The organism is Paenibacillus sp. FSL R5-0810, assembly GCF_038002285.1.
GTDB classification, from domain to species: domain Bacteria; phylum Bacillota; class Bacilli; order Paenibacillales; family Paenibacillaceae; genus Paenibacillus_AQ; species Paenibacillus_AQ lactis.
In genome coordinates this window covers 519,044-634,386 of record NZ_JBBOCF010000001.1, presented here as the reverse complement: position 1 = coordinate 634,386, position 115,343 = coordinate 519,044, and the positions used below count along the sequence as shown (strand labels likewise).

Below are 115,343 nucleotides of genomic sequence, written 5' to 3'. Positions count from 1 at the left end.
CCTCGATCACCTTTTCCTCGAGACCCGGATACGGTACCGAGCTGTTCTTCAGCTCGATATTGACAATCGTGCCGCGGCTTTGGGTCAGCTCGAGCAGCTCCTCCAGCAGCGGAATGCGCTCCCCTTGGAATGCCTCACCGAACCATCCGCCTGCGTCCAGCTTCGACAGCTCCTCGTAGGTGTAATCCTTAACGAATCCTTCCGCTCCGGCAGTACGTTTCAGCGTCTCGTCATGGATGAGGACGAGTCTTCCATCCTTCGTCATCTGTACATCGGTCTCAATGCCGGTGGCACCAAGCTCCAGGCTTTTTTCAAAAGCCGCCATCGTATTTTCCGGGCAGACTGCTGAAGCCCCGCGATGGGCAAAATTGATTAATTGCGGCATGTTTTCCTTCGCCTCCTGAATGGTATAAAAGTTTGTCATTTTAACTATAGCTCGCAATTGTTAGAACTATGTTATCCCTCTTCTCATATTCCACAAGAAATGGGAAATCCCTGTCATGAAAGCGATTTATTTTATTTGGGATTGACGTCAAACGAATGTCATACATATAATTGTTAAGACAACTATTTTTGAAAGCGTGAAATGAAAGGTGTGACTTGTTTCTTGAAAACCCCTGCCTCCAATCCCTCCATCGGCTTTTACCTCGGCTACACCTATCGGCGGGCCTCCCAATGGTTCGGTCATGCTTTGAAGCCGTATGACATAACGCCCGAGCAGTGGCTCGTCCTGTATCGCATTTGGGAGCATGAAGGGCTGAATCAGAAAGAGGTCGCGGCGAAGGCCGATAAGGATCAGCCTACGACGACCCGGATTTTGGATTTGCTCGAGAAGAAGGGCTATACGCGAAAGACAGTCTCACCGCATGACCGCAGAGCTTTCCAGCTGTATCTGACCGAAACCGGCAAGCAATTGATTGACGCTACGGCGGAGATCGAACGCGATTGCGGCCGGCAGATCATCGAAGGAATCGACAGCCGGCAGCTGGAGCTATTCTGGGATACGCTCTCACGCATCAATGATAATCTTCAACATCTACAGAACAACAGGAGAGATAGCCTACATGAACCCGAATAACAACCCGAAACAACCATTATGGACCAAAGAATTCATTACCCTGATGGTCAGCAACCTGTTCCTGTTCCTGACCCTGCAGATGATGCTGACCACGCTGCCCGCATATGCGCAGGATGCCTTTACGGCCAGCCCGCTTCAGGTCAGCCTCATTACAAGTCTATTTGCATTCAGTGCGATTCTATCAAGATTCGTCTCAAGCAAAGCATTGGAGAAAGGCAAGCTCCGGCTTCTGCTGTATGTCGGCCTTGTCATCTCCTTGGCGGCAACCCTTGGTTATTATTGGGCCACCGGTATCGTCTTTTTGCTCATGATGCGCATCTTGTTCGGGATCGGCTTCGGCATGACGAGCACCTCGTTCCCGACGATGGCATCCAACGTGATCCCGCCCAAACGGATGGGCGAAGGCATGGGGTATTTCGGTCTATCGACGACGCTGGCCATGTCCATCGGTCCGATGATCGGACTTACGATGCTTCAGGACGGAGGCTTTACGCCGCTCGTGATGCTTACCGTGCTGATTAATATTCTGATCTTCCCGCTGGCCTTCATCCTGTTATCCAAGAAACCGAAGGCGGAGGCCGCGCCGGTGTCTAAGGCGCAGGCGGATGATGTGCCGACCGGATTTAACCGCAAACTGATCCTCCCGAGCGTACTGAACTTTTTAATGTCGATTACGTACGGCGGACTGCTCAGCTTTATGGCGTTATATGGCCATGAGGCCCATCTCAGCAATCCCCAATACTTCTTTCTGTTCAATGCGCTGGCCATCATTCTCGTTCGCCCGTTCTCCGGCAAAATTTATGATCGCTACGGGCATAAAGCGCTGATGGTTCCGGCTGCCATTCTTATGATTGCAGGCCTGCTGCTGCTGACCTTTGCCACTTCAACGGGTTCGCTGCTGCTGTCGGCACTATGCTACGGCCTGGGCTACGGAGCAATGCAGCCATCGATTCAGACCTGGATGATCCAGGAGGTTCATCCGAAGCAGCGCGGCATGGCTAACGGCATGTTCTTCAACTCGCTCGACTTCGGCGTAGCGGTCGGCTCGATTGTGCTGGGGTCGATTGCCAAGGCAACATCCTACGGCATGATGTACCGGTTCTCTGCCATTTCGTTGGTGCTGCTTATCGTGATATATGGCATCATGAAGCTGGTGCGGGGGACTGCGGCAGCTCCTCCTGCCTTAAACGAGTCGAATCAGAGCGCTGCCGGATAACTCGCCCTGCAGCTCTTTCATGTGCATAAACGAAAAAAAGGTCTTGTCCACTCACTTGTGGACAAGACCTTTTTTCTTAATTCCCTTCGGCTTCTTGAATTCCACCCGATAGGATCCGCCCCCCGGATCATCCTTCTTGGCTTCGGGTTTCACGGCAAACAGCGTAAGCAATCCGCCTACCGCAGCGATGGCTGCAAGCGTGCCGAACATGACCCCGTGATGCGTTCCCAGCAGCAAGGAGACGACGGGCGGTCCCAGCGATACGCCGATAAACCGCATGCTGCTGTATAGCGACGTGATCGTTCCCCGCTGCTCCTTGTCAACCCCCTCGGTCAGCAGGGTATCCATACATGGGAGAACCATTCCGATCCCGATTCCGCCGATGGTCATCATGCCGATCACGAAATAGATCTGATCGCTGAATCCGATCACGAGCAGCGAAGCCGTTAAGAGACACATTCCGGCAAACCCCGTCCACTTCATCCCTCGTTTGTTTTTTCCGGTGAATTTCCCTGCCAAGTAGGAAGCCAAACACAACATGGCAAGAGGGATGGCAAGCACCAAGCCTTTAACGACTCCCTGCAGGCGGTATGTGCTTTCCAGCGTCTCGGATAAATAGAACAGCATGCCAAACACGCCAAACATGGCAATGCCTCCGATCGCAAATATGGCATACATCCACCGTCCCTTCTCGCGAAGCACCTCACGGGTTGTCTTTAGAAACTCGCCGAGGGATCGCTCATCATGATCATCTCCCTTGGGCGCCTTCACCAGAAAGATGACGAGCACCAACGAGATCAAACACAGGACCGGAATGGCGATAAACGGCAGAAACCAAAGAAAGCTACCTAGCAGCGCCCCTAGGATTGGACTTATAACCTTGCCGAACGTATTGGATGTTTCGATAATACCCAAGCTTTTACTAACCTTCTCTTCGTCATTGAACATATCGCTGACCAGCGGAATCACGATCGGAAATGCGCCCGCCGCACCGATTCCCTGAAGAAACCGGCCAGCCAGAATAACATAATAAGATGTCGTTCCCGCGAGCAGCCATGCTGCCACGGCAGAGACCGCTCCGCCCGCCGCCGCAATGATTAAACTCGGTATGATGATCTTCTTGCGCCCGAACCGGTCCGATAAATAGCCTGCGATCGGTATCAGCAAAATGGCTACCACGGCATAAACCGTAATCAGCATGCTAACTTGAAAGGAGCTTATTCCCAGGACTTTAGATATTTGCGGCAAAATGGGAATCAGCATGGAGTTGCCGAGCGTCATAATGAGCGGTATGGAAGCAAGCGCAACCAGGTCCCATTTTTTACTTTCCATGAGAAGACCACCTTTATGTTATCAGTATCCATATTGTAGGTTCTTTCGCCTAGAATATGCATCTGATCAAGGTGGTCGATTTTACCCGAATAAATTATGGTACTGCCTACACTTTAAACCCGGACATCAGCTCCGTCAGCTGCTTCGACATGCTGTTCAGATCCTCTACGGAGCCCGCAATCTCCTCCATCGAAGCCAGCTGCTCTTCGGTCGCCGCGCTTACGCTTTGAGTTCCCGCTGCCGTTGTTTCCGTTACGTCCTGTATTCTGCGGATGGTGTGCACCAGCTCTTCGGCTCCGGCATTCATCTCTTCCGTTGCCACGGTCACGCCATACATCTGACCGTTTAATTCCTCGATGGCCCGCTCGATGTCTTTGAACGCCCGTTCCGCCCCTTGCGCGACATCCATGCCCTCGGAGACCTCGCGGGTGCTTCGTTCCATCACATTCGCAAGCTCATAGATGTCCTGCTGGAGCTGTTGAACAAATTGGCGGATTTCGATCGAAGAATTCGAAGCCTGGTCGGCCAGCTTTCGGACCTCGGCCGCAACGACCGCGAAGCCTCTGCCGTGTTCGCCCGCCCTGGCGGCTTCGATGGAAGCGTTCATCGCAAGCAGCGAGGTCTGCTCGGCAATTTCGATGATCACCTGACCCATGACTCCGATGCTGGAGGCTCGCTCGCCAAGGTGGCGTACGGATTGCGCCGACTGGTCCACGCTTGTACGGATGCCCTTCATTTGATTCAACGTCTGTACGATCGCCTGCTCTCCATCGGCGGCCAGCCTGTTGGCTGTCGATGCAAGTCCGGACACCTCTTGCGCCGTCATTGCGATATGCTTCATTCCTTCAGCCATATCGGTTACGGTTGTTGTCGTTTCCTCCGTATCCTGAAGCTGACTCTCTACCCCTGCAGCCACTTGCTCCATAATGCTTGAGGTTTGATGCGTGGCTTGGCGAATCTCCTCGGTCGTCGTATGCAGAAGAGACGCGGATGCGCCGACTTGGCCTGCCGTATCTTGAATTTTCACCACCATGTCTCTAAAGCCCTGTACCAGCTTATTATATGCGTCGGCGACATCCCGGATTTCATCCTTCGTCGTAATATGCAGCCGTGTTACGAGATCGCCGCCTCCCTCCGCAATTTTCAACAGTTGATCCTTCATCCGGTTCAAAGGCTGAATCGAACGGGTCAGCAGATATCCCTGTACGGCAAAATACGCGATTGCGGCAAGTCCTATCAATAGAATGACGTTATTCTGGAATCGGCTGGCTTCGGCAATTCGGTTCGCCTGCTTGGCCAGCGCTGCATTTTTGCTGGCTGTAAAATCGGTAACGAGCGTTTCAAACGATTTGCGTAGCTCCCGCTCACGATTGAAGGCCTCCTCATAGATTCGGAAAGGCACCGCTTTATAGAATCCGGAATCATAGCCGAGCTTATTCAATACCTCGGTGACCGCACCGGTATAATCGGCGAATCCCGCTTCGATGCCCTCAATCACCTTCTTGTCCTCGGCGGAGGTCATCAATCCCTTCGTCTCCTCCATCAACGCTGCGATGGACTGCTGCTTCGATTTCAACGAGTTGACATACTCATCGTCGCCGGTTAACAAATAACCCCGTTCATCATTCGATATGCCGGTTAATAAATATTCCAGCTGGGTCAGGTTATAGATGATCTTCTGATCCACATCGATGATTTGACTGAACTTTCTCTCTGTCGAATTTGTGGAAATAAATGCAATGACTATGATTACCGCCGTGACCGCGGCAAGAATCGTAGATGAAAGTATGAGTTTCGTTTTTATTTTCATCCGTGAGCACCCGACCTTTTGTATGAATTTATATTCCCAAGGTATTTTTCGGCAAAAAAGCCCATGAAATGAATAGATCATCAGACGGATGAAACGCAAAACTTTACGGAAAACACCTACTTTATTGTCCACTGGCCAAATGTTTTATCAAAAAAAGAGGCTGACGGCCTAAACTGGCACATCAACCTCATTGCATTCCTAGCAGAGGATACCGCCTCTTCTAATTTGTTGAATCCGGAATAAAACGGCTTTTCTCGCCGACATGGTAAATGTGAAGCCGGTGCATGGCTCGCGTGCATGCCGTGTAGAACAGCTTCCGGTCACTTTCCCGGCGGTATACTTCCTCAGAACCGTTGTAGATGATCACCGCGTCAAATTCTACGCCTTTGGCCAGATACGCCGGAACCACAAGCGTTCCCTTCTCAAAGGCAGGCGTGTTCTTGGTGATAAGCCGAACCTGGACGCTCTCCGACAGCTGCCGGTGCACGCGCCGGCTCTCCTCATCCGTTCGGCAGATCACAGCGACATATTCATATCCTTGGGCATGAAGCTCGGCGATGTCTTGAATCACCGCCTGCTCAAGCGCTGCTTCATCCTTGACCGGGGTGACCTGCGGTGCCTCGCCGCTTCGATTGAATGGAACGATCCGGTCTCCGCCGGGGATCATCTGCCGCGTAAATTCCACGATTTCATGCGTTGAACGATAGCTCTGAGTGAGGTTAATGACCTCGGTCTCTTCTTCACCGTACAGGCTAACCAGATTTTCCAAACTTCCTAGCGCCTCGCCATGCGCATAGATCGCCTGGTTCAAGTCCCCCAGCACCGTCATCTTCGCCCGCGGGAACAGCCGTTTCAGGAATTCCAGCTGAAATGCGGAATAATCCTGAACCTCGTCGACAATGACATGCCGGATCGACGTGTTGGTCCGGAAGCCCTGAAGCAGCTCCTTCAGATAGAGGAACGGCGTAGCATCTTCATACATCAGCCGTTTCTCATGCAATGCCTGAACGGTGAGATTGCAGATCTGCTCCCAATACTTCGGCAAAGAACCCGTGTTTCCTGCAGCCCGGCGGAATAATGCTTCGTCCTGGAACAGCTTGCGGTACATACCCGATACATCGACGTATCGATACCGCTTGATCCAGCGCCGGATCGGCTTCAGGCTGTCGCTGACGACCATTTTGGCCAGAATATCCCGCTCTTTCTCGAAATCGTCAAAAGTCGTTTCCTTACGATTCTGCTTTCTCCGCATCGTCTGGTAAGCGCGTTGATAATCCTCCGAGTCGAGCAAATCGATTTTCTCCTCCACCCAAGGCGCACTTTTCTCTTGCTGGGCGAATTCGGACAATCGCTTCAGCAGCCATTCCTTCATGAGATCAATGCGGCCGGCCAGCTTAACGGCAGAGTCGTAGCTGTAAAACTGCGCGGCCATCTCATCGGAACTCACGATTACTTTGCCTTGGAACACCGCCGGCTTGAAGAGCATTCCTTCCTTCTCGAGCAATTCCTTATAACGCCGAATCGTATCCAGATATGCACCCGAGGACTTAAAGGCGATGCCTTCAAGCCGGGCTTTATACTCCGGCGAGTCTTCTTCATTTAGAAGGGTTTCCGTCTGGGTAAACACATCCTCCAAATCAAACTCTTTGCCCAGCCGAAACTCAAGATAAGACTGAAACGTCGTCTGCTGCATATTGTCCTCGCCCAGCTCAGGCAGAACGGTGGACACATAGCTGTTGAAGAGCGGGTTGGGCGAGAACAGGATCATCTGATCCGCCCGCAGCGTCTCACGATATTTATACAATAGGTATGCGACCCGCTGCAGGGCAGCCGAGGTCTTTCCGCTGCCTGCAGCCCCTTGGACAATAAGCATGCGCGTTTTATCGTTGCGGATGACCGCATTTTGCTCTTTTTGAATCGTAGCGACAATGGATTTCATCCGATCATCCGCGCTATGGCTGAGCACCTGCTGGAGAAGCTCGTCGCCGATCGTCATGCCTGTATCGAACAGCACCTGGATCTTGGCGTCATGGATGACAAACTGACGTTTAAGCAGCATCTCTCCGGTCACCATGCCCGAAGGCGTCTCGTACTGGGCCGGTCCCGGCGCTCCGTCATAATAAAGACTGGAAATCGGTGCCCGCCAGTCATACACCAGGAAGGTCTCCATATCCTCGTCCATGAAGGAGCCTGTTCCCAAATAGATCGACTCCGTCTCCGGCCATCCGTCTTCCTGAAAATCAATCCGTCCGAAATAAGGGGAATCGACAAGCTTCCGGTATTTCTTGAGCAGCTTGCTTGATTGCAGATGGGCGCGTTCCCGTTCCGACAACACCTGGGATTGCTGTCTCAGGTTCGTTGACGTCTCGCCCAAATCATCGGGGTTGCTGAAGTTCACGGTTACCTCGTCCCAGAAATCCTTCCGCATTTCGATGACTTCTTCGCGTATCCCTCCGACATCTGCTTCCAACTCCGAAATCTTCCGTCCGATCTTGCCCGTAACTTCTGTAACTCGCCCTTGTTCATCTTGCCAATCCTGTTCGCTGATAGCCATTGCTCATCCCCCTAATCTACTGGTTGACAGCGTAAGAAATCTGTGATACAATATAATTGTCATATTATGACCATTTATGTCTTATTAATGACAGAACATTGCTTATTATAGCAGTGTGATGAAGTGGAATCAATATTATAATGAACATTAGGAGCCGGCTGCGAAGCCGGCTTTTTTGCTGCCTTCCATGACCTCTTCGTAACGTATAGGGTTCGGAGCGGGTTCAACGGAACCCGTTCGTCACCTTATTTTTTCAGCCACGAAAATAAAGGCTCCTCCTGCCCGTCATCCTCTACCACGCGTTCCACATGCTCCGCTACCCGGTTCAGACGATCAAGCTGGTACCCGTAATCGTACATTGCCGCGGCAACAACGGAAAGACGAAGCCCGCCGGGCTCTCCTCCAGGGCCGCACATGACGTGCGCCATAAATTCCTCATTGTTCTCAACCATCGTCTCGGCTTCATCCTCGTTCGGCTTCAGTTTGCCCTCGAATTTCCATAAGATGTGCTCATGGTACTTCATCAAGCGCTCCAAATTGGCATCGAACTGCTGGTCGATCTCCTCCGTACGCTCGGCTTGGAAATAATGGTTCTCAACCGCATCCAGCACTTCGAAGCCCTTGCGAAGCGATTGAAGCAGCTGCTTATATACCACAAGCTGTCTCGCCTGGCTGTATTTCGCCCGCTTCAGCTTCTTCTGCTCCTCTTCAAACAAGTTGTATTTGTCGGATAACGATTTAATCGCAGACTCGAGTTCCTTCTTCTCCGCACGATACACCGAATCCTTCATTTCATGGGAAATCGCGGTGCGCAGCAGGAGCGACATTTTCCCGAATACCGTATGAATTCGCGTAATGTACTGCTCCTTCGGTTTGGGCGGAAAGACGAGAATGTTAATGAGGAAGGCAGATATAATTCCAATAAGCGTTAAAATGAACCGGTTCAAAGCAAAATCCCATTGACCGGATGCCTCCATGACCGAGATGACCGTAACCAATGTCAGTCCAATCGTCTCTCCCATCTTCAGCTTCATACAGATCATAATGACGACAATGCAGATCAGGCCGACCGAGATCGGCTGATTGGACAGGAAATAGCCGCCAAGCATGGCCAGAATCGCTCCAAGCGTGCTTGTCTGCAACTGATCCAGGAAGTATCTCCACGATCGGTAAATCGAAGGCTGCATGGCGAATATGGCGGCGATTGCGGCAACGACCGGCGATTTGAAATCCAGCAGCATCGCCATATACAACGCCAAGGTTACGGCGAGACCGGTTTTGAACATTCTTGCTCCGAATGCCATAGGCAGCCCTCCTTATCTGTTACATCATTAAACCTCACGCTACACCTATTAAACTCAGCAATGAACACAATGATACATACTCCTTCACAAGAACCGCTATGACTTGAATTACCTTTTTAGCATCCGATACGATGCGCGCGAGCGCTACTAGCCTGACCCGCGAATCATTCCGGCATCCTTTCGACGGAAGCCCTCCATGAACCTCTCATACTGCCCGACCGACAAGGCTAACCAGAAGCACGCAGCCAAATACCCCCCAACGATATCGCTGGGATAGTGAACGCCAAGATAAACCCTGCTCAAGCCGATACTCCCGATCATAAGGATGGCAATAACGATCAGCACTATCCGGCCTTTTCCGGACTCAATATGCCTCCACAGCAAATAGGCCAAAACACCGTAGAACGAGAAGGCAACCATCGAATGGCCGCTGGGAAAGCTGTATCCGGTTACCTCAATCAATCGGTGGATATCCGGTCTCATCCGCTGGAACGCAAGCTTCAATAGAAGATTTAGAATCGAGGAGCCGGCAATGACTCCGATGAGCAGCAAAATCTCAGTTCGATGCTTGAGCAGTACATACTGTAAAGCGATCGCAATCAGGCACAAAACAATAATCGGATCTCTCGAGCCAATAAAAGAAAGCCAGACTGCGATATCCGTGATCCACGACTGTTCGAAGCTTTGAACATATCGACTAATCGCATGGTCCCAATCATCTATTCTCTTGTGCTTCACTAGAGCAGCCAATAGGACGAAAGCTAATAAAGTACTTAGCGAAATGAAACCAATCCACCGCCTTCGCACCCTCAGCCGATTTAACTGTTCCTGCACAATGACGTTCTCCTTTTAATCGAATGGAATCGTATCCGAGACAAATGGGCGAATCAAGATCATACCATTTTCCTGCCATGAAGAAAAGGAGCTGTGGATCTGTTCTTCCCGATATTTTCATAGTCTTTGTCAAATCACGGCGGAATACACCCTTTAAAATAAACAATCGCCCTCCCTGAGTTGGATTACTTAAGCATCCGCTCCAGGCTAGGGCGATTGAAGTTGTGTTCTGTCATGAGAACAAAACACCAGGATCGCAAGTAAAAATTGGTCAACGTGGCGATCTTTTCCTATTCATCCAATGATTTGGATGATCGATTCGCCGCTGCTAACCGTTCCATTATCTGTCTAAGTGAGGGGGCGACCATGCGGAGCTCTAAGCACCGGTTTTTAGCTGTCCGCGCTTTGTCAGGATCTCCTTCACGGCATCGGCCGCTTCGTTTACGCTCCTTACCGAGACAGTAACCGGCTCACTGTCTTGATACTGGCTTGCAGTGTAGTTGTACTTCGGATCATAATAATGCTCCAGCAGCATCCGGATCCCTTCGGCGAAACGCCCTTCCTCCAGATGCTTTCCGATTTCGGCAGCGATCGGCGTATGGATCCGTCCCTTGATCAGACGATACGCTTCCAAATATTGCTGCTGATATTCCTCGGGGCGATAGTCCTCCATAATTTGGCGAATGCGCTCCTCCATCGGAAGCTCCAGTACTATCGCGACCCCTTTCTCCTTCATCTGCATAAGAAAATCGGGAACGACAATCTTGCCGATCCGCTTGCTCTCCGCTTCAAACACAATATACGGGGCATGCTCCAGCTGTTTCAACCGCTCGAACAGCTTGGCGTCAAACGACTTCTGATTGCTCGCATTAAGTCCGATGTGGCCGAAGATCGAGCCGCGGTGCCCGGCCAGTCCCTCCAGATCGAGCACCGGGTAGCCTTCCTCCTGCAGCTGTTTGAGCACCGCTGTCTTGCCGGTTCCCGTCAGGCCATGCAGCACGAAGGATTCTGCAGGAAGCTTCAGGCGCTCCATCGTATCCAGCACATACTTACGGTATGCCTTGATTCCGCCCGAAATCCGGCTGACATGGATATCCATCAGGGAAAGCACGGTCGCTGCGGTTCGGCTGCGCATGCCTCCGCGCCAGCAATATACCGCTTTATCCCCCTCGATTTCTTTAAACTGCTTCACGAATGCGGGCAGCTTGGCGGACATGATCGCCAGCCCGCGCTCCTTCGCCGCATCAACCCCGACCTGCTTGTACAGCGTTCCGATTTCAGCCCGCTCCTCGTCATTGAATACCGGGATATTCAGGCTCCCTGGAATGGTCGCATCCGCATATTCCGAAGGGGAACGGACATCGATCAATGTCAGCTTCTTGTTCCGCTGAAGTTCCATAAGTTCTTCTACCGTGATGTCTTGAAACATGTCTGTTCGCTCCTTATATCGATTCGCCTGCAAGCGGTCCTTGCTTGCTTACCATTCAACCGAGATCCGTCCGCCATGCTCGGAAACGACCTCTCCGATCCGGCCGGCCTCTAATCCCGCAGCCTGCAGCTCTTGAAGAAGCGCGTCCGCCTGGGAGCCCTCCACCGCAATCAAAAGGCCTCCAGATGTGACGGCATCACTCAGAATCCACTTATCGTATTGGTCCATTCCGTCCGGAAAATCAACGGAGTCCTTCACATGGTCGAAGTTGTTCTTCGTTCCTCCCGGAATGACGCCGAGTTCGGCAAGCTCCCTTACCCGTTCCAATACCGGCACAGCGGATTTGATAATCCGGATTCCCGCTCCGCTTCCCTTCGCCATTTCAAGCGTATGACCGAGGAGACCGAAGCCGGTAACGTCCGTGCACGCATGCACTTGATAAGGCTCCATGATTTCAGCGGCGGTTTTATTTAAAGCAGCCATAACTGCCGTGACACGGCGGATCTCATCATCGCTTAACAAATCCTTCTTCATGGAGCTGGACATAATGCCGACGCCGATCGGCTTGGTCAAGATCAGGGCATCGCCCGGCTTAGCGCCGGCGTTTGTTCTGATCTTATCCGGATGAACAGTCCCTGTAACGGCCAAGCCGAATTTCGGCTCCTTGTCGTCGATCGAATGACCGCCGACCAGCGTAACGCCCGCTTCTTTCAGCTTATCGCCCGCACCGCGGAGGATGTCGGCCAGTACCTGCTTGTCCAGCGTCGAAATCGGAAATGCCACAATATTCAGCGCCGTCAGCGGCTTGCCGCCCATCGCGTAAATGTCGCTGATTGCATTGGCTGCGGCCACTTGCCCGAAATCGTAAGGATCATCAACGATCGGCGTAAAGAAATCGACCGTCTGCACCATGGCGAGGTCATCCGTAAGACGATAGACGCCGGCATCATCGCTCGTATCCAGCCCGACGAGCAAATTCGGATTCGGCTCCGTTTGGGGCAGCTTGCGTATGACCTGCGCCAAGTCGGCCGGGCCGATCTTGCAGCCGCAGCCGCCTTTGGAGGAATAAGAGGTTAGCTTTATTTTGTCGGATTGACTCATTTCTAGGACTTCCCTTCATTATATATATTACGGCTGTTACCCCCGTTAGGGATTCAACATGCAACAACCCCGGATATGAGGTGCCGGTGAAACACAGCTCAAGGACTCCGGGGAAAAACAATTTCGTTTATTACGCTACGCATTTACCTCAGGATTTGTAAAACCCTCCTTTCTATTATAAAAAATCAACCGCAGGAAGTCTAATCCTGGTTCGCGTATCTGATTCCCTGGTAAAATAGTTGCTTATGCTTGATTTATGGTATAATAATGGATTGGAATATGTTTATCATCCCAGATATATCGGAGGAATCTCGACTATGACTCACACCAATGATGGCCGAATGCCGCTTCATCATACAGACCGCAGAAAAACCTTATGGTTTATCGTCCTGTTTATCATGATCGCGGCGGCAGGATTGACATATGTAAAATGGTGGCCGTATTACAATAAAGCCCTTAAAGCGATCGTAGATCACAGTATCGGCTCATCCATCCTGAACTTTCAACCGGATAACACCTTACCGTCTTGGCAAGCGGCCTGGGACTATGCCGTCACCTACTTTAAAGCCGTATGGAAAGCCGCCGTGCTCGGCATTTTGCTGGGAAGCCTCGTGCAATCTCTGCTCCCGCAAGGCTGGCTTCTGCGCGTGCTGGGCAAATCCAGCTTCGGCAGCACAGCAATCGGAGGCCTGGCATCCATACCGGGCATGATGTGCTCCTGCTGCGCGGCTCCAATCGCGGTCGGCTTGCGTAAGAAAAAGGTATCCGTTGGCTCGGCCCTCGCCTTCTGGATCGGCAATCCGACCATAAACCCGGCTACACTCGTATTCATGACCTTTGTGCTGTCCTGGAAATTCACGCTGCTGCGGCTCGTGTTCGGGATCCTTCTGACCTTTGGTGTCAGCTACCTGGCCAACCGGATCTCGAAGGAAGCAGCTCCTGTAGAGATCGACGCCGCGGAGCAGCCTGACGAGACCGACCCTCGTCCGCTGTGGAAACGCTGGATGTCGAGCATCGCCGACATGGTCATCCGGGTCGTTCCCTCGTACTTCATTGCCGTGCTGCTGCTCGGAGCGCTGCAGGTGTGGATGTTCCCTCAGCTCGGTGAAGCTGCCGGCGGCGGCATATTGGCGATCATGTTCTTCGCCGTGATGGGCATGCTCTTCGTCATCCCGACGGCAGCGGAGATCCCGATCATCCAAGCCTTCATGGCGGCTGGACTTGGAGCGGGGCCTGCGGCGGCTCTTCTCTTGACGCTGCCGGCGATCAGTCTGCCGTCCTTGTTTATGGTAAGACGATCCTTCCCCCGCAAGGTGCTCTGGTTCGTGGCGGGCTCCGTCGTGATCCTGGGCATAGTCTGCGGATTGGCGGGCACGCTGTTCCTATAGTTTAGGGGGCATTCCATCCCTGATTTCATATTTTTTATTTTTTCTTAAGGTAAAGCCCGGACATATCTGGTACAGTGGTTACAGAATGATCCAACATATTATTTGGAATCGAAGGGAGTCAATTACTGAATGAAAGATAATGATTTGCAGCCAAATCTTCCGGGAGAGCCCGATGAGAAAAGCGGACAAGCCGAGGAGAATATTCAGCAAGAGAGCCATTCCGGGGAGGATTTCCGCGACTCGGGCAGCTTGGATTTGTCCAAAGAGGAAGACAAGGTTGGACTGATGCTCCCGGATGATCAGCCTTCGCAAGAGGAAGCAGCCCCTTCCGGCGGCGGCGGAAACGGCAGCAAAGGATGGATGATCGCCTCCCTCGTACTCGCGGCGGCACTGATTGTCGTCCTCATCGTGCCTCCGTTTGCCAAAGGATCCGGCAACGAAGCGGTAGCGAATGTCAATGGCGTCAGCATCACGAAGGACCGGTTGTATGATGCGCTGGTGCAAGCCGGAGGACCACAAACGCTTGACGGCATTATCCGAGATGAGCTGATTGATCAGGAGATGAACAAGAAGTCCCTCACCGTAACCGACGAAGAGGTAACGGCCGAGGTTGCCGCCCTCAAGGCAAGCTACCCATCGGAGGACCAGTTCAACATGGCGCTCATGCAGGCCGGCATGACGGAAGAGGATCTAAGCAAGCAAATGCGTGAGCAAGTGAAGCTTAAGAAGCTGCTTGGCGACAAAGTCAAAGTTACCGATGATGAAGTGAAGGAAATTTTTGAGCAGAACAAGGAAAGCTTCGCTACGCCTGAACAGGTGCGGGCTTCCCACATTCTGGTCGAAACGAAGGAAGAAGCCGACAAGATTTACAAGGAGCTGCAGGAAGGCGCAGACTTCGCTGCGATCGCCAAGGAGAAGAACCAGGATGCAACGAAGGATAAAGGCGGCGACCTGGACTTCTTCGGTCGAGGCGAGATGGACCCTGCCTTCGAGGAAGCTGCATTCAAGCTGAAGAAGGGCGAGATCAGCCAGCCGGTTAAGAGCTCCTTCGGTTACCATATCATTAAGCTGACCGACCGCAAGGAAGCGACCAACCCGACCTTTGAGGAGAAGAAGGAAGAAATCCGCGGCCAAATGGTCAACCAAAAGGTGTATCAGGAGTCCCCGGCTTACATCCAGGAGCTTAAGGACAAAGCGAAAATCACCAACACGCTCGATAAAAGCTCCGCAGATGCCGAAGGCAAAGATACAGCAGGCGAAGATACAGCAGCAACGCCGGCTAAATAAAACCAATAAAAGCCTTATCAGGAGGATTGCCGAAGCTTGGCCAACCCCTGCAAATAAAGCCCTGTACCGGTCGGTACAGGGCTTTTTTAGCGGCATTTCGAAAAAGTTCTTTTATCCCCGAGTAAAACATGATAAAATGTAAGCGTTATCAATAGTTGATCAAGGAAAAAGGGGGAAGCAGAATGACGAAGCGCGTATCGGAATCCCGCAACATGTATGAGGACTTCGTGGTGGAGACAGACATTCTGTTCTTTAAAACCGGATCGCACGGTTTGGTCAGCTTTCACGGCAGGAACTATAATATAAAAAAGAGAATGACTGCCGACAACATCAATTCCCTGGTCTCGGGCAAACAATTCTACTATGTCGGAGGCAACTGTTACGTCAATATCGACAAGGTGACGGACGTCGAGCAAGGCATCGTATACTTCGGGGAGAAGGCTCCCTCCGCCAAGCATCTTCGAATCCCGAGATGGAAGCAGGAGCCGCTCAAGCGGCTGGTCGCCGAAGCGAGACAGCCGGTCCTGTAAGACGACGAGCTTACGCTCCTGTCATACGCGCAAAGCACCCGCCTTCCTGTTATAGGAAAGCGGGTGCTTTTGTGCTATTAGGACCGCCGATTCATGTTACAGCTTCAGCTTTTTCAGATTGACGATGTAGAGGTTCTTCAAGGGCATCGCCCCGTTCCGATACTTCCTCGCCCCGGACTCGAACAGGACATACAGATCGTTGCCGCGGAGTGCGATATTCTCTGACATCGGCGGCATCGCCAGCGGTGTCGCCGCCGGCTTGCCCGAGGTCCCGCGGGTATAAATCAGGAGCGTGCTGGCGTTGTTGCGGCCGCATGACTGGCTGTACAGCACCCGCGATTTGGTCACCACCGCTCCCTGCACCCTGTCCGGTGTCGTCCAGGTGTAAGATGGCTTGCGGCCAGGCGGCAACAGATCGCTGCCAGTCAGCTTATACCCCCGCAGCTTGCCCTTTGGTCCAGGGGCGCACTGCTTCTTCCCGATATCTTCTCCGTCCATATATTCGCCTACCCACAGAACCCCATCAGCATAGGTTGCATAGGAGGCTTTATGTCCGAGCGAATATTTGCTCATGACGATATTGCTGTAATCCTTCTTGCTGCTGAGCGTGCTTAGCGGAATGCGGTAGACATTTTTACCCGATGCGATCCACAGATGCTTCTTGCTTACCGCAAGTCCGCCAACATGTCCGGTATGCTTCTTGCCTCCGCTCTCATATAAATAAAGCGTCTTGATCCGTTTATTCGTTTTGCTGTTTGTGATCGAGATGGAGCTGGCTTGATTTTTGTTTTTGTTGCCCCAGTAATGGGATATGATAATCCAGTTTTTGCTTGGCACGAGCGCCAGCCCCTGAGGCACCCACTCCTTGTTTCCGCTCAGCCCCGGGATCGGCGCTCCCTTTCTGCTGACATCGAAAAACTTCTTGTATTTGGAGGCCGCATCAGCTTTCCCGGATGCCGTCAGCCCGCTCATCCCGAGCAGCAGCACCGCGCATAACATCGTGAGTGTAAACCGCTTTATCGCTCGAAGCATGGTCATCCAACACCAGCCTTTCTTTCAAAATGTAAGGATGATAATATTTAGATACTACGTTTTCGGAAAGGATGTTATGTCATCGAAACGATCTTTGATCCGGACGATTCACAATCCTTTGCCGCCTTCTCCCCCTGGCACTTCGTCGCTATCGGGATGCTGGCCGGCCTCGGACTGCTGCTGTTTCTGTTCCGGTACAGGATTCGAAGCCGTCCTTGGCTTCGGCAAGGGGTACGGATCGGCCTGTTGGCTGCATTGGTATTGCCTGAAGCAGCCCTTCATGTTTGGTACGGCGTCACCGGGATATGGGATCCGGCAACGTCCCTGCCGCTTGAGCTCTGCAGTCTTACATTATTTCTATCAGCTGCAGTGCTGCTAACGGATTCGGCAAAGCTGTATCCGCTCGTCTATTTTGCAGGCATCGGCGGGGCGCTTCAGGCCATTCTGACGCCCAATCTCGATTATCCATTCCCGCATTTCCGCTTCTTTCATTTCTTTATCGTCCATATAGCCATTATCTTAACGGCACTGTATATGACTTGGATTCGCGGATACCGTCCGACCTGGAAATCGATCGGCCACACCATGCTGTTCCTGAACGCCGCTGCACTTGTGGTCGGACTGGCAAATGCAGCGCTGGGGTCCAACTACATGTTTTTGATGCATAAGCCGAATACCCCTTCCCTGCTTGATCTCCTCGGGCCGCATCCCTATTACATTCTCGCAGAGGAGCTCATTGCGCTGTGCCTGTTTGTCGTCATGCATATTGCGTTTTTTGTCATTCCGGACCGTGTGCGGAAAAGACGGAGCCAGGCTAACCCATCCTCTTTCAGCTTGAAAGGGTAGCCTCAAGCGGCGGCGCAGCTGCTGCAAGATGATTATGGTTGGGACTCGGACAACGCGCCATATAGGCCACCTGTAAAAAAAGCGTACGGACATGTCAACCCGTAAACCGGGTGGTTCCGATACGCTTTTTTTTCACTCGATTGAAAGTCTTGTCGATCAGTTCTTCATGTATAAGCGCGAGGTGGATTCCCAGATCTCGCCCGGCGCCAGCCCGAACAGGCCGATTTCGTCGGCCGGCAGATCCACATTCGGCGCGTTGACGAGGTTGACCTGCGGCTCCGGACAGAAAAACTTCCCGCATGCCTTGTTGTTCCAAACCATCCACTGCTTATAGGAAGTGCCTACATCGTATACGAATGTTTTGCCGATGCGCGTATCGGTCAGCTCCATGCGGTTTCTCCCGTTTTGCTGAGCAGCCGTATAATGATTGTCCATCTCGGCAAAATACGGGCTGACTCCATCGCCGCGGAGCTTCTCCTCGTCCGGAGTCAGCGGCTGGAAGCGACCGGTCGGCAGCATGCGTTCATTGAGCTCCCAACGCTCGCCGATGGTCATGCGGACAACCACATCGTCTGCCGTGCTCCCTGGCGCAAACGGCGCCATGATCGCTGTATGGAAGGCGAGCAGGCAAGGCATGTCGCTGTCGCCTTCGTTGCGAATCAAGACATGCTGGGACAGACCGTCTTGATTAAGCGTGTAGCGCAGACGGAAGGTGAAGCGGTGAGGCAGCATCGCATATACCGGATGGTCTTCATCGACCTTGACCGATACGACGACATAGCTGCCCGCTTCCGTGCTGCCATACTCCTCGACCCACCACGGAGTCGTATGTAAAAAGCCATGCAGATGATTGCCCGTTGCCTCCTCATTCACCGGAAACTGATAGGTCTTGCCTTTCCATGGGAACCGTCCGTCCTCATAGCGGTTTGGCGGAAACAGGACAGGGATTCCGTGTACGCCGGGATTCTCCTTGAACGACTCCATTTCGTCCGCTTCCGGCTCCCGCAGAAACCGGTAACCGCTTTCGATATCCCGGTAGGCTATAAGATTACCGCCGACTGCGGGCAAAATTGCCGCTTCATAAGGGCCGTGCTGCAGCCATACCGCAGGCTCGCCGTGGAACGTGCCTTCATACGCTTTGTGGTTCATCGGTTGATCTCTCCTCTCATATTTGACGACGTATATAGAATATCACACCGATGCCCATGCTTCTATAACTTGACCGATCAAAACAAGACCAACTCCCGCTTCACGCGCCCGGGAGCTGGTCGAACATTAGGGATGGATTCAGGATGACAGCTTGCTTGCAGAAGCCGCCGCGGCTTCCAGCCCGCTCTCCTCGGAAGGTGCGGCATGCTCCGCCCTGGCAAGCTCCTCTTGCAGCTCTAAAGTGTACATCTCCTTCTCATCATTGCTCCAGCCGAGTAACGAAGCCATATAATCGATGACCGGCTCCTTCCATCTCTTGGTCCATTCGATATTGAACAGCAATGAACCTGTCCGGCGGATAAAGAAGTCGACCGGCTTCACGGCCATTTCGTGCTCGATCGCATACCGCAGCGGAACGAGCACCGACAGCGGCAGCGCCTCCGCTTCCTCCTGTGCTCCCGTGCCCGCGGCTTCCTCCCCTGCCAAGCGGAATAATTCTGCCACATTGGAGCCGTACATTTTCGCCCACTGCTCTGCAAGCTTCCGGTCAATCCCGAGCGCCGCGCCCTGATCGGCTTGAGTGCGCACATAATCCGGGAATTGAGCGGAACCGCCAACCTTGCCGCCGGATATCGGAAGCTCACGGGTTATGCCGGCGCCGTAAGACTTGCCGCCTCTCTCTTGAAGACGCTTTGCAACAAGGTCGACGACGGTTTCCGCCATCTTCCGGTAGCCGGTCAGCTTGCCGCCCGCAATCGTAATAAGCCCCGACGGAGATTCCCAGATCTCATCCTTGCGGGATATTTCCGAAGGGCTTTTACCTTCTTCCAGAATGAGCGGCCGAACGCCGGCCCAGCCTGACTCTACGTCGGACGGGGACAGCTTGATGTCCGGGAACATATATGATATCGCCTTAAGGATGTAATCCCGGTCCTGGATTGTAATGAACGGCCGTGCGGGATCAGCTTTATATACCGTATCCGTAGTCCCGACGTATGTCTTTCCATCCCTTGGAATCGCAAACACCATCCGTCCGTCCGGCGTATCGAAGTATACGGCTTGACGAAGCGGGAACTTCGATTGATCGATCACCAGATGCACGCCTTTGGTCAGCTGCAGCATTTTTCCTTTCTTGGATTTATCCATTTCCCGCACGCGGTCGACCCACGGCCCCGATGCATTCACAATCTGACTGCCGGTCACCTGCCGAACCTCACCATCGAGCATGTCTCTGGCCGTAACGCCGGTAATGCGTCCATTCGCATCGTAATTCAGCGATTCGGCCTTTACATAATTGAACACGTTCGCGCCTCTGGCCGCCGCTTCCTTCATGACTTCCAGCGTCAGTCTGGCGTCATCCGTCCGGTATTCCACGTAATATCCGCCGCCCTTCAAGCCGTCCCGCTTGAGGAGAGGCTCCCTCTTCAGCGTCTCCTCCGAGGAGAGCATCGAGCGCCGCTCTCCCCGCTTGACGCCGGCGAGGAAATCATACACCATCAGCCCGATCGACGTGCTGAATTTGCCGAACGTGCCGCCTTGGTGAATCGGAAGCAGCATCCATTCCGGCGTCGTGACATGGGGACCGTTCTCATAAACCACCGCTCGTTCCTTGCCGACCTCGGCCACCATTCCGACCTCGAACTGCTTCAGATAACGAAGCCCGCCGTGCACCAGCTTGGTCGAACGGCTGCTCGTGCCGGATGCAAAATCCTGCATTTCCAGCAGCAGCACTGACATGCCGCGGGTTGCTGCATCGAGCGCGATGCCTGCTCCCGTAATTCCTCCGCCAATGACGATTAATTCGTAATGCGTGGTATCCATCTCCCGGAATCGCTTCTTGCGGTCCAGGCTTGAAAATGTCCGTAAATGCTTCACAACTGATCCCTCCCTGTATGTTTTACCCGAGCTCTATATACCCTAAATTCCTGAATTCCTAATATCTAGAGGCGACTAAAAAGACAACAAAAAAGAGACCACAAACACACAACGATATCCCCGTCTGCCGGGTTTTTGTGTGTCCAGTGGTCTCTCCAAGTCTCCAGACATGTATTCACTTAATATTTATTATAGCATAATTCCCGTCAATGAAAAGCCATTGTCGCATAAACGGCTTTTTTCCACCCGTTGTACAGCTTCTCCCTGGTCTCCTCCGGCATCTTCGGCTCGAACCGCTGTCCGGCGGACCACAGACTGCGGATTTCGTCCTGGTCCTTCCAGAACCCGACTGCAAGGCCGGCGAGATAGGCCGCTCCGAGCGCCGTCGTCTCCAGGATGTCCGGCCGTTCGACCGGCACGTTCAGAATATCGCTCTGAAACTCCATGATGAATGTGTTGGCAGCCGCGCCGCCATCCACCCGCAAAGCCGGAATCCGGTACCCGGAGTCCTCAATCATGACAGACAGCACGTCCCGCGTCTGGTAGGCGAGCGATTCCAGTGTTGCACGGATAAAATGCTCCTTCGACGTGCCTCTCGTCAGGCCGAAAACAGCACCGCGCGCTTCGCTGTTCCAATAAGGGCTCCCGAGTCCGACGAAAGCGGGAACGACGTACACGCCATCCGTTGAATCTACCCGGCGTGCATACGGCTCGCTATCCTTCGCCTCCCGGAACATCCGGAGTCCGTCGCGCAGCCACTGAATCGCGGAGCCGGCAACGAATACGCTGCCCTCCAGAGCGTACTGCACCTTGCCTTCCAAGCCCCAGGCGATCGTCGTAATCAGGCCATGCTCGGAATTAACGGGCTTATCCCCCGTATTCATCAGCATGAAGCTGCCCGTGCCGTAAGTCGTCTTGACCATCCCTTCCGAGAAGCAGGCCTGACCGAACAGCGCCGCCTGCTGGTCCCCGGCCGCTCCCGCAATCGGAACCTCGCGCCCGAAGAAATGATACGACACCGTGTTCGCGTATACCTGTGAGGAAGGCCTCACCTCCGGCAGCATCACGGCCGGAATATCGAGAAGCGCAAGCAGCTCTTCATCCCATTTCAGTTCATGAATGTTATACAGCATCGTCCGCGATGCATTGGAATAATCGGTCACGTGGGCCTTGCCCCCGGACAGCTTCCAGATGAGCCAAGTGTCGATCGTACCGAAGAGAAGCTCTCCCTGCTCCGCGCGCTCACGGGCCCCCTCAACATGATCCAGCAGCCATTTGATCTTCGTTCCTGAGAAATACGGATCAATCAGGAGTCCTGTCTTCTCCCTTACCATCGAATCATGTCCGTCCGCAATCAGCTGCTCGCACAAGCTTGCGGTCTGACGCGATTGCCAAACAATCGCATGGTAGATCGGATCACCGGTCTTCCGGTCCCATATGACCGCGGTCTCCCGCTGGTTCGTGATGCCGATGCCGGCAATCTGCTCCGTCTTGACCCCGGCTTCCGACAAGCAGGTGGCGATTACGGCAAGCACCGAGCCCCAAATTTCGTTGGCGTTCTGCTCCACCCAGCCCGGCTGAGGGAAGTACTGCGGAAATTCCTTTTGGGCGGAATGCACGATTTGCCCTTTACGGTCAAATAATATCGCCCGCGAGCTTGTCGTTCCCTGATCCAGCGATAGTATATATTGCTCCAATTCGTTAGCTCCCCTTCCGATTGAGATTCATGTACCCCAAGATTACGTGCTGATGGAAACGTTGTCAAATCGAAGATTCGATCAGCGAGAAGCCGAACAGATCTTGCAGCAGGACGGCCGCTGCGCCGATCAGCTTGTCGTCTCCGCCCAGCGAGGCAAGCCCGAATACCATGTCATTCGCGAGGATCGGCATGGCGTGCCGGTCAATATAGTTGCGGACCATCGCCAGCAGCTCCTCGTTCTCCAAGGCCATTTCTCCGCCGAGAATAAGCGCCTCCGGATTAAACATATTCACGAGGTTCACGATGCCCGCTCCCAGATGTTCCGCCACCTCCTCGTTAATCGAGATCGCCAGGCGGTCACCGCGCCGGAGCGCCTCCTTGTACACCGAAGGGTCAATTTTTGCATAGTCGCCGCCGCTTAGTTCCTGGATCAAGGTCGGCCGCCCCGTAGCGATCGCCGTTATGATGCGGGAATAGATCGCCACCCAGCTGATGCTGGTATCCAGGCAGCCGATATTTCCGCATTCGCAGCGGATGCCGTTCCAGTTCACGCTGGTATGGCCGAACTCCCCCGCTCCTCCATGCTTGCCGCGAAGCAGGGTATCGTTAATGAGAATCCCGGATCCGAGGCCATCGCCGATCGAAATGTAAATCAGGTTGGAGTAGGAATAACTGCCGAACCGCCGCTCGGCCAGAGCCACCGAGTTCATATCGTTCTCTACCCATACCCGTAAACCGTACCGCTCTTCCATGATCCGTTTCAGCGGGACGTTCTCCATCCGCAGCTTGGTGTTGTAGTAGACGACGCCCTGAGTATCGCTGACGATTCCGGGCACGGTAACGGATAGGCCAACGCATTGTCCTCTGCCGCCGTAGGATCGGATAAAATCATCCGTAAGCTGCAGGAGCCGCTCAACGAGCTCTATTCCCTGAAGTCCGTCGATCGGAAAAGTAGCCTTTTTCAATATGCTCGCTTCCAGGTTCATCGCCGCCAGAATGATGAGGGAATTCGTGATCGCAACCGCAAACAGATAGTGGTTATTGGGATTGAATTGAAGCAGGATCGGCTTTCTGCCCCCGCTGGAGGAGCCGGTTCCGATTTCAACGACGTAGCCGTCCTTGATTAATTCCTGCACGGCGGACGCCACCGTTGAAGGACTGATGTTGTTCTTCTTGGCCAGGTCGATCCGGGAGATCGGACCCTCCGTCCTTATCTTGTTTAGCACCTTGGACCGATTCAGCGCCTGGATCAGCTTGTGGTCGCCTTTTTTCATATTGTTCAAGCAAGTTCAACCTTTCTTTCGTTTCATCATCGCTTCGTTCCCGGTTGGTACCCTGGGAGCTGGCGGATCAAGCGCTAGTTACACTATACCATTTCGGGGAATCTGTTATAAACTTATTCCATTAACGAAAATAACTCAAGTTCCACAGGTGCAGCAGCGACATCATAAAATGTGAAAAAAATAATTTAAAACAAAATGAAACCGCTGTCTTGAAATATTTTGAATCAAAATATATAATCTTTCGCAACAGAAGCATCGTTATTCCACTCAAAACATGGCATACCTGTGTCAACTTTTTTCGATCATTGGAATAACTATGACTTTTTAATCACAGATAAAGGGGGCAATGCAAGAGGAGTCATTTTCAAGCCAAGCGTCAAGTTGGAGTCACGTGTTGGATCAAACCAAGTTCCTTAGGGAGGTTTTATGTGATGAGAAAAAGAATGGCGGTCCTGTTTTCCGTAATCCTGATGCTCGCAGCCGTTCTGTCCGCTTGCGGCGGCAATGCGTCCGGCGGAGAGAATGGCAAGAAAGTGATCAATGTCGCCTTGTGGGATGAAAATGTGCGGGAGACGCTGGATCAATCGATCAAAATCTTCAACCAGAAGCATCCGAATGTCGAGGTCAAGGTGACGTACACGCCATGGGCGGATTACTGGACCAAGCTGAAAACAAGCCTGGCCGGCAACAGCGGCCCGGATGTGTATTGGATGAACGGTCCCAACTTCCACTCGTACGCTTCCTCGGGTCTCATCAAAGACCTGTCCCCGCTCATTGAACAAAGCGGTCTGGATACTTCGGTCTATAACGAAGCGCTGATCGACATGTATACGTATCAGGGCAAGCTCCACGGCCTTCCTTACTTCCAGGATTCCATCGGTCTGTACTACAACAAGGAATTGTTTGATAAGGCCGGTCTTGCCTACCCGGATGAAACCTGGACCTGGGAGACGCTGGAAGAGAATGCCGCCAAGCTCACCGACAAGGCGAACGGCATCTACGGCTATATTGCCCCGATCGACAGCCAAATCGGATATTACAACTATATCTCCCAAGCGGGAGGCTACGTCATCTCCGAGGATAAGACAACCTCCGGCTTCAATACGCCGGAAGCGCTGGAGGCGTTCAAATGGCAGCAGAGCTTGATCGACAAAGGCTATTCCCCTACGGCTCAGCAGCAGCTCGAGACGAAATCCCGCCAGCTGTTCGGTTCCGGCAAAGCGGCCATGTTCCCGGGGATATCGGTCAATTCGCCGGAGCTCTACGAGCTGCTTGGAGACAAGCTTGGCGTTGCGGTCCTTCCGGCAGGTAAGGAGAAGGCCTCCATCGTTCATGGCCTGAGCTGGGCGATCAACGGAAAGACCAAGGTCGAGCAGGAAGCCTGGGAGCTGATCCAAGTCCTGTCCGGGAAAGAAGGTCAAGAGCTGCTGGCGGAATCGGGCTTCTCGATGCCTGCCTATAAGGGAACGGAAGAAGGCTGGCTCAAATCGATTCCATCCTTGGACCTGCAGGTGTTCGTAGACAGTCTGGAATTTGCCGTCCCGTATCCCGTTTCCCAGAAAACCGCGGAATGGCAGGATGCCGAGGTTAAGGAAATCCAGGCAGCCTTCCTGGGCAAAAAGTCATTTGAAGAAGCTCTCAAAAATGCCGGGGACCAGATGAACGCTATTTTGGCTACTGAAACGAAATAGGGAGCTCATCGGCTTTCCGGATCATGAAGTGACGCAAGCACTATAGCAACTCGCTAACCGCATTACTCGATAACTAATGAAGAAAGGACGGTGCTGCTTGTGAGCTCTCCTGTAACAGTCACCACGGATCCCCCGGGGACGTCCGCCAAACGAAAGCCCTCCAAGCTTTCGATCAACGAGGCCATCTGGGGTTATGTTTTCATCCTGCCTGTGGTGCTCGGCCTGGGTCTGTTCTACATGGCTCCTTCCGCCGCATCGCTGTTCCTGTCGTTTACCGCATGGGACGGGTTAACCTCCCCCCGGTTTATCGGCACCGACAATTTCGTCAATCTGATGCAGGACGACAAGTTTACGGGATCCTTGCTGAACACGCTCCTGTATACCGTCGGCACGGTCCCCTTGTCCGTCGCGCTGGCAACGGTGCTGGCGGTGCTGCTGAACCAGAAAATCAAAGGGATGGTCTTCTACCGGACGCTGTATTTCATCCCTGTCATCACGATGCCGATTGCGGTCGGCATGGTATGGAAATGGCTGTACAACTCGGAATTCGGCTTGATTAACTATGTGCTGGGCGCGATGAATTTACCGCAGCCGAATTGGCTGTTCGATGAGAAATTCGCCCTCTTCTCCATCGTCCTTGTCAGTGTATGGAGCAGCATCGGCTACAATGCCGTCATCCTGCTGTCGGGATTGCAGGGAATCTCGGGGAGCTACTACGAGGCGGCCTCCTTGGACGGGGCCGGGACGCTGTATAAGTTTTTCCGGATTACGCTGCCGCTGCTGACGCCAAGCTTGTTTTTTGTACTGGTTATGTCCTTCATCAATTCCTTTCAGGTGTTCGATCTGATCTTTATCATGATGGACCAGCAGGCCACGATGCTCGAATCCACCCGGACGGTCGTATACAGCATATGGGAGGACGGCTTCAAGTACTTTAATATGGGCTATGCATCCGCCCAGGCCTTCATCTTGTTCATTGTCATTCTGGTGATTACGATGGTCCAGATGTATATCCAAAAGCGCTGGGTTCATTACCAATAACGGGAGGAGGAGTATACGACGTGAAAACGACAACCCGAACCGATAAAACGAGCCGTCTGGCTGCCCATCTCCTGTTAGCTGTCGGCGCGCTGGTCATGATCATGCCCTTTCTGTGGATGCTCTCCACCTCGGTCAAATCGTTCGCGGACTCCATGTCCGTCCCGCCGAAATGGCTCCCGACCGAATGGCGCTTTGATAACTATGCCCGGGTGATCGACAGCATAGATTTCGGCACGTATTACTTGAATACGGTCATAGTCACGCTCGGGCGAACCGCCGGCCAGCTCGTGCTGTGCTCCCTTGCCGCCTATGCCTTCGCAAGCCTGCGGTTCCCGTTCAAAAATACGATATTCCTCGCGCTGCTGGCCGTGCTGATGGTGCCATCGCAGGTCGTCATGATTCCGAGCTTCGTCATCATGCGCGAGTTCGAATGGCTCGATACGTTCTACGTGCTGATTGTGCCCGGCATATTCAGCGCCTTCGGCACATTCCTGTTAAGGCAGTTTTTCATGACGCTGCCGAAGGATCTTGAGGAGGCCGCCAAAATCGACGGCTGCAGTTATTTCCGCATCTACTGGAACATCTATTTGCCACTGTCCAAGGCCGCGCTCGTCTCCCTTGCCATCTTTACGATACTGGCATCCTGGAACGATCTGCTGTGGCCGCTGATCATGACCAGCTCCGAGGAAATGCGGGTGCTCTCCATCGGTATTTCCAGCTTCCAGGGACAGCATTCCACCGATTACCCGCTGCTGATGGCTGGCGCGGTAATGGCCACGCTTCCGATCATCATCCTGTTCATTTTCCTTCAGCGCTATTTCATTGAGGGGATTGCGATGAACGGTATTAAGGGTTAACGGTTAAGCGGCTTGTTCTGCCGAAAATTTGATTGTAGTTCACATGGTTTGCGAGCCCGGCCGACAAGAGCGTCGCCGGTCCCATCTATAAAGGAGTGTATGAAATGATACGTGTATTAGTTATCGGGGCGGGCACCATGGGAAGAGCCCACGCTTCAGCCTATGCCGTGATGCCTGGCGTGAAGCTTGTCGGCATCGCGGACATCCAGGCGGACAAAGCGAGCGGTCTGGCTGCCAAATGGAGCACCCGAGCGTTCCCTTCCTTCGAGGAAGCGGTGCAGGAGCTTGGCCTTGCCGGTATCGATGTTATCGACATTTGCCTGCCAACCCCGCTCCATAAGGAATATGTCGTGAAGTCGGCCGATGCCGGCAAACACGTCATCTGCGAAAAGCCGATCGCCCGCAGCGCGGAGGATGCCGCATTCATGATCCGCTATTGCCGCGAGAAGGGGGTTCGATTGTTCGTCGGGCATGTGCTTCGGTTCTTTCCGGAGTATGTTAAAGCCAAAGCGCTGCTGGACCAGGGATCGATCGGCAAGCCAGCCGTCATCCGGGCCGGCCGCGGCGGCGGTTATCCGATCGGCTGGAATGACTGGTACAGCGACTTCAGCGCCAGCGGCGGCGTTACGCTCGATGCGATGATCCATGATTTCGACTATTTGCGCTGGTGCTTCGGCGAGGTTGAGCGCGTATACGCCAAGGGGCTTCACGGCCGCCATCAGGCCCAGCTCGATTATGCGCTCGTGACCCTGCGGTTCCGAAGCGGAGTCATCGCCCATGTCGAAGGGACTTGGGCCCATGAGGGCTTCTCCATGCATTTCGAAATTGCCGGAACGAAGGGCGTTATAGATTACGACAGCCGGACGGACACCCCGATCGTATACAAATCGCGCCGCCGTTCGGAGACGGTCCCGGGCGTCATCGTCCCGGAAAGCCCGCTCGCCCAGAGCCCGTATTACCGCGAGCTTGCCCACTTCATGTCCTGCATTCAGGACGGAAGCGACCCGCTGGTCACGGCGGAGGATGCGCTCGAGGCATTGCGCATCGCGCTGGCGGCACTGTCGTCCATGTCTTCCGGTCAGCCGGTTCTGATAGATGCAGATTCCGGAGCCTTAGTCGGTGCTCATTCATATAGAGGGGTGATGTCATGAAGATTGGCGTTATAAGCTTTGCACATATGCATGCATTCAGCTACACGAAGGCGCTGCTCCAGATTGACGGCGTGGAGCTGGCCGGAATCGCCGATACCGATGCGGAGCGTGGAGCCAAGTATGCGGAATATTTCGGAACGACCTATTATCCGGATTACCGGGAGCTGCTGGCGCAAGGCATTGACGGTGTCATCGTCACTTCCGAGAATGCCCGTCACAAAGAGCATACTCTTGCCGCTGCCAAGGCCGGTGTCCATGTTCTCTGCGAAAAACCGCTATCCACCAATATAGCGGATGCCCTAGAGATGATTGAAGCATGCAAGGCAAGCGGGGTGCTGCTGCAGACCGCCTTCCCCGTCCGCTATAATTCCACGGTCATCCGCGCCAAGCAATTGGTGGATGACGGCGCATTAGGCCGCATCCTGGCCATGAAGGGGACCAACCGGGGGCGCAATCCCGGGGGCTGGTTCATCGACCCGGCTCTCTCCGGAGGAGGCGCCGTCATCGATCATACGGTGCATGTAGCAGACATTATGCGTTGGATCTCCGGCGCAGAGGTAAAGGATGTTTACGCTGAGGTCGGCCATTTGATTTCGGAGAAGCCGATCGATGATTGCGGTATGCTGACCATGGAATTTGAGAACGGCGTGTTTGCGACGCTCGACTGCAGCTGGTCACGCAATAAGGAATACCCGACCTGGGGCGACGTTACCTTGGAAATTATCGGCTCGCAGGGGACGATTAGCGTGAATGCGACCAGCCAGAAGCTGCACGTCTTTACCGATGAGTCCGGCTACCGCCATCATGCATGGGGCGACAGCATGGATGCCGGGCTGATCCGTGACTTCATTGCCACTATCTCCTCCGGTGCAGCCGAAGCCTCAGTCACCGGCGAGGACGGTTTACACGCTCTCGCGGTTGCTGTAGCTGCATACCGTTCATCGGAGCAGGGGCGGACCGTGACCATGAAGGAATTGGACTAATCCTTGGGACACTGCAAGGGAATTTACAGAAGGCAGCCTCATAAAGCTTGAGTTTGTCACCGTACGCTCGGTGCGTGGAGCTAGCATGTGTTTTCGCACTGGCATGTGCGTGGAGTTGGCGTGTGCTTCGAGCTGGCATGTGCTTCGAGCCGGCTGTGCTTCAAGCTGGCATATGCATGCAGCTGACATGTGCTTTGAGCCGGCATGTGCTTCGAGCCGGCTGTGCTTCGAGCTGGCATGTGCTTCGAGCCGGCTGTGCTTCAAGCTGGCATATGCATGCAGCTGACATGTGCTTTGAGCCGGCATGTGCATGAATCCTTGCATCCCTAAATGCCCCTATGCTTCCTATGGCTTTATTTCGGCTGTCTTCCGGTATTAAGAGAAAATTACTGTGTTGAATAATATGGAAATCAGGGATATAATCACGAGGACTACGTACCGGAACGGGTGTGGTACGTTAACCTAACCACTAGGAGTGATCAATGCCAATGATTAAAGCAGGCGTAATCGGGGCCGGGGGGATGGGCGCCGTACACATCAAAAATCTCCACGAGCATGAGCATGTGCAGCTCGCCGCCATTTGCGATTCCAACGAAGCACTCGCCAAGGCACAGGCGGAGCAATACGGAGCCGCTTATTATACGGACGGCAGCGTCATGATCGAACAGGAGCCGCTCGATGTGCTGTATATCTGCATCCCGCCGTTCTGCCACGGCGATCTGGAAGAGCGAGCGGCAGCGAAAGGCATTCATTTGATGGTAGAGAAGCCGCTCGGACTTGATCTCGAAGCTGTCCGCAGCAAGGCCAAAGCCATCGCGGACAGCGGAATTATTGCCGCTTCCGGCTATTGCTTGCGTTATTTGGATACGGTTGCAATCGCAAAGGATTATCTCAAGGACAAGAAAATCGGAATGGTTCGCGCCCATTACATCACCGTGCCTGTACCGACACCATGGTGGCGCAAGAAAGAGCTATCGGGCGGCCAGCTCGTGGAACAATCTACGCATACCTTGGACCTGGTCCGCTATTTATGCGGCGACATTACCAATCTGTACGCGAATATGGATCTGCTTCTCGTGAAGGATATCCCGGATCTGGACATTCCGGATGTCGGCGTCATCCAGTTCGTGCTCGAATCCGGAGCGCTTGGACAGATGCAAACCGGATTCATCCAATTCGACCATCGCACTGGCGTCGAAATCATGGGACGGGATTTCCGCCTTGTTCTCGACGGTACGACGCTGTCCATTGTCGAGAAGGGGAAAGAAACGATTTACCGCAGCAACTCCAACTTTTATAAAAACCTGACTGATGCGCTGGTCGAAGCCATCCGGCAAAAAGATCCCAGTCTGGTTCTGGCATCCTATGAGGAAGGCCTCAAGACGCTTGAAGCGACGCTGGCCGCGAACGAATCCGCAGAGACCGGCCAGGTTATTCAGCTATCATCTAATAAATAATATCATGCATGGCAATAAGGGCGATCCCGCAGCGTCAACGGGGATCGCCCTTCTTAGATCCGTTCTCCAATGCCAATACACGAACAAATCATAAACATAAATGAACTGCAATTACACTGCCATCAAACTACAAACCAAGCGAAATGTACTTGACCTCCAAAAACTCATCGATCCCGTAATGCCCGCCTTCCCGTCCAAGCCCGCTTTCCTTGAAGCCTCCAAACGGCGCTTGGGCTGTAGACGGAACGGGATCGTTCACGCCCACGATGCCGTAGTCCAGCGCTTCGGCGATTCGCACCGCTTCCCCGAGATGCTGCGTGAATACATAAGCCGCCAGCCCGTACGGACTGTTGTTGGCACGCTTAATCGCCTCCTCGATGGCGGTGAAGGTGGTGATCGGCGCCAGCGGCCCGAATGTTTCCTCCTGCATGCACGCCATGTCATCGGTAGCGTTCATAATGACGGTCGGTTCCACGAAGCGATCGCCGAGCTCAGGCAGCTTCTTTCCGCCGGTCAGCACGACGCCTCCCTTCGCCTTCGCATCCTGAATCTGCTTCACCACTTTATCCACTGCGTCCTCGTTAATGAGTGGTCCAATATCGGTACCTTCCTGCAGGCCGTTACCTACCTTCAGCTCGGAAGCAAGCCGCGCAACGCGTTCCGCAAACTCTTCAGCTACTCGCTCCTCGACATAAATCCGGTTCGCGCAGACGCAGGTCTGTCCCCCGTTGCGGAACTTGGACGCGATCAAACCCGAAGCCGCCTGCTCCAAATCTGCATGCGCCGTCACGATAAACGGAGCGTGCCCGCCAAGCTCCAGCGATATTTTCTTCACATTCGCGGCCGCCCCGGCCATCAGCTTCTTGCCGACCTCGGTCGAGCCGGTAAAGGACAGGTTCCGCACCCGGCCGTCCTGCTGCCACGCCTCCGCGATTTCGCCAGAAGGACCCGTCACGAGGTTGATCACCCCTGCTGGGATGCCCGCTTGCTCCGCAAGCTCCACCAGCTTGATGGCGGTAAACGGCGTCTCGCTTGAAGGCTTGATGACCACGGTGCAGCCCGCAGCCAGCGCCGGCGCGACCTTACGGGTTATCATCGAGGCCGGAAAGTTCCAAGGCGTAATCGCAGCAACGACTCCGACCGGCTGTTTGGTTACGATAATCCGCTTCTTGTTCGACGAAGCGGGAATCGTCTCGCCATAGATGCGTTTGCCCTCCTCCGCATACCAGGAGACAAAGCTGTTCGCATAGGCAATCTCCCCTGCCGCCTCCTTCAGCGGCTTGCCCTGCTCCATCGTCATGATCCGCGCCAGCTCATCGGTATGCTCGCTGATCCGTTCAAACCAGCGGCGAAGCAGATCCCCGCGCTCCTGGGCCGTCAGTCCCGACCAATGCCCGAATGCTTCAGCCGCGGCATCCACGGCTTGTTCGGCCTCGATTCTGCCGGCCTTCGGCACGGTCCCGATCACCTTGCCGTCCGCCGGATTTAACACCTCAATCGACTTGTCGGTCCGGATCCATTGGCCGCCGATGTATATTTGATCTCGAAACATCATATATATCCTCCTGTCTTCCTGCAAGACTGCAGCCATCCTGCAACTTAAACCCTGATTCGACGGATGCTGCCATATTCTTTATTATCCGATAATCGATGATCCAAAGCAAAGAAACGAAAATACGAGAAGGGACGACAAGACCATAGCTTTAGCCGGACCCCCGCGCCTTATATGTGATTCTGTTCGTCGGACCGAGGGTTTGCCTCCGGCTTTCTTCAGATTCCGCCTCGCAGCGGACACCCTTGCCCTTGGCTAACATTTCCTACTGCCAAGCCTGTAGCGGACTTTCACCGCCGAGTTATCGCCCATGCCGGGCGCACACAACGAAAGATGGCGGGACACGGAATAATCCGGTACCGCCATCTTTTGAATTGAGCTTGTATTATGAATGAGTCTTCATGTCCTTCACTATTACTTGATGGCCGCGTCCACTTCTTTAACCATTTCGGATACGGAAGTCAATCCGCCGCCGGACAGGTACCAGAAGTCAGGGTCCAAGTACACGATGTTTCCTTCTTTCGCAGCATTCGTTGTATTGACTAGCTCGTTCTCCACGACTGCTTTAGCGCCGGATTCGCCGTTTCCTGTAGCTACGGCAGCGCCGCGGTCAACGACAAACAGGTAGTCCGGATTTTTCTCTACAATATACTCGTTCGAAATGTCTTTACCATGAGTGCTTACTTCAATGTTGCTGTCCACCGCTTTAAATCCGAACACATCGTGCAGGATGCCGAAGCGCGATCCTGGTCCGTATGCGCTGATTTTGCCTTCGTTCGCAAGAATGATCAGTGCGTTTTTGCCTGTTGCTGTTGCTTTTTCATTCAGTGCCTTAATGCTGTCTTCAATCGTTTTCAGCTCTTGCTCAACCTCGGCTTCCTTGCCGAAAATTTGTCCGAGCGTGTTCATGTTCTCTTCAAAGGATTCCATGTATTTGCTTGTATCCACGCCCAAGAAGATCGTAGGCGCGATTTCCTTAAGCTCCTCATAGGCCTCCTGCTGTCTGCCGGAAATGATGATCAGGTCCGGTTTGATGCTGTTGATTTTCTCGAAGTCAGGCTCTTTCAGGCTGCCGACGTTCTCGTATTTCTTGTCTTCGAATTTGGAAAGGTACGAAGGAATATTCGCTTGCGGTACGCCCAACACCTCTACGCCGAGCTTATCCAAGGAATCCAGAATTCCGAAATCGAATACGACAACGCGCGTAGGATTCTTCTTCACAGGCGTTTCGCCAAGCTGATGCTTAATCGTAATCTCCTCGGAAGCTGGCGTGTTCGTATCACCGCCGGCTGCTCCTGTTGCCTCCTTATCCTGTCCGCATGCTGCGAGTACAAAAGTGAACATTGCTACCATAACTAACGCTAACCATTTTTTCATTGCTTCCACCCCGTTTGAATGATTTTTTATATTTCGTAATACATGGTTTATGACTGCATGTCGTGCTTTTGCATTTATGTTTGTCGCAAACAACCCTTTGGTCAAGCCCGGTTAAGCTTATCCTACCCAACGTTATGATCCTATGTATAACCGTTCATCCCTCCTGGCTGTAATCAAGAACAATATGGATATACATATATTTTGAATATTTGGTTGATTTTGTAATACAAAGAGGGCGTATAGAACCGTGCCGTCCTTCTAAAAGGCAGCCAGGTCTGTCCGGACGGATAGGAACTCGCTAGAACCGCACCTCTCGCGGTCTGCTCCGGGCTCGAATCCTCCGAACACATATTCCAACCTTACGTTAGGCGTAGTATACACACACTCTGTTATCGTTAATCTCTTCGATCTCAATGTCCATATCATAGATGCCGCGAAGAACGTTGCTCTGAATAATATGCTCTGTCCGGCCTTCGCTCTCGATCGCTCCATCCTTCAGCGCCACGATGTAATCGGAGTAAAAAGACGCGAAGTTGATATCATGAATGACGATGACAATCGTTTTGTTCAGATCGGTGACGAGCTTTCTGAGTATTTTCATAATCTGCACCGAATGCTTCATATCCAGATTGTTCAGCGGTTCATCAAGCAGGATATACTCGGTGTTCTGGGCAATGACCATCGCGATGTAGGCGCGCTGGGTTTGACCGCCGCTGAGCTGGTGCAGGTATTTATGCTGCATATCCTGAAGCTCCATATACGCGATCGCTTCATCCACGTACTTCTCATCTTCCGCCGTCAGCCTGCCTTGGGAGTAAGGAAAACGTCCGAAGGATACGAGCTCGCGTACCGTCAGGCGGAGGCTGATGTGGTTCGACTGCTTCAAGATCGAAACCTTCTTCGCCAGATCGCCGCTCTTCCATTGGCTGACCTCTTTGCCGTCCACCATGATCTGTCCGCTATCCTTGCCCGTCAATCTGCTGATCATGGACAGCAATGTACTCTTACCGGCCCCGTTCGGACCGATAAAGGACGTGATTTGGCCCTTCGGGATCGTAACCGACACGTTGTCGACGACTTTTTTGCCGCCATAGACTTTCGATACGTTCGTAACCTGGATCATGCTTTACTCTCCTTTAATAGCAGGTATATAAAGTAAACACCGCCGATGAAATTGATGATGACGCTGAGCGTCGTGGAGAAGGTAAACACCCGTTCTACAATCAATTGACCGCCAACCAATGCGATGACGCTGATCAGTATGGAAGCTGATATCAAGTAGGAATGACGGTAGGTTTTCATAAATTCATAAGCAACGTTGACGACCAGCAGTCCAAGGAATGTGATCGGACCCACCAGCGCGGTAGCAACCGAGATCAGCACTGCCACGACGATCAACAGCCGCTTTACAACATAATCGTAGTTCACGCCGAGGTTGATCGCCTGCTCCCGCCCGAGCGCAAGCACATTCAAATACTTGGTGAATCTTGCGAAGTACAGGAGCGTAACGGCAACGACAATGCTCGCCATGATCAGCAGATCGGTCTTCACATTGTTAAAGCTGGCGAACATTTTATCCGCTACGTATTGGAACTCGTTCGGATCGATCAGCACCTCCATGAAGGAGGACATGCTGGAGAACAAGGTTCCGAAGATCATGCCGATTAGGAGGAGGAAGTAAATATTGTTGCCTTCCCTCCGGAACAGAAGCCGGTATAACACGCCGGCGAACAGAATCATGGCCCCGACATTGATCAGGAAATTTGCGTTGCTGCCCAGTTTGTACAGCGTAAAGGAACCGAATACGAAGATGACTGTCGTCTGAATCAAAATATATAAAGAATCCAATCCCATGACGCTCGGCGTCAAAATCCGGTTATTCGTGACCGTTTGGAACACCGTGGTAGACAGGGCGATCGCCCCGCCGGTCAGAATAATGGCCAGCACCTTCTTGATTCTTCGCGGGAAGGCGTAATCCCAACTGCCGCCAAGATCGATGAACAGAAAGGCCGCCACCAGGATAATTGCCACCGCGGCCAGCAGGCCGATTTTGGCTCTATAAGTCATAAGCCTTTCTCCTCATCAGTAAGTAAATGAAAATACCGCTTCCGAGCACGCCCACGGTCAGACTGATCGGAATTTCGTATGGGTATATGATGATCCGGCCAAGGATATCGCAGAACAGAACGAATCCGGCCCCTAGCAGCGCGGTATGGGAAAGGCTTTTTTTCAAGTGGTCTCCCAGATACAGGCTTACAATATTCGGTATGATCAAACCGAGAAAAGGAATCACGCCGACCGTCAATACGACGGATGCGGTTACCAGCGCTACAATGACCAAGCCCAAATTAACGACGCGCCGGTAATGAAGTCCAAGGTTCGTGGCGAATTCCTCACCCATGCCGGCAACCGTGAATTTGTTGGCGAACAGGTAGGCCAGGATGACCAGCGGAACGCTGATATACAGAAGTTCGTACTGTCCCTTGATGATCATGGAAAAATCGCCTTGAAGCCATGCGGACATGTTCTGAATGAGATCATATTTATAAGCGAAGAACGTAGCGATCGAGCTTACGATGTTCCCGAACATGAGTCCAACGAGCGGAATAAAGATCGCATCCTTGAACTTGATCCGGTCCAGGATCTTCATGAAGATAAACGTGCCGGCCAGAGCGAATACAAAAGCCACCAGCATTTTCACAAGCGGTCCGCTTGTCGTGAATACGAGCATCGCAACGAGAATTCCCAGTCTTGCGGAATCCATGGTTCCCGCCGTTGTCGGCGATACGAACTTGTTGCGGCTAAGCTGCTGCATGATCAATCCGCAGATACTCATGCTGACTCCCGCCAGGATTAGACTGACTAGACGCGGCAAGCGGCTGACGAGCATAATATGCTGTTGTTGTTCCGTCATGGAGAATAAGTCCAGCGGCGAAATATCCTTGACTCCGATAAATAAGGAGACGATGGAAAGCGCCACAACGGCTGCGGCTAAGTAAATGATCTTCATGGCTCTTCCTTCTATGCATATGTCTCTAAATCATTTCGTCAGCTCGTAATTCAGTTATCATTCTCATTGAGATTGATTATCAATTACGCTCTGATAAGCATTATATCACCCTCATTCTCAACCGACAAGTATAATTGAGAATCAAACTCAATTAAATTTTTAATCTTTGCATGATTTGTTCATCAATTGTTCATAATATGAAGCTTGGCAGAAATTAGCCGTTGTTGTCCTCAATCCTTCTATTGTTCTCCTCGCCCCCTCTTATTAATAGGAAATAAAATTTAAGCCCCCTGTTTTGGCTCCAAATCACGGGGTATTTCATCAATAAATTCTCAATCACAGGGTTGACAATGACCAATGTAATATAATAACATACTAACGGAAGTATTATTTCTTACAATTAGTAAGTTGTTAAGGAATAATAATTCAACCTATTTCAGCGATCACCTTGATGCATATTTGCTTGAATGATAGGACATCTTTTTATCAGGCGTATGCAATCCAAACCATGACTCAGGAGGGTTTATCAACATGTCTAAAGACTTCCTTACCGCACTTAAAAATCGCCGTTCCTACTATGCGATCAGCAAGGATTCCGTCATCTCCGATGAGCGTATCCAAGAAATCGTGAAAGATGCCGTGAAATACACGCCTTCTTCCTTCAACTCCCAAAGCGCACGCACGGTCGTTCTGCTTGGTGAGCAGCATGACAAGCTGTGGAATATTACGGAAGGCATTCTGAAGGAAGTGGTGGGCGACGAGCAAGCATTCAAATCCACCGCTGAGAAAATGGCCTCTTTCCGCGCAGGCTATGGCACTGTATTGTTCTTCGAAGACAACGATGTCATCGCAGGGCTTCAGCAAAACTTTGCGCTCTATGCCGACAACTTCCCGGTATGGGCGAATCAGTCGAACGGCATGCTTCAGCTCGTCGTTTGGACGATGCTGGAAGCCGAAGGACTGGGTGCTTCCCTGCAGCATTACAACCCGCTGATCGACGAAAAAGTAAAAGCGGAATGGAACATCCCAGAAAACTGGAAGCTGATTGCGCAAATGCCGTTCGGCAAGCCGGTCGCTGAGCCAGGGGACAAGGAATTTGCTCCGCTTGAAGATCGCGTGAAAGTTTACAAGTAAGCGAAACAAGACAAAGAGCCGCCATCAGGAAGCCTATTAAAGCTCCTCATGGCGGTTTTTTGCTGCATTGACATTGTTTTTTCGATGCAGAGACGTTACAATTACCCAGTAAGAAGCCGCCCTCTTTCGTAAGCTTGGACCGGCCGGTCAAAACAAAATTTCATATCTTGTGTTGCTGTACTAGGGGTGCCTTGTGCTGAGAAACGGCAGAACCGCCGTTAACCCTTATTACCCGATCTAGGTCATGCTAGCGTGGGGAAGTGTAGCGTTCATGTTTATGTTTTGTTCGCGTAGACATCGCCGCACTTATCCCTTAGGGTGCGGTTTTTTTGCGTTATTTTGCGTTCTCAAATTTATGCTGCAGGAGGAATCTACAATGAATGAGTTAGCATGCGGAACCAGCCGGATTGTTGGCTGCCGGTTCTCGGTATTGCCGATGACGGACCGCTTCGTCGAAGTGATTATGGGGGCGTTGGAGTCTGTGCACACGGATAAGGTATGGATTCATACCGATGATGTCAGCACTTGTGTTCGCGGACGTGCCGAGCACGTATTTGACGTTACCCGTGCGATATTCGCCCATGCGGCAGCTTCCGGCGTACATACAGTCTTTAATGGAACCTACTCCATCGGCTGCCCAGGCGATACGGATGCGGATGTCTATATGTCCGAGGATTCCCGGGTGTTAAACAGCGAGCTTGGACCACACGCGGATATTGAAACCGCCTGCCAGTTCGCCTTGTATCCGCTCGGAACCGAGCATTATATGGATATTATCTACGGAGAAGTGCAGCGCGCCAAGAAAAAGGGAACCTTCGGGGGCAGCGTCCATTACGCAAGCCGTCTCGACGGAACGCTCTCTCGAGTATTCGAATCCCTCGAGGATGCGTTCAAGCATGCCATCCAAACAGATACCAGCCACCTCGTGATGACCGCTGTCGTCTCCGCGCACAGTCCATCGCCCAAGCAGAAAAGCGTTTAATATGCATGCTTAAGCAAACAAGGACCCGGCCATATGCCGAGTCCTTGTGCTATCCACCGCGTATCGCCTTTGATTCAAACCCAAGCAAGCGAGATGATTACGAGCAGGATAAAGAGAACCAATATAATACCCGTTGATGTGCCCCAAACATCTCCACCATATGCTCCGCTCATGACGATCCCTCCTGGATTTATTGAAATACGTGATGTCATCACATATTTAAGGTATGAGCCGGAAAGAACGACGGTCACGGCAGCTGTACCGCTTGTCTTTTCCCCCAGCCATGGCCTTATTCTTCATATCCGGCAAGCAGCTGGCCTCCGTAAGGGAGCAAAACCTGCTCGCACAGCTTCATGAGCTGATGCGATTGCCGGGTACGGTACATCGCCTCCAGCGCTTGCACCAACCGCTCGCTAAAATGCGGATCGAAGCCGGAGACTAGCCGGAACAGCGTCTTCCCTTCCCCCGTCCACTGCCGGTTAACCCTCAGAACAAACTCGCAGAGCAAAGTCGATATTTTTTGAACGGTAAACCAGGCTTCCCCGTCCCCTTTGGCCTGCTTAAGATCCATCATGTATTCGGTGATCATGTACCGGGCTGCGTCAATATCGGACATCGTTAATGGCAGCGGACCGTAATCCAGATCAGCCTGGGCCTCCGCGCGAATGTCTTCCCCTTCCGGTACCGAGCAGAGAACGATGCCTTCAGCCATGATCCGCTGCAGTGTCGGATTCGCCGCAACGATGCCTGCGTCAAAATCTTCGCGATAGCCGGAGCTAGATATAATAAACAGCTCTACGATCCAGCCGGCAGCTTCAATCGTCCTTCTCCTCAGCCCTTCGCCTTCTCTCTCCACAATGATCACGTCAAGGTCTGAGTGCTCGTTGTGCTCTCCCCTGGAAGCACTGCCCCCCAGTACAGCCAGCAGACAATCCGGATATTGTTCCGACACGACCTTCCTTGCGGCCTGAATCGGCTCCATCTTCATGCGTATTTCCCCCAAACCGCTCATATCTTCAAAAAAAGGGCTCAAAATAGTAAATTCAGCGAAAACCCCAAACGTACCTCAATCATATGGTAAATAAACAAATATCCTTATGCAGATAACGAAAGTAGGGATCAATTCGATGAATTACATTAACATGCTGTCCAAATTAGGGATGGGCAGCGCCCACCCCGGGGGATTCGAGGCCACACTGAGAATGCTGAATTCGCACCCCATCCGGCCGAGCAGCCGAATTCTGGAGGTTGGCTGCGGAACCGGCCGAACGGCCTGCCATCTAGCCGGCCTAGGCTACCAAGTGACGGCCATTGATCTGAATGAGCATATGATTGCAAAAGCAAAAGCAAGAGCAGCGGCGATGGGCACGGATGTGGAATTTCTTCAGGCCGACGTATGCTCGCTGCCTTTTCCGGACAATCAATTCGATGTCATTCTGGCCGAGTCGGTCACCGTCTTCACCGATACGTCGCGCTCCATTCCGGAATATTACCGCGTTCTGGATGCCGGCGGAATTTTATTGGACAGGGAGCTGATTCTGGATAAGAGCATGCCTGAACCGCAGCTCGACGAGCTGCTTGCCTTCTTCGGCATCCCCCGCCTCATGGACCGGGAGAAATGGCGCGATGCGCTGCTGGGCAGCGGCTTCAAGCAGGCCGAGGTGCTGGAATACAATCATTTCAACGAGAAGCTGAAGGAGGAACAGACACGCCATCTGGATGCCTATGAGCAGCGGGATAAAGGAATACTGCTCGACCTTGCACTCTGGGAGACGGTCTTTAAGCATGACCGCATGATTCTCGATAACACCGAATATTTGGCCTCCGCATTGTTCCGGGCAGAGAAATAGACAGCCGATGGAGCGGGTTTTTTGCGCATCCGCGTTGAAATCCGCTCTATTCTTTTTATGAGGATGATTAGAGGTCAGGGGCTTTCAGGTCTTTGTCAGGGTCTTTAGACTCACCCGATTGAAAATTTTGTAATTCCTTGTATCTACTTTTGTCGCATGATGATATAATCATGGTAAAAATATCCTATATAGCTTGAGGAGGATTCATTCGTATGGCATGGTTCAACAGACTCCCGATCGCTCAAAAAATCACAGCAGCCTGTTATCTCATTGCCGCCTTGTTCGCGCTTCCAATGCTGATCGCCTTTATACTCGTAGGCAAAGCGGTCATTGGTATCGTACTTGTTGCGGTGCTAATCGGACTCACTTATCCACTTTCCCGTGTCATTGAGAGAGCGCTTACGAGCACGTTCTCCGAAATCTCCAGCGTCTCCGCCAAAATTGCCAAAGGAGATTTTACCTTCCAGGTAGAAGAGATGGGCGGAATGAATGATCTCAGCAGAACCTTCAACAGCATGGTGGACAAGCTCCGCAAAATCCTTCAGGAAACCTCCGACATTACCCGCAGCGTCATGGCTTCAAGCCGGAATATATCAACGAAAAATCAGGAGCTTATCCAGGTCATGAACCAGGTATCGCTTTCTGCAGGAGAGCTGGCCGTCGGAGCAGGCGAAATATCGGAGGACGTGTCCGCAATGACCGACTCGATCAAGGAAATCGAGGAGAAGGTCGGCAATTACACCCACTCTACCCATGAAATGAACTCCCGGTCGATGGCAACTTTGCAGCTGGTGGAGCAAGGAAGAGAATCGGTATCCCGGCAATCGGCCGGCATGCTGCGAAATATCGAGGCAACGGCCAAAGTATCCGAATCCATTGATGCGCTCGCGCGAAACGCCAAAGGCATTACGAAAATTACCGAAACGATATCCGAGCTGGCCGATCAGACGAATTTGCTGTCATTAAACGCTTCAATCGAGGCGGCCCGTGCCGGCGAGCACGGCGCCGGCTTTGCCGTTGTAGCCCAGGAGGTTCGAAAGCTCGCGGAGGAATCGACCTCCTCCACGCGTGAAGTGTTCAATCTGGTTCGCAGCATTGAGGCAGACATTAAGCATGCGACCCAGAACATTAAGATCAATGAGGATGTCGTGCGCCAACAAACGGAGCTGATCCGGGAAGCCGAGGAAGTCTTCATGCAGATCGTAAGCAGCGTGCAGTACATCACCGAGCAGATTGCCGCCTTCTCCAAGGAAAGCGAGTCCATGCTGGAGAGCGCGCAGAGCATATCCGCCGCCATTCAGAACATTTCGGCCATTACCCAGCAGTCCGCAGCAGGGACGGAGCAGGTATCCGCCTCCATGAACGAGGGGATTACCTCAATCAAGAAGATGGCCGAAGAAGCAGAGGCAATGAACAACGCTGTCTTCCAGCTGCAGAAGACGATCAATATTTTCAAATTCTAGCTGAATTACATACAGAAGCAGGCCTGAATCGGCTTCACTCCGAGTCGGGCCTGCTTTTTGCATTTCACGATGCTCCTCCTGGTTCGATGATCCTGGATCGCGGAAGCCGTATTTTACGTTTCACAAGAAAATACTTTGGAAAAACCAATTATTCCTCGCTCATATGCGGCTTGAGATCATTCTTCGTGATCCGCTTATCGTCCTCGCCCATGATCTGTTCAGCCATCATCTCCGCAAACGGCGTCAGCGGCAGCCCGCTCAGCTGCGCCAGCGGAATCCATGCCGCGCCTAACGAATCCTCGCCGTCCCCTTCCGATTTCAAACCTGCCGGCTCATCCGCCAGCTGAACATCATAGATGATCCCGATATGATGGAGCTCCTCCAGCCTGTTCTCATCATATTGATAGATCATCGTATAGGAGACCGCAGTCCGAATCGTTCCCTGGACGGACGATAGGCCTGTCTCCTCCAGAAATTCACGCTGCAGCGTTCGCTCGGGCTCTTCTCCGAACTCGACCGATCCGCCGGGCAGATCCCATTTCCCCCGATGAGGACCCCGAGCTTTCTGAACCAGCAATAGGCGCTGGCTGCGAATCAATACGCCATAAATGCCGAGATGGGTATATTTCTCCAAACTTACCGCGCTCCTTTTCGTGCAGTGAAGGTAATCCATTCGCCGCAAAACATTATATCCCTGCCGTCGTGGACCTCGGGAATTTCCTTATGGACCTGCCGCTCACACAGGATCTCCCAATCGGCATATAAACGATGCAGGATCGAGAAGGCGCGTTCCGTTGGAAGATTCAGTTCGATCAAGCCCTCCTGCTCCTTGCCCGTCTCCACATCCATTTCCTTTACATTCGTGTTGATCATGATGCAGTGGATACCAAGGGGAGCGGTGCCTTCCTGCATCTCTTCGAGCTTGGCAACGAACGCTTCCTCCGAGGTGAGGTGCTCGAGGCAGGAGCAAGCCACAATATAATGATACATGCCCGGCGTGATTCGAAAATACTGGGCATCCGCCACGTGCGTCTCGATATGGGACGCAACGCCATACTGCTCGGCATACTGCCGCAGCTTCGTGATTGCCGACTCGAGCAGATCCACACAGACGACCGTCCCGTTCATGTCCTGGATCCGCTGAGCCATCGGAATGCTGTTCCGGCCGACGCCGCAGCCTAAATCCAAAACCCGCATGTTCTGGACCTTCAGCAGCTCCAGATGATCCATAACCGCGGCTACTGGCCGCGCCAGCCAGGTCCCCTGCTCAAACAATGCGGTTTGATCGTAAAACTGCTCGTGATAAGCTATTTCCTTCTCGCGGGCTTGCTGAAAATCACTCATCTCGATCTCTCCCTTCCTGTTGCGGCATAGCTTAGGCGATGTCCACATGTGCCGCTAAATGAGGGCAGGCTTCAAGCGCTAATCCTCAAAAATCGTAAGCAGCGGCCACTGGCTCGCCCACTCCTTTCTTAGTACCCTTTCCAGATAATACTCACGCTTTAAGAATGCGGGGGAGCGCCTGACGCGAAGCCCGAATAAATCTTCCAGTCCATACGGGCAGATCAGCTCGATTCCTCCAGCCGGATTTAGCCTAGCCCCGATGGCCGTAGCGGTTTCGGGCCACATCGACATCGCATCTGCTGTTGACTGGTAAGGCCCGTCCCCATTCTTGATATGCATTCGGGCCTGATTCTTGACGGACCACTTGGGATTCAGCGTCTCTTCCTTTAGTCTCCGCTCCAGATGCTCGTCCCGGTCCTCGGAAGCATCGTCCGGATCAAAAAACACCACATCGATATCGCTGTGCCGATCGGAACGATCATATCCATGGAGAATATCCCACGCATAGTTGCGGATATAGCCTGCAGCAATATAGCATTGCGGCAGGTCCAGCTCCCGCACCCGCTGCAAATCAGCCATTAATGGCTGATGCTCCCTGATCCAGCTCTTTAAGCGTTCCTCTAACATTCCATTCACCTCCTGCAAGCATGCCGTAACATCCAAGTTTTGAAAACAAGACTGATTTTAACCGAGCGCACAACTTTAAGGCTTAGCTGCATTTTCAGAAAAATAGTTACAGAAGGAATAACGGCGAAGGCTCGTTCGAACGATTACATCCTCCCGCGAAAAAGCCAAAGACCGCCTCCTAATGGAAAACGGTCTATGCTCAGTCAACAAGTAAACCTATTATATTCCAGTTAATCCCTGCCGGCAATACAGCAAAGTTCACAAGATATTCCTTTAAGCAAACGAAAGCCCCTTAGTAGATCGAGACTCCACCCGAGCAGGATTTGAGGCTTGATTACAATCAAATCGCCTTTGAGTACCGCAACCGCCGGTCAGACCGCCGCGTCAATTCGCTCCTGTGATGCGACGTCGCAGCGCTTGCACACCTTCAGTGCCGTTCCGTCCGTCTTCGTCCGCGGATACAGCAGCTTCGTTCGCGTGCTTCCGCACACCGGACACGTGCCCCGGGCTCGGCTGGGCAGATGCCACAGCGCCTTTCCTCTTTTTTGCTTGGCCATTACATTCAATCCCCCGTTTCATTCATCATTTCGCTGACTCTACATTGTATGAACGGGGGTGCCGCAACATGTTGCAAGAACATGGCTGAATGAGTACATACTTAAAATTTGAACATTGTTCAAGCCGCCCAGTCTTAAGAAAAAGCCAAAAAACCATAGAGGGAGCTTTAAGTAAACGTCCTCTATAGCTTATTGGCTATTGGCTGCTTAGGGTAAATCCTCCGAACAGAAGTGCTCCATCAATGAGCTGATGCCGGCTGCTTCTCCAAGAACAACTCGATTTCCTGCTTGGACGGGATGGAAGCCTGTGCACCGGGCCGTGTGACCGTTAACGCGGCGGCAGCTGCAGCGAATCGAAGCGCAGCTTCGGTTGCCATGCCCCCTGAACTCGCTGCCGCATATGCACCGATAAAGGTATCGCCTGCGGCCGTCGTATCCACGGGCTTCACGCGGCAAGCCGGCACGGTGATCCGTTCTCCTCGGCGATTTGCATAGAAGCATCCCTGCTCTCCCAGTGTAACGATCACGTTCTCCGTTCCCAGGCCTAACAATTTCCCTGCGGCAAGCTCGGCCATCATCGGGTCTTCCACCTTCACGCCGCTGACGGCAGCCGCCTCCGTCTCATTCAGAATCAATGTATCCAGCAGCGGAAACAGCGACGGAGGCAAAGCCCGAGCAGGAGCCGGGTTCAGCCAGACGCGAACCCCCGCTGCACTCGCAGACTGAATGACAGCCACGTTTGTCTCCCACGGGATTTCATTTTGCAGCAGGACTGCATAAACATCCTCAAAGCGGACCTCCGCTTGGACATCAGCCTCCGTTAATTGGCCGTTGGCTCCCGCTGACAACACGATATGATTCTCGCCTTCTTCATTAACCGTAATAATCGCCATGCCCGAGGTGCCTTCCTTGGCTAGAACGGACTTCACCTCTACTCCCCGATCCTCCAGGGAAGAAACGAGCGTATCGCCAAACGGATCTTGGCCGACCGCTCCGATCATCGCACACTCCGCGCCGGCCATTGCGGCGGCCACGGCCTGATTCGCCCCTTTCCCTCCGGGGAAGAAGGACGTTCCGCTGCTGTGAATCGTCTCCCCCGGCAGCGGGAACTGCGATACGCTGCTGACCACATCCATGTTGATGCTGCCAATGACGTACAGCTTACCCACATCGATCTCCTCCCTTGTTGTCTCTAGTTACGATACGGACGTTCGGACCTGAACCTTTCGAATTTCGAGCTCCCCATCCTCCAGACAGCCGAACCCGAACATGCCGTGTTCAAATGCAGCGTCCTTGCACTCCAGAACACTTTCTCCATTGATATACAAAGTGAAATGATCCTTCTGCGCTTTCAGCTTGAAATGATATTCCTGCCCATGCTCCCAATCGTATCTTGCGGTGATGAGCCGTTTCACTCCGAAATCCTGCTTGATAAACGATACGGCGTTCGGACCGTCAAAGCCGGCCAAATAGTGCCTCATCACGCCCTGCGCTCTTACGATGAGACAATGGCTGTCCCCCGAGATCGGCGTGATAACCGCTTCGACCTCCATGTCCTTCGCATAGTAATTGCCAGAGTAGGATGAGGCATCCCCTTCTGCCTTCCCCCAGAGTGCGCCATCGCGCAGCTCCCATACTCCCCGATGGTGGGAGAACGGGGTGACTGAGCCGAATTCCTTGGCCTGCTTGGAAAAATCGATGGCGTATTTCGCCTCGCCCGTAATGCGGAACTGTCCGATGAACAGCCGGCCGATGGCTCGGTCTGCGAGAGGGGAAGGGCTCTCCAAGATCCAGCCGATCTCATCGATCATGGCCCCATTGGTATCCGGAATCACCCATTCGACATCGTTCCACTTTCCATTCTCCGGCGTAACCGGGCTCAGCAATATTTCTTCTCTATTATAAGTGTTGCGTACGTATGGTGTCAGCGTGACCGGCTCACCCTCCCATTGATCCGCATAGATTTTCGCAGAAACGGTTTGACCGCTATAGGCCAGCGGAGCAAAGGTCGGCTTATATTTCTCGTCATTGAACTCGGCTCTTCGGTAGAACGGCTTGTAATAAATTTTGCTGCTGTCACCCTCAACCAATCGGTCAAACACAATTTCGAGCGAGCCCCTGCCGTCATATGAATGCTGCACCGAGTGCCTGACAACAGGCGTCTTGAACGGATTGCTGGTGCGGAAGCCGTGGGTTGAGCCCGGCAGATCAAAATCGAAGTACACCTCGCCCGGCTTCACGCGCTCCACCAAATCCTGAGGGGCCGTTTCTCCGTTCAGCCGATAGCCGAGCAGCGCAAGCTCCCTGGCGAAGGTGGGGAAGTCGACCAGATTCAAATAGCCGGATACGCTCGAGGCAACGATAAAATCATTGATCGGCTTGCGATAGTGGTCCGGAATGCCGGCCAGACCGCCGTATACACCAAGAATGCTGCCGACATTGCCTGCGTTGCAGTCTGTATCCCAGCCGCACATCGACGCGATCTCGACCGTACGGGCGAAATCCCCTTCGCCATACAGCAGGGCAAGCACGCATACGCCGGCATTCGGGATAATATGGCACACCCCGGTGTATTTATCATAGCCCCAGTGGTCCTCCAGGTATTGCCGGCATGCCCTGAAATCTTCGGGATGCTCGCGATGGAAATCCAGGACCGCATGCACGACGCGTGCATACGTAGAATCTGCCGGAATCATGCGCAGCCCTTCGCTTATGATTTCACCGACGGAAGCTGCATCGAAAGCTTTGGCGATGCACGCAGCCATGAAGCGTGCGCCATAGAGCCCGTTGCCGTCATGGGATACGCTCGCCGCCTTCTCCGCGTATTCGGCGGCCTTCTCCGCCCGCCCGGGGAACAGCAGCCCCCAGGAGTCGATGAAGATCTGGCCTCCGATCTGCTCCGCCATTTCCTCTCCGTTCACCTCGATCGAGCCGGACTTCGGAGCGGGGATTCCTTTGCGGAGGTTCACGTAGGCACGATGCTCCGTGCTGACATCCTCCCCGCCCCACCAGAACATGCCGATGCCTTCGCGGGCATAATTGAGCCAAGCTCTGCCGACATCCTCCGGCTCCAATTCCCGGTCTGCTGCATCGTCATAAAGCGCCCGTATAAAAAACACCGGCCCGTTCGCATCATCATCTGCCGCAAACGTGGTATACGGCTTCACATAATCGCGGATATCCCCATATACGTCACGTATACGTTCGTAGGTCCAAGCCACTGGCTCAATGGGTGCTCCCAGCCGAATGCCGATGTTCATGCCGATAAATCCGGCATAGACCGACTCTACATAATTCTCAGGTAACATAAACGTCCACTCTCCCTCCCAGCCAGTTGAACAAGTTGTGCCAAGGCCAGTCATGTTCCTTCTTTCATTCCTTGATCGGGGCGGCAAGCTCGGTAGCCTCGTGTAATACCGATGTCTCCCTCAAAATAAGCCTTACCGCCCCTGGCAAGTCCGGCAAGTCACAGTCCGGATTTCCTGCTCTCTTGGATAACGAAATCCTGCTGAAACGACCGACAATTCTTCAGATCAGGTTGCTTGATAACGGTTCGAATCTAACGGTTCATATTCAACGCTTTAAATTCAAAGGTTTAAAGCAACTCATCCATCCATACTCGTTTTCTGCTTTCATAAATCCGCAGATCCTCCTCGATGATTCCGGCTGCGATTTCGGAGAAGCGGTCGGCGATGCCGCATAGATCCAGACGGTTCACCTTGTTTAACTGCTCGATGTCCTCGGTCCGAATCACTTCATAGCCATGCATAGCGCCAAGGATGACGCCGGCCATAACGCCGATGGAGTCGGTATCCCGGCCGGAATTGACGCCGTCCAGAATCGTCCGGTAATACTCGCCGTCATTCAGCACCATAAAGGCAAGCGCAAGCGGCAGCTCCTCAATCGACCACAGCCGGCTCGGTGTGTAATGGTTGCTTGGAACGCCCAACTTGTCGATATGACGGCTGACGTCATCGCCCATCGGCGAGTACTTCAGCAGGATCTCTTGGAACGTCTCAACGACCCTGTCCATATCGTCCCGGAACGGACGCAAGCCTCGGGCCGCTTCCGTCAGTTCGGCGATCGCAGCTTTTGTGCCGTCCTTCGCGAGGGCGATCGCCGTACGGACGATATCGTCCACCGTCACGCCCGGCTCGAAGGCTTTGGCAACGCAGGCTGCAAGCACACCGGCAGCCTCCAGTCCGTAGCTGCTCTGATGGCCCATCGCGAACAGAATCGCTTCATCATAAGCCGCTTTTGGATGGCAAGCATTGACGATTCCGATCGGGGCGATGTACATCGCCGCACCGCAGTTGACCATATTGCCGATGCCGCCCTCCCGCGGATCGCAGTTTGCCAGCACATGGCGCATGAAGATATATTTTTCCGGGTAAAACAGCCGATCAATAATCAGCGTCTCTTGATCCAGCTCCGGGACGTAGGTCTTGCGAAATGCGATTTCCTTCACGAATTCATTGCCCATGTCGTAGGCGTCCAAATGCCTGCCCTCGGTCATATACACCTTCATCAGCGCGATGGTCATCAGCGTATCGTCCGTAACGATGCCGTCCCCCCGCATCCTGCCAAGCCGGACATCGGCGGGAAGATCCGCCTTATGCCACTTGGTCATCAGCGACTCCACCCGGCCGTATTTGGACTTGATCTCCGCATAGGTCAGCTTCTCGACGGGAGCCCCCAAGGCATCCCCGAGCGCAGTCGATAGGACCACGCCCCTTACTCGGTCACGAAAGGATGTCATCAGCTTCAAGCTCCTTACTTGATGTTCTCGTTAGCATATTTCGTTATTTCCGTACCTCCGGCAGCATACCAAGCTTCAACAAATTCATCGAACTGGGACAGGTCCTTCTTGCCGGTAATGAAATCGGTCGAGTATTCCTTATACAGATTGTTCATCGCATCCCAGTTGGCAACGAATTGATCGGGAATCAGGAAATTGTTGTCCTCGGTGTAAAACTCCGAAGCCATGCTCAGCGACTCCGTTCCCGGCTTGCCAAGCAGCGGCGTCTTCAGCGGCGTTTCCGATTTCATCTCGGTCGGCTCCCAGAAGCGTGCATACCACTCGCTGTAATATTTGTCGTTCAGCACAATCTCGCCGTTCTCCACGGTAAAATGCTCGTTCTCGAATCCCAAACGGTCCAGCATTTGTCCTTTCGGGCTTGCCAAGTAATCAAACACCTGGAAGGCAATATCCTTGTGAGGGGACTGCGAAGAAATCGCGAGTCCGCGGGATTCCTTCGTTACGTCGGTTGCCCCGAAGCCCTGGCCTCCGTCTCCCTTGGCAGGCGGCAGCACGATCAGCTCGGCCTCCTTGCCTCCCAGATCCTGCATTCTTCCGTCGTACAGATCCAAGATTTTGCCGACGGTGCCTGTAATTACGGCCGCATCTCCTTTATAGAAGGCATCCTCCTTCGTGTCCCACTGCTTCGTGATGAATTGCGGGTCCAGCAAACCTTCCTTGTAAAGCTTGTTATAGAAGGTCAGCTTTTCCTTCTCGTTCTGGGATACCTTGGAATATTCATACGTTCCGTCAGCCTTCTTGAGCCAAGTCGTGTCAAGGCCGAAAGCGGTATTGAAAATGAAATTGATCTCGGCAATATCGCCGGCGGCGGTCAGCGCATAACTAGGCTTGCCTTCGCCCGGCTTTTTCTCCACCAGCTCTTTAAAGAAGGCGTAATAATTGTCGACGGTCGGATTTTCGATCAGCGCTTTCGAGCTGTCCATCGCATTGAACCAGTCGGCGCGGATCACCGGCGCTTTCGGCGCGAGCGGCTTGATCCACATTAGATACGGATAGCTCTCCATGCGGGTTTTGTTATGCGGCTCCATGATGTCCTTGATGTACTTGGATTTTTCGATATACGGCGTCAGATCCTCCAGCAGTCCCTGCTCCGAGATTTGCTGGTCGCCGCCCTGGAAATAGATGATGTCCGGAATCGTGCCGCCGAGCAGCAGCAGATTCAAATTCTCGGCATAGCTGCCTTGCGCCAGATCGACGAGCTCAAACTTTACGTTCAGCCCCTCATCTTCTGCCAATGCTTTCTCCAGCGTTTCGAAAAATTTTACGGAGACCGGATTGGCCGTCCCCTCATCCTTATACACGATCTTCAGCGTCACGGGATCCCCGCTTCCGTCAGGCTTTGCCGCTTCCGGCTCCTGCCCGGCGCCCGGCGCGTTCGAGTTAGAGTTCGATGTGCATGCGGACATGACCATAACCAGCATGGCAACGATTAACAACAGGCTTACCTTTTTCATTGGTTTGTTCTCCCCTTTTTAGAAAATGAACGTACGCGGCGGATACATCTTGCCTTCCCGGCTTAATCCTTGACCCCTCCTTCAAGCTCGCCCTTGGCGTAATATTTCAAAATGAAAGGATATAGGAACAGCAGCGGCACGATCGCGATGATGATCGTCCCTGCCTGCAAGGAAGCAAAATCGAAATTGATGGCGCTGTCGAACATATTCTGATTGCCCATCAAGGACGTGTTGTCCTTGCGGACGACGAACTGCCGCAACACCACCTGAAGCGGCCATTTGCCCGGCTCCGAGATGTACAGCGTCGCCCGAAAATATTCGTTCCAGTGGTACACGCCGTAGAACAGTCCCAGCGTGGCAAGCCCCGGCTTCGACAGCGGCAGAATGATCCGGGTGTAGAGCCGGAAATGCCCGGCGCCATCCATCCGGGAGGCTTCCAATATCTCCTCCGGAATATCCTGAATGAACCGCATCAAGATAAACAGGTAGTACACGTTAATCGCCTTATACAGAATCAAAGAGGTAAGCGTATTCATAAGTCCAAGATCTTTAATCAGCTGATACTCCGGAATCATGCCCGGCTCGAATACCATAATGACGATCAGGAGAAACAGCACCGCTTTTTTGCCGATAAACTCCGTTCTCGCCAGCACATATGCGGCCATGGACGTCAGCAGCAGATTCAGAAACGTCCCCGCAGCGGTTATCCACACCGAATTCATGATGCTGCCTGTAATCAGCGGATTGGCAAACAGCAGCTGATAATTGATCGTTGTGAAGCCTTTCGGCACGATATCCAGACCGCCCATCAGGTGGGCCTTGCCCGGGTCCGTCAAGGATAGCGCCAGCAGGTTCAGGATGGGAACCAGCACCATGAGCGTGAACAGGAACAGCAAGACATATATGACGATTTTCGAAAACTCCAGCCGTCTCATCATTCTCCCCCTTTACCAGACGCCCTTGCCCGAGATGCGTTTCGAAATGAAATGCGTGCCCAGGATGAGGACGATCCCGATGACGCCTTTGAACAGACTAGCCGCGGTTGCATACGCAAACTGCCCGTTTCCGATACCGATCCGGTATACGTAGGTGTCCAGAATGTCCACCACGCTGATGATGGAATCGTTCATAAAGTTAAACACTTGGTCGAAGCCCGCATTCATGAAGAAGCCGAGGTTCAGAATGAAGACGGTTACAATCGTGCTGTACAAATGAGGAAGCGTAATGTACCGCATTTGCTGGAGCCGGGTGGCGCCGTCGATTTTTGCGGCCTCGTATAATCCCGGGCTGATCTTCATGATCGCGGCCAGATAAATGATGGAATCCCAGCCTGCGCTCCGCCAAATTTCGGAGAAAACAAGCACCCAGCGGATATGCTCTTTGCTGGTCATATAATCGACCGACGGCAATCGAAAGAAATTCGCAATCAGATTGACCGCGCCGTCCGCCGGATTCAGCAGGCTGATCCAGATCCCCGCGATGACGACCCAGGACAGAAAGTGCGGCAGATAGACGACGGATTGCACATACTTGCGGTATTTGCTGCTGCGCACTTCATTAATGAGCAGGGACAGCATGATCGGAATCGGGAATACGAAGATGATTTTCATCAAGCTGATAATGATCGTGTTCTCCAGTACGCTGGTGAAGGCCGGCGAACTGAACAAGGTCTTGAAATGCTTCCAGCCGACCCAGACATGGTCGCCCAGAATGCGATAATCCTGGAAGGCGAGCTTCATGCCATAGAGCGGAATCAGGTGAAAGATGAAAAAGTAGAGCAGAGGTAAGGCCAGCATGGCGTACAATACCCAATCCTGCCTCAAGCGTCTGAGCACCTTCATCGTCTACTCCTCCTCTGATTGATGGATGGCCAGCTTCATCAGCGGAGCATGCTGCTGTGCTCCGTACACATCGCGGTCGCCGACGCTGCCCGACGAAATATCCCGCGAGATGGTCACTTTGAAGCCGAGTGCCTGGTCAAAAAACACCAGATGGTGAATCTGTTCCTCCTTGACCCGGTACAGATCGCAGATGGTTCGTTTCGTAATGCAGCCGGATTGTTTAACTCTGTCATAATCGTCTTTGGAATCAAACAGGACGTCCAATGTAATCTCGAAGGGGCCGGAGTTCTTGCTCCGCAGCACCTTCGCCACGTCACCGAGCACGGTCATGCTTATAACCTCCCTTTCGAAACTCGATACGGAACGCATTGTCGGTCAATTCCATCAGGTGATACACGGAGAATTCGTAAACAGGGCCGAACTCGATATCGCTTGGGGCGAATGGAAACGCCAGATTGCCGGCCGTTGCCTTCCGGCCCTCATAGCCGTAATGCAGGAAGGTCGATCGGACGGTGGCGCATATGCTGCTAGCCAGCTCCTGCGTCCTCGCAACCACTTCGAACATCACCCCGACCTCGTGCCCCTGGAAGGGCTCCGTCTCTTTGCTGCCGAGTACGCCGTTCTTCCCGTAATTGTAAAACCGGATCTGGTAATCCGATTCGGGAATTTCGCTGTAATACTCTCTCGCCTGACTTCGGACGTAATCCTCGACCTCCTCCAGCTTCCCGATCAGAATCGGGTCGCGGATCCCCGCAATCACGAAGGTGCGGTAGGCGACGCGCCTTGCTCCTTCCAATTTGACGAAGTATTTCTCGGCAGGAAGGTACCGGCTTCCGCTGACGCGGACGATGCCGGGCTCCGTCTCTTCGAACCGGCAATCCTCCAGATCCAGCGTAAAGCCGGGCCCGTGCAGGATGTACGGATGCTCCTTCTCATAGAAGGTATGGGCCGCAACGCTGGTTGGACTGCAGGTGCGTGCCGGATTCAGGGACTGAACGGTAAAGCTGTCTTCCCCTATGGTGCCAAGTATGCTGTCCTTCGTCGTGCCGGGCTCTGCACACAGCGCGCCGCATTCGAGAATTTTGCCGAGATGGTAGGAGAGCCCCGGGTCCTTCCCGTGGAATATGCCGATCGCTGCGAAAGGGGACGGATCATAAGCGCGGCCGCAGACAATGATCTCGCTGCCGGCTTGAAGCGCTTCCACGATAGGCTCATGTCCCATTTGGGCCACGATGCTCTTTGTCGTATCGATCATCTCATCCGTCAGCGGCGGGATGTTCGGGCTAAGCGGCTGAATGCGTCCTTCCCTCTTCGCCTGATGGATTTCGTCTTGCGTGAAGTCCGCCCAGATTACCGATACCTTCGCCTCCATCTCAAGCTCGCTCAATATTTCGTCAATGATCGCAAGCGTCCAATTGACATGCGTTCTGGCGCCGGAACCGCCGGCTGAGCCGATGATGATCGGGATGTTCCGGGGGAGGCCGGCAGATAGCATGATCTTCAGGTCTTTCTTTACCGCGCGCTTGCTGACGATGGATACGCCGGCGCCCAGCTTATGCGGTCCCCCGTCGGTTGAGCCAGCATCGACCACAATGCCGTGCAGCTCGTACTTCAATCCGTTCATGAAGGATTGCTCCGGAAACCCGTATCCAAGCATCCCGCAGGGGGATAAAATTCGAATGTCTGTATTCATCTGCAGTCCCTCTTTACCAAAATATTCACTCATGCCCATTGGATAATTGGATTATCCAATTTGTGTTAAAAAAGGGGAAGCCACTCCCCTGCTATGCATGAATGTAATTGTTCTGTATGTTCTCCTTCACCCGGCTCAGATGGTTCAGCAAGGCGAGCTTTGCCTTCACCGGATCGCGTTCCTTAATCGCCTGTAAAATAAGCAGATGCTCCTCATAGACCTCGCTTTTGCGACCGGGGATCGCTTGGGTCTTGTTCAAGGTGCGCTGGAGCAGGTCCATGTGCAGCTCGATCATATTCACGAGCACGACGTTATGCGTGGCCTTCGCGATCGATAAATGGAAGGCCTGATCCGGCTTGGAACGGTCTTCGTCATCTAACCCGACCTGTCCCCACTTCTCAAAGGCCGCCTCGATGTCGGCGATATCCTCTTCCGTTGCCCGCTTGGCCGCCAGCTCCACAATGCCCGTCTCGAACAGCTCCCGGGCTTCCAGCAGCTCAATGATCGTCGCCCGTTCGATATTGTCGAGAATCCGGCTTCGGTCCTCCGCAACATCCAGCGCCTTGCTGAGAAAACGCCCCCCTCCGGGCCTTGCTTCGATCAGCCCTTCCCGCTCGAGAATGCGGAAGGCCTCCCGCAGCGTTCCGCGACTGATCCCGAACGATTGCGCCAGCTCACGCTCGGTCGGCAGAACATCGCCGGGGCTCAGATTTCCTTCTAAAATCAAATTTTTGATCTGTTCAATGACGTCCTCATATACCCGATGATATTTAATCTTCTTAATGGTCATATGATTTCCCTCTCTATCCTTCATGACAATCACTAATTGGGTCATCCAATGGACCGCAGATTTAGCATAAACCGTTCACAATTGGGCTGTCAAGCAAAAAATATAGCGCTTACATATTAATTCAGACCCGTTTATTCGAATTTCCGGCATCGTTCCAGAGTAATTGGGTGATCCAATTCGCGAAGAACTGCGGCTATAATATCCTGATCGTTCATGGCTTTGTGAGCCTCCGAAATAAAACAAGCTTCTTCTACAGTGCGCCTAAATACTGCAAAGCACAACCCCCGTTTCTTAGGCGGGGGCATCTTAGGTGTAATATATTAACGATTTATTGTTCGAACGTGCTCCCTCCCTGTCGCATGGGATTGGCCACCTGCATGTGACGACTTATGCCGCTATCCTGAGAGCCGCTAAAAACCAAGCGAAAAAAATGCTGCGAGTCAGCGCTTCCGCCTGGCAAACGCATATCTTATGCTTCCATACAAGCCGCACAGCATCAGAAATAGGGCCGCGCCCTGTACCGTAATTAGTTTTCCACCGCGCAGTACAGCGCCGAAGGATACCTGGGACTGCAGATGTTCAACATGTTCATACTGGCTTTGAATGTCGGGCACATAGGTTTGAGTCAATATCATTCCCTGGAAGACCCCGAACAACATATATCCGCCGCATACCGCGATGGCGAACAATACTGATTCAAGCGCGATCCGTTTCCATGAAATCATAGCATCATCATCCTCCATCATTGCATCCCATAATCCCGGATAGGTTGACTTCCTCTAAAGCCAGCCGACAATAACGCTGATCATATATCCAGCGGGAACGATGACGAGCTGGGCCAGCATCGTTCCGAAGAATCGCGAAACCATGAGCATGGTATACACCTTGCCCAGCTGATTCTTCGCTTCTTCATCCCGCGTAGCTTTATCGGTGATCAGGCCTAGCTGAGGGTCGATAAAAATCGTTAAAATAATGGTAGCCATGCCGTTGATTAACCCCGAGGCTTGGGAGGCCATGGTGCTATGCGCGGGCACGAGATGAGCCGCATACAACGACGAAAGCACCCCGACGGTATAAAAAGCGGTCACGACGACATGAAGTAAAATAAAGCGGTTGGGCACGCCCAAATATCGAAACTGGCTCAAGCTGAGATTGGGCTTCTTTATGTAATGCCTTGTATTTTTGAGCTGACCGACCGTCACGCTCGAGATCAGCTTCGGGATGGAGCCGGCTACTTCAAGCTTGTTGATGATTCGTCCGAACAGGTTGACGAAGGTCGGGAACAGCGCAATGGCTGCGATGGTGCCGATCGAAGCGGCAAGCAATATGATCCGAAAATAGGAGAGCACGTCAAATGACGTGTGTTCTTCGGCGTAATCCACGAATTTGGCGGTGAGCGGGGCCTGGATTAAATTCGAGGTCCGCGACACCAGCAGGACGATGCCCGTCAGTGACAGCGCTACCGCTATTTTATTCAGCTTAACGCCTGCATAACGGATCGAGTAGGACAATGTTTCCGCCGTATGAATGACCATCGTTAGGACAAAGACGACAATCAGCGTTTGAATCATAAGCGATTCCTCTGAATGGTGATATGAAAATCCGTCCCGTACTGATAAAGGTCCAATTTGCGGGCAATTCGCTGTGAGCTCAGATTGTCCCAAGCCGTGCTGTATAGCGGAATACGCCCCAACCGCCGAATCTCCCAGCCCCATCGTGCTGCCGCTTTGGCAGCGAGTCCCCGCCCCCTGAAATCGGAGGCCGTGCTGAGACTTGCCTCCGCCGCCTTGGCGGAAGTCCGGGCCGAGCAGCAGACGGATACGGCCGTATCGCCGATCACACAGCCTATGACCGGCAGGCGTTCCTCAAGCTCCGACTTGATCTCTGAAAAGTAGGTCTCCAGCAAGTCTGCGTTGGATTGATCAATGAACACGATGCCCGGATCGGCTGCTGGCTCGATCGGTTTGTCCGGGAACACATAGGCCGGCCCGACCCATATCTGCTTTACCGGCATGTATGTCTCGATCGTCTTGCTCATCTGCACGATGCTCATGTTAGTCCCCCGTTCGCATTGCATCCGCAGCTCTTCCTCCATGGGGTCCGGCATATCTGCCGCTACCAGCACCTCCCGTCCGAAGCGTGTTGTGCCAACGAACACTGCCGTTTCGGCGGCTTGCGACGGCTCATTGATGCCGATGATCCGCCTTCGGCCGTCCAGCAGGTATAACGTCTCCGACTGGATCCGCATCAGCTCCGCATCATCGTATGCGGCATAGGGCATAAGTTTCCCTCCATCCTTCGCGTTATCATTACGTAACGGATACCTTCCAGCTGAACCAGGTTCGTGCTTTAGCAAGCCTACATGGCATGAGAGGCCTTGGTCAGCTGGAATGCGACCTCGGTCAGCCGGAATGCGGCCTTGGTCAGCCGGAATGCGGCCTTGGTCAGCTGGAATGCGGTATGCTCTCCTTCTCTTTGAGAAGTGCAGCGGTTTGCCGATAAATCGCATCCAGCTCCTGCCTGCTGACAAGACTGGCATCGTGCTCAAACGTCACATGAAATTGATGATTCCTCGCCGCTACGTATTCCAAATAGGCATATGCGTCGCCGAACCGCTCATCCTCGTCATGCTCGGGCAGCACCGGGAGATGATGCTTGAACGTACCGCCCTCATAACGGACATTGCTGTAGTGGACCACATCGATTTGCGGCGCGAGCGCCTCCATAAAGGAATACGGGTCGAATCCGGGAAAAGCCCTGCGGGCGATATCCAGCCTTGCCGTATCCAGCACGAAACGAATCTCCGGATAGGCCAGGAACGCATCGATCACGATGTCACCGTAATCCCCGAAGAAGTCATGCTCCAACACGATCCGCTGCTTAAAGCGCTGCTGCAGCTCGGCTAGATGTTCAAACAAGGTCATGGAGATATCCCTGAACTGCCCTCTGCCCAGCTGTTCGCAGCTGTAGCGGTGTCCAATGTCGGGAAGCCGCGGAAAGGGCGTGAAGGGCTCTTGAAACACCGGATAAAACGGATAGTGGAACAGGATGTAGTCCGCATCGTAGGATGAAGCCAGCTCAACCTCGGAGGTTATGTACTGCAGCTCTTCCTTAAACTGCCGGGGGTCGGGTGCATTTAACACAGGCAGGCGGTAACCGTCTTCCGCAAGCACCGGTCCATGGATTCCATATCCAAGCCCGTGCTTACGGCAGAAATCCCGGACCTGGGCTAAAGCGGCTCGATCCGGCAGGCAGCATACCTCCATCCCGGTGATCAGCGGCATGGCCAGCTGCTCCCACCGATCGGGGCTAAATTGCTCCCACATGCCGATCTGCAATCGTCTCATGCTAGGCCTCCCCCCTCGCGGCAATGGCCTGATTCCAAGGGGATAGATCATCGATCTGTACCCGCGAACCCGTTTCGGATGAACGAAGGATTGCATCCATGACCGCCTGGGTTCGGTGTCCGTCCGCAACGTTCGGGATTTCGAGCGGCGACGGCTTGTCTGTCAGCTTCCTATAGATGCTGTCGATCATCGGATAGAAGCCGCTGTAGTAATGAACGGCCGGAACCGTCAATCCCTTCGGCGGTTCTACGCCCTCAATCTGAACTGGCTCCAATGCTCCTCCTCTGCTGAATTCCAACATACGGTCATCTCGCATAACGAGCGTCCCCTCATCCCCGTATATCTCCAGTCTCCATCCCGTACCGGTTCTGCCAGGCAGGAATACGTCCACCGCCAAGCTCGCACCGCTGCGGAACCGGCCCGTGAATGCAAATGCATCGTCGGCATTGCGCACCTCACGGCCGTCGCTGCCTTCATAACTCGGAATATGCGTCCTGAGATCTCCCTGAACCTCGGCAATCTCTTCTCCCATCCACCACATCAGGGAATCGATCATATGGGACCCGACGGCGAACAGGAAGCCGCCTCCCTCCTCGCTTCGGCCCTCCCAGCCACGCTGCCCTCCCGCCAGAGTGGAATAGCCCGAGAAGCTGCCGCAATACCGAATATGCTGAATCCGGCCCAGTAGTCCTTGGTCCAGCATGGCTTTAATCCGCTGCCGAAGGGGTGTAAGCCGCCATAAGAAATTAACGAATGCGCATCGCTTCAGCCGGTTCGCCTCTTCGACCAGCTCCAGGGTTTGTCCGGCATTTATGGCGAGCGGCTTCTCTACCAGCACATGATGCCCGGTTCGGAGGGCTTGCAGCGCCATGCCGTGATGCTGTGCGGGCGTGGAGGCAATCGATACCAAATCCAGCTCCTCCGATTCCAGCATTTCACTCCAGTTGCTGTAAAAGGCGATGTCCTGAAACGAACGCTTCGCTCCATGACCGCTTCGATATACGCTGGCGATCGATTTCAGTTGAAAGCCCGGATGCAGCCGGAAGATGGGGGCGTGAACCTCGGCGCCGAAGCCGGTGCCGATAATTCCGACATTGATTTTGTTCATGGATACGCTCCTTACCGCGTGATATTGCTGATTAGTTCAACTGACTATTTCCACGTTAATCCCTGACGACCTTCCTCAATAACTTCCCGTCTCTACCAAAAATTCCTGTCGCGTAACCTCGTACCCAGAAGCTTCCGGCAGGACATCGAGGTTCCACGCCCGCATCGTCCTTTGAAGGCTAAAACGGCGGAATGGATTCATCGTATGCTCTGCCTGGGCATGGCGTATAAACAAAAGCTCCATCGTTACTCTCACCGGTACCTGTCTTGAAGAACCGATGCTAATTTATGATGCTGCGTTTGCCTGTGTTCATGCTTTGACCCAAGCTGGCGGGTCATGCTATGAATGTACATGCCAGCCTTCTAACTCGCTTCCATTTTAACATTATTTACCTCCGATGTGTCTGTTTGTGCTAAAAATCTGTTGGGGCTTCACCATCGAGGAAATCATCTGAAACTTTTACCAGATCAGAGTCGTTACAAAAACATGAAGCATTGCAAACCTATCCAGAGGATTGCAAAGCTACCGAACAACTTCGAGCAGCTCGATAGGAGCAAAATGACTGGCATGTGACATAATTATTAACCTTTGTTGTATGATTTCTAATGACCGGTTCAACGGAAACAATAGAAACTTATTTTTCAACGCAATTAATAGACACTTATCCATTGCCAAGGAGGTTTCCCGTGCGAAAAAATCTGATCGCGTTCCTGGTGCTCGTCATGTTCGTCTTAACGATCGGCTGCGCATCATCCCCCAAGCCTGTTGTTATCAACGAATACAAGATATCGTCCGTTCATGAGGACTTCCCTGTCCCTGAGCAAGCGCTGGAGCGTGAGGCGACGTTCGGGAATCCGAATATCGCGGAGGGTGCAAAGTACGAGTTGGAAAATATCGGAGGCGAGCAGGGATTATATCCGCCGAGGGCTTACCTGGAGGAGATCAGAGCTTCCGGCTGGACCGAGATCGAGGAAGAGCGTCTGGGTCATGTGCATTTTTTTCGTAAAGATGATACAAAGATCGCCTTGGAAATTCGAGAGGATTCGATTGACGTGTATGAGCTGAAACAAGTTGACGCCCCTTAGAGACTCGAATCTGTTATGATACGCCGGTTGACGCACACCACGTCCCGTTTTAGGGGAACGCCGTTAGCTGCTGCCCTACTTTCACGCCTCGACTCCAGCAAGTCCCGAAACGGAACTTGTTCTTCCTTTTGCGGCGCTCCTGACCCCTGCAAATCCTTAAATAGGACTTGTTCAAGCTCTATCTTCCACGCCCAGCCCCAACGAGTCCCGAAAGCTGTCCCAGGTCTATACATACTCTGGTAACACCTCCAATATTATCGCATGACGGCTTTGCTCATTCCGACCGCCCCCTTGAATTCTAACTTCTGGAAACAATCATATATATTACCAGTTATATACAATCTTCACTTTACATGATAAACTAGCGCTATATTACATTGCAGCGTCGAGGCGGTGCGTATTGATATTTTGAAATTGCATATTTCGGAGGAGTAAGATGAAAGCAATTATTCTCAAGTGGAACCAAATAAGTCTTGTAAAACGAATTTTGGCGGGGATCATTGCAGGGATTATCCTTGCAATGATTGTTCCCGGTGCGACTGGAGTCGGTTTATTCGGTACTTTATTTGTATCCGCGTTAAAAGCGGTTGCCCCTGTATTGGTGCTGTTCCTCGTCATGTCCGCCATCTCGAACCATGCGAAAGGCCGTCAGACGAATATGAAATCGATCCTTGTCCTGTACGGTATAAGCACATTTCTGGCGGGGCTGGTGGCGGTCATCGCCAGTTTTATTTTTCCGGTAAGCTTGTCGCTGGTCACGGGATCGACGGACCTGACTCCGCCAGAGGGCATTCTCGAAGTGCTGAGGACCTTGCTGTTACAGGTTGTCGATAATCCGGTCAACGCACTGATGAAAGCCAATTATATCGGAATCCTGGCATGGGCGATCCTGCTGGGCCTGGCTCTGCGAAGCGCTAAGGAGGGAACGAAAAGCCTGCTGACAAATGTCTCGGATGCGGTATCCCAAATCGTCAAATGGGTGATCCAGCTTGCTCCGTTCGGTATTATGGGGCTTGTCTTCGAATCCATTACCGCAAACGGACTAGCGTCCCTGCTCGATTACGGGAAACTGCTGCTCCTGCTTGTCGGATGCATGCTGTTTATCGCGCTTGTCGTGAACCCGCTCATTGTCTATGCAAGGCTGCGCAAAAATCCGTATCCGCTGGTGCTGACCTGCCTTCGGGAAAGCGGCATTACCGCGTTCTTCACCCGCAGCTCTGCGGCCAACATTCCGATCAATATGCGATTATGCGAGAAATTAAAGCTGAACCCGGATACGTATTCGGTATCCATCCCGCTAGGCGCCACGATCAATATGGCGGGGGCAGCGGTGACGATCTCGGTCTTGACGCTGGCAGCGGTCCATACGCTCGGGATTCAGGTGGATTTTGGCACAGCGCTTATTCTCAGCATTTTATCGGCGATCGCCGCAGCAGGCGCTTCCGGGGTGGCTGGGGGGTCGCTGCTGCTCATTCCGCTGGCATGCAGCTTGTTCGGCATTTCGAATGACATTGCCATGCAGGTAGTTGGCGTAGGCTTTATTATCGGCGTTTTGCAAGACTCTTGCGAAACCGCGCTGAATTCTTCCTCTGACGTGCTGTTTACGGCCACGGCGGAGTATGCGAAGAAGCGTAAAGAAGAAAACGCAACGATTGCCAAAGCCTAATGAAAGCAGTCGGTCTGTGAACTGCACTTCCATGGCTTGTAGTGCATAATTAGGGAAGTCAATTTGGTATTATCCCCTTATGGTAGACAGTGAAAGAAGAGTTCATATTCCAATGAATTCAACGCTGTAGATCTGAGGGGATTTTTTATTCCCCAAGAAACGACAAGCCTCAAACCGATGTAACAAAGGAACTATAAATAGGGGCGCGCCTACGATTGGAGGAAATTGGAGTTACTCCATGATCATCGGGACGCTAGGAATCAGGAGAGATCGAATTTGTCGGATGCTGAACGAATGATGGCAGTGCGGCAGAACACATGGCTTACTACAACGAGAGATGTTCGCAAAACAAATTGGCGATCTATCCCCGTAGAATGCCGGGAACAAATCGCCGCTTAAACTTCCTTTTTGTTGTCTGCGGTAGCAGGGCTACGACCTATTGACCTAGCGCGCTATGTGTTTTTTCATGCCGATCGTAAATGTCGTAAAACCCAGCCTTTCATAATAGCCTTCCAATTCTTGTTCGCACAGCAGCTGGGGAATGACTCCAAACTTCTCGCACTGCATGACGAGCCTTTGAACGATACCGGTGCCGATCCCTCTGGCCTGAACATCCGGATGTACACAAATGCCGCATAGAAGTCCGGTAAGGACTCCGTCCGAAATGACACGTCCCATGCCCACGAGGCGCTTCCCTTCATAGGCATAAACACTATACCAGCTTCCTGCGCACATGGCTTGAAGGTCCCCAATGTTCAAGTTCAGGAAGTTCCAGCCTAATGTCTCATATAATTCGAGCAGCGCCGTAAAGTCCCCGGGCAGCTCCGACGTATAAGTAACTGCAGGCTCAACCTGGCTCATATGCTCCCGCTCCCCTTGACGGGGTACGCCATAACGCTCATAAGCGCATTTTCCGCCTGGGTAGCATCGAGGCGGCTGTACTGCACATAGACGGGCCCGCTGCAGACGACCTCCATGGCGTACGGCACGCCTGCGGGAATCGTCCGGCCATCAGCGCTTAGCGAGCTCGTACGAATGTGACGGGTACGTCTCCCCGGCACGATCGTTTCCATGCCCATCAGCGGCTCGCGATCCTCGAAATAGGCATGAATGGTCACCGTCACGTCTTCCTCCGATGTATTCAGCACGCATACCGACTCATGACTCGTCAGTTCCCCGCTGCTCTGCGGCGGGATATAGCCATCGGGAATGATCCACAAAGTCTCGCCTTTTGACATTCGAAAAACACCTCCTGACGCCTTTTTAGCTCTCGCTTTATAGTAAACATTCGTCGCACAGGGTATCGGCTCCTCTACAACCTTTAAGGCATTGGCGAAAAGAGAGGAGCACGCTTCTACCTTTCGGTTGCCGTTAGATTACGATAGGTCATCAGCTGACGCTCATCCCTGCTGCATCCGCAAAAACAAGGACAACGGCTGAAGCGCCAAGGACTTCAAACCCTCGGCCACCAGTTCGGCCAGACGAAGAGCTCCCCTCTCCTGAAAATGCGTATTGTCCGAAACCCCGAGCGGAAAGTTCATCCACTCTCCCGGCGCTCCCCACATGAAGATCGAACGTGTACCTTCCGGACCGAGCTCGTTGAACAGCCCCATGCTGATTGCAGCCAGATCGACAAGCGGCACCTGCTCTTCCTGCGCGAGCTCGCGGACCGCGGTAACATAATCTCCATGCGTGTCCTTCAGCCGGCCGTTATCATCAAAAAAACGCCGGTGAACCGAGGTGACCAGAATCGGCACGGCCTTTCTCTCCCTGCAGCCGTCGATGTACATCCTCAAATGCTCCTTGTATGTCGAAAAAGGCTCCGTATATCGACTCGGGTCAGACTTCTGGTCATTATGGCCGAATTGGATCAACAGATAATCCCCCGGCCGCATGCAAGTCCATATCCGGTCCAGCCTGCCTTCGTCCACAAAGCTTTTCGAGCTTCGACCGGAAGCGGCGGCGTTGATTACAGCTGCATCCTGCTTCATCCAGGCTGGGAGCATCTGGCCCCAGCCGGCATAGGGATAGCCATCGGCAGGCTGATTCGCCACGGTTGAATCCCCTGCGATGAACAATGTGCAAGCATCCGGTGCCAGTGCCAGTTCCAATCCGTTCAATCGCGGCGCTCTTCCAGAAAAATAAAGCACGATCCGCCTCTCGACTGCCGGCAACGTTACGCTGAAACGCTCCATATAACCGGGCGGCGTCCGCAGCTGATACAACAGCATCTGTCCGTCCGTTCCCTTGACCGTCGTCTCGGTCGCAAACCACGGGTCGCCGATCGTCAAACGAAGCGTATATAATCCGTCCTTCGGCACGTCCACCCGAAAGGCGGCTTCAAGCGGGATGACAAAGTCAGCGCCCAGTCCCGTCTCCCCCTCCCTTCGTATTCCCGTAAGGCCAGAAGCGGATAAGAAACCGTACCCCCGCTCCGGCTCGTACAGCGTGTCGGACATAATTTTCACGTAATCCAAGGCAGGCTCCCCGGTTCCGAAATCAAAAGCATAGCGGTCCTCGCTCTGCATCATAGCACCCTCCCGTTAAATCGCTCTTTCCCCATTATGCACGATCCCAAATGCGCAATTCCATCTATTTATCCGGCTATTTTGTTTAAATTTCCGGTCAACTGCCAAAGGCCGAAGCGGCACCTCGCAAGCCGGATACCGACGCTGGATAACCATGTTGACAGCGTTTACAACCCGGTACATAATGTGTACACAACATTTCAACTCCAAGGTAAGGAGACGGATGCCGTGAGGAAGTGGACCACAGTCTACAAAAATATGAAAATCAAAAACAAGCTGTCGCTCCTCATCGCGCTGATCGTGGCCATGGCATTCACTTTCGCGGTCATCGTTCAGCAGTATGCCTTCTCCATCTACGACGGGCAGCTGTACCTCAAATCGTCCAAGGTCCTACACTTGTCCTCATCAGCCATCGAATCCGAGCTTGAGCGAATCGAGCAGTTATCTTTCAACATGGTTACCGACACGGAGATCCAGCAAATATTACGGGCGATTTCCAACAGCGACTCCGACTATGACCGGCTCACCTTGAGACAGCGCCTTGTCGATCGGCTCCTCAACTACGTGGGATCCGAGCCTATGCTCTACTCCATCCACCTGATCGACTCCTTCAACAAACAGCACGATGTCGGCAGCGTCATACCGATCGCTCCCTCCAAGATGCAGCATATCATGCAGCTTGCGGGCGATGCCGACGGTGAAGAGCGCTGGTTCTACCCCGATGAACACGACCCGGCCCTGCTGCTGTCCAGGGAGATCCGCTCCTATTCAGGAACCCTGTTCGACCTTCAATATCTGGGCACGATCGTAGTTCGGGTCAATATCGACAAGCTTGTACGTACATCTGCAGCTGAGGAGGGAGAGCTGATCATGACCTCGGGAACGGACGTCATCTACCCGACCCGGCCGAACTTCGACCCGGCGTCCATCCAGGCTGACGTATCATCCGGCAGCGGATATTTTACCCGGGAGATTGAAGGGCACACGTATTTTGTTGCATATAACCGTTCCTTCAATACGGGCTGGACTTATATTAATGCTACCCCCTTCAATCAGGCCTTTAGGCAAATCATTTTTATCAAAGAGCTTGTCATCATGGTATTCGGCATGATATTCGCCGTCGCCATTCTGCTGGGCATTCGGTTCAGCCGGGGCCTGACCAAGCCGATCGAAAGCTTGATCGCCCGGATGAAGCTGGCCGAGAAAGGGAATTTCGCTGAAGCTAACGTACTCCCCCAAGACGCGGCGCCCGTCGCGATGGATGAGCTCGGTCTGCTGCACCGGACGTTTCGTCTGATGGTGGAGAGAATCAATGTCCTGATCACCGAAAATTATGCGAGCCGGCTGCTCGTCAAGGAGACCGAATTCAAGGCCCTCCAAGCCCAGATCAATCCACATTTCCTTTACAACACGCTCGAGTCGGTCAACTGGCTTGCAAAAATCAACAAGCAGACGCAAATCTCCGATATGGTGCAGGCGCTGGCCTTCCTCCTTCGCAACTCCGTCAGCCTGAAGGAGCCGATTCTTTCTCTACGAGAAGAGCTCGAAATCGTCAAGAACTATATCATCATCCAGAAGTTTCGTTTTGAGGACCGGCTCGAGTTTAGCATGAACGTACCGGATGAGGACCTGGAGCGCAGACTTCCGAAGCTGTCCCTGCAGCCGCTGCTTGAAAATGCAATCCACTACGCGCTGGAGCCATCGGTCGAGCCATGCAGAATCGCCCTGTACACCCGGCGGGAGGAGCATGCCTTCTGCGTCATCGTTGAGGATGACGGACCGGGCATGGCTCCGGACACCCTCGACCGGCTTCGAAGCGGAAGCCTGCAGACGACAGGCAACGGCATCGGACTGCTTAACATCGACGAACGCCTGAAGCTCGCCTTCGGCGACAATTACGGTTTATATATCGAGAGCCGACCTGGGCTCGGCGCCCGCATCATTCTATCACTGCCACTATAACGGAGGGATTCCCATGTACAAAGTTCTGCTCGTAGACGATGAGCGCATCATTCTGGATGGTATTTCCCGCATGGTGGACTGGTCCGCCTATCAAACCGAGCTTGCGGGAACCGCTCAGAACGGCATCCAGGCCTACGAAAAAATCGTTAGCGATTCTCCGGATATCGTCGTGTGCGATATCCGCATGCCCGGCCTTGACGGGCTCGAGCTCGTGGCCAAAACCTATGCAAGCCATCCCCACATCAAATTCGTGCTGCTGTCCGGCTTCGGCGAATTCGAATACGCCAACCGCGCCATGCAGTACGGGGTCAAGCATTATTTGCTGAAGCCGACCGATGAGTCTAAGATCGGGGAAGCGCTGCAGGAGGTTACCTTTGACCTGGCGGATCACCGCCGCAAGGAAGCTTTCATTCAGGATATGAAGCACCGTTTCGAGAAAGTGCTTCCCCATGTGAAGGAGCAGGTGCTGAAAGAATTCGTGACGAACAAGACTTACGGTCATAACGACTTGGAGGAATATCGCAGACTGTTCCAATACGACTTCGACCGGCCGGTGCAGCTGCTGCTGTTCCAGCTGGAAGGCGAGGCGGATTACGAGCATCTATTCGCCGTGAAGAATATTGCCGAGGATCTGCTGGACACCACCCTTCTTAGCACCACCATCGGCCCGCATGTGCTGGTTCTCATTGAGGAGCGCCCCGGGCTTCAACTCCATGACCGGATCCAGGACATCCGCTGTACGTTCAAGCAGTATTACAAGCTGGACGTGACGGTTGCCATCAGCGATCCTGGGCCCGTAACGCTGGCCCGCAAGCTGTACCGCGACACGCTGCAGTGCCTGAATTACCGCTTCTACCTGGACGAGAGCGGCATCATTACGACGAACGACACGCTGCAATCCGAAGACGACAGCGGTGCATTTTCCTTCGACGAGCAGCGTCTGTGCATGCCGGTGCGGTCCGGTCACCACCAAGAGGCCCGGCAGGCGCTGAATGAATTCATCCATGAACTGAAGCGGGCCCAGCTGAGCATTGAGATGACCAAGTCCCACGCCATATCGCAGTATGTATCCCTCATTCGGCTGACGGATCCCGAGGAGATGGCGGAACGATACGAACGGATACCGGTCATTGCGGAAATGACGACTCTCCAGTCGATCCAGGCATTTCTGGAAGAAACGGTCATCGAAATTACCCAGCGGAATTATGAACGGAACACCATGAAATATAATGCGATCGTCCGGAGAATGATCGAGATTATCGAGGAACAGCTTGGCAATTCGGAGCTGACCCTGAACCTGGTCGCATGCAGCATGCTGTACATGAATGCCGACTATCTCGGAAAGCTGTTCAAAAAAGAGACCGGCGAGAAATTCTCGAATTACGTCATGAAGCTGCGCATCAAGCGCGCGACCGAGCTGATGGCAAAGGACCCGGATATCAAAATTTTCGAAATGGCCGAGCAGCTCGGCTTCGGCGACAATCCCCAGTACTTCAGCCAGGTGTTTAAGAAGCAAATGGGCTGCACGCCTTCGGAATACATGAAAAAAGAGGGCTAGGCTTGTACGTACATATCTGCTTTTTGAACAAAGTGCACGGTTTTTTTCCTTACTCTTTCCCTTGTTACACACAATAATTGGGAATGTAAGCACTATCAAACGAGTCACAGATGGGTTCATCAACCAAGGGGAGGAAATGGAATGAGAAAAGTGTTAACCGCAGTGCTCATGTGCTCCTTGCTCGGAAGCCTGATCGGCTGCTCCGGCGGCAATTCGGCCGATCAGCCTGCAAGCGCCGGAACCGATACAGCGCCGTCCGCAGCCGCCAGCGACGAGAAGGAGCCGGTAAAGCTGCGCATCGCCTGGTGGGGCGGACAGTCCCGGCACGATTACACGTTGAAGGTCATTGAAATGTATCAGGAGCAGAACCCGCACGTCACCATCGAGCCTGAATACGCCCCGTTCGACGATTACTGGAAGAAGCTTGCTCCGCAGGCGGTAGCCGGCGGTCTTCCGGACATTATTCAGATGGACATCTCCTATCTGAACCAATATGCCGGCCGCAATCAGCTTGCCGATCTGAAGCCGTTCACCGACAGCGGAGTCCTGGACGTGTCGGACGTCAGCGAGAATGCCCTGAGCGGAGGCGAGGTCAACGGCAAGCTGGTAGCGATGAACCTTGGCGTCAACGCACTCCAGACGACATTCGACGTAGAGACGATGAAGAAGAACGGCATCGATATTCCCGGCAAGGACTGGACCTGGGACGACATGGACAAAATGGGCGCGCAAGCGAAGGAAAAAGGATTTCTCATCGGTGGCTTCGCCTACCGGCATGACGTCTTCTTCCCGTATTATCTGAGAACGATCGGCCAAAAAATGTACAGCGCGGACGGCAAAACGATCGGCTATGCCGATGATCAGGCCTTTATCGATTATTTCACCCGCTACCAGAAGTGGTATGACAATGGCTACATCCTGTCGTTGGATAAGGAAGCCCAGAAGAAAGGCGTCGCGGAGGAGGATGAAATCGTGCTTGGCAACGCCATTTCCGGCACGGGCTGGTCCAACCAGTTTCTCGCCGTTGCCAATCTCGTTCCCGATCGTCCGCTGGAGCTGAATCCGATGCCGGGACCGGGCACGAAGGAAGGGCTCTTCCTGAAGCCGTCCATGTATTTCTCCGTCACGGAGACGTCGAAGCATAAGGAAGAAGCGGCGAAATTCATCAGCTTCTTCATCAACGACATCGAGGCAAATAAGCTGATCAAGGGCGAGCGTGGCGTGCCGGTATCCGCTAAAGTCAAGGAAGCGCTGAAGCCGCTGCTCTCCGAGAATGAGGCGAAAATATTCGATTACGTCACCTGGGCCGAGGCGAACAGCAGCCCTGGCGATCCGCCGAATCCGATCGGTGCCGTGGAAATCGAGAAGCTGCTTCGCGATCTCAGCGAGCGCATCCTGTACAAGAAAATATCGGTGGAGGATGCGGCTGCCGAATTCCGCAAGGAAGCGAATGCGATCCTGGCCAGATCCCAGCAGTAGTTCCGGATGCACCTAACTTGAGGCATCCCCTTTCAAACGTACGTCAGGTACGGGGCAGGGGGTGCCTTTATGATGACACCGGACCGGGCGGACCTCTGGTTTTTAAACAAAATGGACGGTTTTCTTCATAACGCCCTCTCGGTCAGACTTTCTATAATGGAACTATCCGCCAGCGAATTCGCCCGCCGGACGGGCGCTGTCAAATTTGAAAGACGAGGGGTTGAAAATGATGAATAGACTTCGCGAGAACGAGCATATCACCGGATACGTATTCTCCGCTCCGTTCGTTCTTGGCTTTCTGATCTTTACGCTGTATCCGATCCTGTCGTCCCTCTACTATTCGTTCACCAACTATAACCTGATGGAGGCGCCAAGCTGGCTCGGCCTCGGCAATTATGAGCGGATGTTCACGGAGGACGATAAAATCGGAAAATCGTTTCAGGTGACCTTTACATACGTATTCGCCAGCGTCCCGCTTCGGCTTATCTTTGCACTCTTCGTGGCAATGATCCTGAATACGGCGACCAAGGCGGTCGGGCTGTACCGCTCGGCCTTTTACCTGCCGTCCCTGATCGGCGGCAGCGTCGCGGTCGCGATTATGTGGCAGCAAATCTTCGGCGACCAAGGGCTCGTCAACTCCGCCCTCTCGCTCTTCGGCATCGAATCCAGCACATCCTGGATCGGCAATCCGAGCACGGCGCTGTGGACACTCATCGCCTTGTCGGTCTGGCAGTTCGGCTCATCGATGATTATTTTCCTTGCCGGACTCAAGAACATTCCGAAGGATTATTACGAAGCGGCCAGCGTCGACGGCGCGAATGCCGTGCACCGATTCTTCAAGATTACGCTCCCGCTGCTGAGCCCGATCATTTTGTTCAATCTGACGCTGCAGACCATCTCCGCCTTCCTGACCTTCACCCCCGCTTATATCATCTCGCGCGGTGAAGGCGGTCCGCTGGATCAGACGCTGCTGTACTCGCTTTACCTGTACCGCAAAGCCTTTTCGCATTTTGAAATGGGCTACGCATCGGCGCTTGCCTGGGTCATGCTCGTCATTGTCGGCGTCCTTACCCTGCTCATCTTCAGATCTTCCACCCGCTGGGTTCATTACGAATCGAAAGGAGACTGACGGCTATGACCAAATCCGGACGCATTCTGTATCATACGCTGGTCGGGCTGTTCGCCCTGTGCATGACCTATCCGATCCTGTGGCTCGCCGCCAGCTCGCTGAAGCCCAATCACGAAATCTTTACGACCGCCTACAGTCTCATTCCCAGCAAGCTCGAATTCTCGAACTATGCAACAGGCTGGAAGGGATTTGCCGGAACGACCTTCGGGACCTTCTTCAAGAATTCCTTCATCATCGTCATCATCTCAACGATCGGTGCCGTCGTATCTTCCGCATTAGTGGCTTTTGGTCTGGCTAGGACAAGGTTTTTCGGTCAAAAATTTTGGTTCGCCTGCATGATGATCACCATGATGCTGCCGCATGACGTCGTCATCGTCCCGCAGTACGTGATGTTCGCCAATTTCGGCTGGATCTCGACGTTCAAGCCGCTGATCGTTCCCCATTTCTTCGGGGTTCCGTTCTTCATCTTTCTGATTATGCAGTTTATCCGCACGATCCCGCGGGAGCTCGATGAAGCCGCAAGGATCGACGGCTGCAGCAAGTACGGCATCTTCATCCGGGTCGTTGTGCCCTTGATCGTTCCGGCCTTGATCACGTGTTCCATCTTCTCCTTTTACTGGAGATGGGATGATTTCATCAACCCGCTGATCTACCTGAACCAGCCGGAGAAATACCCGGTGTCGTTGGCGCTCAAGCTGTTCCTCGATGGGGAATCGCTCAACAACTGGGGCGGAATGTTTGCCATGGCCACCCTGTCGCTGCTGCCGGTCGTGATCGTATTTTTCATCTTCCAAAAGTATATCGTCGAAGGGATCAGCACAACAGGCTTGAAAGGTTAATCCCCAAATTTCTCCCTCTTAAGGAGGCTTAATATGAAAGGAGCTGCAGCTATGCCGGCACTCGTATTTGATGAACAGTATATCGGGCAAGTCATGGATAAGGTGGTGGAGCGGACCTTCCGCATGGACTTCAGCTGGGATTGGCCCGGCGGGGTTGCGTTTTACGGCGTTTGCGAGGCGTATGAAGCGACGGGCAAAATGGAATATCTGGAGCAGCTGAAGGCATGGGTCGACGAAAATATGGAGGATGGTCTGCCAAAGCTGTCTGTGAACGGCGTCTCGATCGGACATTCCCTCTTAACGCTGTATAACGTCTACGGCGATGAGCGTTATATCGAAACGGCCAAGGAGATGGCCGAATACCTCACTCACGATGCCGTTCGATTCGGAGAAGGGATCTTTCAGCACACCGTCAACTCCGAAGCCTATAACTTCCCTGAGCAGGCATGGGTGGACACGATGTTCATGGCCGGTTACTTCCTGCTGCGCATTGGAGCGCTGCTCGGCCGCGAAGATTATTTCGAGGACGGGCTGCGGCAGTACCACGGCCATGAGAATTGTCTGCAGGATCCGGTGACGAATCTGTACTATCATGGCTGGGACAATATTGCCGGCAATCATATGTCAGGGGTATTTTGGTGCCGCGGCAATGCCTGGGCCGCCCTTACGATGGCGCGCGCATTGGAGCTCGTACCGGTTACGCACCCTTCCTTCATGATCATTGAAGGCTCGCTTCGGGATCAGCTGAGCTCGCTCGTACGGCTGCAGCATGAATCCGGGCTGTGGCACACCATTACGACGGATCCGCAGTCGCCGCTGGAAACGTCGGGATCGGCGGGGATCGCAACCGCATTGCTGACCAAGGGGCGCATCTACAATAAGTACACCCAGAAATCGATCGACGGCATCCTGACCAAAATTACCGAGGATGGGACCGTAACCGGCGTGTCGGCCGGAACGGCCGTCATGAAAAATGCTGCTGGTTATATAGGCGTGCCCGACAAGCGAATTCAGGGCTGGGGACAAGGATTGACGCTGGCATTTCTGGCCGAAGTGCTCAAGGTCAAGAATAATCCGTATTAGTAGATACAAGAAAGGCTGCCGTACAGGGAACGATGAGTGTTCTCTTGAAGGCAGCCTGTTTCTTTTAACCCAAAATTACTCGAAATAATAATAATAGCTATACTACTGAACCCGGATCTAGTTACTCGACTTACTTGTCTTGTTATTCGTGTTGTTATTCGTCCTGTTACTCGTTATTGTTACTCGCCTTGATTCTCCTCCTGCTCACCCTGTTCAGCCTTGCCTTCTTCCGCCTTCTGCTTCGGATGCGGCGTCCCGTCAAGGCCATACACCTCGTCATAGGCATCGAAGATTTTGCGTGCGACCGGTGCGGCGCTTTGAGAGCCAAAGCCGCCTTCAGGGATGACAACCACGACCGCCAGCTTCGGCTTCTCTCGGGGAGCAAACGCGATGAACACGCCATTGTCCTTTCTCCCTGCCGGTGAATCCTGCTCGGACGTGCCGGTTTTGCGGGCAAAGTCGTACGGGAAGCCTTCAAACCCGGCGATCCCCTGCGTATTCATGCCTCGCTTGATAACCTGCCAGTATTCCTGCGGAAGCTTGACTTCGTCGATTACTTCCCTGCCGAATTCCTTGACAATGTTCCCGTTCTGGTCGGTGATCTTGCTCACGAGCTGCGGCTTGATCCGCTTCCCTTCATTAGCCAGCATCACCGTGTATTGGGCCAGCTGCAGCGGCGTATATTTACCCATTTGGCCGAAGGAGGCATAAGCCAGCGCAGCGAGATTGCTGCCTGCAGCTTCCTTATTGAGGTATTCCGCCCTCCCTTCATTCTCAAGGGGCAATCCGCTGCCGGTGACAACGCCGAGTCCGAACCGCTTCATATACTGATCCCATACTTTAACGGCTTTATCACCGCCGTATTTGTCATACAGCTTCTCCCCGACCTGATCGATCATAAAGGCATTGGACGAGGTCTGAATCGCTTGGTCCGGCCGGATCCGGCCAATCACATGACCGCCGGCGTTTCGGATCGGCGTTTCACTGCCCTCTTTGCCGATCAAGGCATAGCCCTGGTCCGGGTACGTATCGTATGGCGTGAACAGGCCTTCATTGAGCCCGATCAGCACCGTCAGCGGCTTGATGACCGATCCGAGATAGATCATCGATTCAAATCCATTGCCCGATCGGCCCGAGCCGAAGATCGTTATCGTCCCGTTACCGGAAGAGTTGACGACCTCTTGGGTGATTTTATCTCCGCTCCCCCAAATGTTAGGGTCATAATCCGGGATGCTGGCCATCGCCACGACGTTACCAGTGTCCACTTCCATGGCGACGGCATAACCGGTCAGCGCATCCCGATGATACTTCCCGGAGATCAGATGGGTCCGAAGATACTGCAACCGCTCGGTAATGGCTTCCTCAGCCGCAAGCTGGATATCCTTATGAATCGTCGTATGGACATCGAGCCCTTTCTCAGGGGCTGCCATGGACGGGACGCCGTCCACCATGTTCTGCGGATTAATCGGGATGCTGATATACCCGCTTTTGCCGCGCAACTCTTTCTGAAACATCCGCTCAAGTCCGTCATAGCCAACCCAATCCTCTTCGTTGTAGATCAATCCCGGATCGTCCTGCCTCTTATTCGCCTCATCGATTTCGGCATATTCCTTGAAATCTTTTGAGCCCTTGAATTTCTTCAGATACCCGATCGTCTGGACCGCAACCGTGTCTGGGTCGTAATGCCTCACATTCTCCTCCACGATCTGAATGCCCGGGTACCGCGAGCGGTTCTCCATGAAATGAGCGATCTCCTGCTTCGTCAAATCCGATTTGATCCGTCTGGGCGCATAGCCGTGCTGCTTCGTATACTCCAGATCCAGGGCGTCAATCACCTCTTCGGTTGTCATCGGTTTGGCTTTCGGATTCCCATATTGGGCGAAGACCTCCGCGATTTCCTTCGCCATCGCTTCGATTTCCGGCCGGTTCTTCTGCCCGCGCTCCGTGTTCTTGTTATAATCCTTCATCAGCGTGATATATAAGGTATGGGTCCCCGTCGAATAAGCCAGCTTCTCGCCGGAGGCATCGATAATGCTTCCCCGGATCGGCTGAAGCGTGAATTTTTTCAGCTCTCCCCCGGATTCCTTTTCTGCAAGCTCCGGGCCCTCCACGAACTGCAGAACGGCCATGCGGATGATAAGGATACAAAAGATGAGGAAAGCGCCGAAAAAGAACAGATTGACCCGCCGGTTGAATTGGCGCCTCACGTCCCCTTCATCGGGATCGCTCATGTAAGGAGGAAATCCCTTGATCATGCTCCTGCTCTCCTTTCCACGACAAGGTTAATCCATCCAGACCGGAAGATCGGGATGATTGTCATAATTAAACAAACGGTCCAGCTGCTCGGCCGTATTTCGTTCTTCAGACAATGGGGGAAGCGCATCACGTTCAAAGAAGCCGACCGCCGACGTTTCTGTGCCGATGCCCGCAGCCCCCCCTGTGATTTCGCATTGGATAAACATTTTATATACATGAAAAGGCGACGGCGGATGCCGATGAAATTTTTTATCCAGCACAGCCAGCAGCCGCACTGCGCGTACTTCATAACCCGCCTCCTCCTGTACTTCCTTAACGGCCACCTCCGACGGCGACAGACCGATGTCCGCCCATCCGCCCGGCAATGCCCAGGCTCCGTCGGCTTTCTCCCGAACGAGCAGCAGCTTCCCGTCCTGGAAGATAACCGCGCGCACATCCACCTTCGGCGTCTGGTATCCCGTTTCACTGGCAAATAAGGTGCGGATCTTATCCTCGCCCGCTTCTGTATATTCCTGCATAATCGATATGCTGAGCGCTCTCAGCTGCTCGAACCGTTCTTGGTCGTAAACATCCTTGGTATAGGCGAGGCCAGCTTGGCTGATCGCTTGTATTTCCTTTGCCCACTCCAACCATTTCAGCATGCTTGTCTCATTCCTTTTTCATGAACTTGTGTCCCCGGAACCGCTCTCAATCAAATTTGGGACATAATGGAAGACCGTAACCATCCAATTATACCATATTTTCTCGGAAATATATGATGAACTATAGAGCAAGTCTCCCTAAAAAAATGAAAAAGGCTCCGCCATGCTCGGGTCGTTGCAACCCTTAGGCGGAGCCCGGTTCAGATCCCTCGTTCGTGGCCGTCTGAGTGTTACTTCTCTTCTTTTTGCGTGCTCTTGATTAAAGCATAGGCAAGATGGCCGACCATCCCGAGGAACAAGCCGGTTCCGACGACGATATAGATCATCGTAAACACCTTTCCGAGTGAAGTTTGCGGAGCAAAGTCGGGGTGGCCGACCGTGCTCAGCGTAGCAACGCAGAAATACAGTGCGTCCAGCACGGACAAGCCCTCTTGCTTTGTATAGAACATCGTCCCCGAGACCAGCATGATGACGATCAGGACAAACAATGCAACGAAATTGCGCTGCTTGAACGCATGAACCAGCCCCTTGAGCAGCCGTTTTAATGTTAGCAGAAATGAAATCATGTTCGGTTAACCGCCTTATTTTTTCCCTGTAGGAATCTAGTCTGAAATCGTGTCTAAAAATCGCAGCATGGAACGGCAGTGAAGCACTCGATCCATTCCCCCATATCTTATGGCTGGAGCATCAACAGCTCCCGGATATCCTCCTCGGTCCAGCTCGGTAGCCAATCCTCACCCGATTGGATGACCTCGTCGATCAGATCCTTTTTCTTCTGCTGCAAGGTTATCATCTTATCCTCAATGGTATCCCTGGCTACCATCCGGATCACCTGAACGATTTTCTTCTGTCCGATCCGGTGCGCCCGGTCTGCCGCCTGTTCCTCAACCGCCGGATTCCACCACAGATCATAGAGGATGACCGTATCCGCTCCAGTCAGATTAAGCCCTGTTCCCCCGGCCTTCAAGGAGATCAGAAAAATCTCGCGCTCGCCTTCGTTGAAGCGGCTGCACAGCGAGGCCCGCTCGGCCGGTGGGGTCTGTCCATCGAGGTAAAAGAACGGCACCCCGCGCCGTCCCAGCTCCTGGCTGATCAGCTTCAACATAGTGGTGAACTGCGAGAAGACGAGGACGCGTCTTCCCGCATGGAGGCATTCGGCGAGCGTCTCCAGCAGCTGCTCGAACTTCGCGGAGCTGCCTTCATAGCCTTCCACGAACAATGCAGGGTGACAGCATATTTGTCGCAGGCGGGTCAATCCGGCCAATATCCGGATCCGGCTCTTCTGGAAGCCGTCCTTGGCGAGATGCTTCAGCGTCTCTTGTCTTAGCTTGGCCAAATAAGCCGTATACAGCTTCTTCTGCTCCAGGAGGAGTGCCGAGGACTGCAGTGTCTCGATTTTATCCGGCAGCTCTTTCAGCACATCCGACTTCAGCCTCCGCAGCAAGAAAGGGCGGATCCGCGTTGCGACCGTTTCCCTCGGCAAATCCTGAAAAGCTTTTCGTCCACCGAACAAAGCGGGGAATACCGCGTCATATATGGACCAGAGCTCTTCCATCCGATTTTCCATCGGGGTGCCGGTCAAGGCAAACCGGTACCGGCTGCTGATCGTCTTCACCGCCTGTGCAGTCTGCGTCGCATCATTCTTAAAGGCTTGGGCTTCGTCAAATATCGCGGCGTGGAACATCCGTTTTGCATAATCGGCCATGTCCATGCGAAGCAGCTGATACGAGGTGATCCATACATCCGCCTCCCCTTCACTGCGGATCAGCTTCTTCCGTTCAAGCCGGGAGCCGTCCATGACGGCTGCTCGAATCTCCGGCGCGAACCGGGCAATCTCGCTCTGCCAATTATAAAGCAGAGAAGCCGGGGCCACGATCAGGACGGGTTCTCCAGTCTTTCGAATTTCCGGTAGAAGGGACAGCACGAACGCGATGCTCTGGACCGTTTTTCCAAGACCCATATCATCAGCCAATATTCCGCCGAACCGGTAGTGGGCCAAGGTGCGCATCCACTGGTAGCCATACTTCTGGTAATCTCTCAAGACCGGCTCGAGGCTTGGCGGTACCGGGAAGTCCAGATCATCGGGATGTTTGACATGCTGAAGCATTTGTCTGAGCGATTTGCCCAGTTGTACTGATGATGACGCGCTCTCCCAGCCCAGCAGCTGCAGTCCTTGAACGGCCGGCAATCTGGCTGTACCGTTCTCCGCATAGCTGCTCCATGCCCCTAACCGGTTCATGGCAGCTATGATCGCCTGCAATGCCTCGCCCTCCAAGGGCATCAGCGCGCCGCTCGGGAGACGGTGGTATTTCCGTTTCTCCTCAAGCGAGCGGATCAAGCTCCGAATCTCGGATTCCGGTATGCCGTCAAGCTCAAACTTCAGCTCCAGCCAATCGGTCCGCTCATCGATGTCCACTTTCAATTTCGGCGCAGCATGCTCCCGGAATATTCGCTCCTTCACGGCTGACGTGGCATATACCGTAAGCAGCTTCTCCAGCTCGGGAACGATATGGTGCAGAAATTCAAATTCTGCATCCTCGTCGTTCATATAGTATCCGCCGTCCGTTTTGGCGAAATCCGCCTCCTCCATGAGGCGCAGGATCCGCTGTTCCCGTTCTCCGTCCCGGACGAGAATGGTACTGCCGTCGTGCGCTGCACGGTTTCCGTCGAGGGGATTGATTACGATATCGCCGTATTGAAAATCCAGGCCGGCCAGCAAGCGTCCTCTTACCCGATCAAGGTACAGCTTGGCTTTGAGCTGGGAGCGAATCATTTTATCGGACACGGCCTTTGCAATATGCACGCTTCCGAGCTTCATAAGCCCGGGAATTACCTTCTCCATCATGGATTCCATGATGCCCCCCGATATCGGCACAGCAGGCGGATACGTCCGCTCGAGCAGTTCTTTCATCTCGGATAGCCTGGCCCCATCTTGGGGCGTAAGCTCGGCAAGCTTCCCGTCAACGACGGCGGCTCCGTATTCCTCCAGAATCTGCAGACGGTCCAGCCCCTGAACATACATCACATATTGCGTATCTCCGGACGGTTCCACTTCAAACCGGATCGGAAGCGGCTCCTGGTATGCTTGCAGCTTGTCCGTCAGGATCCCGTCGACCGACAGCAGACAGCTTCCGGACGCAGCCGCCAGCGCTTTGATTTTTGGCCAGAACGAGGGCGTGATGAAGAGCATCCGCTCACTCCCGGCCTTTTTGCCAGGGGGACTGTAAAAGCCGAAGGTCTGCTGAACCATTCGTTCATGGTCGTAAATACGGATCAGCTCCTGGAGCAGGTCGTCATCCTCCTTCTTAAATCCATGCCGCTCCGGATCATAGGTGAAGTTCTTTGTAAACGTGCACGGCTCCAGTCTTCTAACGCATTCCAGAAAATCACGAATCCGGTGCACCGCGTACAGCCGCTTCTGGCCGACTCTCATTTCGATGCCCAACCGATTCTTTCCGCTGCTAAATGGAATCAGCTTTAAGATAAATTCCGTCTGCAAGATCTCCCTTGTGTCAAAACGTGAGGCAGCACTGGAATGCCGATACCCCGGATCGGCGAACAGACCGAGCAGCCGATTGCCGATCTGGGGATCCATCTCCCAATCGTCCGCCGGCATGAACGAATTGCCCTTAGCTCGCGGGGTTAGCAGCCCGTTCTCTTCTTCTCCAGGCTTCGTACCATGCAGCAGGGACGGATACTTCCGTTCGTCACCTTCACTTGGTTGCTCCAGTTCCTGGATTGTCAGCAGCACGGCTGCCATGTGACCGCATCGATGCGACGTTGAATGATGGAAGCCGCAGCTGCATTCCGCAATGATATCTCCTTCTTCATCGATCCGTATCCGGACGATCCCGGATGTTCGATCCGCGACTTCCGCATCATATATCCGGTTATCGAGGTCCCGCTTTAGCATGTGAACCCTGCCGCCCCGGTATAGTTGATGCCCCTTCTCATAGGAGGCTTTTCCGCACCACTGTTTAATGATTCGTTCCGTCAACCGGTTGCTCATCCGTCCAATCCCTTTCTTTCTCGCTTGTTACACAACAGTATACCACGTTCGGAACAAGGTCAGAATTTGCTCGTCTCAGAATACTACACCGGTAAATGCACCTGCATATTGATATATTTGGAAGCACCTACTATGATAAGGATGAAATAATCAATAATGGATTGATACATAAAGGAGTTCGATTGTCATGAAGAAAAAGATAACCGTTCTGCTCTCGCTTGCTCTGCTCACTACTCTTGCACTGGGTCATACCAGCACTGATATTGCAGACGCCAAATCCACCGAAGTGAAAAAATACAAAAACTGCAAAGAGATGAATAAAGATTACCCTGGAGGCGTTGCCCGGTCCGCATCCGTCAAGAACAAAGGCGGCAAGACGAAATACAAGCCTTATGTATCCAAAGCGCTGTATGACGCCAACACAGCCAGGGATCGTGACAAGGATAAGATCGCTTGCGAGCGATAATCGGATAAGCTGCATTGGGCTAAGTTCAATGGGCAAGTTCAATGGATTAAACTCGTACCCGCTAGAAAACAAAAGAAAAGAAAACGAAACTAAAAAACCTGCCGTAGTCGGCAGGTTTTTTAGTTCTATCGGAGCATCCTCCTATAGACGCTTAGAGTACAGCACCGTTTCATCCAGCTTGCCGACGAAATGGCAAAGTCCGGGATAACGCCTGCTTGGACATAACCGAGAGTTCGGTACAAGATGAGGAGACATTTGCCGATCAGATTCCGGGATACTCACTATTCAGAGAGCAGCGACATGATACGCTCTTTCATAAACCGATAGCTGGGTTCATGGTCCTTCTTGGCATAGAATCGAAGCCCGTCGATTCCCTTGAATAATTGGTAACAGAGCAGTCGTTCCCGGAAATGCGGAATGTCGTCACCTTGTTGCTCGACTGCCATCTTCAAACGTTTGGGAAACTCAAGCTGAGGCGCCCATAAATCCATGACCGCAACATCGAACATGAAATCGCCGTACATCGCCATTTCCCAGTCCACAATTCCGGATAATTGGTCCTCTGCCGCCAGCATATTGCCCAAATGAAAATCCCCATGCACGAGATAGCGCTCTTTCGGCGCAAATGCAGCAAGCTCTACCATCTTTTCATACAAGCGGTAAAAGAGGTCCTTCTCCAAAAAGCTGCTGTCAAACAGATCGGTCCAGCCCTCGTAAAATCCTCCCTGGTCCTCGGCGAAGGTAGCCTTGAGGTAATCGGTCCACGTGCCATGCGCTGCTTTGCCCTCAGGCGTGAACCAGCCGTAGCCTTCGCTGTTATCGCCTGCCGTAATCCGGTGAAGGCGAATATACTGCTCGATCAGACTGGGAATGACTTGACGGATGGAAGCCGGCTGAAGCGTGCTGATAGGCACCCCCGGCATTTGATCCGAGATTGAAAAATGGATGGCGCCTGCGTTTCCGATCTTGTATACCTTCGGGACGGGCAAGCCATATACAGCCCCATACCGATCATGGATCCATCGTTCTTTCTCCAGACTGTCGCGATTATCCTTGAAATGAATGACATACGCTTTGCCGTCTTTTTCATAACGGAATACCCTGCTGAGCTCCCCCATCTCGATGGGACTAACGTTCGTTATATGCTCACCCTCAATTTCCCGGAGATGGCTTATGGCTGTATCCGTATCCATCTCAGGCTTGAAGCTCTTCATTGTTCACAACCTCCGTCATTTCGGTGATATCGTCATTTTTGGAGATCTTCCACCTCCGGTATAGCGTTAGAAACAACTCATTCAAATTGCAGGAAAGTCCGGAGGCCGAAAGATGGACGGTTGCATTCGTCATCCTTTTATTCATTCTCATCAGCTTCTGTTTCCACTCAGGCAACCTAGCCAGGATCTCATCCGGATGATGCACCTCGATTCCAATAAACCGCTCATTCATGACTTGGTAAATATCGATGCTTTTAATCTCATTCCATGGAATCGCCACAACGCTTACATAGGAGGAACGATCGATAATTCCCTCATCATTGATAACCAGCGCCGGTTTACGCTGCACAAGCTTACTCGTGGAAAAGACCAGCATCGCTCCGAAAAATACGGTACAGATGAATCCAGCGATCACCAGAACAATTAAACGATCCGCTAAGCCGGCATATAGCATAAAGATTCCGAGCGCAACGAAGAAGAGAGAGCCTAACAAAATTTTGGTTATTTTGGGTTTAATATGGATTTCTTCTTGTCTGTGCACCTGTTTTACACTCCTTATAGCTTTAAATCATATAGGATTGTCTACTCCTTCGCCGGATCCACTTCAAATTCCCGCACGAATACCGCCGTTCCCGTTATGTATACCTCCATTTTCCCAAATTCGCGGTCAACCGTAACCTGGACCCGTCCATCTTTGCCGATCTCCTGTCCCTGCTCAACCATCATCTGTATGGAAGGCCATTCAGGCTGTATGTAGGTTAGATAGTAGGCGCCCATAACACCCGATGCGGTTCCGGTAACAGGATCTTCGATGGTGCCGGAATATGGGGACGAGAAATGTCTGGCATGCATCAGGGCTGACGGATCTATCGTTTCCATGCAGAACGGATGCAGGGAAGCTTTGGGATTCTGCGTTAAAATCTCCGGAAATTTGCGGTTGTTGGGAATCATCCGGCTGAAGCTGTCCAGCTTCTTCACGGGAATCAACAACGTCCAGATTCCGGTACTGCCGTATACAATCGGCTTCGTCAGATCAAGCTCGTCACGATGCAATCCGATCGCTGAGGCCAGCAAGTCCACATCGCCTTCAAATTCGACAAACTGCGGAGAATCCTGCTTCATCGTGATGCTAGGCTGCACGTCGTTATTTTCGAATCTGACCGGCAGTACGCCCGTCTTCGTCTCGATCGTATACGTATCCTTCGCATCCAGCAATCCTCTCGTCTTGAGTGCATACATGGATGCCATCGTCGCATGCCCGCATAGATTCATCTCATGACCAGGCGTAAAATAACGCAGCCGAATATCCGCCTGATCCGAATGCATGACAAACGTCGTTTCATTGAATCCGACCTGTTTGGCAATTTTCAGCATGTCTTCCTCCGTCAAATGATCCGCATCAAGCACGACTCCGGCAGGATTCCCCTTGTCGGGCACGATCGAAAACGCATCATACTGAAACACGGTCACCATGTTCATCGCTCCCCCCACTTTCTCTCATCACGGACGATGAGATCGCATGGATACAATTTGAGAAAATCTTATCACTCCACCTTCCGTAAATCCAGGACAAAATCCGTTTTAATTGTTGAGGTAGGTTCCATGACAGTCTAATGGGCCACAACCCGGGACACAGTATAAAACGAGAGATCGGATAAAATCCCCATCCTATGAAGGCTTTCAAAGCATCAAAATGGGCAGCATGATGCCCGAAAGCACACATGCTGCCCTGAACAAGCCGTTAACTTAGGTGAGCCGGAACATCGACCACACTATGCCTGCAGAGTTCGCCCCGCCCAGGTTCAACGAAATGTTAAGGCCGTTAGCATCGTAAAACAGTCCTACCACGTCACCGGCATTCAATTGTACGTCCCCGGCTAACGCAACATCCCCGCTGCCGAGTACGGCCCGAAGTGTCAGCACAAGGGCGACGTTGACATTCAAGACGGGAAACAGGCCGCTAATCAGGTTCGTTGTTACCGGTGAAGTCCGCCGAGCCACAAAGGCCGGATTCACGCCAGCGCCAAGGGAAACCGTGAGGGCTGTGGTTGTCGAATAGTTTATGGTCGCCTTGATCGCATATCTGCCCGTTACCGGAACGGTGAAATTCCCCGTCACTGGATTGAAGGCTGCATCCGTATAGTAGGGTGATGTCACTGTCCAGTTTGTTAGCTGTGAGGATGTCGTTAAACTAAGTGACGGCAAAAATGCCGAAAAACCAGTCTCTGCGAGACTAGGGCCCGTAAGCCCCGTGGCACCGGTTGCCCCTGTTGCACCGGTGGCACCGGTTACTCCGGTCGCTCCTGTTGCTCCGGTCACTCCTGTTGCTCCGGTCACTCCGGCTGCTCCTACCGCTCCGGTCGGACCCGTTGGCCCCGTCACACCGGTCGCCCCCGTGGCGCCTGTTGCTCCAGTCTCGCCTGTCGCTCCCGTTGCGCCTGTTGCTCCGGTGGCTCCAGTTACTCCGGCTGCACCTACTGCCCCGGTCGGGCCCGTTGGCCCCGTCTCACCTGTCACCCCCGTGGCGCCTGTTGCTCCAGTCTCGCCTGTTGCCCCCGTCGCTCCAGTTGCTCCGGTTTCGCCTGTCGCTCCGGTCGGACCCGTTGGCCCCGTCTCGCCTGTCACCCCTGTGGCGCCTGTTGCTCCAGTTGCTCCTACCGCCCCAGTCGGACCCGTTGGCCCCGTCACGCCCGTCACTCCCGTGGCGCCTGTTGCTCCAGTCTCTCCTGTTGCCCCCGTCGCTCCCGTCACTCCGGCTGCACCTAATGCCCCGGTCGGACCCGTTGGCCCCGTCTCACCTGTCACCCCTGTGGCGCCTGTTGCACCAGTCTCACCTGTTGCCCCCGTGGCTCCTGTAGCTCCCGTCACTCCGGCTGCTCCTACCGCCCCAGTCGGGCCCGTTGGTCCCGTCTCACCTATCCCCCCCGTGGCGCCTGTTGCACAAGTCTCGCCTGTCACTCCCGTAGCGCCTGTTGCTCCAGTTGCTCCCGTCACTCCGGCTGCACCTACTGCCCCGGTCGGGCCCGTTGGTCCCGTCTCGCCTATCGCCCCCGTAGCGCCTGTTGCACCAGTCTCGCCTGTCGCTCCCGTGGCTCCTGTAGCTCCCGTCACTCCGGCTGCTCCTACCGCCCCGGTTGGGCCCGTTGGCCCCGTCTCACCGGTCGCCCCTGTGGCGCCTGTTGCTCCAGTCTCGCCTGTCGCTCCCGTGGCGCCAGTTGCACCAGTCTCTCCCGTTGGGCCAGTTGGCCCCGTTGCACCCGTTTGACCTGTTGGACCCCTAACACCTGTTGCACCGGTCGGGCCTGTGGCACCGGTTGGCCCCGTCTCACCTGTGGCTCCTGTGACACCCGTAGCTCCGGTTACGCCAGTTGAACCAGTTGCGCCTGTCGCTCCGGTCACTCCCTTCGGATCCATTGGATTGCAAGAGCCGCATGGTGCATGATCGCCACGAACCAGCGACAGCACCTGACTTAATTTATTGTGCAGCGCTAACTGCTTCTTGGTCAGCTCCTGAATGGTCTGCCGGATGCTCTCATTAACCTTCAGCACATCCGTAATCGATGAGGGAGGCCCTGTAACTCCAGGGATCGTGCCCAGCACAAACTGCAGTTTCTCCCCTTCTGCATGAATGATGTGACTTAACCCCAGTTCCTCCATTGCGATGGAAGTCAGCAGCTGATTAATGGCTTTCTCCCGATCCGGCACAGCACTGGGATTGACTTTCGATGAACTGTCATCCCGCATACGGCACCTCCCGTCACTCCATTACGCGCAAGCAATGCCTACAATCGAAGATCCCGCTAACTTTAATCCTTCAACAAGGCCGCAATCTGATTGAATTTCATCTGCAGCATCATTTCCCGCATCGTCACTTCCTCCATTAGACTTCTGGCAGAAGCCTGCACCGCCATGTAATCTGGAAAGGATAGGTCTCCCGGGGGATTGGAGCCCGGATGCAGTGTACCGGCAATGTACTGCAGCTTCTCAGCCTCCGCGTTGATGATATGGGCAAGGGCTATTTCTTCTATAGCGATGGAGGCAAGCAGCCGCAGTACGCTTTGTCGGATATCCGCAGAAATGTCCATGCCGGACGAAAGCTCCATCCAGCTCATTCCAATCCCCCTTTGTCACCCTTCGTATTGCCCGTCAGAGCACAGCACAGGTCTATTTTAGCTTCAACAATATATTGGTATATGGAGAGGACATGCCCATCCGCGCTTCCTTTGAGGCTGGTCGATTCATGACTCCTGGTCCGTCCTGCTCGAAGGGCTTGTATGCACGAAACATACTCACGAAATGCTGCCTCCGCAGCCTCAATCGATGACACCAGCTCCTTGACCACGAAAAGCTCGGCATCATTGCCCGCTGAATGCTTCATCGGCTGCTCCTCATCCTCATCATCTTCATCCCATTGACCACCCAGCTCCATGACGTTCTCTAGCTTGCGGAGAAGCAGCCACTCCTTCATGACAATGACATCCATCAGCTTCGCTGCCTGATTGCCAAGCTTGATGAGGTCGGCACGGGACATATCGACCCGCTTGCCGGACTGCCCAAGAACGGCTTTTATTTTATCCGCCTCCGCATGCATCAAATGCGCGATCGCATTTTCCTCCATGGCGATGGATTTCAATAAGTCGATAATGACCTGCTCTCTGGTCGGTCTGAATTTCTCTTCGGGAATAAGCGGCATGCTCAAGATATGACCCCCTTCGAGGAATGAAGTCAGCATCGCACGGGTGGATTAACGACGAGTCATTCCCATCTATTATTAGCCTATTGGCTGCCAGGCGCCGATATTCGCGGATATTGCCCCGAAATCGCATGGTTCCACATCTCTTCAGGTTCAGATCACTGGCGGAGATGAATATATCTTTAATATTTAAAGAAGGTTGGAAGCGAGGGAATGGCGATTGGTCAGTATCAGTCTGTGCATGATTGTCAAAGACGAAGAGCAGGTCCTTCACCGCTGTCTGTCGTGTGTATCGCATATCGTGGACGAAATCCTCATTGTGGATACAGGCTCAATGGATGGCACCAAAAACATTGCCCGCTCGTTCACGAACCGGGTCTACGATTTTGAATGGATCGACGACTTTGCAGCCGCCCGGAATTATGCCTTCAGTCTGGCCTCCAAAGACTATATTCTCTGGCTGGATGCAGACGACGTGCTGCTCGAGAATGATCAACAAAAGCTCCGCCATTTGAAGGACACGCTGGATCCGAGCACCGATTCTGTGACCATGCTTTATCACCTGCGTACCGATGAATATGGCAACGTTACCTTCAGCTTGCGGCGCAACCGTCTGGTTAAGCGGAGCCGGGATTACCGCTGGATCGGTGCGGTCCATGAGTATTTGGAGGTGTACGGAAACATCATTCACAGTGACGTGGCGATTACCCATGCCAGCTCGGAAATCGACACGGACTCCGGCAGAAACTTGCGGATCTATAAGAGGCTCGAGGCATCCGGCGAGGCGTTCACACCGCGTGATTTGTTCTATTATGCAAATGAATGGAAAGATCACCGCAACTTCCGGAAGGCGATTGAATATTACGAAAAATTTCTAGAGACCCAATCAGGCTGGATCGAGGACGTTTTGGCAGCCTGCAGCAGGCTGGCAGATTGCCACCATGAGCTCGGCGACGCTCAGGCATCGTTCGAAGCGTCGGTGAGATCGCTGCAGTATGCGGCGCCTCGTCCGGAGTTTTGCTGCCGCATCGGATACCGCTTCTTGGAAAAAGGGGATTACACCACCGCGGTCTTCTGGTATACACTTGCAACCGGGCTTGAGTTGCCCGCTGACCATATGGGGTTTCAAAACGCCTCCTTTCATACTTGGCTTCCCCACCTCCAGCTCGCGGTCTGCTATGACCGGATCGGAAAGTACGAGCTGGCCAATGAACATAACGAGAAGGCATTGTCCTATCGGCCAGAGGATGCCACGATGCTGGCAAACCGGGAGTATTTCCGCAACAGGCTGCACCCAAACGAAAACGACCTATAAGCCAGGAGAAAGGCGGCGCTTGCTATTGACTACGAAACGAATCCGCGTTCTGATCGGCAGTCCTGTCCGGCAGCAGCCGGAAATTTTAAAGTTTTTCCTGGATTCGCTGCTCCGGCTTGATCGGGAACGACTTGAGATTAGCTACTATTTCATTGACGACAATACAGATCGTGATTCCAGCTTGAAATTAAGTGAATTTATACTGCAAAGCCCGCGCGTGATCATTCAAGCTGCCCACCGCCGGGACGAGTACCTGCGTAACGAAACGACGCATTATTGGAATGATTCGTTAATCTGGAAGGTCGCGGACTACAAAAATAAAATCATTCAATACGCGCTTGACCTGCGGTTCGATTATCTATTTCTGCTCGATTCCGATTTGCTGCTGCATCCCGCCACCCTGCAGCATCTAATTGCATCGGACAAGGATATTCTGTCCGAAATTTTCTGGACGAGGTGGCAGCCTGAAGCCAGGCCGCAGCCCCAAGTATGGCTCAAGGACGAGTACACGCAGTGGGTTCAGCATCGGGGAGAAGTCCTGAACGAAGCCCAGAAGGAGGAGCGCTACCAAGCATTCATTCAGCAGCTGACGGAGCCGGGAATCTATGAAGTCGGCGGGCTCGGAGCCTGTACCTTGATCAGCCGGAAGGCCCTTCTCTGCGGTGTCCATTATGCTCCGATTTATAATTTGTCGTTCTGGGGAGAGGACCGGCACTTCAGTATTCGCGCTGCCGCACTCGGCTTTACGTTGTACGTGGATACGCATTATCCCGCATTTCATGTCTACCGGGACAGCGATCTTCCCGATGCGGCGGCCTATATGCAGCATACCGGAGCTGATCCTGACCTGAACAAGGAGGTCCCTCCTCAGCCTCCTCAGTCGGATCCCAGCCTGCCCGGGTCCCGTCTTTTCTCCCCCGTACTGGTTAGCCGCGGCCGGGATCAACCGTCCTTAACGCTGACTATGGTCCTGAAAAATGAAGGAGAACGCTACCTGCGGCAAGCACTGATGCGGCACCGCGAGTACATTCATCAAGCGGTTATTATTGATGACGGCAGCACGGACATTACCGTTGAAGTATGTCTTGAGGTTCTCAAAGGGATTCCGCTCCGTCTGATCGTGAATGAGCACTCCATGTTTCATAACGAGATTGAACTTCGGAAACGGCAGTGGCAGGCATTGACGGAGGTGCAGCCCGAATGGATTTTGAATCTGGATGCCGACGAATGGTTTGAGCCGTGCTTTGCCAAAGAACTGCCGAAGATGTTACGTCAATCCGTCTATGATGTGTTCTGCTTCCGGCTTTATGATATGTGGAGCAACAGCCATTACCGGGAAGACGAATGCTGGCGATCCCATCATTATTACCGGCCGTTCCTGGTGCGTTACCGGCCGGATTTTCACTATGAATGGAAGGAAACCGCGCAGCATTGCGGCCGCTATCCGGCTAACATTCTGGACCTGCCGCATCAGCTGTCCTCTGTCCGCCTTCAGCATTACGGATGGGCGAAGCCGGAGGACAGGCTGAACAAGCTCCGCCGCTACCAGAGTCTCGATCCGGAGGCGCGCTATGGGTGGAGGGCCCAATACGAATCCATTCTGGATGAAGCGCCAACGCTTATTGAATGGTCCGAATCATAGATACCATAGAAGGAAGCGATGAGATATGAAACTGATTCATACACTGCCGTTTTTCGTTCGCACCGACTCGCGCGAGGAAGATTTGGAGATGGCAGAGCTCGCTTTACGCAGCCTGCGCATTTCCGTCGATGAAGGCATCGTTGTCTATAACCAAGGCTGCCTCTCCAACGAGGAGCTTCGGCGATGGATGCAGCGCCTTGGCCATGCACCCGTAATCCTGGGCGACGGCTCGAACGCCGGCATCGTCCGGGCAAGACAATCCTGCTTCGAGTTTATTTGGCAGGAATATCCGGATGTCGGTTATATATCCGAAATTCATATCGATATGTTGTTCCCTCCCGGCTGGTGCGAGCCGTTGATCCGCTACCTTGTCCGTACCGGCGAGCCGATGGTTTCGCCCGGCATCGTTACGTCGAGCGGTGAGCTTCAGCCTCTTCGAACATTCATTCAACTGCCGGAAACTAACGGGAAGCTGATCGAAACCCTGCAGCAGCTTTCGCGAGGCGATGTGATGGAAGGCTTCGTGCACCCGGTTGTGCATCATGCGGCGACATTACGGGAGATTGGCGGCTATGACCCCCGCTTTCTGCCCGGCAAGCAAGGATACGAGGATGATTCTCTGCTTCTTGGCATGCTCTATTACATGGGAACCCGAACCGGTTGGAGGCCGAAATGCTGTCTGGAGTCATGGGTCTACCACGCCACGATGGCCCAGCGGATGTCACTATCCGGAAGGGAAACCGATTTTTCTAAAAATGAAGAAGGACTGGTTCATCAGTACGGCGCCTACGGATGGAAGCATTTGGCGGATATTCATGGCGGATCGGAGGAGTTTCGGCGTCTGTTCGTTAAATATACGCCGGTTCATGAAGAGGAGGCAGAATCGATGCCAGAGATCGACAGGCAGAAGCGGGTTTGGGATCAGCTGTGGACACAGGAAGTGTCGTATCATTGGGATTCGCTCAGCCAAACGATTTACGATAAGATTCTCGGGGTTATCGGAGAAATCCGGAACAAGCGTATTCTCGAAGCAGGCTCAGGCACCGGGAAAATCTCGCTGCGCCTTGCATCCGAAGGAGCCGAGGTCACGTTGGCGGATTATTCCGAGCAAGCGATCTATCAAAGTCGGAACGCATTCTTAAAAGATCACATTCCCGGCACCTTCGTCGTATCGGATATCCGCAACCTGCAGCTTCCAGATCAACATTTCAATCTTGTTTGGAATGCCGGTGTGCTTGAGCATTTTCAGATGGAGGATCGCATCAGGATGCTGAAGGAAATGAAGCGGGTCACTGCGCCGGGAGGCACGATTCTCGTGCTCACCCCTTATGCCGAATGCTTGCCATACCGAGCAGGCAAAGAAGCTGCCGAGCAGCTCGGAACCTGGATGTACGGGGACGAATTTCCGGTATCCTCCCTTAAGGAGGAGTTTGCCGCCAGCGGAATTGCGATGATCCAAGAGGAAAGCATCGGGTTCCTCGAGAGCCTTCCCTTCCTTGATTTCATCCAGGGTGCCCAGATGGTGAAGCACTGGCTGGAGCAGTGGTACCAAGGGCTTTCAAATGAGGAAAAAGCTCGCATCCCCGGCTACCTCCTAGTCAGCATCGGCAGCGTCGAAGACGGCGGTGCCTTCGCCCCTGAGGAGCAGATTACGGCACGCAGCTCTTGCGCAGTGAGCCGTCCGGCGCTTTAGGACCACGGTATCGACATGACAAACATCAGGCCGGAACAAACAGCAGCCCGCCTCATGGTTTGAACTGTGACCCGATTTGTGGACAGTTTGAAATAAACCGCCTAGAGCTTAGCTAGCAAGCAGATGACCTCTGAATTCATCGGGGGTCATCTTTTTTAATGTCCACTGGTATCGTTCTGAGTTGTAGTAGCTTATGTACTCCTTCACTCGCACCCTCACTTCATCAATAGTTTGGCAATCGCTAAAATCAACGTCGTCTTTCAAGTGACCGAAGAATGATTCCATCGGGGCGTTGTCCCAGCAATTGCCTTTGCGCGACATCGACTGCTTAAATCCTGCCTTAGCAATGAGAAGACGGGTTTTAGGATGCGTGTAGTGCATCCCTTGGTCGGAGTGCAGAATCGCTTCTGGATGAATGTTTCCATCTAATCGCTCTAAAAGACGCTGTAGCGTCCGCTCGACAATTGGAAGCTCGAGTGTTGCTGCCACGCTGTCGGCAAGGATCTGCCTGGTCGCCCCGTCCTTCACGCAGGAAAGGTATGCCCAGTGTCCGCTTCCATAGCGCAAATAAGTGATGTCAGTGAGAAACACTTTCTCAGGTTCGCCTTGGTCAAACTTTCGCTCCAGCAGGTTCGGACACGTCTTGTGCTCTTGAGTTGCCTTAGCCATCTTGCGGTAGGGGTTCGCCTGACGGATTACGGCTACCAAGCCTGCCTTTTTCATAAGCCGGCGAATCTTCTTGTGGTTCATGACAACGCCGCTTATCTGTTCCAGCCGCATCTTAATCACAAGCGCACCTGCTTTGCCGCGGAGCGCGTCAAAGTGCTGCTTGATGAGAAGGATGTCCTGCTCGTCGGCGGCAGCACGAAGTTGACGATCTTCTTCCGTCCCCAGCCACCTGTAATAGCCGCTTGGACTTACTTCCACGAGCTCGCATAGATAGCGTGTCATTCGTTTCAGGCCATATGCCCGAATGGTGCGATTTATGATCTCATAGCGCTCGGAGGGCGTCAGCGTTTCTTCTTCTGCCGATCGAGCGCTTCGAGCTTTTTTAGCATGTCCACTTGAGCTTCAAGCAGTTTGATCTGGGCCTTAGCCCGTTTCAATTCTTCTTCGGCTGACAACTGACCAGTTGGCTTGCGCCCTGTACTGCCCTTACCGCGCCGCTCTGTAGCCAAACCTTCCTCACCGTACAGTTCGAAGGTTTCACGCCACCGTTTTAAGCTGTCCTTGGGCTTCTTATGACCAATAACGTCCAGGTCGAAGCCGGCACGAATAAAGATTTCTGAAGGTGTCTGCCCCTGCTTGTAGGCTTTCAGCGCCTCCAGCTTGAATGCAGGTGTGTATGTAATGGCCGCCTCGGTCACATGGTGTACGTTTGGATTCTCCTCCAGCTTCCTCATTTGCTCCTCGGTAAAGAGCACCCGTTTCAACTTCCCCATTCTCGTATCACTCCTCGTCACATACCTTGATTAAAACACAAATGACCCACAAGAAGTCACTTTTTTCAAAGTGTCCATCTTATGGGTCACAGTTCAGTTCGAGGCGGGCTGCTGTTTTTCTCTTATTTTACATAAACGGTAATGCTGACGGTCTTCGAATCGAATTTGCCTTTAATTCGGGCAGTTCCTTTGGCAATCGCCTCGATTCGTCCGTTTGTCACTTTGGCAACGCTGGCGTTGCTTGTCGTCCATACGACCTTATCGGCAACATTAGCCGTCGCACCCGTATCATACTCGGCGGTTACCGTAACCGTCTTGATATCTCCCGGCTTCAGGTCCAGCCGCTTGTCGCTGGCGGTCAATTTCTTCAGCTTCGGCACGACATTGACCTTCACCTTAACTTCTTTACCTTGATAAGACCCCGTAATGGTTGCCGTTCCTTCGGCCACCGCTTTAACCGATGTTCTGGACGCCGTCACGATGGATGTATCGGAAGAGGTCCAGTTCATTTTAGATGAAAGCGAGATGGTCTTGCCGTTGCTGAAATAGCCTGTTGCCTTGATCGATTTGGACTTCTTAATGTTAAGTTCAATCGTTTCAGGCTCTACAACGATCTTGACCACTTCCTGCTCAACGGCAACCGGAATCTTGACATCCTTGTTAAGATAGGTTCCTTTCAGCGTGGTTGAACCCTTGGTCAAGCCTTTAATCGTACCGTCCTTGATGACCGCAGCCGCAGAGGAACCTGTAAGCGACCATTCGACCAGGGAGGTTACATCCTTCTCCTCGCCGTCTTCAAATACGGCGTTCACTTTCGGCAGCGTCTCTGTTTTGCCGATGACCAGCTGGTACTCTTCAATTTCAGGCAATAGAACCAGGACGCGCTCGTTCACCGTAACGTGAACCGTGGCTACCTCTTTCGAACCGATCTTTCCGGTCAAAGTAGCGGTTCCTGCATCGACTGCCTTGAACTTGCTGCTCTCTGCCGTTACAACGTTCTCGTCACTGGAAGTCCAAACAACCTCTCCGCTGAAATCCTTCTTCTCGTTATCCAGGAGAAGCCCCGTAACTTTAGGATAAGATTTGGACTCATCCTTCAGCAGCTCGATATCGCTATCTTCCACTTCGAACTTCGTCACGGTCGGATGTACCTTGACGGTGAATTCCTTGCTGATGCCAAGATAGCTGACCTTAATGGTGGAAGTTCCCGCAGCGCGGGCAGTAAGCACGCCTTGGTCTACCGTAACGGCAAGCGGATTGGAGGAGGTCCATTCTCCGTTCACTTCGATCGAAGAGGTAGCCGCATTACGAACGAGTGTCTTGATTGTCACCGATTCGTTCATAAACATTACCGGATTTTTTACGAAATCAGTCTGATCCAGAATCAACGCTTCATATGGATTGCGTACATACACATCAAGCTTGGCGGTAGTGCCCAGATAGCTGACGCTAATGGTCGCTTTCCCCAAGGCCACCGGCTTCAGCTTGCCGTCCTCCACGTCCGCAACAGCCGGGTTGGAGGATTTCAGCTTGACCTTATCGGTGACATCCGTGCCGAGTCCGCTCTCCGTTTCGGATTGCTTCGCGTACACCTTCAGTTCAATCGGCGCATCCCCGACCAACAGCTCTTGATCTTCACCTGGTACGATCGAAAGCTTCTGGTAAGGAGCGATGACCTTTACGCTGTATGATGCCTTGAGTCCCTTGTACTCTGCCGTAATGGTCGCCGTGCCAAGGCCTTCGAGCGTCAGCTCGCCTTTATTCACCTTCACGACGCTCTCGTCGGAGGAGGTCCATTTGGCTTCTGTCGTTACATCGTTTGTCCCGTCGGCCAACGCTTTGACCGTCAAGCCTTCGGTTCCGAGCTTGTACTCGGCTTTGTCGGGCTGATCCAGCTTCAGTTCATCAATGGCGTACTGGACATTGACTTCGATCGTCTTGATGGCCCCTTTATATTTGGCCGTGATTCGGGCCGAACCCTTTTCCAGCGGTGTCAGAAGTCCGCCGTCTACCCGGACGATCCGCGTATTGGAGGAGGTCCAAGTCGCTTCATTGGTTACGTCGCGTTTGGATGTCGTTCCTTCAATGTTGGCCAGCACCCGGAGCTGCTCCGTAGTCTCGTTTACGATCAGGTGGATGGTGCTTTCATTCGTATCAAATTCAATGGATGTTACATCCCCGGAGGCGGCGAATACGCTGGTTGGAAAAACCATCGCCAACATCATCACAACGACCAAAGCAAGCTTCGTTGTCTTTCTGTGTAAGCTCATTTATTTCTCTCCTTTGTACCTAGCCTGGGCAAGGCTTTTTTTCCGGTCTATCTGTTATATCGACAGCCCGGGCGTTCATCGTTACCTTCGGAGGGTAAATTGGGCATAAAGTAGGATATGGATTCTGCCTATTCATTCATCGATATCGTTTGATCTACCTAAGCTCAACCTGAATCCCTCCCGCCAGGTCGGGTAACGGGGAACCCAGCCCAGCTGACCGCGGGCCTTCGCGTTAGATGCCCCCCGCTCCCAAGGAGCTTTCCCTTCCCGAAGCTCCGGCATTGGCGCTCCGAGCGCGTCAGCATAGGCAGGAAGCCAATCCGTACCTTTGGCCGGCACGTCATCCACGATGTTATAGATGCCTGACGGCCAATCAAGAGCGAGAACTGCGGCATTCGCTGCGTCTTCCACATGAAGGAACGACGTCATCGCTTCAGTCGCGGGCACTTCCTGATGCAAGATCCGCTTTGCCATGATTCCGCCGCGATCATACCAGGTACCTGGTCCATACAGCATCCCGTAGCGAAGGATGACGTGACGCGGCATCTCGGAAACCGCTTGTTCCAAGGCGCTCACGCCGTCAACGGTCATCCCTCTCGGATCTGGGGCACCGATATCAAGAGGTACCGATTCCAACGCGGGGGAATCCCCCGGCTCATAGGCCCAGGATATGCTCTGAGCGATCATTAGCGGCACCCCTGAGGCCAAGGCGGCATCCACTAAATTGCGCGTGCCGTCCCTCCGTATTCTCGCATTGTCCTCAAGATTCCATTGGCTCAGCGATGTAAGCTGGTGTATGATTGCGTCAGGCTTCACGGTTGCCACGGCCTCCATCACGCGCTCCCGGTCTAAAGCATCGGCAACCACCGCCCGAGCACCCAACTGTTCGATTATGGAGCCGCGTTCCCCGCTCTGTGTCATCCCGGTTACTTCATGCCCTGCACGCAGGAGCTGCGGCAGTAGCAGCCGTCCAATGACGCCTGTTGCTCCGGCAACGAATATCTTCATCTTCTCTCCTCCTCCTTCTGATCTTGAGCCATTTCACCACTTCATTCATCATAAAAGGTCATATGGGATTTGTCGGACCGGTAATATTCCATTCGATCCTGCAATGAACCGGTATGAAATTCGAACATGTGGCCATCGGGATCCAGAAAATAAATCGACTTCTTATCCCGCTCATCTCTTGAGCGTCCCGGAACAATCTCAACGCCAAGCGCTTCCAACCTGGCCAGCGCCGATTCATATTCGCAATCCTCGATCGTAAAGGCGATATGCGTATACGTCCGGTGAATTCGGCTACGATCCGTCTCTTCCTGATTCAGCGCGATCCAAAGACCGTTCAGATCAAAATAAGCGAGCTTCCTTCCTTTTACCAATAGCCTTGCTCCAAATGCTTCCCGATAAAAATCGATCGAACGCTCGAGATCTGAAACCGAGAAGCACAAATGATTAATCGGACTGATGTTCATCCCGATTCCTCCTGTCCGCTAATGATGGTCAAGGATGTTCTGCACTTCCAGAGGCGCATGCAATTTTCGGAAGCCGCTCTCTAGATATGTATTGAACCAATAGGCATGATAAGGCCGCAGACCGGCATCCCGGGCACCTCGCAGCTCATCCGATCCGCAGTCTCCCACAAATATGGACTCCTCAGGCGTCACCCCTAACCGTTCGCACGCCATCAGATAGATTTCCTTCTGCGGCTTGGCCATACCGACCTCATAGGAGAAAATAACCTCATCAAAGCAGGATGCCAGGGGGCTTCTGCCAAAGTGAATGACCTCCTCCTCCGTGCAATTGCTGATCAGTCCCAGCTTGATGCCCCGTTTCTTAAGCAGGTCCAGCATTTCCAGAATATCCGAACGAATGGACTGAAAGGGAAGCCCCTTCTCTTCAACTCGCGCCCGATACAGCTGCTCCACATGTTCATGGGGATAGGAGAGGCTTCGCTGCTCCAGAATATCCCGGATCACGGCATGAAAAGTCGGGAACGACCCGTTCATCCTCCGCTCCTGGCGGGCCCTCCATTCCCGCTTGAACTCATCTTGGGAGAGACCCAGCCGATCGGGATCATCCTGCTGCCTCCGGAATATCCGCTTGCCATCCGAAAATTCCGTGATCAAGGTTTCATATAAATCGAATATTGCCGCTCTCACCCTCATCGATCCAACCCCTTTGTCATGATCCGGAATAACCGGCCTCCTGTGGAAGTCTCGCTGGATAATAGCGAGCGGTCTCTTCTAATACTCTATCGTTCTTCTCATCCCATATCTCGCTCAGCTCGAACGTTCCGTCTTGAAAGAACAGCGGGAATCTGCGCTTAAACCAATCCTGCATCGGCAGCTTCAGCGCGTCCTCGATCTCAACCCAGACAAGTTCCCCTTCGGGAGGCTGCTCCAGCAGTTCACCTTCAAAGGAGGTCGCCAAGTAGTTAAATACCATGTATCGATGCCCCGAGTTCGGCTCGCAGGATTCCTCCAGCCCTTTGTATACAATGTCCTTTACTATAAGTCCGGTCTCTTCGCGCACCTCGCGGATCGCTCCGTTCACGATGCTCTCCGGAAAATCAACTTTGCCTCCAGGGGCGATATACCCGGGGAATCCCTTCGAATCCGGCCTGTTTAATAGCAGCACCTTGGTACCGTCCTGTACCATGCACATGGTGTAGAGACTCACTTCATTACGCACAGGCACCCTCCCTTTTCTCTTAGATGATTCGCTATTATCTAGTATAACGCCTGGGTCCCCGCCAATAAATTACAAGTTTGATTTAATGAAATTTTTCTCATGATCGAACGCAAAAAAACCAGAGCTCGCTCTGGTTTTTCATCGAATAATGGGTAGGTTAAGCAGTCTAAACTTATGCCGCCATCAGCGCTTGCGGCTGATAGCCCCAGCTGTATTGCATCAGCGCATTGGCGCTTGGGGATTGAGCCTGCAGCGGTGCAATGCCGATTGCGCTGACTTCGCTGCTGTTCCATTGGATGAGCCTGACGGCAGTCTCAACATCGCCTGCTTGGTAGGCAATCGCTAATGCTTGCAGGTTTACGGCCATCTCCTCATCCTCCGGCGTGTCCAGAAGCAGCTCTTCTTCGGGGTCCAAGTCACGGAGAACCTTGTGCGCCCGATGAAGAGCAGCCTTCACAGCGCCTTCCGTCGTCTCCAGTATTTGAGCCGTTTCCGCGCTGCTGTACTCATAGACATCCCGAAGCAGCAGCACCGTCCGCTGCAGCGGCGACAAATGCTTGAACAACAATTGAAACGTCACTTCTAAATGGAGCGCATTTTCCTCCCGGGCATCGGATTCTGTGGGGAGGAGCTGATCCAGCTTATCCTCCAAAATCCGGCGGTAAACGCCCTCCCTGCGCACCCGGTCAATCCAAGTGTTTTTCGCGATTCGCAGCAGCAGCGCCTCGGGGTTCATATGGGTTCGGTCCTTCATATTTTCCAGCACCTTAATCCAGGTATCCTGCATGAGATCATCCGAATCCCAATCAGATCTTGTAAGCGACAGACAGTACCGGTGCAACGTTGCATTCAGCTCCGGGAGGCTGTAACCCGTATCTGATTCTGTGCCACCCGGTCGATAGATGGTCATCGGCGGCCAACTCCTTTGTATACGATTATCGTCAGGTTATCTTATAAGTAAACGAACGAAAGCTGCATATCGTTACTCGGATATCGAAAGTTTTTTTCTGCTTCTTTCGTACCTTTTTCGCAGGCTGGATCGTTTACTTGCTGAATCACGAAACTTGAATGAATACGGAGGGAAAAGACATGAGCGTAATACCATATGTGGTTGAGCAGACGAGTCGGGGCGAGCGGTCTTACGATATTTATTCCAGGCTGCTGAAGGACCGTATTATATTCGTTGGAGCGGCGATTGATGACGCCGTGGCGAACAGTGTTATCGCCCAGCTGCTGTTCCTGGCGGCAGAGGATCCGGACAGGGATATTCATATGTACATCAACAGTCCGGGAGGTTCCGTATCCGCAGGCTTTGGAATTTACGATACCATGCAGATCATCAAACCACAAGTCAGCACCATCTGCACAGGATTTGCCGCTTCCTACGGCGCGATTCTCCTGCTTGCCGGTGCGAAAGGCAAACGGCTGGCTCTTCCGAACAGCGAGATTATGATCCATCAACCGCTTGGTGGCGTCCAAGGTCAGGCCAGCGATATTGCCATCACCGCCAAACGGATTCTGAAGACCCGCGAGAAGCTGGTTCAAATTACGGCCGAGCGTACGGGGCAGCCAGCCGAACGGGTGGAGAGGGATATGGACCGCGATTATTTCATGACCGCAGAGGAAGCGCTGGAATACGGGATCATTGATGAGATCGTAACCAAGCTGTAATGAAACACGGTTCGATCAGTGAACAACATGCCCCGGTCCATTGCTCACGAGTCCATGGCACTATAAATTAAAGGAGTGAAGCTCACGATGATGCTGAAGCATTTGCTGAAACAACAGGCGGCCGTTCATTTTATTGACGGAGGCTGCGTTAGCGGAGGTACGCTTGAGGAAATCGAGGACACATTCATTAAATACAAGGATGAGTATGAAATGCTGTACATTCCGTTGTCCGCGATCCGATACGTAGCGGTCGATACGAAGGAAAGAGACAAAGCCCCGGTCGGATTTACCGCCTCCTAGTCCTTCCTCGGGCAGTGCGGCAAAGCCTTCTCGTCCAGTTTGGTTTACCTTTAGGTTTTAGTATAGCTTAGCTTGAGAATGCAGAGAACCGCATGAACCCTATTTGGGCTCATGCGGTTTTATTGGCATATTGACTATTTTATCGATCAGGAAGGAACGAAGGCGCTTGCGCTCCGGATCGCTGCCGTTCTTCTTGTGAAAGCCGATAAACTGCAGTGCGTGAACCATTGAATAGAAATCGATGACGGCCAGCTGGTCCGCATCGGCGCCCCATTGGGTGCACAACTCCTCGATATAAGGCATGCCAGCAGGACCAATATCGGAAACAACGGCTGTCTGGGTGAGGCCGATCATATACAGCGGATCTCCGTAACAGACCCAGTCGAAGTCCACGATCCCCTGCAGTTCCCCATCCCGTACGATAACATTCTTGATCGTCACATCATCCAGAAAACAGATCGGCCGGACTCTCTTAAAGTAAGGCTCATAATGCTCCTTGATGGAAGCCAGCCTGCCAATAAGCTCCTGGTCGATGTCATCCAGGATATGAGGAAGATGACGATCGTAATCCCGCTCAATGATTTCGGACCAAGAGGCATACGGCCCCGGCCGACCGATGGGTACCCATCCGTAGCCTTTCCCTTCAGGGAGCTTGGCTGCTTGGTGTTGAAATGAGATGATCTGTCCGGCTAACACGCGCATCTGCTCTCTGCTCATAGCAGCAAGCTCGTCGCGCAAATCCTGTCCGGGGATTTTCTCAAGGATCATGTAAGCCCACGGAACCTGCTTCTTGGTAAGATCGACCGCAAGAACAGCTGGTACCGGCAAGCCGAGCCTGGCGAGAATGCTCAAGTTGTTCCCCGTATATGCCAGTACCTCCGGCTCCGTATTCGTCCGGATAATCAACTCCCGGTGAGCGAAGACTGCGGCAAACACCTGATTGGTATGCCCGAACGACATTGGCGTTATAGAGACAGGAATCTCGCCGGACCATTCCGTCACTAGACGAATCAGCTGCTCTTCCATTCTCATATCTACTCCCCTAGGTGGTACGACGTAAATGTGCGGTTAATAATAAAATATCTTCAGTCAGCTTCTTCCCTGTCCCGCTTCCTGCAAGCATAGGCAAGTCGGTATAGCTCGGCGATATCGTCCCGTCCATTCTGAACGAACCTTCGGACTGCTTCGTCCAGCTCCACGGTCTCCACAGCGATAACCTGCTCGGCTCCCTCCGGGTTAAGCGGCTCGAATGCGAGCCTCACCTCCCCGTAACCGACCGCTCGAACAAAACGGGGGTGCGGAATATGGGGCCGAAACGGGCCAGGAGCGCTCGATTCGCAGTGAAACTGTCCGATCAGCCGGAAGGATTCCAGCTCTGCGCCCAGCTCCTCCCTCACTTCCCTGCGCAAGGCATCCATATATCCTTCTCCCGGCTCCAGCGTCCCTCCAGGAAGCTCCCAGCTTCCGTCCGCAACCTGAAAGACGACGCACCGATCCCCCGCAAAGGGGAGGATGGTCACATTGCTGACCAAGCCTTCATCGAGCTCATCGTCGCACACATACCGCGCCTTTACAACGCCCCAATGAATGTCGTTCGATAGTGCCGGATACTGGTCCCAATCGATGTCCCTTTTCATTTGCTGTCCAACCTCCTCCGATCCATGGCTTACCGTTCAAAAACCATTGCGGGTCTATCCTATCCCTGCCCCAAGTCAGTTCCCGTAATGGCGGACCATCAGCACCTGTTCCATGGACGTGGCAAGTCCCAGCTGCTCAAGAGACTGCACCAACGCTTCTTGGGATGCCCGGATATTGAAGGCAGAACGTCTCACCGCAAGCTCAGGCTGATACACCTCCGACAACGCCGAGGCAATGACCCCCTTGACGTCAGCATGGCCAGGGGCTGCTTCACAACGGAACAGCGTAATCGACGCGGGCTTTCCGCTCGGGTCGAAGGCTCGCTTAAACAAAGCATAGCCCACCATTTCCTTCCCTGCATAGACGAGGACGCATTCGCCGTCCTGAATGCAAGGAAGATCATTCTGCCAAACATCGCCGGACCGGTAGAAAGGAACCGCTCTCAATTCTCCCGCTTGCCCGCGGGTAACCGTATAGGCATCCGAGGATTCCTGAGCGTTATCTGCTAACGTGCCTTCCGCGGACATGATCAAAAGTCTGTCGATGACGGTATAGCCTACCCGTTCATACAGCTTAATGGCTGCGGCATTCGTGCTGATTGCTTCCAGATAGGCGCGTTGAATTCCAAGCTCCTCATAAAGCTCCGAATTTCGCTCCATCATGGACAAGCCAATGCCTTTGCCGCGGTATTCCGGTGCAACGGCCGTTCCTCCGTTCCACGCCAGCTTCTTCCCATCTACCTCCCGGAAGCTGTTCATAACGATGCCGGCCGGGTGTCCGTCCACAAAGCAGGCAAGCGACCTTTCCATACACAGTCCTAAATGGCTTGCTCGGGCAATAAAACGGTCAAGCGGCATGGATGCCTGGACCATATAACCTTCGAACGAGCGATTCCATATCTCGGAGGCTTCCTTCACCGGAAGCTCGCTCAGCGGTTTATACGTAATCATGCGATAAATCCCCCTCCATAAGCAGCATCAGCGATGCCGATGTAATTGTTCTCTATTCAAAGAACATGCAGGAAAAGCAACGAGGCATAGGAAGCCGACCGCTGTTCTCCTGCATGTGTACAAAATTTAATCTAAAATTTCTATTAGAGCTTTGTATCGTCCACGCTATCAAGCCAAGCCTCAATGCTGCCGATGACCGACGTGACACAGCCGTCCTCGAACGGCGAGATCAATCCCGCAACCTTCACCAGCTCCGTGAAGGACTTGCTGCCGCCTTGACGGCACAGATGGAGGTAATCCTTCCATGCTTCCTCACGGTTCTCATGCATCTTCTTCCAGAACTGGAATGCGCAGATTTGGGCCAGCGTGTAATCGATATAATAGAACGGGGTGTTGAAAATATGCCCCTGCTTATGCCAGAAGCCCCCTTGCTCCAAATAGGCGTTATCCGCGTAATTGCGGTGAGGCAAATATTTGCGCTCGATTTCGCGCCATGCCTGCTTCCGCTCAGCCGGCGTCGCATCCGGGTTCTCGTAGACGAAATGCTGGAATTCATCCACCGTCACGCCGTACGGGATAAAGATCAACGCGCTTGCCAAATGTTCGAAGCGGTATTTGTCGACTTCCTCCTTGAAGAACAGATCCATCCACGGCCAGGTGAAGAACTCCATGCTCATCGAATGAATCTCGCAAGCCTCATAGGTCGGGAAGCTGTACTCCGGCACGGCGAAGCTGCGGCTCTCGTAAACTTGGAAGGCATGCCCCGCTTCATGCGTAAGCACGTCGATATCCCCGGACGTACCGTTGAAGTTGGAGAAGATGAACGGCGCCCCATATTCGCTGATATAGGTACAATATCCGCCGCTTTGCTTGCCCTTCTTCGCAACGAGGTCCATCAGGCCGTTCTCCTGCATAAAGGTGAAGAATTCCTTCGTCTCAGGGGACAGCTCGGCATACATCTTCGCTCCGTTCTCAACGATCCACTCGGGATCCCCCTTCGGCGTTGCATTTCCCGATTTGAACGCAAAGTTCTCATCATAATACAGCAGCTGGTCTACGCCAATCCGGTTCTTCTGCCGTTCCTTGAGCTTCGATGCTACAGGAACGATATGCTCCAGTACCTGGCTCCGGAAGTTCGCTACCATCTCGGCATTGTAATCGGTGCGGGCCATCCGTGCATAGCCGAGCTCAACATAATTCTTGAAACCCAGCTTCTTCGCGATTTTCGTTCTGACCTTGACCAGATCATCATAAATGCGATCGAAGGTCTCCTCGTTCTCAGCCATAAAGCCGCTCGATGCTTCCATGGCGCGTTTGCGCATATCGCGATCCGTCGATTGCTGGAACGGAATCAGCTGGGACAGCGTGCGTTCCTCGCCCTCGAACTGGATTTTGGCGGAGGCGATCAGCTTCGCATATTCCGTCGTCAGCTTGTTCTCCTGCTGCAGGTCCTCAATCACCTCAGGGCTGAACGTCTTCAGGGAGAGCTCAGCCAGCTGGAACAGCTGACGGCCCCATTTCTTCTCCAGCTCGCTGCGGAACTTGGAGCCGACCAGCGCCCGATAATAATCCGTAATATATTCCTGAACGACCGGACCGTTCTCATCGAAGAAGTCCTGCTCCGCTTTATAGAATTCGTCGTTGGTATCGATCGAATGCCGAACGCTTGCGATCTGCTGGAGCGTATCGAACTCGCTGCGAAGCTTGTTGATTCCTTTCATTGCCTGATCCTGCTCTTCATATGATCCGGCGGATGTGAAGGCATCCAGCAGCTCCTTAAATTTCTGTTCGAAAGCTTTGACGTCAGGCCGCTCGTAGTGATACTCGCTAAATTTCATGACATACACCTGCCCTTTCCATATAAAAAATACAACGATTCATCCATTCGGCATCTAAACGATAAAGTTATAGAACCCAAACGATTGTAATTTCGATACAGGTAGGGCATTATCCTGCTGACGTTCTTCGAAATTATGCGGAAGGTGACCTGGCTTTAATATGGCTTACGAAAGTGTCTTCAGACCGATTGCAGAAACCAGAATCAGTCCGATGAACAAAAGCCGGCGTCCTTCCTTCGGTTCCCCGAAGGCAAACATTCCGAGCAGCGTACTTCCGGCCGTCCCCATCCCTGTCCATATGGCATAGGCGGTGCCCATGGATATCTTTGTCATGGACAAAGTCAGCAGCAGGAAGCTGGAGCCCAAGGCGATTGCCAGAAAGAGATACGAACCGAGCGTGCGGTTAAGGGTTACCCGTCTCAGTGCGATAACGCCAAGCACTTCACACAGGCCGGCTCCGACCAGGGCGATCCATTCCATTACGCATCAGCCTCCTTTCCGCCCGCCTCGGAATCCTTCGTGACCAGCTTAAGCCCAAGCACGCCTGCCGCCAGACCTGCAATGAACAGGAGTTTCAGCGGGTTGGCCTGTTCTCCGAATACGAGGATCTCAGCGATGACGGTCCCTGCCGTTCCGAGGCCTGTAAAAATGACATATACGGTCCCGATCGGCAGCTTGGCCGCCGATTCAAGAAACACCTTGAAACTGAATATTATGGAGGCGACGGTTATCAGCCAGTGCCACCACAGCTCGGAATGCTTAAGCCCCGATACCCACACGACCTCCAGAGCGCCAGCAAGCAATAAAAGCCACCATGCTTTTCTCATCTTTACACTCCCCTCCATCACATGATTTTGAACATCATCGATGCCAGTGTTATGTGATGTAGTGATTGTAATCAAAATCTGGAATTAAGTATAATGATAGATAATTATGGCAGCATCAATTTTATTGATACCACTTGCGGAGGTGAGGACCGTGGAATTAACGGATCTGAAAATTTTTGTGAAGATAGCAGAGGAAGGAAACATATCGCGTGCAGCTGAAGGACTAGGGTACGTTCAATCCAACGTAACGGCACGGATCAAAAAGCTGGAAGCAGAGCTGGGCGTTTTGCTGTTTAACCGGCAGCCGCATGGGGTGACGCTTACGGAGAAGGGGGCGCTATTCCGGGAATATGCGTATTCGATTATTCGTCTTTCAGAGGAAGCGGTGCACGCAATGGAGGACGCTCCGTATCCAAGCGGAAGCCTATCGATCGGGATTGTCGATACCCTTCACTGCGGCAGTTTTATTCGGGCCCTCTCCGATTACCAGGCGAAATATCCGAATGTCAGCCTCAGCTTCATTACCGGAAGCTCGCCGGACCTCATCTCCAAGCTTCTGAATTATCAGCTGGACGGAGCGTTTGTAACCGGAGAATTTCCTTCGGCGAAGCTGGTCACCGAGTACAGCGAGCAGGATGAGGTTCGTCTGCTGACAACATGGAACGCTCCCTCCCTACCCGATCTGTCACGGACTAAGTGGGTGGTGTCTCCCGTTGGCTGCCCCTTTCGCCAGGCGCTGGAATCATGGCTGCGGAGCGAAAGCATCCCTTTAACGAACATGATTGAGGTTTCGTCGCTGGATACGCTGTTAAGCATCGTAAGATCCGGACTGGCATCCACCCTTCTTCCAAGTTCCGTGCTCTCGGAGGAATATGCGGACCTGAACAGTTTTCCGGTGCCGGAGGCGTTCCGCCATGCAACGACCAGCCTGGTTCGTCGCAATGACCGCTTTGGCAGCAAGGCGTTCTCGGCATTTGCCGAGCTGGTGAAGGTTAATTTTGCACAAGGGATGGATTAAGGATGGAATAGATCAAAATATCTTCGAACCGGTCCTTTACCTTCAAATACGAGCGCAGCCTGCCCTCTTGCTTCATGCCGGTCTTCTCCATCACCCGGAAGGAGCCCGCATTGTCCGGATGGCATTTGGCCTCAATCCGTACCAGCTGCAATCGGTTAAAGCCGAATTCGATAACGCGGCCAATCACCTCGGTCATGTAGCCACGATTCCAATAACGGTTCGAGAGAACATAACCTAGCTCGGCCTTCTGACTCCGGTTATCCCATTGGATGAAGCTGCAGGTTCCAATCAAAGCGCCTGATTGCTTGTCCTCGATGCCCCAGGGGCCGACCTTTTGCTGATCGTAGCGCTGCATGATAAATTCGATAAACCGCCTCGTATCATCACGGGATTGATGGACGTCCCACACCGTGTACTTCGAGACTTCCGGCACGGAGCAATAATCGTACATGTCCTCAAGATCGTCCCAGCGGATGCGTCTTAGACGGGTCCGATCCGTCTCAAGTTCCGGGAAAGGCTCGAAAGCATCCTCAATTTTCTTCATAGGTTTCGCTCCTTCCTTATTCAAGGCTATAAACCGGCATCCATCCGTAATGCATCCTCCGTACCTGCTAGCTCCAGCTGCTTCCGGATGTAGCGCGCCACCCCGTCGGCATCGTTCGAATCCACCACCAGATCCGCCAATTCCTGGATTCGCTCGTGCGCGTTCCGCACGGCAATTCGGGTGCCGCCCGCTTCAAACAGCCCCAGGTCATTGAGATGATCACCGAAGACAACTGTGTTCTGGAGCGGAATCCCCATATGATCAGCCCATAGGCGAAGCCCGTCCCGTTTGTTGCCATTCACGTGGCTGAATTCCAAAAAGTAATGATTTCTTATGTAATAGTCCGGCATCATATGCGCATGCACCACATCCCCGAAACAATCGTTGACCTCCCGGCGAATCGGCTCCAGCTCATCGAACAGGCCAATATACGTCAGGGCCAATGTTCGGTGCCCCTCTGGACAATGTAAGGCTGCTACCTCCATAAATCTCGGATCATTCACGCGGCTTTGATAAAATGCAGTCTCTCCCTCCCGGCAAAGCGTTTCATGGAGCACGCGTTCCCGGTGATCGGCATCCAATGAAAAGTAAAAAGGCGTCAGCCCGTGTTTCTTTCCGAGCCGGATGATATCGCTCGAAATTTTGTGATCCAGCCAATACCCGTCAATGACCGTCCCATTATGGCCGTTATAGATCAAAGCCCCGTTATACAGGATCAGAGGGTGCTTCCAAGGAATGTCCGCAACAACTTGCATAGCGCTGACATATCCGCGCGCCGTTGCGAATGTAACGACAACATCATGCTGCAGCGCTGCCTCGATGGTTTCCAACGTATAAGGGGAGAGCGTCTGATCCGACCTTAGAAGCGTCCCGTCCAGGTCTGTAATAAATGCTTGATGGTTCAATCGGATAAGCCTCCTTGTAGTAATATGATGATGTCTAAGCCTGAGTCCCAACCATGTGGTGTAGATGGAGACACGCAGGAGTTTGCAGCTTTTTTATGAGATCCAATGAAAAAAAGCTTCCCGAATCATAACCCATATGCTACTGCACAAACGCCATGACGTCCCGAATATCCTGAATGTCCGCCAATGGCTGAACGCCCATGCGATTCATTTTGGTGAGATCTCCCCGGTAGGCAATGAACGGTATGCCGGCACACTCGGACGCTTTGCCGTCCACCCATGCATCGCCAACAGAGAGCCATTGGCTTGGAGTGGTATGCGCAAAAAACTCCAGCACCCGCAAGTAGCCATCCGGTGCAGGCTTTAAGGAACCCATCTGTTCTCTTCCCACGATCAGGTCAAAATACGATGCGATTCCGTTCTCCTCCAAAGCCGTCAGGGCTGCATCCCGCGCATTATTCGTAACTATGGACAAATGTAAACTTCCATGCAAATGACGGATCAACTCCAGCGCGCCATCTTCAAGCTCGGCGCCGGCCATCCCCTTGATCTCATGCTGTTTGGCGATATCCCACATGCGCCGGGACAGTTCATCCGTCATATGACCGGTCTGCATCGCCTCCGCGATGACCGTAGAGGTCGTATGGGTGTCCATAGACAAACCTTGCGGGAGCACCCGATGGTCTACAAGAAAAGAGTAAATCGCCCATTTCATGGCGTTAAAGTCAATGCTCGACCGCAGCAGCGTGTTGTCCATGTCGAATACAATGCCTTTCCAGTTGCTATTCATGGTATCACACTCCCGCCACGGCTTGAATTTTCCATAATGCAGCCAGTGATAATGAGCGTGACCAATGCGATCATGAGACTGATGTAGGCAGGTTTCCGCATGGCTAACCCCTTACGACTTCCGTACCTGCAATGAAATCATGAATGGCGCGTTTGTCCTCCCGCAGTGCCACCATCAAGATGCTGGCGATGAAACCAATCCCAAATGTCAATATATACACGAGTCCGGCAACGACATTGCGAAGCAGCATCGTTCCAATGCCCGGCGGATCCAGCGTATCGTATTTGCGAATTCGAATGCCGCATATCCGCTTCCCGACCGTGTACCCTTTCCAGTAAACGGGTACCAGGATGCCGTACAAGGCTAACAAAAAATTGCTGATCGGTTCATTTTCGAAATCGCCTGTCAGTATTCCAAATAGAATGCTTATTGGTAAAGAGACGATCAGGGCATCCAACAACCAGGCCCCAAAACGTATCCAAAAGCCCGCTTCTTCATTCATAACGCATCCCCCTCATCGATCAGGTATTCGCTGTTAAGGATTCCGCCCTTCACTGCCAGATTCATCAAGTTCCTTCCAGTTGCTCTCGATCCGATTTAAATCCTTCTTATACCATTGAACAAATACCGAACCATAGACGTGGTATAGCCCGAGCGCCAAGCTGATTATGCTCAGTATCACAGGAGCCTTTCCTACGTCTTGTAGAGCTTCATCGAAAAGGATATACACTTGTGAATTTATCGTTATGATGGCAGCGGTCAAATAACGGATTCCGAAGAGCACCACGGATATACCGATGAATACTGCGCCTAGCGTCCGATTATGCACAACATCCCTCCTCATACGACTTTTTAAGGATTGCTATGTGATGTGATCCACTCTTCAACCCGCTTCATCTGGGCATTGAACCTCGTACTCCTGTAACAGCAGGTATCACCATGTATCCTATATCACAATATTTTCCACTTCCTTCATTGTAAACTTCTTCCGTTCATCCAACAACAGGTTTTCCATGATTTCCCACACGGATTAAGCGTACAGGCCAGATTTGTGCATAAAAAAGAACAGCTAACACGTTATCGTGAAAGCCGTTCTGTCATGGTATCCTGATGGACCGCGGGTGGAGGTCTTGACCCTGCGTGGCAGCTTAATCCACTTATTTGTCATCTGTCTGCACGTCTCCATATGTGCCCGATGGTTCGAAGAAGACCGTAGCCGATCATAACGCCGATCGTATTCAAGATCACATCGTCAACATCCAGACTCCCCCGGCGGGTAATGAGCTGTATAAGCTCGAGCAGTAAAATTCCAGGCAGAAAATAAGCGATGGTCTTGGCAAAGCCGGCTTGAATTGCCAGCGGAATGAGCACACCGAACGGGAGAAACACACCGATGTTTCCGGCAATATTGATGAGAGCTTCCATGGAATGAATCGGAATGTAGTGACGGATGGTAGCAAGTGGAATGATATTGTAGCTGTACTCCGGCAGCGGTGTCCTTCCAAAACCCCAAAGCATCCAGTAGGCAAGCAGTAAGGAGTATGCGATTAATAAAGGCCAAGACCACTCAATTCGATATCGGGATTTCATGGATTAAAATAAGGCTCCAACTGATGATCCTCGATCAATTCAATATTTTTACGTTCCCTTGCGTATTTCTTAATATGTTGTTTGATGTTGGGGTACAGAACGATGTCATCCAATTGTGAAAGGGGGATCCACCGTACGGCGGATTGTTCAGGATCGGGAATATCAGGCAGCCTGGCCACAGAACCAGCCTCAGGGCAGCACTCCAAGACAATATATAACGTATGGATATTCGACGTATTATTACCGGAATGATGATGCGGGGCGTATTCGTACACAAAGGCGATTGGACCGGCAACAGCTGATATTGTAGTCTCTTCATATAACTCCCGCAGAACGCCGTCGGTAATGGTTTCGCCGGGCTCTGCCCCGCCACCGGGCAGATTGTAATGGATCCCGTTCGCATCCGAATACTCGACCAGAAGGATCTGCTCATCTTGAATCACTAATGCCGTAGGCCGTACTCTTATATGGTAACTCATGGAGACACCTCGTTTCGGTTGGTCGGTTCATTTGTATATGCACCAATACTATCCTTCTGCAAATGTCTTATGTCGTTATACAGCGAACATTCCCAATGGTCGCCGACTTGGGTGATGACGGTTAGAGAAGCGTTATCGATGTAGGTGGCTCTAAAACGGTGGGGCATCAGATATTGCAAGGTTAAGCCAATGACCGCGCCATGGCTTACTGCGAGGATGTATTGGTGATTAAGCTTGTTCGATATGTCATTCACGAATCGGCTTCCTCTTGCCGCGACAGCCTCATAGGGCTCCATCCTCAAATCAAGATCCCGCCACTGCTGCCCCCAGGTTTGAATCCGCTGTTCTTCTGTCGTTCCCTCGATCAGACCGCAATCGATCTCGCGGATGCAGTGCTCCTGGATAACATCCCGCACACCTAGCTCATGCGCAATGATTTCGGCCGTCTCCCTCGCCCGAATTAACGTACTCGTAACGATCGCCTCCCACGGCCCGTTCTTCAATCGTTCAGCTAATAATTTGGCTTGTTGTCTTCCTTCACCGTTAAGCGGAATATCGCTAAGTCCTTGGGCGCGGCCTAGTGCATTCCAGTCAGTTAACCCATGACGGACGAAACCAATGGTTGCCAAAACAATCCCCCAATTCATAAATATTTTGTTTTCACGGCTGCATTTTCCACCGGATAACGATGTACCGGTTCACGAGCGCAGCAATACCGAATAGATAGGCGGACACCCGGAATCCGGAGTCAATCAAGGCAAGCACCCCGGCAGCAAACAACACGGCCTCAATGAGAAGGACCCCGCCGATCGGCAGCTTGATGGATGCCTTCGGCGAGATGATCATCCCCCAGATCACCGCAGTCAGCAACGGCAGACCGAGCCCAAGGATGATACTCAGCCAAACGCCCTGGACGGCATGGAAGCCCCAATATCCAAGCGAAAACAGCAAAATGATTTCCAGAACAAACCGCAGGCCGAGGTTGATCACGGTAAACATCCAGTGATCCCCTTATGCTTCGAGCTGCTTCTTATGATGAATCATGTGCTCGATATAATCATCGAACAGCCACTCCAGCGTAACCTCCGTGCCATCATCAAGGATGCCTTTTTTGCGGAAATCAGCTTCCCCCGCCTGCTGCATGACACGTACGATCATCCGGTTCAGCTCCCGCCACAATGTAAGAACCTCACCCGGCTTATACAGGTCTTGGTAACCCTGAAGACGAACCCAGTCATCCTGCGTATATCCCTGAATGTGGATTGGTTTATCGGATAACAGAAACCGTACGAACCGCTGATGATTATTCAGCGCGGAGTCGCATAGATGGCCAAGAATTTCCTGCTTCGACCACTTCTCGATAAACGGTTTCCGAGTAAACGCCTCCTCCGTCATGGCCTCAACGAGCTCTGTTACTTCTGTGATCAATGATTTCAATCGATCGAGTGCTTCCATGTACCTTCCGCTCCTTTATTCGAAAATGATGAGCCTTTTCTTGCTATATGTCGCTTACAATCAGCGGTAGACCCAGAAATTTGGCATATCCCTGGGCGGCCGCGAGAATATCCTCCTTCCGTTCTTCAAGGGGAGTAAAAGGCGCAAAAGTGACCTCGACTCCGTTACGCTTGATCTCCCTCCTCCATACGCCGGCAATTCGGCCGTCCACAACGATCATTGGCTGAAACACTCCGTTGCGATATGGCGCGATCTTCGGATCGTGTTCCGGTTCAATTACGGCATCCCGCGCCTTATAGCCCAAGTAATACTCATCGAATCCCGGTAAAAGGTGGACAGCTGGCTGCTCCTGCTGATGCTCCGGTAAGGAAGCCGACATCCAATAAACTGCGTTGTCGAGCTTGATCTTCTGCAGAACATTCGAAACAGACTCCACGCCGCGCTTTGCTTCAGACAGCGAAAGCCCGGTCCACCATGCAAAATCCTGAACCGTAGCAGGACCGTGCCCGGTAAAGTAACGCAGGGCAAGCTCGGCCAAAGCTTCCTCGGTTGTCAGCTCCTTTAATTGACCGACCCATGCTTCGAGCAAAACAAAGGTTTGTTGATTGCCTTCCCGCGGTCCAAAGCAGAGCATGCCGTTCCGGCTCAAATATCCAAGGACATAGTTCCCCAAGCCATTCTTCGTCGAGATGCCGTCTTCCTCCAGAACCGTCATCAAATCCGGGCGTGGTACGGGAGTTCCATCATGCAGCGCTCTTTCGATTAAGCTTCTGCAGCGCTTCAGTATTTCTCCATCGAGTCCGAGCTCCGCCTGTTTCCGCTTGTCATGGGCTTGTAATCGAGGGGCGGTCAGCTTCTGCATCCATAGAACATCCTCGGCCGGCACCATAAAAATCGTTCCCCGCATCGGCCAGGTAAGCACGATTTTCCGCTCAGCAATTGCCAGCTCTACATCCGGCAGCCCGGCGGAAGCCGTTCGCAAACCAACTCCCCAGACCGCCTGGCCGAAATCCTGGGCTTGAACCGCGCCTAATCCTTTTACGACTTGTTCCGGTGTATTAAACTTCTTGCTCCCGATCCCCTGGGACGACAGCCTTAAGCTAGCAATCGTTGGATTTGTCAATTCCGCAACACTCCCTAGACATCAAATAGAACCGCAGGTGCCGTTAAGCAGCCTCCATCAAACGAATGAGCAAGCGTACTTCTGAGCTTGTAAGTGACACCCTGATTTTCACGAAAGTTTGCCTATGATAAATCGGGAATCGACATCCAGGCCCGCTCGTTCTGCCAGCTCACTTCGACCGGCGTTTCGAAGAAGGCGGTCAGATTGCCGCTGGTCAGCATATCCTTGGAGCTTCCCTGGTTAAACACGCTTCCCCGCCGGATTAAAAGGGAATGCGAAAAAATCGGCAATATTTCTTCAATATGATGCGTCACGAACAGAAGCGTCGGAGCATCCGGCTTCGAGGCAAGCGCCGTAATGCTGGACAATAGCGCTTCCCGAGACAGAAAATCCAGCCCGTTGCAGGCTTCATCAAGAATCAGCAGTCTCGGGGATGCCATCAGAGCTCTGGCAATCAGCAGCTTTTGCTTCTCCCCTTGCGAACAGGTTTCATATGTACGTCCAAGCAGATGATAACAATTAAAATCCTTCATCAGCTGTTCCGCTTGCGCCCGGTCGTCCTCATCAATCTTCTGATATAAACCAATGGAGGCGTGCTTGCCGCTGATGACAACGTCAATCGTCGATTCGTTCGGGCGGATCCGCTCCTGGAGCGAGGAGCTCACCCAGCCGATTGATTTCCGGAGTTCTCTTAAATCTACCGTACCGAAACGGTGGCCGAGTACGGAAACGCTGCCGCTTGTCGGCCAGATGTAACCGTTAATCATATTCAGGATCGTTGTCTTGCCTGACCCGTTCAAACCCAGAACGGCCCAATGCTCCCCCGGTTTGACGGTCCAATTGACCCCGGACAGCACAGTCTTCTGCTCCCGTCTCCAGGTTACGTCGTTCAATTCAATTATCGAGTTCATTGCTGCTCCCTCTCCTTTTTCTGCTTCGTTTCTGCTTTTCTCTTTTCAAGGATTATATCAGCAATTACATATTCCTCAATAGCGAAAAGAGGGAACCTCAATTATTAAAAAGCAAAATGGACTATTGCCAAAGCTAGAATCATTATATCACGCCAGAATTTGGATCATATCGGAAGTTTGCCGGCGATTATCCAGCACAACACCACGCCTCTGCCCTCCTAATTCCTACTCAAACAGCAGCGCGTATCTATAACGTCGCGGCATGTTCTTTTTTTGGCGTCGAATCCAAGAAAGATCTTATCTCTGCACTATCTCCCGATCTCATCCTAAATCATTCAATAATGAAAGAATTTGTACATCTATCGCCTACAGGCCTGATTTTCATCAAGATACAATGGGAGCTATCAATAGGCGAGAGGTGATTAATCATGAATGCACAAACGGTGCAGACGCCGGACAAGGCCGGACTGTACAAAGGCATGGAAGCGGTTGCCAACAAAACATTCAAAGGGCGCTGGAACGCTCCGCTAGCCGGTTACCTGTTCATCGCCCCCTGGCTGCTGGGCTTTCTCATTTTACAGCTGTGGCCCATTATTCAGTCCTTCTATCTATCCTTCACCGAATATTCGCTGTTGGAGCCGGCCCGCTGGATCGGTATCAAAAACTTTCAGGATATTGCTCACGACCGGCTCTTCTTCAATTCATTGAAAGTGACATTTCTGTACGTGATCGCTTCTGTGCCGCTGAAACTGTTGGTAGCGCTGGCTATAGCCCTGCTGCTCAACCGGAACATTCGGGGCATATCCTTCTACCGAACGATCATTTACCTGCCTTCCCTGATCGGCGGAAGCTTGGCGGTCGCCGTACTGTGGCGCAATATTTTCGGTCTGAACGGCTTCATTAATCAGCTCGCGATATGGGTCGGAATCGCCCCCAAAAACTGGATTGGCACCCCCTCCACCGCCCTCGGCACCCTGGTACTTCTAACGGCATGGCAGTTCGGCTCGTCGATGATTATTTTCCTTGCCGGCCTTAAGCAAATCCCAAGCGAGTTATATGAAGCCGCATCCGTGGACGGGGCCTCGCCGCTTCGCAAGTTTATCCGGATTACCCTGCCTATGTTATCACCGGTTATCCTCTTTAATCTGATCATGGGCATCATCAACGCATTCCAGATGTTCACATCGGCATTTGTGGTCACGAATGGAGGACCGGTCAATTCAACCGAGATGTTCGCCCTGTTTCTGTACAATAAAGCCTTCGGATCCCTGCAGATGGGCTACGCATCAGCCTTGGCCTGGATCTTGCTCGTTATCATTGGCATCGCCACGGCGCTTAATTTTATCGCGTCTAAATACTGGGTCTTCTACGAAACCGAAACGGAGGGTCGCAAATGACAGGTGCTCATAATAAACAAAACTGGCTGGTCCATGTGCTGATGATTGCATTCTGTTTTGTGATGTTTTATCCCGTCCTGTGGTGGATCGGCGCCTCCTTCAAATCAACACCGGAAATCAGTCTACCCACTCTGTTCCCCAAAGTATGGTTGTGGCAAAATTATACGGAAGGCTGGATGGCACTGCCCAAGTATACATTTACACGCTTCTTTATGAACAGCCTTAAGCTCAATGTGGCGACCACGATCATTCATGTCATTTCAGCCAGCCTGGTGGCTTTTGGCTTCGCTAGGCTGAACTTCCCGCTGAAGGGGTTATGGTTCTCCATCCTGCTGATGACCCTGATGCTTCCGGGACAGGTCACGCTCATC

General features: G+C 52.9%; 111 protein-coding genes and 1 riboswitch (2 of these 112 running past the window's edge). Of the genes, 34 read left to right on the top strand and 77 right to left on the bottom strand.

Annotated features, from left to right (window positions below):
- Window positions 1–385: the 5' portion of a glycerophosphodiester phosphodiesterase gene (locus MKX76_RS02925; protein ID WP_341032968.1), read on the bottom strand. 353 nt of this gene lie to the left of the window's left edge; the window shows 385 of its 738 coding nt (coding positions 1–385); it begins with the start codon at window positions 383–385; its stop codon lies beyond the left edge, outside the window.
- Between the two features lie 222 nt (window positions 386–607).
- Between MKX76_RS02925 and MKX76_RS02920 the strand changes: the two genes are divergently transcribed.
- Together MKX76_RS02920 and MKX76_RS02915 are read left to right on the top strand one after the other, a co-directional pair.
- Window positions 608–1,078 carry a MarR family winged helix-turn-helix transcriptional regulator gene (locus tag MKX76_RS02920; protein WP_341032967.1) on the top strand — a complete coding sequence of 157 codons (471 nt, stop codon included), beginning with the start codon at window positions 608–610 and terminating at the stop codon, window positions 1,076–1,078.
- The gene (locus MKX76_RS02915; RefSeq protein ID WP_341032966.1) at window positions 1,065–2,294 is read left to right on the top strand and encodes an MFS transporter; all 1,230 of its coding nucleotides are present in this window, start codon (window positions 1,065–1,067) and stop codon (window positions 2,292–2,294) included. The genes MKX76_RS02920 and MKX76_RS02915 overlap by 14 nt, the downstream gene beginning before the upstream one ends.
- 51 nt (window positions 2,295–2,345) lie before the next feature.
- Here MKX76_RS02915 and MKX76_RS02910 read toward each other — a convergent pair whose 3' ends face one another.
- The 7 genes from MKX76_RS02910 to selD all read right to left on the bottom strand — a co-directional run bounded on the left by MKX76_RS02910 (window position 2,346) and on the right by selD (window position 12,658).
- Window positions 2,346–3,626 carry an MFS transporter gene (locus tag MKX76_RS02910; RefSeq protein WP_341032965.1) on the bottom strand — a complete coding sequence of 427 codons (1,281 nt, stop codon included), beginning with the start codon at window positions 3,624–3,626 and terminating at the stop codon, window positions 2,346–2,348.
- 106 nt (window positions 3,627–3,732) lie between these two features.
- Complete coding sequence (locus MKX76_RS02905) at window positions 3,733–5,436, bottom strand: methyl-accepting chemotaxis protein (RefSeq protein WP_341032964.1); 1,704 nt, start codon at window positions 5,434–5,436, stop codon at window positions 3,733–3,735.
- 220 nt (window positions 5,437–5,656) lie between these two features.
- Window positions 5,657–7,990 carry an RNA polymerase recycling motor HelD gene (helD, locus tag MKX76_RS02900; RefSeq protein WP_144878611.1) on the bottom strand — a complete coding sequence of 778 codons (2,334 nt, stop codon included), beginning with the start codon at window positions 7,988–7,990 and terminating at the stop codon, window positions 5,657–5,659.
- Window positions 7,991–8,235: 245 nt separating this feature from the next.
- Window positions 8,236–9,294, bottom strand: coding sequence for an FUSC family protein (locus MKX76_RS02895; protein WP_007132147.1), 1,059 nt, complete (start codon window positions 9,292–9,294; stop codon window positions 8,236–8,238).
- A 147-nt stretch (window positions 9,295–9,441) separates the two neighbouring features.
- Window positions 9,442–10,128, bottom strand: a complete 687-nt coding sequence (locus MKX76_RS02890) for a phosphatase PAP2 family protein (protein ID WP_341032963.1) — start codon at window positions 10,126–10,128, stop codon at window positions 9,442–9,444.
- 376 nt (window positions 10,129–10,504) lie between these two features.
- The gene (gene mnmH, locus MKX76_RS02885; RefSeq protein ID WP_028405341.1) at window positions 10,505–11,557 is read right to left on the bottom strand and encodes a tRNA 2-selenouridine(34) synthase MnmH; all 1,053 of its coding nucleotides are present in this window, start codon (window positions 11,555–11,557) and stop codon (window positions 10,505–10,507) included.
- Between the two features lie 48 nt (window positions 11,558–11,605).
- Complete coding sequence (gene selD / locus MKX76_RS02880; RefSeq protein WP_210094712.1) at window positions 11,606–12,658, bottom strand: selenide, water dikinase SelD; 1,053 nt, start codon at window positions 12,656–12,658, stop codon at window positions 11,606–11,608.
- 317 nt (window positions 12,659–12,975) lie between these two features.
- On the opposite strand from selD, the gene MKX76_RS02875 reads away from it, so the two are divergent.
- The 3 genes from MKX76_RS02875 to MKX76_RS02865 all read left to right on the top strand — a co-directional run bounded on the left by MKX76_RS02875 (window position 12,976) and on the right by MKX76_RS02865 (window position 15,863).
- Window positions 12,976–14,046, top strand: a complete 1,071-nt coding sequence (locus MKX76_RS02875) for a permease (protein WP_341032962.1) — start codon at window positions 12,976–12,978, stop codon at window positions 14,044–14,046.
- A 129-nt stretch (window positions 14,047–14,175) separates the two neighbouring features.
- Window positions 14,176–15,333 carry a peptidylprolyl isomerase gene (locus tag MKX76_RS02870; protein ID WP_341032961.1) on the top strand — a complete coding sequence of 386 codons (1,158 nt, stop codon included), beginning with the start codon at window positions 14,176–14,178 and terminating at the stop codon, window positions 15,331–15,333.
- Between the two features lie 182 nt (window positions 15,334–15,515).
- Window positions 15,516–15,863, top strand: a complete 348-nt coding sequence (locus tag MKX76_RS02865) for a hypothetical protein (protein ID WP_007132153.1) — start codon at window positions 15,516–15,518, stop codon at window positions 15,861–15,863.
- 96 nt (window positions 15,864–15,959) lie between these two features.
- Here the strand turns inward: MKX76_RS02865 and MKX76_RS02860 are convergent, their stop codons facing one another.
- Window positions 15,960–16,895 (bottom strand): hypothetical protein, encoded by a 936-nt coding sequence (locus MKX76_RS02860; protein ID WP_341032960.1) that lies wholly within the window; start codon window positions 16,893–16,895, stop codon window positions 15,960–15,962.
- 51 nt (window positions 16,896–16,946) lie between these two features.
- Between MKX76_RS02860 and MKX76_RS02855 the strand changes: the two genes are divergently transcribed.
- Window positions 16,947–17,741 carry a YwaF family protein gene (locus tag MKX76_RS02855; RefSeq protein ID WP_341035020.1) on the top strand — a complete coding sequence of 265 codons (795 nt, stop codon included), beginning with the start codon at window positions 16,947–16,949 and terminating at the stop codon, window positions 17,739–17,741.
- Between the two features lie 156 nt (window positions 17,742–17,897).
- On the opposite strand, the gene MKX76_RS02850 is transcribed toward MKX76_RS02855, so the two are convergent.
- From MKX76_RS02850 to MKX76_RS02835, 4 genes are all read right to left on the bottom strand, one after another.
- On the bottom strand, window positions 17,898–18,890 hold the full coding sequence (locus MKX76_RS02850; protein WP_007132156.1) for an aldose 1-epimerase: 993 nt from the start codon (window positions 18,888–18,890) through the stop codon (window positions 17,898–17,900).
- A 138-nt stretch (window positions 18,891–19,028) separates the two neighbouring features.
- Window positions 19,029–20,711: a glycerol-3-phosphate dehydrogenase/oxidase gene (locus MKX76_RS02845; RefSeq protein ID WP_341035019.1), complete on the bottom strand. Its 1,683-nt coding sequence runs from the start codon at window positions 20,709–20,711 to the stop codon at window positions 19,029–19,031.
- 260 nt (window positions 20,712–20,971) lie between these two features.
- Window positions 20,972–22,462 carry a glycerol kinase GlpK gene (glpK, locus tag MKX76_RS02840; protein ID WP_341032959.1) on the bottom strand — a complete coding sequence of 497 codons (1,491 nt, stop codon included), beginning with the start codon at window positions 22,460–22,462 and terminating at the stop codon, window positions 20,972–20,974.
- Window positions 22,463–22,526: 64 nt separating this feature from the next.
- Complete coding sequence (locus MKX76_RS02835) at window positions 22,527–23,738, bottom strand: ROK family transcriptional regulator (protein ID WP_341035018.1); 1,212 nt, start codon at window positions 23,736–23,738, stop codon at window positions 22,527–22,529.
- A 440-nt stretch (window positions 23,739–24,178) separates the two neighbouring features.
- Between MKX76_RS02835 and MKX76_RS02830 the strand changes: the two genes are divergently transcribed.
- The 6 genes from MKX76_RS02830 (at window position 24,179) to MKX76_RS02805 (ending at window position 30,927) form a co-directional block, all read left to right on the top strand.
- The gene (locus MKX76_RS02830) at window positions 24,179–25,438 is read left to right on the top strand and encodes an ABC transporter substrate-binding protein (RefSeq protein ID WP_341032958.1); all 1,260 of its coding nucleotides are present in this window, start codon (window positions 24,179–24,181) and stop codon (window positions 25,436–25,438) included.
- Between the two features lie 99 nt (window positions 25,439–25,537).
- Entirely contained in the window at window positions 25,538–26,479 is a 942-nt protein-coding gene (locus MKX76_RS02825) for a carbohydrate ABC transporter permease (RefSeq protein ID WP_007132161.1), read from the top strand.
- A gap of 20 nt (window positions 26,480–26,499) precedes the next feature.
- Entirely contained in the window at window positions 26,500–27,336 is an 837-nt protein-coding gene (locus MKX76_RS02820) for a carbohydrate ABC transporter permease (protein WP_007132162.1), read from the top strand.
- 104 nt (window positions 27,337–27,440) lie between these two features.
- Entirely contained in the window at window positions 27,441–28,487 is a 1,047-nt protein-coding gene (locus tag MKX76_RS02815) for a Gfo/Idh/MocA family protein (protein ID WP_007132163.1), read from the top strand.
- Window positions 28,484–29,470, top strand: a complete 987-nt coding sequence (locus MKX76_RS02810) for a Gfo/Idh/MocA family protein (protein WP_007132164.1) — start codon at window positions 28,484–28,486, stop codon at window positions 29,468–29,470. The genes MKX76_RS02815 and MKX76_RS02810 overlap by 4 nt, the downstream gene beginning before the upstream one ends.
- A gap of 488 nt (window positions 29,471–29,958) precedes the next feature.
- Window positions 29,959–30,927: a Gfo/Idh/MocA family protein gene (locus MKX76_RS02805; protein ID WP_341035017.1), complete on the top strand. Its 969-nt coding sequence runs from the start codon at window positions 29,959–29,961 to the stop codon at window positions 30,925–30,927.
- Between the two features lie 127 nt (window positions 30,928–31,054).
- Here the strand turns inward: MKX76_RS02805 and MKX76_RS02800 are convergent, their stop codons facing one another.
- From MKX76_RS02800 to MKX76_RS02780, 5 genes are all read right to left on the bottom strand, one after another.
- Complete coding sequence (locus MKX76_RS02800) at window positions 31,055–32,479, bottom strand: NAD-dependent succinate-semialdehyde dehydrogenase (RefSeq protein ID WP_341035016.1); 1,425 nt, start codon at window positions 32,477–32,479, stop codon at window positions 31,055–31,057.
- Between the two features lie 414 nt (window positions 32,480–32,893).
- On the bottom strand, window positions 32,894–33,856 hold the full coding sequence (locus MKX76_RS02795; RefSeq protein WP_341032957.1) for a siderophore ABC transporter substrate-binding protein: 963 nt from the start codon (window positions 33,854–33,856) through the stop codon (window positions 32,894–32,896).
- 364 nt (window positions 33,857–34,220) lie between these two features.
- Entirely contained in the window at window positions 34,221–34,979 is a 759-nt protein-coding gene (locus MKX76_RS02790) for an iron ABC transporter ATP-binding protein (protein WP_028405359.1), read from the bottom strand.
- The gene (locus MKX76_RS02785; protein ID WP_007132169.1) at window positions 34,976–35,923 is read right to left on the bottom strand and encodes an iron chelate uptake ABC transporter family permease subunit; all 948 of its coding nucleotides are present in this window, start codon (window positions 35,921–35,923) and stop codon (window positions 34,976–34,978) included. Before MKX76_RS02785 ends, MKX76_RS02790 begins: the two co-directional genes overlap by 4 nt.
- Complete coding sequence (locus MKX76_RS02780; protein ID WP_007132170.1) at window positions 35,913–36,866, bottom strand: ABC transporter permease; 954 nt, start codon at window positions 36,864–36,866, stop codon at window positions 35,913–35,915. Before MKX76_RS02780 ends, MKX76_RS02785 begins: the two co-directional genes overlap by 11 nt.
- Window positions 36,867–37,397: 531 nt before the next feature.
- Between MKX76_RS02780 and MKX76_RS02775 the strand changes: the two genes are divergently transcribed.
- Window positions 37,398–38,000, top strand: a complete 603-nt coding sequence (locus MKX76_RS02775; protein WP_341032956.1) for a nitroreductase family protein — start codon at window positions 37,398–37,400, stop codon at window positions 37,998–38,000.
- 172 nt (window positions 38,001–38,172) lie between these two features.
- A riboswitch (TPP riboswitch) is annotated at window positions 38,173–38,276 on the top strand.
- Between the two features lie 100 nt (window positions 38,277–38,376).
- A complete protein-coding gene (locus MKX76_RS02770; protein WP_341032955.1) occupies window positions 38,377–38,982 on the top strand; it encodes a YkoF family thiamine/hydroxymethylpyrimidine-binding protein in 606 nt (201 codons plus the stop codon).
- A gap of 74 nt (window positions 38,983–39,056) precedes the next feature.
- Here the strand turns inward: MKX76_RS02770 and MKX76_RS02765 are convergent, their stop codons facing one another.
- Entirely contained in the window at window positions 39,057–39,155 is a 99-nt protein-coding gene (locus tag MKX76_RS02765) for a sporulation protein YjcZ (RefSeq protein ID WP_007132173.1), read from the bottom strand.
- A 116-nt stretch (window positions 39,156–39,271) separates the two neighbouring features.
- The gene (locus MKX76_RS02760; RefSeq protein ID WP_341032954.1) at window positions 39,272–39,970 is read right to left on the bottom strand and encodes a nucleotidyltransferase domain-containing protein; all 699 of its coding nucleotides are present in this window, start codon (window positions 39,968–39,970) and stop codon (window positions 39,272–39,274) included.
- A gap of 139 nt (window positions 39,971–40,109) precedes the next feature.
- On the opposite strand from MKX76_RS02760, the gene MKX76_RS02755 reads away from it, so the two are divergent.
- Entirely contained in the window at window positions 40,110–40,832 is a 723-nt protein-coding gene (locus tag MKX76_RS02755) for a class I SAM-dependent methyltransferase (protein WP_341032953.1), read from the top strand.
- 212 nt (window positions 40,833–41,044) lie between these two features.
- Window positions 41,045–42,295: a methyl-accepting chemotaxis protein gene (locus tag MKX76_RS02750; protein ID WP_007132176.1), complete on the top strand. Its 1,251-nt coding sequence runs from the start codon at window positions 41,045–41,047 to the stop codon at window positions 42,293–42,295.
- A 148-nt stretch (window positions 42,296–42,443) separates the two neighbouring features.
- Here MKX76_RS02750 and MKX76_RS02745 read toward each other — a convergent pair whose 3' ends face one another.
- The 18 genes from MKX76_RS02745 to MKX76_RS02660 all read right to left on the bottom strand — a co-directional run bounded on the left by MKX76_RS02745 (window position 42,444) and on the right by MKX76_RS02660 (window position 59,875).
- Window positions 42,444–42,929: an NUDIX hydrolase gene (locus MKX76_RS02745; protein ID WP_251537474.1), complete on the bottom strand. Its 486-nt coding sequence runs from the start codon at window positions 42,927–42,929 to the stop codon at window positions 42,444–42,446.
- 2 nt (window positions 42,930–42,931) lie between these two features.
- Window positions 42,932–43,639: a class I SAM-dependent methyltransferase gene (locus tag MKX76_RS02740; protein ID WP_341032952.1), complete on the bottom strand. Its 708-nt coding sequence runs from the start codon at window positions 43,637–43,639 to the stop codon at window positions 42,932–42,934.
- A 78-nt stretch (window positions 43,640–43,717) separates the two neighbouring features.
- Window positions 43,718–44,266 (bottom strand): nucleotidyltransferase family protein, encoded by a 549-nt coding sequence (locus MKX76_RS02735; RefSeq protein WP_210094719.1) that lies wholly within the window; start codon window positions 44,264–44,266, stop codon window positions 43,718–43,720.
- 371 nt (window positions 44,267–44,637) lie between these two features.
- A complete protein-coding gene (locus MKX76_RS02730) occupies window positions 44,638–44,823 on the bottom strand; it encodes a hypothetical protein (RefSeq protein ID WP_007132180.1) in 186 nt (61 codons plus the stop codon).
- Window positions 44,824–45,062: 239 nt separating this feature from the next.
- Window positions 45,063–45,992 carry a ribokinase gene (gene rbsK / locus MKX76_RS02725; RefSeq protein WP_341032951.1) on the bottom strand — a complete coding sequence of 310 codons (930 nt, stop codon included), beginning with the start codon at window positions 45,990–45,992 and terminating at the stop codon, window positions 45,063–45,065.
- A gap of 27 nt (window positions 45,993–46,019) precedes the next feature.
- Window positions 46,020–48,131 (bottom strand): ADP-ribosylglycohydrolase family protein, encoded by a 2,112-nt coding sequence (locus tag MKX76_RS02720; protein WP_210094721.1) that lies wholly within the window; start codon window positions 48,129–48,131, stop codon window positions 46,020–46,022.
- A gap of 287 nt (window positions 48,132–48,418) precedes the next feature.
- Window positions 48,419–49,582, bottom strand: a complete 1,164-nt coding sequence (locus MKX76_RS02715) for an ADP-ribosylglycohydrolase family protein (protein WP_007132183.1) — start codon at window positions 49,580–49,582, stop codon at window positions 48,419–48,421.
- Between the two features lie 14 nt (window positions 49,583–49,596).
- Window positions 49,597–51,096, bottom strand: coding sequence for an extracellular solute-binding protein (locus MKX76_RS02710; RefSeq protein ID WP_007132184.1), 1,500 nt, complete (start codon window positions 51,094–51,096; stop codon window positions 49,597–49,599).
- Between the two features lie 62 nt (window positions 51,097–51,158).
- Window positions 51,159–52,031: a carbohydrate ABC transporter permease gene (locus MKX76_RS02705; protein WP_341032950.1), complete on the bottom strand. Its 873-nt coding sequence runs from the start codon at window positions 52,029–52,031 to the stop codon at window positions 51,159–51,161.
- 12 nt (window positions 52,032–52,043) lie between these two features.
- Window positions 52,044–52,937, bottom strand: a complete 894-nt coding sequence (locus MKX76_RS02700) for an ABC transporter permease (RefSeq protein WP_007132186.1) — start codon at window positions 52,935–52,937, stop codon at window positions 52,044–52,046.
- Window positions 52,938–52,940: 3 nt separating this feature from the next.
- On the bottom strand, window positions 52,941–53,267 hold the full coding sequence (locus MKX76_RS02695) for a DUF4387 domain-containing protein (RefSeq protein WP_007132187.1): 327 nt from the start codon (window positions 53,265–53,267) through the stop codon (window positions 52,941–52,943).
- Window positions 53,251–54,630 (bottom strand): acyclic terpene utilization AtuA family protein, encoded by a 1,380-nt coding sequence (locus tag MKX76_RS02690; protein WP_034273300.1) that lies wholly within the window; start codon window positions 54,628–54,630, stop codon window positions 53,251–53,253. Before MKX76_RS02690 ends, MKX76_RS02695 begins: the two co-directional genes overlap by 17 nt.
- A gap of 91 nt (window positions 54,631–54,721) precedes the next feature.
- Window positions 54,722–55,420, bottom strand: coding sequence for a FadR/GntR family transcriptional regulator (locus MKX76_RS02685; protein WP_007132189.1), 699 nt, complete (start codon window positions 55,418–55,420; stop codon window positions 54,722–54,724).
- 440 nt (window positions 55,421–55,860) lie between these two features.
- A complete protein-coding gene (locus tag MKX76_RS02680; protein ID WP_007132190.1) occupies window positions 55,861–56,145 on the bottom strand; it encodes a hypothetical protein in 285 nt (94 codons plus the stop codon).
- 54 nt (window positions 56,146–56,199) lie between these two features.
- Window positions 56,200–56,991 carry a lipid II flippase Amj family protein gene (locus MKX76_RS02675; RefSeq protein WP_007132191.1) on the bottom strand — a complete coding sequence of 264 codons (792 nt, stop codon included), beginning with the start codon at window positions 56,989–56,991 and terminating at the stop codon, window positions 56,200–56,202.
- Entirely contained in the window at window positions 56,988–57,701 is a 714-nt protein-coding gene (locus MKX76_RS02670; RefSeq protein WP_210094722.1) for a GNAT family N-acetyltransferase, read from the bottom strand. The genes MKX76_RS02675 and MKX76_RS02670 overlap by 4 nt, the downstream gene beginning before the upstream one ends.
- A gap of 163 nt (window positions 57,702–57,864) precedes the next feature.
- Entirely contained in the window at window positions 57,865–58,767 is a 903-nt protein-coding gene (locus MKX76_RS02665) for a sugar phosphate isomerase/epimerase (protein WP_341032949.1), read from the bottom strand.
- Between the two features lies 1 nt (window position 58,768).
- Entirely contained in the window at window positions 58,769–59,875 is a 1,107-nt protein-coding gene (locus MKX76_RS02660; RefSeq protein ID WP_341032948.1) for a Gfo/Idh/MocA family protein, read from the bottom strand.
- Window positions 59,876–60,561: 686 nt separating this feature from the next.
- On the opposite strand from MKX76_RS02660, the gene MKX76_RS02655 reads away from it, so the two are divergent.
- Window positions 60,562–60,960, top strand: coding sequence for a hypothetical protein (locus MKX76_RS02655; protein WP_341032947.1), 399 nt, complete (start codon window positions 60,562–60,564; stop codon window positions 60,958–60,960).
- Window positions 60,961–61,396: 436 nt separating this feature from the next.
- A complete protein-coding gene (sstT, locus tag MKX76_RS02650; protein WP_341032946.1) occupies window positions 61,397–62,626 on the top strand; it encodes a serine/threonine transporter SstT in 1,230 nt (409 codons plus the stop codon).
- Between the two features lie 444 nt (window positions 62,627–63,070).
- On the opposite strand, the gene MKX76_RS02645 is transcribed toward sstT, so the two are convergent.
- From MKX76_RS02645 to MKX76_RS02635, 3 genes are all read right to left on the bottom strand, one after another.
- Window positions 63,071–63,487 carry a GNAT family N-acetyltransferase gene (locus tag MKX76_RS02645; RefSeq protein WP_341032945.1) on the bottom strand — a complete coding sequence of 139 codons (417 nt, stop codon included), beginning with the start codon at window positions 63,485–63,487 and terminating at the stop codon, window positions 63,071–63,073.
- Complete coding sequence (locus tag MKX76_RS02640; RefSeq protein WP_007132200.1) at window positions 63,484–63,864, bottom strand: sensory rhodopsin transducer; 381 nt, start codon at window positions 63,862–63,864, stop codon at window positions 63,484–63,486. The genes MKX76_RS02645 and MKX76_RS02640 overlap by 4 nt, the downstream gene beginning before the upstream one ends.
- Before the next feature lie 162 nt (window positions 63,865–64,026).
- Complete coding sequence (locus MKX76_RS02635) at window positions 64,027–65,154, bottom strand: rhamnogalacturonan acetylesterase (protein ID WP_341035014.1); 1,128 nt, start codon at window positions 65,152–65,154, stop codon at window positions 64,027–64,029.
- Between the two features lie 228 nt (window positions 65,155–65,382).
- On the opposite strand from MKX76_RS02635, the gene MKX76_RS02630 reads away from it, so the two are divergent.
- The 7 genes from MKX76_RS02630 to MKX76_RS02600 all read left to right on the top strand — a co-directional run bounded on the left by MKX76_RS02630 (window position 65,383) and on the right by MKX76_RS02600 (window position 73,204).
- A complete protein-coding gene (locus MKX76_RS02630; protein ID WP_341032944.1) occupies window positions 65,383–67,116 on the top strand; it encodes a cache domain-containing sensor histidine kinase in 1,734 nt (577 codons plus the stop codon).
- 13 nt (window positions 67,117–67,129) lie between these two features.
- Window positions 67,130–68,674: a response regulator transcription factor gene (locus MKX76_RS02625; protein ID WP_210094723.1), complete on the top strand. Its 1,545-nt coding sequence runs from the start codon at window positions 67,130–67,132 to the stop codon at window positions 68,672–68,674.
- 141 nt (window positions 68,675–68,815) lie between these two features.
- Window positions 68,816–70,153 carry an ABC transporter substrate-binding protein gene (locus MKX76_RS02620; RefSeq protein WP_028405384.1) on the top strand — a complete coding sequence of 446 codons (1,338 nt, stop codon included), beginning with the start codon at window positions 68,816–68,818 and terminating at the stop codon, window positions 70,151–70,153.
- A 69-nt stretch (window positions 70,154–70,222) separates the two neighbouring features.
- A complete protein-coding gene (locus MKX76_RS02615; protein ID WP_186332934.1) occupies window positions 70,223–70,390 on the top strand; it encodes a hypothetical protein in 168 nt (55 codons plus the stop codon).
- Window positions 70,383–71,282 carry a carbohydrate ABC transporter permease gene (locus MKX76_RS02610; protein WP_028405385.1) on the top strand — a complete coding sequence of 300 codons (900 nt, stop codon included), beginning with the start codon at window positions 70,383–70,385 and terminating at the stop codon, window positions 71,280–71,282. The genes MKX76_RS02615 and MKX76_RS02610 overlap by 8 nt, the downstream gene beginning before the upstream one ends.
- A gap of 5 nt (window positions 71,283–71,287) precedes the next feature.
- Window positions 71,288–72,121, top strand: a complete 834-nt coding sequence (locus tag MKX76_RS02605) for a carbohydrate ABC transporter permease (RefSeq protein ID WP_028405386.1) — start codon at window positions 71,288–71,290, stop codon at window positions 72,119–72,121.
- Between the two features lie 51 nt (window positions 72,122–72,172).
- The gene (locus MKX76_RS02600) at window positions 72,173–73,204 is read left to right on the top strand and encodes a glycoside hydrolase family 88/105 protein (RefSeq protein ID WP_007132208.1); all 1,032 of its coding nucleotides are present in this window, start codon (window positions 72,173–72,175) and stop codon (window positions 73,202–73,204) included.
- Window positions 73,205–73,383: 179 nt separating this feature from the next.
- On the opposite strand, the gene MKX76_RS02595 is transcribed toward MKX76_RS02600, so the two are convergent.
- From MKX76_RS02595 to MKX76_RS02580, 4 genes are all read right to left on the bottom strand, one after another.
- Window positions 73,384–75,459 carry a peptidoglycan D,D-transpeptidase FtsI family protein gene (locus tag MKX76_RS02595; RefSeq protein WP_341032943.1) on the bottom strand — a complete coding sequence of 692 codons (2,076 nt, stop codon included), beginning with the start codon at window positions 75,457–75,459 and terminating at the stop codon, window positions 73,384–73,386.
- A 27-nt stretch (window positions 75,460–75,486) separates the two neighbouring features.
- Entirely contained in the window at window positions 75,487–76,101 is a 615-nt protein-coding gene (locus MKX76_RS02590; RefSeq protein WP_341032942.1) for an NUDIX hydrolase, read from the bottom strand.
- Between the two features lie 230 nt (window positions 76,102–76,331).
- A complete protein-coding gene (locus MKX76_RS02585; RefSeq protein WP_341032941.1) occupies window positions 76,332–76,667 on the bottom strand; it encodes a potassium channel family protein in 336 nt (111 codons plus the stop codon).
- Window positions 76,668–76,774: 107 nt separating this feature from the next.
- Window positions 76,775–80,110 carry a DEAD/DEAH box helicase gene (locus MKX76_RS02580; protein ID WP_341032939.1) on the bottom strand — a complete coding sequence of 1,112 codons (3,336 nt, stop codon included), beginning with the start codon at window positions 80,108–80,110 and terminating at the stop codon, window positions 76,775–76,777.
- Between the two features lie 187 nt (window positions 80,111–80,297).
- Here MKX76_RS02580 and MKX76_RS02575 point away from each other — a divergent pair, with 187 nt between their 5' ends.
- Window positions 80,298–80,576, top strand: coding sequence for an excalibur calcium-binding domain-containing protein (locus MKX76_RS02575; RefSeq protein WP_007132213.1), 279 nt, complete (start codon window positions 80,298–80,300; stop codon window positions 80,574–80,576).
- Window positions 80,577–80,857: 281 nt separating this feature from the next.
- On the opposite strand, the gene MKX76_RS02570 is transcribed toward MKX76_RS02575, so the two are convergent.
- The 6 genes from MKX76_RS02570 to MKX76_RS02545 form a co-directional block, all read right to left on the bottom strand.
- On the bottom strand, window positions 80,858–81,790 hold the full coding sequence (locus tag MKX76_RS02570) for a phosphotransferase family protein (RefSeq protein ID WP_341032937.1): 933 nt from the start codon (window positions 81,788–81,790) through the stop codon (window positions 80,858–80,860).
- Window positions 81,771–82,331, bottom strand: a complete 561-nt coding sequence (locus tag MKX76_RS02565) for an STM3941 family protein (RefSeq protein ID WP_341032936.1) — start codon at window positions 82,329–82,331, stop codon at window positions 81,771–81,773. Before MKX76_RS02565 ends, MKX76_RS02570 begins: the two co-directional genes overlap by 20 nt.
- A gap of 41 nt (window positions 82,332–82,372) precedes the next feature.
- The gene (locus MKX76_RS02560; RefSeq protein ID WP_341032935.1) at window positions 82,373–83,269 is read right to left on the bottom strand and encodes a PhzF family phenazine biosynthesis protein; all 897 of its coding nucleotides are present in this window, start codon (window positions 83,267–83,269) and stop codon (window positions 82,373–82,375) included.
- A gap of 267 nt (window positions 83,270–83,536) precedes the next feature.
- Window positions 83,537–85,534 carry a hypothetical protein gene (locus MKX76_RS02555; protein ID WP_341032933.1) on the bottom strand — a complete coding sequence of 666 codons (1,998 nt, stop codon included), beginning with the start codon at window positions 85,532–85,534 and terminating at the stop codon, window positions 83,537–83,539.
- 62 nt (window positions 85,535–85,596) lie between these two features.
- Window positions 85,597–85,902 carry a hypothetical protein gene (locus MKX76_RS02550; protein ID WP_341032932.1) on the bottom strand — a complete coding sequence of 102 codons (306 nt, stop codon included), beginning with the start codon at window positions 85,900–85,902 and terminating at the stop codon, window positions 85,597–85,599.
- Entirely contained in the window at window positions 85,899–86,489 is a 591-nt protein-coding gene (locus tag MKX76_RS02545; RefSeq protein ID WP_341032931.1) for a hypothetical protein, read from the bottom strand. The genes MKX76_RS02550 and MKX76_RS02545 overlap by 4 nt, the downstream gene beginning before the upstream one ends.
- A gap of 214 nt (window positions 86,490–86,703) precedes the next feature.
- Between MKX76_RS02545 and MKX76_RS02540 the strand changes: the two genes are divergently transcribed.
- From MKX76_RS02540 to MKX76_RS02530, 3 genes are read left to right on the top strand one after another with little or no spacing between them, the layout of a single operon-like run.
- Window positions 86,704–87,798, top strand: a complete 1,095-nt coding sequence (locus tag MKX76_RS02540) for a glycosyltransferase (protein WP_341032930.1) — start codon at window positions 86,704–86,706, stop codon at window positions 87,796–87,798.
- Window positions 87,799–87,823: 25 nt separating this feature from the next.
- The gene (locus MKX76_RS02535; RefSeq protein WP_341032929.1) at window positions 87,824–89,440 is read left to right on the top strand and encodes a glycosyltransferase; all 1,617 of its coding nucleotides are present in this window, start codon (window positions 87,824–87,826) and stop codon (window positions 89,438–89,440) included.
- 25 nt (window positions 89,441–89,465) lie between these two features.
- Window positions 89,466–91,133 (top strand): class I SAM-dependent methyltransferase, encoded by a 1,668-nt coding sequence (locus MKX76_RS02530; protein ID WP_341032928.1) that lies wholly within the window; start codon window positions 89,466–89,468, stop codon window positions 91,131–91,133.
- A gap of 108 nt (window positions 91,134–91,241) precedes the next feature.
- Here MKX76_RS02530 and MKX76_RS02525 read toward each other — a convergent pair whose 3' ends face one another.
- The 8 genes from MKX76_RS02525 to MKX76_RS02490 all read right to left on the bottom strand — a co-directional run bounded on the left by MKX76_RS02525 (window position 91,242) and on the right by MKX76_RS02490 (window position 98,446).
- Entirely contained in the window at window positions 91,242–92,108 is an 867-nt protein-coding gene (locus tag MKX76_RS02525) for an IS3 family transposase (RefSeq protein WP_244152659.1), read from the bottom strand.
- A 35-nt stretch (window positions 92,109–92,143) separates the two neighbouring features.
- Window positions 92,144–92,575 (bottom strand): HTH domain-containing protein, encoded by a 432-nt coding sequence (locus MKX76_RS02520; protein WP_007127449.1) that lies wholly within the window; start codon window positions 92,573–92,575, stop codon window positions 92,144–92,146.
- Between the two features lie 122 nt (window positions 92,576–92,697).
- Window positions 92,698–94,845, bottom strand: coding sequence for an Ig-like domain-containing protein (locus MKX76_RS02515; protein ID WP_341032927.1), 2,148 nt, complete (start codon window positions 94,843–94,845; stop codon window positions 92,698–92,700).
- 132 nt (window positions 94,846–94,977) lie between these two features.
- Complete coding sequence (locus MKX76_RS02510) at window positions 94,978–95,853, bottom strand: NAD-dependent epimerase/dehydratase family protein (protein ID WP_341032926.1); 876 nt, start codon at window positions 95,851–95,853, stop codon at window positions 94,978–94,980.
- 41 nt (window positions 95,854–95,894) lie between these two features.
- Window positions 95,895–96,317: a metallothiol transferase FosB gene (fosB, locus tag MKX76_RS02505; protein WP_210094727.1), complete on the bottom strand. Its 423-nt coding sequence runs from the start codon at window positions 96,315–96,317 to the stop codon at window positions 95,895–95,897.
- An 18-nt stretch (window positions 96,318–96,335) separates the two neighbouring features.
- On the bottom strand, window positions 96,336–97,010 hold the full coding sequence (locus MKX76_RS02500; RefSeq protein ID WP_341032924.1) for an HAD family hydrolase: 675 nt from the start codon (window positions 97,008–97,010) through the stop codon (window positions 96,336–96,338).
- A gap of 16 nt (window positions 97,011–97,026) precedes the next feature.
- On the bottom strand, window positions 97,027–97,509 hold the full coding sequence (locus MKX76_RS02495; protein WP_050953988.1) for an 8-oxo-dGTP diphosphatase: 483 nt from the start codon (window positions 97,507–97,509) through the stop codon (window positions 97,027–97,029).
- Between the two features lie 199 nt (window positions 97,510–97,708).
- On the bottom strand, window positions 97,709–98,446 hold the full coding sequence (locus MKX76_RS02490; RefSeq protein ID WP_341032923.1) for an RNA polymerase sigma factor: 738 nt from the start codon (window positions 98,444–98,446) through the stop codon (window positions 97,709–97,711).
- A gap of 179 nt (window positions 98,447–98,625) precedes the next feature.
- On the opposite strand from MKX76_RS02490, the gene clpP reads away from it, so the two are divergent.
- A complete protein-coding gene (gene clpP, locus MKX76_RS02485) occupies window positions 98,626–99,207 on the top strand; it encodes an ATP-dependent Clp endopeptidase proteolytic subunit ClpP (RefSeq protein ID WP_007127988.1) in 582 nt (193 codons plus the stop codon).
- Between the two features lie 87 nt (window positions 99,208–99,294).
- On the top strand, window positions 99,295–99,507 hold the full coding sequence (locus tag MKX76_RS02480) for a hypothetical protein (RefSeq protein WP_007127987.1): 213 nt from the start codon (window positions 99,295–99,297) through the stop codon (window positions 99,505–99,507).
- Between the two features lie 99 nt (window positions 99,508–99,606).
- Here MKX76_RS02480 and MKX76_RS02475 read toward each other — a convergent pair whose 3' ends face one another.
- The 6 genes from MKX76_RS02475 to MKX76_RS02450 form a co-directional block, all read right to left on the bottom strand.
- Window positions 99,607–100,539: a phosphotransferase family protein gene (locus MKX76_RS02475; RefSeq protein ID WP_341032922.1), complete on the bottom strand. Its 933-nt coding sequence runs from the start codon at window positions 100,537–100,539 to the stop codon at window positions 99,607–99,609.
- A gap of 53 nt (window positions 100,540–100,592) precedes the next feature.
- On the bottom strand, window positions 100,593–101,144 hold the full coding sequence (locus MKX76_RS02470; protein ID WP_007127985.1) for an NUDIX hydrolase: 552 nt from the start codon (window positions 101,142–101,144) through the stop codon (window positions 100,593–100,595).
- 75 nt (window positions 101,145–101,219) lie between these two features.
- Window positions 101,220–102,095: a GNAT family N-acetyltransferase gene (locus tag MKX76_RS02465; RefSeq protein WP_007127984.1), complete on the bottom strand. Its 876-nt coding sequence runs from the start codon at window positions 102,093–102,095 to the stop codon at window positions 101,220–101,222.
- A gap of 143 nt (window positions 102,096–102,238) precedes the next feature.
- Window positions 102,239–103,933: a M3 family oligoendopeptidase gene (locus tag MKX76_RS02460; RefSeq protein WP_007127983.1), complete on the bottom strand. Its 1,695-nt coding sequence runs from the start codon at window positions 103,931–103,933 to the stop codon at window positions 102,239–102,241.
- Between the two features lie 165 nt (window positions 103,934–104,098).
- Entirely contained in the window at window positions 104,099–104,413 is a 315-nt protein-coding gene (locus tag MKX76_RS02455) for a DMT family transporter (RefSeq protein WP_007127982.1), read from the bottom strand.
- Complete coding sequence (locus tag MKX76_RS02450; protein ID WP_007127981.1) at window positions 104,413–104,760, bottom strand: DMT family transporter; 348 nt, start codon at window positions 104,758–104,760, stop codon at window positions 104,413–104,415. The genes MKX76_RS02455 and MKX76_RS02450 overlap by 1 nt, the downstream gene beginning before the upstream one ends.
- 151 nt (window positions 104,761–104,911) lie before the next feature.
- On the opposite strand from MKX76_RS02450, the gene MKX76_RS02445 reads away from it, so the two are divergent.
- The gene (locus MKX76_RS02445) at window positions 104,912–105,778 is read left to right on the top strand and encodes a LysR family transcriptional regulator (protein ID WP_341032921.1); all 867 of its coding nucleotides are present in this window, start codon (window positions 104,912–104,914) and stop codon (window positions 105,776–105,778) included.
- On the opposite strand, the gene MKX76_RS02440 is transcribed toward MKX76_RS02445, so the two are convergent.
- From MKX76_RS02440 to MKX76_RS02385, 12 genes are all read right to left on the bottom strand, one after another.
- Window positions 105,753–106,322, bottom strand: a complete 570-nt coding sequence (locus MKX76_RS02440; protein ID WP_213614497.1) for a GNAT family N-acetyltransferase — start codon at window positions 106,320–106,322, stop codon at window positions 105,753–105,755. The genes MKX76_RS02445 and MKX76_RS02440 overlap by 26 nt on opposite strands.
- Before the next feature lie 26 nt (window positions 106,323–106,348).
- Window positions 106,349–107,227, bottom strand: a complete 879-nt coding sequence (locus tag MKX76_RS02435; RefSeq protein WP_341032919.1) for an HAD-IIB family hydrolase — start codon at window positions 107,225–107,227, stop codon at window positions 106,349–106,351.
- Between the two features lie 139 nt (window positions 107,228–107,366).
- Window positions 107,367–108,017: an HAD family hydrolase gene (locus MKX76_RS02430; RefSeq protein ID WP_341032918.1), complete on the bottom strand. Its 651-nt coding sequence runs from the start codon at window positions 108,015–108,017 to the stop codon at window positions 107,367–107,369.
- Between the two features lie 103 nt (window positions 108,018–108,120).
- Window positions 108,121–108,519, bottom strand: coding sequence for an RDD family protein (locus tag MKX76_RS02425; protein WP_007127975.1), 399 nt, complete (start codon window positions 108,517–108,519; stop codon window positions 108,121–108,123).
- Between the two features lie 33 nt (window positions 108,520–108,552).
- Window positions 108,553–108,846, bottom strand: a complete 294-nt coding sequence (locus MKX76_RS02420; RefSeq protein WP_341032916.1) for a hypothetical protein — start codon at window positions 108,844–108,846, stop codon at window positions 108,553–108,555.
- 335 nt (window positions 108,847–109,181) lie between these two features.
- Entirely contained in the window at window positions 109,182–109,607 is a 426-nt protein-coding gene (locus tag MKX76_RS02415) for a VanZ family protein (protein ID WP_341032915.1), read from the bottom strand.
- Complete coding sequence (locus tag MKX76_RS02410; protein WP_341032914.1) at window positions 109,604–110,086, bottom strand: NUDIX domain-containing protein; 483 nt, start codon at window positions 110,084–110,086, stop codon at window positions 109,604–109,606. Before MKX76_RS02410 ends, MKX76_RS02415 begins: the two co-directional genes overlap by 4 nt.
- Window positions 110,083–110,715 (bottom strand): histidine phosphatase family protein, encoded by a 633-nt coding sequence (locus MKX76_RS02405; protein WP_341032913.1) that lies wholly within the window; start codon window positions 110,713–110,715, stop codon window positions 110,083–110,085. The genes MKX76_RS02410 and MKX76_RS02405 overlap by 4 nt, the downstream gene beginning before the upstream one ends.
- A gap of 31 nt (window positions 110,716–110,746) precedes the next feature.
- A complete protein-coding gene (locus tag MKX76_RS02400) occupies window positions 110,747–111,085 on the bottom strand; it encodes a YrdB family protein (RefSeq protein ID WP_341032912.1) in 339 nt (112 codons plus the stop codon).
- Between the two features lie 12 nt (window positions 111,086–111,097).
- Window positions 111,098–111,541 carry a DinB family protein gene (locus MKX76_RS02395; protein ID WP_341032911.1) on the bottom strand — a complete coding sequence of 148 codons (444 nt, stop codon included), beginning with the start codon at window positions 111,539–111,541 and terminating at the stop codon, window positions 111,098–111,100.
- A gap of 43 nt (window positions 111,542–111,584) precedes the next feature.
- Window positions 111,585–112,664, bottom strand: coding sequence for a winged helix DNA-binding domain-containing protein (locus tag MKX76_RS02390; protein ID WP_341032910.1), 1,080 nt, complete (start codon window positions 112,662–112,664; stop codon window positions 111,585–111,587).
- 122 nt (window positions 112,665–112,786) lie between these two features.
- Window positions 112,787–113,575 (bottom strand): ABC transporter ATP-binding protein, encoded by a 789-nt coding sequence (locus tag MKX76_RS02385; protein WP_007127967.1) that lies wholly within the window; start codon window positions 113,573–113,575, stop codon window positions 112,787–112,789.
- A gap of 428 nt (window positions 113,576–114,003) precedes the next feature.
- Between MKX76_RS02385 and MKX76_RS02380 the strand changes: the two genes are divergently transcribed.
- Both MKX76_RS02380 and MKX76_RS02375 read left to right on the top strand, forming a co-directional pair.
- Complete coding sequence (locus MKX76_RS02380; RefSeq protein ID WP_210094733.1) at window positions 114,004–114,972, top strand: carbohydrate ABC transporter permease; 969 nt, start codon at window positions 114,004–114,006, stop codon at window positions 114,970–114,972.
- On the top strand, window positions 114,969–115,343 hold the 5' portion of the coding sequence (locus tag MKX76_RS02375) for a carbohydrate ABC transporter permease (RefSeq protein ID WP_210094734.1). It continues 462 nt past the right edge of the window; the window shows 375 of its 837 coding nt (coding positions 1–375); the start codon lies at window positions 114,969–114,971; the stop codon falls past the right edge of the window. Before MKX76_RS02380 ends, MKX76_RS02375 begins: the two co-directional genes overlap by 4 nt.

Excerpts from the sequence above, each read along its gene's own strand:
- MKX76_RS02915 (WP_341032966.1), top strand. The coding sequence starts at position 1,065 with ATGAACCCGAATAACAACCCGAAACAACCATTATGGACCAAAGAATTC.
- MKX76_RS02910 (WP_341032965.1), bottom strand. The coding sequence starts at position 3,626 with ATGGAAAGTAAAAAATGGGACCTGGTTGCGCTTGCTTCCATACCGCTC.
- MKX76_RS02905 (WP_341032964.1), bottom strand. The coding sequence starts at position 5,436 with ATGAAAATAAAAACGAAACTCATACTTTCATCTACGATTCTTGCCGCG.
- helD (WP_144878611.1), bottom strand. The coding sequence starts at position 7,990 with ATGGCTATCAGCGAACAGGATTGGCAAGATGAACAAGGGCGAGTTACA.
- MKX76_RS02895 (WP_007132147.1), bottom strand. The coding sequence starts at position 9,294 with ATGGCATTCGGAGCAAGAATGTTCAAAACCGGTCTCGCCGTAACCTTG.
- mnmH (WP_028405341.1), bottom strand. The coding sequence starts at position 11,557 with ATGTTTCAAGACATCACGGTAGAAGAACTTATGGAACTTCAGCGGAAC.
- selD (WP_210094712.1), bottom strand. The coding sequence starts at position 12,658 with ATGAGTCAATCCGACAAAATAAAGCTAACCTCTTATTCCTCCAAAGGC.
- MKX76_RS02875 (WP_341032962.1), top strand. The coding sequence starts at position 12,976 with ATGACTCACACCAATGATGGCCGAATGCCGCTTCATCATACAGACCGC.
- MKX76_RS02870 (WP_341032961.1), top strand. The coding sequence starts at position 14,176 with ATGAAAGATAATGATTTGCAGCCAAATCTTCCGGGAGAGCCCGATGAG.
- MKX76_RS02865 (WP_007132153.1), top strand. The coding sequence starts at position 15,516 with ATGACGAAGCGCGTATCGGAATCCCGCAACATGTATGAGGACTTCGTG.
- MKX76_RS02860 (WP_341032960.1), bottom strand. The coding sequence starts at position 16,895 with ATGCTTCGAGCGATAAAGCGGTTTACACTCACGATGTTATGCGCGGTG.
- MKX76_RS02850 (WP_007132156.1), bottom strand. The coding sequence starts at position 18,890 with ATGAACCACAAAGCGTATGAAGGCACGTTCCACGGCGAGCCTGCGGTA.
- MKX76_RS02845 (WP_341035019.1), bottom strand. The coding sequence starts at position 20,711 with ATGGATACCACGCATTACGAATTAATCGTCATTGGCGGAGGAATTACG.
- MKX76_RS02835 (WP_341035018.1), bottom strand. The coding sequence starts at position 23,738 with ATGAAAAAAGGCGACCACAAGCTGATCCAGGCGCTGAATCGGTCCAAG.
- MKX76_RS02830 (WP_341032958.1), top strand. The coding sequence starts at position 24,179 with ATGAGAAAAAGAATGGCGGTCCTGTTTTCCGTAATCCTGATGCTCGCA.
- MKX76_RS02815 (WP_007132163.1), top strand. The coding sequence starts at position 27,441 with ATGATACGTGTATTAGTTATCGGGGCGGGCACCATGGGAAGAGCCCAC.
- MKX76_RS02810 (WP_007132164.1), top strand. The coding sequence starts at position 28,484 with ATGAAGATTGGCGTTATAAGCTTTGCACATATGCATGCATTCAGCTAC.
- MKX76_RS02805 (WP_341035017.1), top strand. The coding sequence starts at position 29,959 with ATGATTAAAGCAGGCGTAATCGGGGCCGGGGGGATGGGCGCCGTACAC.
- MKX76_RS02800 (WP_341035016.1), bottom strand. The coding sequence starts at position 32,479 with ATGTTTCGAGATCAAATATACATCGGCGGCCAATGGATCCGGACCGAC.
- MKX76_RS02795 (WP_341032957.1), bottom strand. The coding sequence starts at position 33,856 with ATGAAAAAATGGTTAGCGTTAGTTATGGTAGCAATGTTCACTTTTGTA.
- MKX76_RS02790 (WP_028405359.1), bottom strand. The coding sequence starts at position 34,979 with ATGATCCAGGTTACGAACGTATCGAAAGTCTATGGCGGCAAAAAAGTC.
- MKX76_RS02785 (WP_007132169.1), bottom strand. The coding sequence starts at position 35,923 with ATGACTTATAGAGCCAAAATCGGCCTGCTGGCCGCGGTGGCAATTATC.
- MKX76_RS02780 (WP_007132170.1), bottom strand. The coding sequence starts at position 36,866 with ATGAAGATCATTTACTTAGCCGCAGCCGTTGTGGCGCTTTCCATCGTC.
- MKX76_RS02775 (WP_341032956.1), top strand. The coding sequence starts at position 37,398 with ATGTCTAAAGACTTCCTTACCGCACTTAAAAATCGCCGTTCCTACTAT.
- MKX76_RS02770 (WP_341032955.1), top strand. The coding sequence starts at position 38,377 with ATGAATGAGTTAGCATGCGGAACCAGCCGGATTGTTGGCTGCCGGTTC.
- MKX76_RS02765 (WP_007132173.1), bottom strand. The coding sequence starts at position 39,155 with ATGAGCGGAGCATATGGTGGAGATGTTTGGGGCACATCAACGGGTATT.
- MKX76_RS02760 (WP_341032954.1), bottom strand. The coding sequence starts at position 39,970 with ATGAAGATGGAGCCGATTCAGGCCGCAAGGAAGGTCGTGTCGGAACAA.
- MKX76_RS02755 (WP_341032953.1), top strand. The coding sequence starts at position 40,110 with ATGAATTACATTAACATGCTGTCCAAATTAGGGATGGGCAGCGCCCAC.
- MKX76_RS02750 (WP_007132176.1), top strand. The coding sequence starts at position 41,045 with ATGGCATGGTTCAACAGACTCCCGATCGCTCAAAAAATCACAGCAGCC.
- MKX76_RS02740 (WP_341032952.1), bottom strand. The coding sequence starts at position 43,639 with ATGAGTGATTTTCAGCAAGCCCGCGAGAAGGAAATAGCTTATCACGAG.
- MKX76_RS02735 (WP_210094719.1), bottom strand. The coding sequence starts at position 44,266 with ATGTTAGAGGAACGCTTAAAGAGCTGGATCAGGGAGCATCAGCCATTA.
- MKX76_RS02730 (WP_007132180.1), bottom strand. The coding sequence starts at position 44,823 with ATGGCCAAGCAAAAAAGAGGAAAGGCGCTGTGGCATCTGCCCAGCCGA.
- MKX76_RS02720 (WP_210094721.1), bottom strand. The coding sequence starts at position 48,131 with ATGTTACCTGAGAATTATGTAGAGTCGGTCTATGCCGGATTTATCGGC.
- MKX76_RS02715 (WP_007132183.1), bottom strand. The coding sequence starts at position 49,582 with ATGACATCCTTTCGTGACCGAGTAAGGGGCGTGGTCCTATCGACTGCG.
- MKX76_RS02710 (WP_007132184.1), bottom strand. The coding sequence starts at position 51,096 with ATGAAAAAGGTAAGCCTGTTGTTAATCGTTGCCATGCTGGTTATGGTC.
- MKX76_RS02705 (WP_341032950.1), bottom strand. The coding sequence starts at position 52,031 with ATGAGACGGCTGGAGTTTTCGAAAATCGTCATATATGTCTTGCTGTTC.
- MKX76_RS02700 (WP_007132186.1), bottom strand. The coding sequence starts at position 52,937 with ATGAAGGTGCTCAGACGCTTGAGGCAGGATTGGGTATTGTACGCCATG.
- MKX76_RS02695 (WP_007132187.1), bottom strand. The coding sequence starts at position 53,267 with ATGACCGTGCTCGGTGACGTGGCGAAGGTGCTGCGGAGCAAGAACTCC.
- MKX76_RS02690 (WP_034273300.1), bottom strand. The coding sequence starts at position 54,630 with ATGAATACAGACATTCGAATTTTATCCCCCTGCGGGATGCTTGGATAC.
- MKX76_RS02685 (WP_007132189.1), bottom strand. The coding sequence starts at position 55,420 with ATGACCATTAAGAAGATTAAATATCATCGGGTATATGAGGACGTCATT.
- MKX76_RS02680 (WP_007132190.1), bottom strand. The coding sequence starts at position 56,145 with ATGATTTCATGGAAACGGATCGCGCTTGAATCAGTATTGTTCGCCATC.
- MKX76_RS02675 (WP_007132191.1), bottom strand. The coding sequence starts at position 56,991 with ATGATTCAAACGCTGATTGTCGTCTTTGTCCTAACGATGGTCATTCAT.
- MKX76_RS02670 (WP_210094722.1), bottom strand. The coding sequence starts at position 57,701 with ATGCCCTATGCCGCATACGATGATGCGGAGCTGATGCGGATCCAGTCG.
- MKX76_RS02665 (WP_341032949.1), bottom strand. The coding sequence starts at position 58,767 with ATGAGACGATTGCAGATCGGCATGTGGGAGCAATTTAGCCCCGATCGG.
- MKX76_RS02660 (WP_341032948.1), bottom strand. The coding sequence starts at position 59,875 with ATGAACAAAATCAATGTCGGAATTATCGGCACCGGCTTCGGCGCCGAG.
- sstT (WP_341032946.1), top strand. The coding sequence starts at position 61,397 with ATGAAAGCAATTATTCTCAAGTGGAACCAAATAAGTCTTGTAAAACGA.
- MKX76_RS02645 (WP_341032945.1), bottom strand. The coding sequence starts at position 63,487 with ATGAGCCAGGTTGAGCCTGCAGTTACTTATACGTCGGAGCTGCCCGGG.
- MKX76_RS02640 (WP_007132200.1), bottom strand. The coding sequence starts at position 63,864 with ATGTCAAAAGGCGAGACTTTGTGGATCATTCCCGATGGCTATATCCCG.
- MKX76_RS02635 (WP_341035014.1), bottom strand. The coding sequence starts at position 65,154 with ATGCAGAGCGAGGACCGCTATGCTTTTGATTTCGGAACCGGGGAGCCT.
- MKX76_RS02625 (WP_210094723.1), top strand. The coding sequence starts at position 67,130 with ATGTACAAAGTTCTGCTCGTAGACGATGAGCGCATCATTCTGGATGGT.
- MKX76_RS02620 (WP_028405384.1), top strand. The coding sequence starts at position 68,816 with ATGAGAAAAGTGTTAACCGCAGTGCTCATGTGCTCCTTGCTCGGAAGC.
- MKX76_RS02615 (WP_186332934.1), top strand. The coding sequence starts at position 70,223 with ATGATGACACCGGACCGGGCGGACCTCTGGTTTTTAAACAAAATGGAC.
- MKX76_RS02610 (WP_028405385.1), top strand. The coding sequence starts at position 70,383 with ATGAATAGACTTCGCGAGAACGAGCATATCACCGGATACGTATTCTCC.
- MKX76_RS02605 (WP_028405386.1), top strand. The coding sequence starts at position 71,288 with ATGACCAAATCCGGACGCATTCTGTATCATACGCTGGTCGGGCTGTTC.
- MKX76_RS02600 (WP_007132208.1), top strand. The coding sequence starts at position 72,173 with ATGCCGGCACTCGTATTTGATGAACAGTATATCGGGCAAGTCATGGAT.
- MKX76_RS02595 (WP_341032943.1), bottom strand. The coding sequence starts at position 75,459 with ATGATCAAGGGATTTCCTCCTTACATGAGCGATCCCGATGAAGGGGAC.
- MKX76_RS02590 (WP_341032942.1), bottom strand. The coding sequence starts at position 76,101 with ATGCTGAAATGGTTGGAGTGGGCAAAGGAAATACAAGCGATCAGCCAA.
- MKX76_RS02585 (WP_341032941.1), bottom strand. The coding sequence starts at position 76,667 with ATGATTTCATTTCTGCTAACATTAAAACGGCTGCTCAAGGGGCTGGTT.
- MKX76_RS02580 (WP_341032939.1), bottom strand. The coding sequence starts at position 80,110 with ATGAGCAACCGGTTGACGGAACGAATCATTAAACAGTGGTGCGGAAAA.
- MKX76_RS02575 (WP_007132213.1), top strand. The coding sequence starts at position 80,298 with ATGAAGAAAAAGATAACCGTTCTGCTCTCGCTTGCTCTGCTCACTACT.
- MKX76_RS02570 (WP_341032937.1), bottom strand. The coding sequence starts at position 81,790 with ATGAAGAGCTTCAAGCCTGAGATGGATACGGATACAGCCATAAGCCAT.
- MKX76_RS02560 (WP_341032935.1), bottom strand. The coding sequence starts at position 83,269 with ATGAACATGGTGACCGTGTTTCAGTATGATGCGTTTTCGATCGTGCCC.
- MKX76_RS02555 (WP_341032933.1), bottom strand. The coding sequence starts at position 85,534 with ATGCGGGATGACAGTTCATCGAAAGTCAATCCCAGTGCTGTGCCGGAT.
- MKX76_RS02550 (WP_341032932.1), bottom strand. The coding sequence starts at position 85,902 with ATGAGCTGGATGGAGCTTTCGTCCGGCATGGACATTTCTGCGGATATC.
- MKX76_RS02530 (WP_341032928.1), top strand. The coding sequence starts at position 89,466 with ATGAAACTGATTCATACACTGCCGTTTTTCGTTCGCACCGACTCGCGC.
- MKX76_RS02520 (WP_007127449.1), bottom strand. The coding sequence starts at position 92,575 with ATGGGGAAGTTGAAACGGGTGCTCTTTACCGAGGAGCAAATGAGGAAG.
- MKX76_RS02515 (WP_341032927.1), bottom strand. The coding sequence starts at position 94,845 with ATGAGCTTACACAGAAAGACAACGAAGCTTGCTTTGGTCGTTGTGATG.
- MKX76_RS02510 (WP_341032926.1), bottom strand. The coding sequence starts at position 95,853 with ATGAAGATATTCGTTGCCGGAGCAACAGGCGTCATTGGACGGCTGCTA.
- fosB (WP_210094727.1), bottom strand. The coding sequence starts at position 96,317 with ATGAACATCAGTCCGATTAATCATTTGTGCTTCTCGGTTTCAGATCTC.
- MKX76_RS02500 (WP_341032924.1), bottom strand. The coding sequence starts at position 97,010 with ATGAGGGTGAGAGCGGCAATATTCGATTTATATGAAACCTTGATCACG.
- MKX76_RS02495 (WP_050953988.1), bottom strand. The coding sequence starts at position 97,509 with ATGTGCATGGTACAGGACGGTACCAAGGTGCTGCTATTAAACAGGCCG.
- MKX76_RS02490 (WP_341032923.1), bottom strand. The coding sequence starts at position 98,446 with ATGACCATCTATCGACCGGGTGGCACAGAATCAGATACGGGTTACAGC.
- clpP (WP_007127988.1), top strand. The coding sequence starts at position 98,626 with ATGAGCGTAATACCATATGTGGTTGAGCAGACGAGTCGGGGCGAGCGG.
- MKX76_RS02480 (WP_007127987.1), top strand. The coding sequence starts at position 99,295 with ATGATGCTGAAGCATTTGCTGAAACAACAGGCGGCCGTTCATTTTATT.
- MKX76_RS02475 (WP_341032922.1), bottom strand. The coding sequence starts at position 100,539 with ATGAGAATGGAAGAGCAGCTGATTCGTCTAGTGACGGAATGGTCCGGC.
- MKX76_RS02470 (WP_007127985.1), bottom strand. The coding sequence starts at position 101,144 with ATGAAAAGGGACATCGATTGGGACCAGTATCCGGCACTATCGAACGAC.
- MKX76_RS02465 (WP_007127984.1), bottom strand. The coding sequence starts at position 102,095 with ATGATTACGTATAAACCGCTGAGCGAGCTTCCGGTGAAGGAAGCCTCC.
- MKX76_RS02460 (WP_007127983.1), bottom strand. The coding sequence starts at position 103,933 with ATGAAATTTAGCGAGTATCACTACGAGCGGCCTGACGTCAAAGCTTTC.
- MKX76_RS02455 (WP_007127982.1), bottom strand. The coding sequence starts at position 104,413 with ATGGAATGGATCGCCCTGGTCGGAGCCGGCCTGTGTGAAGTGCTTGGC.
- MKX76_RS02450 (WP_007127981.1), bottom strand. The coding sequence starts at position 104,760 with ATGAGAAAAGCATGGTGGCTTTTATTGCTTGCTGGCGCTCTGGAGGTC.
- MKX76_RS02440 (WP_213614497.1), bottom strand. The coding sequence starts at position 106,322 with ATGAAGAAAATTGAGGATGCTTTCGAGCCTTTCCCGGAACTTGAGACG.
- MKX76_RS02430 (WP_341032918.1), bottom strand. The coding sequence starts at position 108,017 with ATGAATAGCAACTGGAAAGGCATTGTATTCGACATGGACAACACGCTG.
- MKX76_RS02425 (WP_007127975.1), bottom strand. The coding sequence starts at position 108,519 with ATGAATGAAGAAGCGGGCTTTTGGATACGTTTTGGGGCCTGGTTGTTG.
- MKX76_RS02415 (WP_341032915.1), bottom strand. The coding sequence starts at position 109,607 with ATGAAATCCCGATATCGAATTGAGTGGTCTTGGCCTTTATTAATCGCA.
- MKX76_RS02410 (WP_341032914.1), bottom strand. The coding sequence starts at position 110,086 with ATGAGTTACCATATAAGAGTACGGCCTACGGCATTAGTGATTCAAGAT.
- MKX76_RS02400 (WP_341032912.1), bottom strand. The coding sequence starts at position 111,085 with ATGTTTACCGTGATCAACCTCGGCCTGCGGTTTGTTCTGGAAATCATT.
- MKX76_RS02395 (WP_341032911.1), bottom strand. The coding sequence starts at position 111,541 with ATGGAAGCACTCGATCGATTGAAATCATTGATCACAGAAGTAACAGAG.
- MKX76_RS02385 (WP_007127967.1), bottom strand. The coding sequence starts at position 113,575 with ATGAACTCGATAATTGAATTGAACGACGTAACCTGGAGACGGGAGCAG.
- MKX76_RS02380 (WP_210094733.1), top strand. The coding sequence starts at position 114,004 with ATGAATGCACAAACGGTGCAGACGCCGGACAAGGCCGGACTGTACAAA.